The 106027-nt window shown below is 61.5% G+C and carries 90 protein-coding genes and 10 tRNA genes (1 of these 100 cut by a window edge); 58 read left to right on the forward strand and 42 right to left on the reverse strand.

The genetic code is table 11. From position 1 onward, the window contains the following. From sdhA to J1G37_RS10135, 9 genes are all read left to right on the forward strand, one after another. Positions 1–1730, forward strand: partial view of a succinate dehydrogenase flavoprotein subunit gene (sdhA, locus tag J1G37_RS10095; RefSeq protein WP_207041469.1) — the 3' portion only. 43 nt of this gene lie to the left of the window's left edge; the window shows 1730 of its 1773 coding nt (coding positions 44–1773); the start codon falls outside the window, past its left edge; its stop codon occupies positions 1728–1730. An 11-nt stretch (positions 1731–1741) separates the two neighbouring features. After that, positions 1742–2446, forward strand: a complete 705-nt coding sequence (locus J1G37_RS10100) for a succinate dehydrogenase iron-sulfur subunit (protein ID WP_003172807.1) — start codon at positions 1742–1744, stop codon at positions 2444–2446. 261 nt (positions 2447–2707) lie between these two features. Further along, the gene (locus J1G37_RS10105; protein ID WP_017734336.1) at positions 2708–5539 is read left to right on the forward strand and encodes a 2-oxoglutarate dehydrogenase E1 component; all 2832 of its coding nucleotides are present in this window, start codon (positions 2708–2710) and stop codon (positions 5537–5539) included. Between the two features lie 44 nt (positions 5540–5583). Beyond that, positions 5584–6801: a 2-oxoglutarate dehydrogenase complex dihydrolipoyllysine-residue succinyltransferase gene (gene odhB / locus J1G37_RS10110; protein ID WP_124525323.1), complete on the forward strand. Its 1218-nt coding sequence runs from the start codon at positions 5584–5586 to the stop codon at positions 6799–6801. A gap of 99 nt (positions 6802–6900) precedes the next feature. Continuing rightward, positions 6901–8337, forward strand: a complete 1437-nt coding sequence (lpdA, locus tag J1G37_RS10115; RefSeq protein ID WP_017734334.1) for a dihydrolipoyl dehydrogenase — start codon at positions 6901–6903, stop codon at positions 8335–8337. Between the two features lie 204 nt (positions 8338–8541). Next, on the forward strand, positions 8542–9708 hold the full coding sequence (sucC, locus tag J1G37_RS10120; protein WP_017734333.1) for an ADP-forming succinate--CoA ligase subunit beta: 1167 nt from the start codon (positions 8542–8544) through the stop codon (positions 9706–9708). Beyond that, positions 9708–10589 (forward strand): succinate--CoA ligase subunit alpha, encoded by an 882-nt coding sequence (gene sucD / locus J1G37_RS10125; RefSeq protein WP_028621692.1) that lies wholly within the window; start codon positions 9708–9710, stop codon positions 10587–10589. Before sucC ends, sucD begins: the two co-directional genes overlap by 1 nt. 306 nt (positions 10590–10895) lie before the next feature. Then, the gene (brnQ, locus tag J1G37_RS10130) at positions 10896–12209 is read left to right on the forward strand and encodes a branched-chain amino acid transport system II carrier protein (protein WP_207041470.1); all 1314 of its coding nucleotides are present in this window, start codon (positions 10896–10898) and stop codon (positions 12207–12209) included. Positions 12210–12456: 247 nt separating this feature from the next. Then, the gene (locus tag J1G37_RS10135) at positions 12457–13194 is read left to right on the forward strand and encodes a DUF599 family protein (protein WP_207041471.1); all 738 of its coding nucleotides are present in this window, start codon (positions 12457–12459) and stop codon (positions 13192–13194) included. Positions 13195–13284: 90 nt separating this feature from the next. On the opposite strand, the gene J1G37_RS10140 is transcribed toward J1G37_RS10135, so the two are convergent. Then, positions 13285–13536 (reverse strand): hypothetical protein, encoded by a 252-nt coding sequence (locus J1G37_RS10140; protein WP_012723095.1) that lies wholly within the window; start codon positions 13534–13536, stop codon positions 13285–13287. Positions 13537–13694: 158 nt separating this feature from the next. On the opposite strand from J1G37_RS10140, the gene J1G37_RS10145 reads away from it, so the two are divergent. The 4 genes from J1G37_RS10145 to J1G37_RS10160 all read left to right on the forward strand — a co-directional run bounded on the left by J1G37_RS10145 (position 13695) and on the right by J1G37_RS10160 (position 17403). Further along, positions 13695–14171 carry a PaaI family thioesterase gene (locus J1G37_RS10145; protein WP_207041472.1) on the forward strand — a complete coding sequence of 159 codons (477 nt, stop codon included), beginning with the start codon at positions 13695–13697 and terminating at the stop codon, positions 14169–14171. Then, on the forward strand, positions 14168–14620 hold the full coding sequence (locus J1G37_RS10150) for a PaaI family thioesterase (RefSeq protein WP_124525318.1): 453 nt from the start codon (positions 14168–14170) through the stop codon (positions 14618–14620). The genes J1G37_RS10145 and J1G37_RS10150 overlap by 4 nt, the downstream gene beginning before the upstream one ends. An 89-nt stretch (positions 14621–14709) precedes the next feature. Continuing rightward, positions 14710–16614 (forward strand): molecular chaperone HtpG, encoded by a 1905-nt coding sequence (gene htpG, locus J1G37_RS10155; RefSeq protein WP_207041474.1) that lies wholly within the window; start codon positions 14710–14712, stop codon positions 16612–16614. A gap of 66 nt (positions 16615–16680) precedes the next feature. Further along, entirely contained in the window at positions 16681–17403 is a 723-nt protein-coding gene (locus tag J1G37_RS10160; protein ID WP_207041476.1) for a dienelactone hydrolase family protein, read from the forward strand. Positions 17404–17501: 98 nt separating this feature from the next. On the opposite strand, the gene J1G37_RS10165 is transcribed toward J1G37_RS10160, so the two are convergent. Both J1G37_RS10165 and J1G37_RS10170 read right to left on the reverse strand, forming a co-directional pair. Beyond that, positions 17502–18368: a pirin family protein gene (locus J1G37_RS10165; protein ID WP_207041477.1), complete on the reverse strand. Its 867-nt coding sequence runs from the start codon at positions 18366–18368 to the stop codon at positions 17502–17504. Positions 18369–18432: 64 nt separating this feature from the next. Continuing rightward, positions 18433–18849, reverse strand: a complete 417-nt coding sequence (locus tag J1G37_RS10170; protein WP_207041478.1) for an OsmC family protein — start codon at positions 18847–18849, stop codon at positions 18433–18435. A gap of 210 nt (positions 18850–19059) precedes the next feature. On the opposite strand from J1G37_RS10170, the gene J1G37_RS10175 reads away from it, so the two are divergent. Next, the gene (locus tag J1G37_RS10175) at positions 19060–20685 is read left to right on the forward strand and encodes a methyl-accepting chemotaxis protein (RefSeq protein WP_207041479.1); all 1626 of its coding nucleotides are present in this window, start codon (positions 19060–19062) and stop codon (positions 20683–20685) included. Between the two features lie 101 nt (positions 20686–20786). Here J1G37_RS10175 and fabB read toward each other — a convergent pair whose 3' ends face one another. From fabB to J1G37_RS10200, 5 genes are all read right to left on the reverse strand, one after another. After that, complete coding sequence (gene fabB / locus J1G37_RS10180; RefSeq protein WP_017734322.1) at positions 20787–22007, reverse strand: beta-ketoacyl-ACP synthase I; 1221 nt, start codon at positions 22005–22007, stop codon at positions 20787–20789. 11 nt (positions 22008–22018) lie between these two features. Beyond that, positions 22019–22534, reverse strand: a complete 516-nt coding sequence (fabA, locus tag J1G37_RS10185) for a 3-hydroxyacyl-[acyl-carrier-protein] dehydratase FabA (RefSeq protein ID WP_010211704.1) — start codon at positions 22532–22534, stop codon at positions 22019–22021. 248 nt (positions 22535–22782) lie between these two features. After that, positions 22783–24684, reverse strand: a complete 1902-nt coding sequence (locus J1G37_RS10190; RefSeq protein ID WP_207041480.1) for an ATP-binding protein — start codon at positions 24682–24684, stop codon at positions 22783–22785. After that, on the reverse strand, positions 24681–25610 hold the full coding sequence (locus J1G37_RS10195; RefSeq protein ID WP_207041481.1) for an ABC transporter substrate binding protein: 930 nt from the start codon (positions 25608–25610) through the stop codon (positions 24681–24683). The genes J1G37_RS10190 and J1G37_RS10195 overlap by 4 nt, the downstream gene beginning before the upstream one ends. A gap of 1 nt (position 25611) precedes the next feature. Then, positions 25612–27732 carry a TonB-dependent receptor gene (locus J1G37_RS10200; RefSeq protein ID WP_347402339.1) on the reverse strand — a complete coding sequence of 707 codons (2121 nt, stop codon included), beginning with the start codon at positions 27730–27732 and terminating at the stop codon, positions 25612–25614. 195 nt (positions 27733–27927) lie between these two features. Here J1G37_RS10200 and J1G37_RS10205 point away from each other — a divergent pair, with 195 nt between their 5' ends. The 9 genes from J1G37_RS10205 (at position 27928) to J1G37_RS10245 (ending at position 35774) form a co-directional block, all read left to right on the forward strand. Beyond that, the gene (locus tag J1G37_RS10205; RefSeq protein ID WP_207041482.1) at positions 27928–28953 is read left to right on the forward strand and encodes an NAD(P)H-dependent glycerol-3-phosphate dehydrogenase; all 1026 of its coding nucleotides are present in this window, start codon (positions 27928–27930) and stop codon (positions 28951–28953) included. A 10-nt stretch (positions 28954–28963) separates the two neighbouring features. Then, positions 28964–29311 carry a DUF4389 domain-containing protein gene (locus J1G37_RS10210; RefSeq protein WP_017734316.1) on the forward strand — a complete coding sequence of 116 codons (348 nt, stop codon included), beginning with the start codon at positions 28964–28966 and terminating at the stop codon, positions 29309–29311. Continuing rightward, a complete protein-coding gene (gene sixA, locus J1G37_RS10215) occupies positions 29308–29757 on the forward strand; it encodes a phosphohistidine phosphatase SixA (RefSeq protein ID WP_207041483.1) in 450 nt (149 codons plus the stop codon). Before J1G37_RS10210 ends, sixA begins: the two co-directional genes overlap by 4 nt. An 85-nt stretch (positions 29758–29842) precedes the next feature. Next, the gene (locus J1G37_RS10220; protein ID WP_207041485.1) at positions 29843–31492 is read left to right on the forward strand and encodes an AMP-binding protein; all 1650 of its coding nucleotides are present in this window, start codon (positions 29843–29845) and stop codon (positions 31490–31492) included. Positions 31493–31523: 31 nt separating this feature from the next. Beyond that, positions 31524–31967 (forward strand): hotdog fold thioesterase, encoded by a 444-nt coding sequence (locus J1G37_RS10225; RefSeq protein WP_124525306.1) that lies wholly within the window; start codon positions 31524–31526, stop codon positions 31965–31967. A gap of 97 nt (positions 31968–32064) precedes the next feature. After that, positions 32065–32868, forward strand: coding sequence for an alpha/beta hydrolase (locus J1G37_RS10230; protein ID WP_207041487.1), 804 nt, complete (start codon positions 32065–32067; stop codon positions 32866–32868). Then, the gene (locus J1G37_RS10235) at positions 32865–33719 is read left to right on the forward strand and encodes an alpha/beta hydrolase (protein ID WP_207041488.1); all 855 of its coding nucleotides are present in this window, start codon (positions 32865–32867) and stop codon (positions 33717–33719) included. Before J1G37_RS10230 ends, J1G37_RS10235 begins: the two co-directional genes overlap by 4 nt. Positions 33720–33821: 102 nt before the next feature. After that, on the forward strand, positions 33822–34640 hold the full coding sequence (locus J1G37_RS10240; protein WP_207041489.1) for a DUF4892 domain-containing protein: 819 nt from the start codon (positions 33822–33824) through the stop codon (positions 34638–34640). Positions 34641–34712: 72 nt separating this feature from the next. Beyond that, positions 34713–35774: an AI-2E family transporter gene (locus tag J1G37_RS10245; RefSeq protein WP_207041490.1), complete on the forward strand. Its 1062-nt coding sequence runs from the start codon at positions 34713–34715 to the stop codon at positions 35772–35774. Between the two features lie 126 nt (positions 35775–35900). Here the strand turns inward: J1G37_RS10245 and J1G37_RS10250 are convergent, their stop codons facing one another. Together J1G37_RS10250 and J1G37_RS10255 are read right to left on the reverse strand one after the other, a co-directional pair. Further along, positions 35901–36938, reverse strand: coding sequence for a HAMP domain-containing sensor histidine kinase (locus tag J1G37_RS10250; RefSeq protein WP_207041491.1), 1038 nt, complete (start codon positions 36936–36938; stop codon positions 35901–35903). Continuing rightward, positions 36938–37702 carry a response regulator gene (locus tag J1G37_RS10255; protein ID WP_277990704.1) on the reverse strand — a complete coding sequence of 255 codons (765 nt, stop codon included), beginning with the start codon at positions 37700–37702 and terminating at the stop codon, positions 36938–36940. Before J1G37_RS10255 ends, J1G37_RS10250 begins: the two co-directional genes overlap by 1 nt. Positions 37703–37961: 259 nt before the next feature. Between J1G37_RS10255 and pyrF the strand changes: the two genes are divergently transcribed. Next, complete coding sequence (gene pyrF / locus J1G37_RS10260; RefSeq protein WP_017734306.1) at positions 37962–38660, forward strand: orotidine-5'-phosphate decarboxylase; 699 nt, start codon at positions 37962–37964, stop codon at positions 38658–38660. Between the two features lie 146 nt (positions 38661–38806). On the opposite strand, the gene J1G37_RS10265 is transcribed toward pyrF, so the two are convergent. Next, entirely contained in the window at positions 38807–39814 is a 1008-nt protein-coding gene (locus J1G37_RS10265; RefSeq protein ID WP_124525299.1) for an NADP-dependent oxidoreductase, read from the reverse strand. A 228-nt stretch (positions 39815–40042) separates the two neighbouring features. Between J1G37_RS10265 and J1G37_RS10270 the strand changes: the two genes are divergently transcribed. From J1G37_RS10270 to J1G37_RS10280, 3 genes are all read left to right on the forward strand, one after another. Further along, entirely contained in the window at positions 40043–40804 is a 762-nt protein-coding gene (locus J1G37_RS10270) for an SDR family oxidoreductase (protein WP_207041492.1), read from the forward strand. A gap of 203 nt (positions 40805–41007) precedes the next feature. Next, the gene (locus J1G37_RS10275; RefSeq protein ID WP_207041493.1) at positions 41008–42420 is read left to right on the forward strand and encodes a PLP-dependent aminotransferase family protein; all 1413 of its coding nucleotides are present in this window, start codon (positions 41008–41010) and stop codon (positions 42418–42420) included. Between the two features lie 114 nt (positions 42421–42534). Further along, positions 42535–44502 carry a methyl-accepting chemotaxis protein gene (locus tag J1G37_RS10280; protein WP_207041494.1) on the forward strand — a complete coding sequence of 656 codons (1968 nt, stop codon included), beginning with the start codon at positions 42535–42537 and terminating at the stop codon, positions 44500–44502. A 36-nt stretch (positions 44503–44538) separates the two neighbouring features. Here the strand turns inward: J1G37_RS10280 and J1G37_RS10285 are convergent, their stop codons facing one another. After that, positions 44539–45351 carry an alpha/beta fold hydrolase gene (locus J1G37_RS10285; protein ID WP_207041496.1) on the reverse strand — a complete coding sequence of 271 codons (813 nt, stop codon included), beginning with the start codon at positions 45349–45351 and terminating at the stop codon, positions 44539–44541. 118 nt (positions 45352–45469) lie between these two features. Continuing rightward, the gene (locus tag J1G37_RS10290) at positions 45470–46240 is read right to left on the reverse strand and encodes a hypothetical protein (RefSeq protein WP_207041498.1); all 771 of its coding nucleotides are present in this window, start codon (positions 46238–46240) and stop codon (positions 45470–45472) included. A gap of 358 nt (positions 46241–46598) precedes the next feature. Here J1G37_RS10290 and J1G37_RS10295 point away from each other — a divergent pair. The 6 genes from J1G37_RS10295 to J1G37_RS10320 all read left to right on the forward strand — a co-directional run bounded on the left by J1G37_RS10295 (position 46599) and on the right by J1G37_RS10320 (position 47272). Continuing rightward, a tRNA-Glu gene (locus J1G37_RS10295) sits at positions 46599–46674 on the forward strand. Positions 46675–46678: 4 nt separating this feature from the next. Next, positions 46679–46754, forward strand: a tRNA-Gly gene (locus J1G37_RS10300). Positions 46755–46858: 104 nt separating this feature from the next. Beyond that, positions 46859–46934: transfer RNA gene (locus tag J1G37_RS10305), tRNA-Glu, on the forward strand. Between the two features lie 4 nt (positions 46935–46938). Next, positions 46939–47014: transfer RNA gene (locus tag J1G37_RS10310), tRNA-Gly, on the forward strand. A 103-nt stretch (positions 47015–47117) separates the two neighbouring features. Next, positions 47118–47193, forward strand: a tRNA-Glu gene (locus J1G37_RS10315). Between the two features lie 3 nt (positions 47194–47196). Further along, positions 47197–47272: transfer RNA gene (locus J1G37_RS10320), tRNA-Gly, on the forward strand. Between the two features lie 171 nt (positions 47273–47443). Here the strand turns inward: J1G37_RS10320 and J1G37_RS10325 are convergent. The 6 genes from J1G37_RS10325 to J1G37_RS10350 all read right to left on the reverse strand — a co-directional run bounded on the left by J1G37_RS10325 (position 47444) and on the right by J1G37_RS10350 (position 54654). After that, positions 47444–49183: a dipeptidase gene (locus J1G37_RS10325; protein WP_207041500.1), complete on the reverse strand. Its 1740-nt coding sequence runs from the start codon at positions 49181–49183 to the stop codon at positions 47444–47446. Positions 49184–49277: 94 nt separating this feature from the next. After that, on the reverse strand, positions 49278–50495 hold the full coding sequence (locus tag J1G37_RS10330) for a phospholipase D-like domain-containing protein (RefSeq protein ID WP_207041501.1): 1218 nt from the start codon (positions 50493–50495) through the stop codon (positions 49278–49280). 51 nt (positions 50496–50546) lie between these two features. Beyond that, positions 50547–51194, reverse strand: coding sequence for a MotA/TolQ/ExbB proton channel family protein (locus J1G37_RS10335; protein ID WP_207041502.1), 648 nt, complete (start codon positions 51192–51194; stop codon positions 50547–50549). Between the two features lie 17 nt (positions 51195–51211). Then, on the reverse strand, positions 51212–53491 hold the full coding sequence (locus J1G37_RS10340) for a TonB-dependent receptor (RefSeq protein ID WP_207041503.1): 2280 nt from the start codon (positions 53489–53491) through the stop codon (positions 51212–51214). 24 nt (positions 53492–53515) lie between these two features. After that, positions 53516–54244 carry an energy transducer TonB gene (locus tag J1G37_RS10345; protein WP_207041504.1) on the reverse strand — a complete coding sequence of 243 codons (729 nt, stop codon included), beginning with the start codon at positions 54242–54244 and terminating at the stop codon, positions 53516–53518. 2 nt (positions 54245–54246) lie between these two features. After that, entirely contained in the window at positions 54247–54654 is a 408-nt protein-coding gene (locus J1G37_RS10350) for a biopolymer transporter ExbD (protein WP_017737210.1), read from the reverse strand. A gap of 190 nt (positions 54655–54844) precedes the next feature. On the opposite strand from J1G37_RS10350, the gene J1G37_RS10355 reads away from it, so the two are divergent. Then, on the forward strand, positions 54845–55399 hold the full coding sequence (locus tag J1G37_RS10355; RefSeq protein ID WP_207041505.1) for a GNAT family protein: 555 nt from the start codon (positions 54845–54847) through the stop codon (positions 55397–55399). After that, on the forward strand, positions 55396–56970 hold the full coding sequence (locus J1G37_RS10360) for an alkaline phosphatase D family protein (protein WP_207041506.1): 1575 nt from the start codon (positions 55396–55398) through the stop codon (positions 56968–56970). Before J1G37_RS10355 ends, J1G37_RS10360 begins: the two co-directional genes overlap by 4 nt. Here J1G37_RS10360 and J1G37_RS10365 read toward each other — a convergent pair. After that, on the reverse strand, positions 56967–57593 hold the full coding sequence (locus J1G37_RS10365; RefSeq protein WP_207041508.1) for an alanyl-tRNA editing protein: 627 nt from the start codon (positions 57591–57593) through the stop codon (positions 56967–56969). The two genes, J1G37_RS10360 and J1G37_RS10365, sit on opposite strands and share 4 nt — an antisense overlap. 89 nt (positions 57594–57682) lie before the next feature. On the opposite strand from J1G37_RS10365, the gene J1G37_RS10370 reads away from it, so the two are divergent. After that, positions 57683–58615, forward strand: a complete 933-nt coding sequence (locus tag J1G37_RS10370) for a LysR family transcriptional regulator (RefSeq protein WP_207041510.1) — start codon at positions 57683–57685, stop codon at positions 58613–58615. Between the two features lie 147 nt (positions 58616–58762). On the opposite strand, the gene J1G37_RS10375 is transcribed toward J1G37_RS10370, so the two are convergent. Together J1G37_RS10375 and J1G37_RS10380 are read right to left on the reverse strand one after the other, a co-directional pair. After that, a complete protein-coding gene (locus J1G37_RS10375) occupies positions 58763–59170 on the reverse strand; it encodes a PA2817 family protein (protein ID WP_017737215.1) in 408 nt (135 codons plus the stop codon). A gap of 75 nt (positions 59171–59245) precedes the next feature. Then, positions 59246–61693 carry an acyl-CoA dehydrogenase gene (locus J1G37_RS10380; RefSeq protein WP_207041512.1) on the reverse strand — a complete coding sequence of 816 codons (2448 nt, stop codon included), beginning with the start codon at positions 61691–61693 and terminating at the stop codon, positions 59246–59248. Between the two features lie 158 nt (positions 61694–61851). Between J1G37_RS10380 and J1G37_RS10385 the strand changes: the two genes are divergently transcribed. The 4 genes from J1G37_RS10385 (at position 61852) to J1G37_RS10400 (ending at position 65015) form a co-directional block, all read left to right on the forward strand. Next, complete coding sequence (locus J1G37_RS10385) at positions 61852–62511, forward strand: transglutaminase family protein (RefSeq protein WP_207041514.1); 660 nt, start codon at positions 61852–61854, stop codon at positions 62509–62511. A 43-nt stretch (positions 62512–62554) separates the two neighbouring features. Beyond that, entirely contained in the window at positions 62555–63172 is a 618-nt protein-coding gene (locus tag J1G37_RS10390; RefSeq protein ID WP_207041516.1) for a glutathione S-transferase, read from the forward strand. 134 nt (positions 63173–63306) lie between these two features. Then, positions 63307–64239 carry an ABC transporter ATP-binding protein gene (locus J1G37_RS10395; RefSeq protein ID WP_207041518.1) on the forward strand — a complete coding sequence of 311 codons (933 nt, stop codon included), beginning with the start codon at positions 63307–63309 and terminating at the stop codon, positions 64237–64239. Beyond that, positions 64236–65015 (forward strand): ABC transporter permease, encoded by a 780-nt coding sequence (locus J1G37_RS10400; protein ID WP_017737220.1) that lies wholly within the window; start codon positions 64236–64238, stop codon positions 65013–65015. Before J1G37_RS10395 ends, J1G37_RS10400 begins: the two co-directional genes overlap by 4 nt. Before the next feature lie 137 nt (positions 65016–65152). On the opposite strand, the gene J1G37_RS10405 is transcribed toward J1G37_RS10400, so the two are convergent. Next, positions 65153–65689: a TetR/AcrR family transcriptional regulator gene (locus tag J1G37_RS10405; protein ID WP_207041520.1), complete on the reverse strand. Its 537-nt coding sequence runs from the start codon at positions 65687–65689 to the stop codon at positions 65153–65155. 91 nt (positions 65690–65780) lie between these two features. On the opposite strand from J1G37_RS10405, the gene J1G37_RS10410 reads away from it, so the two are divergent. The 3 genes from J1G37_RS10410 to J1G37_RS10420 all read left to right on the forward strand — a co-directional run bounded on the left by J1G37_RS10410 (position 65781) and on the right by J1G37_RS10420 (position 70142). Beyond that, on the forward strand, positions 65781–66980 hold the full coding sequence (locus J1G37_RS10410) for an MFS transporter (RefSeq protein ID WP_207041522.1): 1200 nt from the start codon (positions 65781–65783) through the stop codon (positions 66978–66980). Between the two features lie 77 nt (positions 66981–67057). After that, positions 67058–68206: a TDT family transporter gene (locus J1G37_RS10415; protein WP_207041524.1), complete on the forward strand. Its 1149-nt coding sequence runs from the start codon at positions 67058–67060 to the stop codon at positions 68204–68206. 67 nt (positions 68207–68273) lie between these two features. Beyond that, positions 68274–70142, forward strand: a complete 1869-nt coding sequence (locus J1G37_RS10420; RefSeq protein ID WP_207041526.1) for an MFS transporter — start codon at positions 68274–68276, stop codon at positions 70140–70142. A gap of 123 nt (positions 70143–70265) precedes the next feature. On the opposite strand, the gene sugE is transcribed toward J1G37_RS10420, so the two are convergent. The 3 genes from sugE to rdgC form a co-directional block, all read right to left on the reverse strand. After that, complete coding sequence (gene sugE / locus J1G37_RS10425) at positions 70266–70580, reverse strand: quaternary ammonium compound efflux SMR transporter SugE (RefSeq protein WP_207041528.1); 315 nt, start codon at positions 70578–70580, stop codon at positions 70266–70268. Between the two features lie 108 nt (positions 70581–70688). Then, on the reverse strand, positions 70689–71654 hold the full coding sequence (locus J1G37_RS10430) for a bile acid:sodium symporter family protein (RefSeq protein ID WP_207041530.1): 966 nt from the start codon (positions 71652–71654) through the stop codon (positions 70689–70691). A 180-nt stretch (positions 71655–71834) separates the two neighbouring features. Further along, positions 71835–72755 carry a recombination-associated protein RdgC gene (gene rdgC / locus J1G37_RS10435; RefSeq protein ID WP_207041532.1) on the reverse strand — a complete coding sequence of 307 codons (921 nt, stop codon included), beginning with the start codon at positions 72753–72755 and terminating at the stop codon, positions 71835–71837. A 159-nt stretch (positions 72756–72914) separates the two neighbouring features. On the opposite strand from rdgC, the gene J1G37_RS10440 reads away from it, so the two are divergent. The 3 genes from J1G37_RS10440 (at position 72915) to J1G37_RS10450 (ending at position 73526) form a co-directional block, all read left to right on the forward strand. Then, a tRNA-Val gene (locus tag J1G37_RS10440) sits at positions 72915–72990 on the forward strand. Positions 72991–73009: 19 nt separating this feature from the next. Then, a tRNA-Asp gene (locus J1G37_RS10445) sits at positions 73010–73086 on the forward strand. Positions 73087–73220: 134 nt separating this feature from the next. Next, the gene (locus tag J1G37_RS10450; RefSeq protein ID WP_124525275.1) at positions 73221–73526 is read left to right on the forward strand and encodes a hypothetical protein; all 306 of its coding nucleotides are present in this window, start codon (positions 73221–73223) and stop codon (positions 73524–73526) included. A gap of 99 nt (positions 73527–73625) precedes the next feature. Here J1G37_RS10450 and J1G37_RS10455 read toward each other — a convergent pair whose 3' ends face one another. The 3 genes from J1G37_RS10455 to J1G37_RS10465 all read right to left on the reverse strand — a co-directional run bounded on the left by J1G37_RS10455 (position 73626) and on the right by J1G37_RS10465 (position 77645). Next, positions 73626–76058 carry a TonB-dependent siderophore receptor gene (locus J1G37_RS10455; protein ID WP_207041534.1) on the reverse strand — a complete coding sequence of 811 codons (2433 nt, stop codon included), beginning with the start codon at positions 76056–76058 and terminating at the stop codon, positions 73626–73628. Positions 76059–76136: 78 nt separating this feature from the next. Beyond that, positions 76137–77120 carry a FecR family protein gene (locus J1G37_RS10460; protein WP_207041536.1) on the reverse strand — a complete coding sequence of 328 codons (984 nt, stop codon included), beginning with the start codon at positions 77118–77120 and terminating at the stop codon, positions 76137–76139. 6 nt (positions 77121–77126) lie between these two features. Next, positions 77127–77645, reverse strand: coding sequence for a sigma-70 family RNA polymerase sigma factor (locus J1G37_RS10465; protein WP_207041538.1), 519 nt, complete (start codon positions 77643–77645; stop codon positions 77127–77129). Positions 77646–77845: 200 nt separating this feature from the next. On the opposite strand from J1G37_RS10465, the gene J1G37_RS10470 reads away from it, so the two are divergent. Continuing rightward, a tRNA-Val gene (locus J1G37_RS10470) sits at positions 77846–77921 on the forward strand. A 19-nt stretch (positions 77922–77940) separates the two neighbouring features. Continuing rightward, positions 77941–78017 (forward strand) — tRNA-Asp (locus J1G37_RS10475). 205 nt (positions 78018–78222) lie between these two features. Here the strand turns inward: J1G37_RS10475 and J1G37_RS10480 are convergent. The 3 genes from J1G37_RS10480 to J1G37_RS10490 all read right to left on the reverse strand — a co-directional run bounded on the left by J1G37_RS10480 (position 78223) and on the right by J1G37_RS10490 (position 82211). After that, positions 78223–80670 carry a TonB-dependent siderophore receptor gene (locus J1G37_RS10480; protein ID WP_242551513.1) on the reverse strand — a complete coding sequence of 816 codons (2448 nt, stop codon included), beginning with the start codon at positions 80668–80670 and terminating at the stop codon, positions 78223–78225. An 81-nt stretch (positions 80671–80751) separates the two neighbouring features. After that, a complete protein-coding gene (locus J1G37_RS10485; RefSeq protein ID WP_207041539.1) occupies positions 80752–81705 on the reverse strand; it encodes a FecR domain-containing protein in 954 nt (317 codons plus the stop codon). Further along, positions 81702–82211 (reverse strand): sigma-70 family RNA polymerase sigma factor, encoded by a 510-nt coding sequence (locus tag J1G37_RS10490; protein WP_207041541.1) that lies wholly within the window; start codon positions 82209–82211, stop codon positions 81702–81704. Before J1G37_RS10490 ends, J1G37_RS10485 begins: the two co-directional genes overlap by 4 nt. A 334-nt stretch (positions 82212–82545) precedes the next feature. On the opposite strand from J1G37_RS10490, the gene J1G37_RS10495 reads away from it, so the two are divergent. The 4 genes from J1G37_RS10495 to J1G37_RS10510 all read left to right on the forward strand — a co-directional run bounded on the left by J1G37_RS10495 (position 82546) and on the right by J1G37_RS10510 (position 88520). Continuing rightward, the gene (locus J1G37_RS10495) at positions 82546–84129 is read left to right on the forward strand and encodes a BCCT family transporter (RefSeq protein WP_207041543.1); all 1584 of its coding nucleotides are present in this window, start codon (positions 82546–82548) and stop codon (positions 84127–84129) included. A gap of 84 nt (positions 84130–84213) precedes the next feature. Continuing rightward, positions 84214–86223 (forward strand): CocE/NonD family hydrolase, encoded by a 2010-nt coding sequence (locus tag J1G37_RS10500; protein ID WP_207041545.1) that lies wholly within the window; start codon positions 84214–84216, stop codon positions 86221–86223. Between the two features lie 83 nt (positions 86224–86306). Further along, on the forward strand, positions 86307–87242 hold the full coding sequence (locus J1G37_RS10505; RefSeq protein WP_207041547.1) for a LysR substrate-binding domain-containing protein: 936 nt from the start codon (positions 86307–86309) through the stop codon (positions 87240–87242). A 6-nt stretch (positions 87243–87248) separates the two neighbouring features. Beyond that, entirely contained in the window at positions 87249–88520 is a 1272-nt protein-coding gene (locus tag J1G37_RS10510; RefSeq protein WP_207041549.1) for an MFS transporter, read from the forward strand. 197 nt (positions 88521–88717) lie between these two features. Here the strand turns inward: J1G37_RS10510 and J1G37_RS10515 are convergent, their stop codons facing one another. After that, positions 88718–90220, reverse strand: a complete 1503-nt coding sequence (locus J1G37_RS10515) for an MFS transporter (RefSeq protein WP_207041551.1) — start codon at positions 90218–90220, stop codon at positions 88718–88720. Positions 90221–90333: 113 nt separating this feature from the next. Between J1G37_RS10515 and J1G37_RS10520 the strand changes: the two genes are divergently transcribed. Further along, the gene (locus J1G37_RS10520) at positions 90334–91227 is read left to right on the forward strand and encodes a LysR family transcriptional regulator (RefSeq protein ID WP_124525264.1); all 894 of its coding nucleotides are present in this window, start codon (positions 90334–90336) and stop codon (positions 91225–91227) included. Here the strand turns inward: J1G37_RS10520 and J1G37_RS10525 are convergent. Together J1G37_RS10525 and J1G37_RS10530 are read right to left on the reverse strand one after the other, a co-directional pair. After that, a complete protein-coding gene (locus J1G37_RS10525) occupies positions 91224–92390 on the reverse strand; it encodes a catalase family protein (protein ID WP_207041553.1) in 1167 nt (388 codons plus the stop codon). The genes J1G37_RS10520 and J1G37_RS10525 overlap by 4 nt on opposite strands. After that, on the reverse strand, positions 92387–94195 hold the full coding sequence (locus J1G37_RS10530) for a di-heme-cytochrome C peroxidase (protein ID WP_207041555.1): 1809 nt from the start codon (positions 94193–94195) through the stop codon (positions 92387–92389). The genes J1G37_RS10525 and J1G37_RS10530 overlap by 4 nt, the downstream gene beginning before the upstream one ends. A 246-nt stretch (positions 94196–94441) precedes the next feature. Here J1G37_RS10530 and J1G37_RS10535 point away from each other — a divergent pair, with 246 nt between their 5' ends. The 4 genes from J1G37_RS10535 (at position 94442) to J1G37_RS10550 (ending at position 96853) form a co-directional block, all read left to right on the forward strand. Further along, positions 94442–95182, forward strand: coding sequence for an FKBP-type peptidyl-prolyl cis-trans isomerase (locus J1G37_RS10535; RefSeq protein ID WP_207041557.1), 741 nt, complete (start codon positions 94442–94444; stop codon positions 95180–95182). Between the two features lie 410 nt (positions 95183–95592). Continuing rightward, entirely contained in the window at positions 95593–96051 is a 459-nt protein-coding gene (locus J1G37_RS10540; RefSeq protein ID WP_017734808.1) for a YkvA family protein, read from the forward strand. Positions 96052–96143: 92 nt separating this feature from the next. Continuing rightward, on the forward strand, positions 96144–96485 hold the full coding sequence (locus J1G37_RS10545; RefSeq protein ID WP_207041559.1) for a helix-turn-helix transcriptional regulator: 342 nt from the start codon (positions 96144–96146) through the stop codon (positions 96483–96485). Continuing rightward, positions 96482–96853 (forward strand): hypothetical protein, encoded by a 372-nt coding sequence (locus tag J1G37_RS10550; protein ID WP_005786715.1) that lies wholly within the window; start codon positions 96482–96484, stop codon positions 96851–96853. The genes J1G37_RS10545 and J1G37_RS10550 overlap by 4 nt, the downstream gene beginning before the upstream one ends. On the opposite strand, the gene J1G37_RS10555 is transcribed toward J1G37_RS10550, so the two are convergent. Together J1G37_RS10555 and J1G37_RS10560 are read right to left on the reverse strand one after the other, a co-directional pair. Next, entirely contained in the window at positions 96850–98616 is a 1767-nt protein-coding gene (locus tag J1G37_RS10555) for a bifunctional diguanylate cyclase/phosphodiesterase (RefSeq protein ID WP_207041561.1), read from the reverse strand. The genes J1G37_RS10550 and J1G37_RS10555 overlap by 4 nt on opposite strands. A gap of 118 nt (positions 98617–98734) precedes the next feature. After that, the gene (locus J1G37_RS10560) at positions 98735–100816 is read right to left on the reverse strand and encodes a carboxy terminal-processing peptidase (protein ID WP_177325310.1); all 2082 of its coding nucleotides are present in this window, start codon (positions 100814–100816) and stop codon (positions 98735–98737) included. A 138-nt stretch (positions 100817–100954) separates the two neighbouring features. Between J1G37_RS10560 and J1G37_RS10565 the strand changes: the two genes are divergently transcribed. Next, complete coding sequence (locus J1G37_RS10565) at positions 100955–101917, forward strand: zinc-binding dehydrogenase (protein ID WP_207041563.1); 963 nt, start codon at positions 100955–100957, stop codon at positions 101915–101917. 145 nt (positions 101918–102062) lie between these two features. Here J1G37_RS10565 and J1G37_RS10570 read toward each other — a convergent pair whose 3' ends face one another. The 5 genes from J1G37_RS10570 to J1G37_RS10590 form a co-directional block, all read right to left on the reverse strand. Next, positions 102063–102716, reverse strand: a complete 654-nt coding sequence (locus J1G37_RS10570; protein WP_207041564.1) for an HAD family hydrolase — start codon at positions 102714–102716, stop codon at positions 102063–102065. Between the two features lie 30 nt (positions 102717–102746). After that, a complete protein-coding gene (locus J1G37_RS10575) occupies positions 102747–103736 on the reverse strand; it encodes an ABC transporter ATP-binding protein (RefSeq protein WP_207041565.1) in 990 nt (329 codons plus the stop codon). Further along, entirely contained in the window at positions 103733–104533 is an 801-nt protein-coding gene (locus J1G37_RS10580; RefSeq protein WP_017734815.1) for an ABC transporter permease, read from the reverse strand. The genes J1G37_RS10575 and J1G37_RS10580 overlap by 4 nt, the downstream gene beginning before the upstream one ends. Further along, positions 104520–105356 (reverse strand): ABC transporter permease subunit, encoded by an 837-nt coding sequence (locus J1G37_RS10585; RefSeq protein ID WP_207041566.1) that lies wholly within the window; start codon positions 105354–105356, stop codon positions 104520–104522. Before J1G37_RS10585 ends, J1G37_RS10580 begins: the two co-directional genes overlap by 14 nt. After that, positions 105353–106027 (reverse strand): alkaline phosphatase family protein (locus J1G37_RS10590; RefSeq protein ID WP_207041567.1); only part of this gene is annotated, 675 nt, incomplete at its 5' end. The genes J1G37_RS10590 and J1G37_RS10585, both read right to left, overlap by 4 nt.

Genomic DNA, 106027 nt, shown 5'->3' on the forward strand with positions numbered 1-106027 from the left:
GTGGCGGCGGTGCTGGCATGCGCGCTGCGCTGCAGCTGGCCCAGGGCGGTCACAAGACTGCCGTGATCACCAAGGTGTTCCCGACCCGTTCCCACACCGTATCGGCCCAGGGTGGCATCACCTGCGCCATCGCCTCTGCCGATCCAAACGATGACTGGCGCTGGCACATGTACGATACCGTCAAGGGTTCCGACTATATCGGTGACCAGGACGCTATCGAATACATGTGTCAGGAAGGCCCGGCTGCGGTGTTCGAACTGGACCACATGGGTCTGCCGTTCTCCCGTACCGAACAAGGCCGTATCTACCAGCGTCCATTCGGCGGCCAGTCGAAGGATTACGGTAAAGGCGGGCAGGCTGCCCGTACCTGCGCCGCGTCCGACCGTACTGGTCACGCGCTGCTGCACACCCTTTACCAGGGCAACCTGAAAGCCGGTACTACGTTCCTGAACGAGTACTACGCCGTGGACCTGGTGAAGAACGCTGACGGTGCATTCGTTGGTGTGATCGCCATCTGCATCGAAACCGGTGAAACCACCTACATCCGCGCCAAGGCAACTGTTCTGGCGACTGGCGGTGCAGGCCGTATCTACGCTTCGACCACCAACGCCCTGATCAACACCGGTGACGGCGTCGGCATGGCCTTGCGTGCTGGCGTGCCGGTACAAGACATCGAGATGTGGCAGTTCCACCCGACCGGCATCGCCGGCGCCGGTGTACTGGTTACCGAAGGTTGCCGTGGTGAAGGTGGATACCTGATCAACAAGCACGGCGAGCGTTTCATGGAGCGTTATGCTCCGAACGCCAAAGACCTTGCTGGCCGTGACGTTGTTGCGCGTTCGATGGTTAAAGAAATCATCGCCGGCAACGGCTGTGGCCCGAACGGCGACCACGTGATGCTCAAGCTCGACCACCTGGGCGAGGAAGTGCTGCACAGCCGCCTGCCAGGTATCTGCGAGCTGTCCAAGACCTTTGCTCACGTTGACCCGGTACTGGCGCCAGTGCCAGTGGTTCCAACCTGCCACTATATGATGGGCGGCGTGCCGACCAACATTCATGGCCAGGCGATCACCCAGAACGCCGAAGGCGTCGACGAGATCATCCACGGTCTGTTCGCCGTAGGCGAAGTGGCGTGCGTATCGGTACACGGTGCCAACCGTCTGGGCGGCAACTCGCTGCTCGACCTGGTGGTATTCGGCCGTGCTGCCGGCCTGCACCTGGAAAAAGCGCTGACTGACGGCATCGATTACGATGAGGCCACCGACGCCAACATCGAAACCGCCCTGGCGCGCCTGAACGCTCTGAACGAGCGTACTGATGGCGAAGACGTGGCAACCCTGCGTCGCGAGCTGCAAAGCTGCATGCAGAACTACTTCGGTGTATTCCGTACCGGCGAATACATGCAGAAGGGTATTGCCCAGTTGGCCGACCTGCGTACGCGCATCGCCAACGTCAAGATCAACGATAAGAGCCAAGCGTTCAACACCGCTCGTATCGAAGCCCTTGAGCTGCAAAACCTGCTGGAAGTGGCCGAAGCGACTGCAATCGCTGCCGAGGTTCGTAAAGAATCCCGTGGTGCCCACGCCCGTGAAGACTTTGAAGATCGCGACGACGAAAACTGGTTGTGCCACACCCTGTACTTCCCGGGTGACAAGCGCGTAACCAAGCGTGCCGTGAACTTCTCGCCGAAGACGGTGCCGACGTTTGAACCGAAGATTCGGACTTACTAAGGGTGGCTGCCATGTTGAAAGTCAGTGTTTATCGCTACAACCCTGATCAGGACGCCGCGCCGTTCATGCAGGAATTCCAGGTCGATACCGGTGGTAAAGACCTGATGGTGCTGGATGTATTGGCACTGATCAAAGAGCAGGACGAGGGCTTCTCGTATCGTCGCTCTTGCCGTGAAGGTGTGTGCGGTTCCGACGGCATGAACATCAACGGCAAAAACGGCCTGGCGTGCATCACGCCGCTGTCCGCCGTGGTCAAAGGCAACAAGCTGATCGTTCGTCCACTGCCAGGTTTGCCGGTTATCCGTGACCTGGTTGTCGATATGAGCATCTTCTACAAGCAATACGAGAAAGTTAAGCCGTTCCTGCAGAACGACACGCCGGCTCCGGCCATCGAACGTCTGCAGTCCCCGGAAGAGCGTGAGAAGCTTGACGGTCTGTACGAGTGCATCCTGTGCGCTTGCTGCTCGACCTCGTGCCCATCCTTCTGGTGGAACCCGGATAAATTCCTGGGTCCAGCTGCCCTGCTGCAAGCGTACCGCTTCCTGGCAGACAGCCGTGACACCAAGACCTCCGAGCGTCTGGCTTCACTGGATGACCCGTTCAGCGTATTCCGCTGCCGCGGGATCATGAACTGCGTCAACGTATGTCCCAAAGGCCTGAACCCGACTAAGGCCATTGGTCACATCCGTAACATGCTGCTGCAAAGCGGCGTGTAACTGACGTTGTAGCAAAGCAGGACCGTTGTGCCCGTAAATGCTACGGCGCAGGCTTCAACCGGCGCCGTAGTTTTAACTTGAGCAGCGACTTACAAAGCCGCAGCTCTTATTTTGAAGAAATGAGACAAGCAGGGGCATTCGGGTTGGTACCCGAACTATCAGCGTGATCCTAAGTGGCTTGTTTTGGTCGCTGCACTTGGCCTTTTGCAAGCAAACTCGGTGTTTTCGCCGGTGGTGTCCCCAAATCGAGGGTGACCAAGCATGCAAGAAAGCGTGATGCAGCGCATGTGGAACAGCGGCTATCTTTCAGGTGGTAACGCTGCCTATGTGGAAGAGCTTTATGAGCTCTACCTGCACGACCCTAACGCTGTGCCAGAAGAATGGCGCACCAAATTTCAGACGTTGTCTTCAGACGGCAACGCTGCCACCGATGTATCGCACGCAACAATTCGCGATCAATTTGTGCTGCTGGCAAAGAACCAGCGCCGCGCCCAACCGGTTTCCGCCGGCAGCGTGAGCAGTGAGCATGAGAAGAAGCAAGTTGAAGTACTGCGACTGATCCAGGCTTACCGGATGCGCGGCCACCAGGCGGCCCAGCTTGACCCGCTGGGGCTCTGGAAGCGTCCTGCACCTGCTGACCTGTCGATCAATCATTACGGCTTGACCAATGCCGATCTTGATACGACCTTCCGTGCCGGCGACCTGTTCATCGGCAAAGAGGAAGCGAGCCTACGCGAAATTCACGAAGCGTTGCAGCAGACATATTGCCGCACCATTGGCGCCGAGTTCACGCACATCACCGATTCCGAGCAACGCCACTGGTTCCAGCATCGTCTGGAAGGTGTGCGCGGCCGTCCGGTTTTGTCCGCTGACGTACGCAGCCATCTGCTTGAGCGCGTAACCGCTGCCGAAGGCCTGGAGAAATACCTGGGCACCAAATACCCAGGCACCAAGCGTTTTGGCCTGGAAGGCGGCGAAAGCCTGATCCCGATGCTCGACGAGCTGATCCAGCGTTCCGGTTCCTACGGCACCAAGGAAATCGTGATCGGCATGGCTCACCGTGGTCGCCTGAACGTGTTGGTCAACACCTTCGGCAAGAACCCGCGTGAACTGTTCGACGAGTTCGAAGGCAAGAAGAAGGTCGAGCTGGGTTCCGGTGACGTTAAATACCACCAGGGCTTCTCGTCCAACGTGATGACCACCGGCGGTGAAGTTCACCTGGCCATGGCCTTCAACCCATCCCACCTGGAAATCGTTTCTCCAGTGGTCGAGGGTTCGGTCCGTGCCCGCCAGGATCGTCGTAACGACGCTACCGGTGAAAAAGTCCTGCCGATTTCCATCCACGGTGACGCGGCATTTGCCGGTCAAGGCGTGGTCCTGGAAACGTTCCAGATGTCGCAGACCCGCGGCTTCAAGACCGGTGGCACGATTCACATCGTGATCAACAACCAGGTCGGCTTCACCATCAGCAACCCGCTGGACGCGCGCTCTACCGAGTACGCCACCGACGTGGCCAAGATGATCCAGGCGCCGATCCTCCATGTGAATGGTGATGATCCGGAAGCCGTGTTGTTCGTGACCCAGCTCGCGATCGACTACCGCATGCAGTTCAAGCGTGACGTGGTGATCGACCTGGTTTGCTACCGCCGTCGCGGTCACAACGAAGCGGATGAGCCTAGCGGCACCCAGCCGTTGATGTACCAGCAGATCACCAAGCAGCGCACTACCCGTGAGCTGTACGCCGAAAGCCTGACCAAGGCCGGCGTGGTTGACGATGCGCGTGTTCAGGCGAAGATCGACGAATACCGCAACGCGCTGGACAACGGTCTGCACGTTGTGAAAAGCCTGGTCAAAGAGCCGAACAAAGAGCTGTTCGTGGACTGGCGTCCGTACCTGGGTCATACCTGGACTGCGCGTCACGATACGTCGTTCGACCTGAAAACCTTGCAGGAACTGTCTGCCAAGCTGCTGGAAATTCCAGAAGGCTTCGTCGTACAGCGCCAGGTTGCGAAGATCTACGAAGACCGTCAGAAGATGCAAGCCGGCGGCCTGCCGATCAACTGGGGTTACGCCGAAACCATGGCGTACGCGACCCTGGCGTTCGAAGGTCACCCGATCCGCATGACCGGCCAGGACATCGGCCGTGGTACGTTCTCGCACCGTCACGCGGTATTGCACAACCAGAAAGACGCGGGCACCTACATCCCGTTGCAGAACCTGTACGAAGGCCAGCCACGTTTCGACCTGTACGATTCGTTCCTGTCCGAAGAAGCCGTACTGGCGTTCGAATACGGCTACTCGACCACCACGCCAAACGCGCTGGTGATCTGGGAAGCCCAGTTCGGCGACTTCGCCAACGGTGCCCAGGTGGTTATCGACCAGTTCATCACCAGCGGCGAGCACAAGTGGGGCCGTCTGTGCGGTCTGACCATGTTGCTGCCACACGGTTATGAAGGTCAGGGTCCGGAGCACTCCTCGGCCCGTCTGGAGCGTTACCTGCAGCTGTGCGCCGAGCACAACATCCAGGTGTGCGTGCCGACTACGCCGGCCCAGATCTACCACTTGCTGCGTCGCCAGGTGATCCGCCCGCTGCGCAAGCCGCTGGTAGTGCTGACCCCGAAATCGCTGTTGCGTCACAAATTGGCCATCTCGACCCTGGAAGATCTGGCCGAAGGCTCGTTCCAGACCGTGATTCCAGAAATCGATGCATTGGATGCAGCCAAGGTGACTCGCCTGGTCCTGTGCAGCGGCAAGGTCTACTACGACCTGCTGGAAAAACGCCGTGCCGAAGGCCGCGAAGACATCGCCATCGTGCGTATCGAGCAGCTTTACCCGTTCCCGGAAGACGACCTGATGGAAGCCATCGCGGCTTACACCAACCTCACCAACGTGGTGTGGTGCCAGGAAGAACCGATGAACCAGGGCGCGTGGTACAGCAGCCAGCATCACCTGCGTCGCAGTATCGGCAACCACAAAGCAGGCCTGGGCCTGGAGTACGCCGGTCGTGACGCTTCTGCTGCACCTGCGTGTGGTTATGCGTCGATGCACGCCGAGCAGCAGGAAAAACTGCTGCAAGATGCTTTCACTGTTTAACGCCTTCGCGCTGACTGAAACCGAATTTTAAGGACACACAGATAATGGCTATCGAAATCAAAGCCCCGTCATTCCCGGAATCGGTTGCCGATGGCACCGTTGCCACCTGGCACAAGAAACCAGGCGAGGCCGTCAAGCGTGACGACCTGATCGTCGACATCGAGACCGACAAAGTCGTTCTGGAAGTGTTGGCTGAAGCTGACGGCGTGCTGGGCGCAATCGTTGCCGAAGAAGGCGCAACCGTTCTGTCGAACCAGGTTCTGGGCTCGATCGAAGAGGGCAGCGCTGCTGCCGCTCCGGCCGCCGCTGCACCGGCTGCTTCGGCTCCTGCTGCCGCCCCGGCTGCTGGCGCTGAAGACCCGATCGCTGCTCCAGCCGCGCGTCAACTGGCTGAAGAAAACGGCATCAACCTGGCTTCCATCAAAGGCACCGGCAAAGACGGCCGCGTGACCAAGGAAGACGTGGTTGCTGCTGTTGAAGCGAAGAAAAACGCTCCAGCCGCCGCACCTGCCAAGGCTGCTGCCCCGGCTGCCGCTGCGCCTGTGTTCGCCGCTGGCGACCGCACCGAGAAGCGCGTACCGATGACCCGCGTTCGTGCCACCGTGGCCAAGCGCCTGGTTGAAGCACAGTCGAACATGGCGATGCTGACCACGTTCAACGAAGTCGACATGACTGAAGTCATGGCCCTGCGTTCGAAGTACAAGGACCTGTTCGAGAAGTCCCACAATGGCGTACGCCTGGGCTTCATGTCGTTCTTCGTGAAAGCGGCCACCGAAGCGCTGAAACGCTTCCCGGCCGTCAACGCTTCCATCGACGGCGGCGACATCGTTTACCACGGCTACGCTGACGTCGGCGTTGCCGTGTCCAGCGACCGTGGCCTGGTGGTTCCGGTCCTGCGTAACGCCGAGCTGATGAGCCTGGCTGAAATCGAAGGCGGCATCGCTGGCTTCGGCAAGAAAGCCCGTGACGGCAAGCTGACCATCGACGAGATGACCGGCGGTACGTTCACCATCACCAACGGTGGTACTTTCGGTTCGATGATGTCGACCCCGATCGTCAACCCGCCTCAAGCTGCGATCCTGGGCATGCACAACATCATCCAGCGTCCGATGGCCATCAACGGCCAGGTCGTGATTCGCCCGATGATGTACCTGGCGCTGTCCTACGATCACCGCCTGATCGATGGTAAAGAAGCCGTGACGTTCCTGGTGACCATCAAGAACCTGCTGGAAGACCCGGCTCGTCTGCTGCTGGATATCTGATATAAGCAGCTGCACGTTGCGGGCTACAAGCTGCAGGAAAAAGCAGCTTGGCTTGCAGCTTGCGGCTAAAAGCTTGTCGCAAATAGAGGATCTATTTTCATGACACAGAAATTTGACGTCGTAGTGATTGGTGCAGGCCCTGGCGGCTACGTTGCCGCCATCAAGGCCGCACAACTGGGCCTCTCGACTGCTTGCATCGAAAAATACACCGACAAGGAAGGCAAACTGGCGCTGGGTGGTACTTGCCTGAACGTCGGTTGCATTCCTTCCAAGGCGCTGCTGGACAGCTCCTGGAAATTCCACGAAGCCCAAGACGGCTTCGCGATCCACGGCATCAACCATGCTGGCGTGACCATGGACGTGCCAGCAATGGTCGGCCGTAAAGCCAACATCGTTAAGGGCCTGACTTCCGGCGTTGCGACCTTGTTCAAGGCCAACGGTGTGACTTCCCTGCAAGGCCACGGCAAGCTGCTGGCTGGCAAGAAAGTTGAAATCACCAAGCCAGATGGCTCGACCGAAATCATCGAAGCTGAAAACGTGATCCTGGCTCCAGGTTCGCGCCCAATCGATATTCCACCCGCTCCAGTTGATAACAACGTGATCGTTGATTCGACCGGCGCCCTGGAATTCCAGGCTGTACCTAAGCGTCTGGGCGTGATCGGCGCTGGCGTGATCGGTCTGGAACTGGGTTCGGTATGGTCCCGCCTGGGTGCTGAAGTGACTGTGCTGGAAGCCCTGGACACGTTCCTGCTGGCTGCCGACACTGCTGTCTCCAAAGAAGCGCTGAAAACCCTGACCAAACAGGGTCTGGACATCAAGCTGGGCGCTCGCGTGACCGGTTCGAAAGTCAACGGCGAAGAAGTTGTCGTCAACTACACCGACAAGGATGGCGAAAAAACCATCACTTTCGACAAGCTGATCGTAGCCGTTGGTCGCCGTCCAGTGACCACCGACCTGCTGGCCGCTGACAGCGGCGTGAGCCTCGACGAGCGCGGCTACGTGCACGTTGACGATCACTGCGCAACCTCCGTGCCTGGCGTGTACGCCATCGGCGACGTGGTTCGCGGCATGATGCTGGCGCACAAGGCTTCCGAAGAAGGCATCATGGTTGTCGAGCGCATCAAGGGCCACAAAACCCAGATGAACTATGACCTGATCCCATCGGTTATCTACACCCACCCGGAAATTGCATGGGTCGGCAAGAACGAACAGCAGTTGAAAGCTGAAGGCGTTGAAGTTAACGTCGGCACCTTCCCGTTTGCCGCTTCTGGCCGTGCCATGGCAGCGAACGACACCGGTGGTTTTGTCAAAGTCATCGCTGATGCCAAGACTGACCGCGTATTGGGCGTCCACGTGATTGGCCCGAGCGCTGCAGAACTGGTTCAGCAAGGCGCGATCGGTATGGAATTCGGCACCAGTGCCGAGGACCTGGGCATGATGGTCTTCTCCCATCCGACCCTGTCCGAAGCGTTGCACGAAGCTGCGTTGGCAGTGAATGGCGGCGCCATCCACATCGCCAACCGCAAGAAGCGCTAAGCGAGATAATAAGAAACCACGGCGGAGTTGCCCGTCGTGAGCCTTGCGCGCAAGACTCACCGCGGAATATCCGCTGGACGCAGCCTTGCGCAGCTTTACGGGCCTTGAGCCCCGCAAGTTGCGCAAGCAGCAGTCACAGGTGGCGCGGCACTCATAATGAGCGCAGCGCCGAATGCGCAGTACCTAACGAAGACGGTAAAAAGCATGAATCTTCACGAGTATCAGGGTAAGCAGCTGTTCGCTGAATACGGCCTGCCAGTATCCCAGGGTTTCGCAGTCGACACCCCGGAAGCAGCAGCAGAAGCTTGCGACAAAATCGGTGGTACCGAGTGGGTTGTCAAAGCCCAGGTCCACGCTGGTGGTCGCGGTAAAGCGGGCGGCGTTAAGCTGGTTCGCAGCAAAGAAGACGCCAAGGCCTTCGCACAGCAGTGGCTGGGCAAGCGTCTGGTGACTTACCAGACTGATGCCAATGGCCAGCCAGTCACCAAGATCCTGGTTGAATCGTGCACTGATATCGCTAAAGAGCTGTACCTGGGCGCTGTCGTTGACCGTTCGAGCCGTCGCATCGTGTTCATGGCTTCCACCGAAGGTGGCGTGGACATCGAGAAGATAGCCCATGACACCCCGGAAAAAATTCTGAAAGCCACTATCGATCCACTGGTTGGCGCTCAGCCATTCCAGGGTCGCGAGCTGGCTTTCCAGTTGGGTCTGGAAGGCAAGCAAGTTGCCCAGTTCGCCAAGATCTTCGTAGGTCTGGCCAAACTGTTCCAGGATCACGATCTGGCCCTGCTGGAAGTGAACCCGCTGGTGATCAAGGCTGACGGCGATCTGCATTGCCTCGACGCCAAGATCAACATCGACGCCAACGCCATGTACCGTCAGCCTAAGCTGAAGACTTTCCACGATCCGTCGCAAGACGATCCGCGCGAAGCGCACGCTGCCAAGTTCGAACTGAACTACGTAGCCCTGGAAGGTAACATCGGTTGCATGGTCAACGGTGCTGGCCTGGCCATGGGTACCATGGACATCGTCAACCTGCATGGCGGCAAACCAGCCAACTTCCTCGACGTGGGCGGTGGTGCTACCAAAGAACGCGTAACCGAAGCCTTCAAGATCATCCTGTCCGACTCCAACGTCGCTGCAGTACTGGTCAACATCTTCGGCGGCATCGTTCGTTGCGACATGATTGCCGAAGGCATCATCGGTGCAGTGAAAGAAGTCGGCGTGAAAATCCCGGTTGTTGTTCGCCTTGAAGGCAACAACGCTGAACTGGGCGCTAAAGTACTGGCAGAAAGCGGTTTGAACATCATCGCGGCTACCAGCCTGACCGACGCTGCTCAACAAGTTGTTAAAGCTGCGGAGGGCAAATAATGAGCGTCCTGATCAATAAAGACACCAAAGTTATCTGCCAGGGCATTACCGGTTCCCAAGGTAGTTTCCACACCCAGCAAGCCATCGAATACGGCACCAAGATGGTTGGTGGTGTAACTCCAGGCAAAGGCGGCACCGAGCACCTGGGCCTGCCAGTGTTCAACACCGTGAAAGACGCTGTGGCTCAAACTGGCGCTACCGCCAGCGTGATCTACGTTCCAGCTCCTTTCTGCAAGGACTCGATCCTGGAAGCCGCTTTCGCCGGCATCAAGCTGATCGTTTGCATCACCGAAGGCATTCCTACCCTGGACATGCTGGACGCTAAAGTTAAGTGCGACGAGCTGGGTGTTGTCCTGATCGGCCCTAACTGCCCAGGCGTGATCACTCCAGGCGAATGCAAGATCGGCATCATGCCAGGTCACATTCACTTGCCAGGCAAAGTCGGTATCGTTTCCCGTTCCGGCACCCTGACCTACGAAGCTGTGAAGCAGACCACTGACGCCGGTTTCGGTCAGTCGACTTGCGTCGGCATCGGCGGTGACCCGATCCCAGGTTCGAACTTCATCGACATCCTGAAACTGTTCCAGGAAGACCCGAAGACCGAAGCGATCGTGATGATCGGTGAGATCGGCGGTTCGGCTGAAGAAGAAGCGGCTGCCTACATCAAGGCACACGTGACCAAGCCGGTTGTTTCCTACATCGCTGGTGTGACTGCCCCTGCTGGCAAGCGCATGGGCCATGCTGGCGCAATCATCTCTGGCGGCAAGGGTACTGCAGACGAGAAGTTTGCTGCCCTGGAAGACGCAGGCGTTAAAACCGTGCGTTCGCTGGCAGACATCGGCAAGGCTTTGTCCGAGCTGACCGGTTGGGCTGTCAAGTAAGCCTCGCGCTTAGCTGACGCTTTACCAACACAAAGGCCACCTTCGGGTGGCCTTTGTGCTTTCTGGGTGATCGTTCCCACGTTAAGTATGAAAACGCGACATTTGGATGTCGCTTATCGGACAGTTCGCCCCGCAACAGTGCGTTCGTCAGCCAAATTCTGTAACCTACCCGCCTCTTTATGCGTGTGCCTCCCAAAAGGAAGCCCCGCGCTAGACCGGTCGGCCCCCATCAGGGCTGGCAGTATTTCCCTCATCCATAGGGAATCCCTCTCTAAATTCCGATTCAGTAGTGTGGTATTTCCTCAAATGAAAGTGTTGAAAAGCCAGGATATCCTGGCGTTGGGCTTTATGACCTTTGCCCTGTTCGTGGGCGCCGGCAACATCATCTTCCCGCCTATCGTTGGTTTGCAGTCCGGGCCTCATGTCTGGATGGCAGCGCTGGGCTTTCTGATCACCGCAGTGGGTTTGCCGGTGGTCACCGTGATCGCCCTGGCCAAGGTCGGCGGCGGTATGGACGCGTTGAGCAGCCCGATCGGCAAGATCGCCGGTGGCCTGCTCGCGGCGGCGGCGTATCTGGCGGTAGGACCGCTGTTCGCCACCCCGCGTACCGCGACCGTGTCCTTTGAAGTGGGCCTGGCGCCGCTGACCGGCGAAAGCCCGCTGGCGCTGTTCCTCTACAGCTCGGTGTACTTCCTGGTGGTGTTCTTCGTTTCCCTGTATCCAGGTCGACTCCTGGATACCGTGGGTCGCTTCCTCGCCCCACTGAAGATCATCGCCTTGGCGATCCTCGGTATCGCTGCATTTGCCTTGCCGGCCGGCGAAGTGGGTGTCGCTACCCCGGAATACGTGGCCGCACCGTTTTCCCAAGGCTTTATCCAGGGCTACCTGACCATGGATACCCTGGGCGCCCTGGTGTTTGGCATCGTGATCGTCAATGCCATCCGCTCCCGTGGCGTCGAGTCGCCCAAGCTCATCACCCGTTACGCCATCATTGCGGGCTTGATTGCCGGTGTGGGCCTGGCCCTGGTGTACTTCAGCCTGTTCCGCCTGGGCTCGGGCAGCCATGCCGTCGCCGCCGGCGCGAGCAATGGCGCAGCGGTGCTGCATGCTTACGTGCAACACACCTTCGGCTCCCTGGGCAGCGGCTTCCTGGCTGTGTTGATCTCGCTGGCGTGCCTGGTCACCGCCGTGGGTCTGACCTGTGCTTGCGCCGAGTACTTCAGCCGCGTCCTGCCATTGTCCTACAAGACATTGGTGGTGATTCTGGCGCTGTTCTCGCTGTTCGTGTCCAACCTGGGCCTGACCAAGCTGATCGCGTTCTCGATCCCGGTACTGACGGCGATCTACCCGCCGTGCATCGTGCTGGTGGCCTTGAGCTTCTGCAAAGACTTCTGGAATGAACAGGGCCGCATTGTCGGCCCGGTGATGCTTGTGTCGTTTATCTTTGGCTGCATCGATGCGCTCAAGGGCGCGGGTCTGGCCGACTGGATGCCGTCGCAATTGGCGCACCTGCCGCTGAGCGAGCAGGGCCTGGCGTGGCTGGTGCCGTCGGTATTGACCCTGGTGGTGGCGTTTGGGGTTGATCTTCTGCTCGGCAAGCGCAGCGAAGCGATCGCCTGATCCGCTAAAGGCTTTACCGAAATGCCTCGTATCAATCGATACGGGGCATTTTTTTTGGCTGTCAGGCAGTGTCTTTTCGCCTGGGCTAACGTCGAACAGGTTAAGAAATTTTCAAGTTGAAACGCAGTCAGTGTGGGAGCTGGCTTGCCTGCGATAGCGGTGTGCCAGTTAGCTCAGCAGTGACTGAACAGACGCCATCGCAGGCAAGCCAGCTCCCACATTGATCGCGCTCGTCATAGGGACCCGCATGTCGTTCATCGAAACCAATCTGATCCACCTGCTTGCCGCGCTCTGGTTCGCTTTGTGCTGGGGCGGCTACACCCGCTACGCCACCTGGAAAGCGCGGGACACGGCCTGCCTGGCCAGCGTGCTGCATCTGTATCGTGAAGACTGGATGCGCCGCATGCTGATGCGCGACAACCGTATCGCCGACGCCAGCGTGATCGGCAACCTGGAGCGTAACGCCTCGTTCTTCGCCTCCAGTACCTTGATTATCCTCGCCGGTATTCTCACCGTGCTGGGGGCCTCGGAACGGGCGGTGTCGTTGCTGGCGGACATTCCGATGGTGCAGCAAGCGTCCCAAGGCATGTCGGAGATCAAGTTGCTGTGCCTGGCACTGGTGTTCGTCTACGCCTTCTTCACCTTCAGCTGGTGCATGCGCCAGTACAACTTTGCGGCCGTGCTGGTGGGCTCGGCACCAATGATCGGTGAGCGGCATGTGTCGGAGCAGGAGCGCAAGGCGTTCGCCCTGCGTGCGGCGCGGGTGATTTCCATGGCGGCCAACCAGTTCAACTTTGGCCTGCGTTCTTATTATTTCGGCATGACCATGTTGGCGTGGTTTGTCAGCCCCTGGTTGTTCATGTTGATGAGCACCGGGGTGGTGTTGGTGCTGTACCGCCGGGAGTTTCATTCCGACGTACTGCAAGTGATGGTGTATACGCAGACCGACACACCGCTGCCGGAGGCGGTTAAAGAGGCGGCTTAACTAACGCTTGAAATAAAAAAACCAGACAAAGTAAAGCCCGCTATCTAAGCGGGCTTTCTTTTTGCAGCAGCGCTATTTCTCGCCGCGGTCTCAAGAACCGGTGGCGGGTGTAGCAGGTGCAGCTTCTTTTGCAGCGGCGGCGTTCGATTCAGCCTGAGCTTTGGCAGCATCGGCGTTTTCTTTCGCGGCGTCGTTCACTTTATCCTGAGCCTTCGCCATGTCTTTCTGAGCTTGCTCGGAATGTGCGGCGGCGTCTTGGGCTTTGTCTTCGGATTTTTTGTCGCAGGCAGCGAGACCGAGGGCAGCAGCGAGCATCATGGAAATAGCTAAAGTCTTGCGCATGGGGTGTTTCTCCTTATTGAAGATATCTACTGGCCTTTCGAGCATGGGGCTCCGGCATTAGTTCCTTTTGTTTCACAGATATATAAACCGCTGACTTAAAGGAACTTTTGCCCGCGCCACCGATTTTGCGGATCCACACTAATAAGAGTCCCGAACGAATGACCGAAAACCCTTTGTTAGAGCGCGCGACGCGCTTTGTATCAGCCTTGCGCCATTGTCAGGTGCTGGGTATTACCGCTCATCACGCGAGCGGGGAGGGCATCACGCTGATCATGCCCTATGCGCTCCATCTCGTCGGTGATCCCAATACGGGCGTGATCCATGGTGGCGCCTTGACCTCCCTGATGGACACAGCCTGCGGCATGGCGACCCTGTGCGTCTTGCCGGAGTTCGAAGTGTGCCCGACCCTCGACCTGCGCATCGACTACATGCATCCGGCCGAGCCGCACAAGCCCGTGTATGGCTTTGCCCAATGCTACCGCGTCACCACCGACGTGATTTTCACCCGTGGTTTCGCCTACCAGGACGACCCACAGCAGCCCATCGCCCATGTCGTGGGTACGTTCATGCGCATGGGCAAGCGTCTCAAGGGCGCGCAAGGACTGGGCAGTGCCATCAAGGGAGAGCAGGCATGACACATCGATTCAAGACCCGCCTGGAACAGGCCCATGCGCGCGGCAACTACGATGAGCTGCTCAGCCTGATTCCCTACGCGAAGTTGATCGGCATCGAATGCACCCGTCTGGGGGACGAGCTGCTGTTTCGCTTGCCGGCCAGCAAGGACAATATTGGTAACCCGATATTGCCGGCGCTTCACGGCGGGGTAATTGCCGGCTTCATGGAACTGTCGGCGGCGCTGCACCTGCTGGTATTTACCGGTGCGCCGGGCTTGCCGAAAATCATCGACTTCTCCCTGGATTACCTGCGCGCCGGCCAGTTTCGCGACACCTACGCCAAATGCCAGGTATGGCGCCAAGGCAGGCGGGTGGCGAATGTCGCGATCACCGCCTGGCAGAGCACTGCGGCCGAACCGATTGCCACCGCTCGCGCGCATTTCAAGATCGAGGAACCAAGTCGCCCTTGAAATCCTGGCCTTAGCCCCCAACTTGGATGACAACCCGCCGCCAATCATTGAGTAAGCGGCCACTGCCATCCAATTGGAGTTTGATGACCATGAGCGTGGAAACTCAAAAGGAAACCCTGGGCTTCCAGACCGAGGTGAAGCAACTGCTGCACCTCATGATCCATTCGCTGTATTCCAACAAGGAAATCTTCCTTCGCGAATTGATCTCCAACGCCTCTGACGCTGTCGACAAATTACGTTTCGAAGCCCTGTCCAAGCCTGAGTTGCTGGAAGGTGGCGCCGAACTGAAAATCCGTGTGAGCTTCGACAAGGACGCCAAGACCGTCACCCTCGAAGACAACGGCATCGGCATGAGCCGTGAAGACGCGATCACCCACCTGGGTACCATCGCCAAATCCGGTACCGCAGATTTCATGAAGAACCTGTCGGGCGATCAGAAGAAAGATTCGCACCTGATCGGCCAGTTCGGCGTGGGCTTCTACTCGGCCTTTATCGTTGCCGACAAGGTTGAAGTGTTCAGCCGTCGTGCCGGTCTCGCTGCCAGCGAAGGCGTGCACTGGTCGTCCAAAGGTGAGGGCGAATTTGAAATCGCCACCATCGACAAGGCTGACCGTGGCACCCGTATCGTGCTGCACCTCAAAGCCAATGAAGATGAATTCGCCGACGGTTATCGCCTGCGTAACATCATCAAGAAGTACTCCGACCATATCGCTTTGCCCATCGAGCTGCCGAAAGAACAGGCCGCTGCCGAAGGCGAAGAACAACCTGCCCAGGAATGGGAGGTGGTCAACCGCGCCAGCGCTTTGTGGACCCGTCCTCGTACCAAAGTCAAAGACGAGGAATACCAGGAGTTCTACAAGCACATCGCCCACGATTACGAGAACCCGCTGAGCTGGACCCACAACAAGGTCGAAGGCAAGCTGGAATACACCTCGTTGCTCTACGTACCGACCCGTGCTCCGTTCGACCTGTACCAGCGTGAAGCGCCAAAAGGCCTCAAGCTCTACGTGCAGCGCGTGTTCGTGATGGACCAGGCGGAATCCTTCCTGCCGCTGTACCTGCGCTTTATCAAAGGCGTGGTCGACTCCAATGACCTGTCGCTGAACGTGTCGCGGGAAATCCTGCAAAAAGATCCGATCATCGACTCCATGAAGTCGGCGCTGACCAAGCGCGTACTCGACATGCTGGAAAAACTGGCGAAGAACGAGCCTGAGCAATACAAGGGCTTCTGGAAAAACTTTGGCCAGGTCATGAAAGAAGGCCCGGCCGAAGATTTCGCCAACAAGGAAAAAATCGCCGGCTTGCTGCGCTTTGCTTCGACCCATGAAGAGGGCGGCGAGCAGGTGGTGTCCCTGGCCGAGTACCTGGCCCGCGCCAAGGAAGGTCAGGACAAGATCTACTACCTGACCGGCGAAACCTACGCCCAGGTCAAGAACAGCCCGCACCTGGAAGTCTTCCGCAAGAAAGGCATCGAAGTGCTGCTGCTGACCGACCGTATCGATGAGTGGCTGATGAGCTACCTCAGCGAGTTCGGCGGCAAGTCGTTCGTCGACGTGGCCCGTGGTGACCTGGACCTGGGTAACCTGGACTCCGAAGAAGAGAAGAAAGAAGCCGAAGAAGTCGCCAAGGCCAAAGAAGGCCTGGTTGAGCGAATCAAGACCGCCCTGGGCGATGCCGTCAGCGAAGTGCGGGTTTCCCACCGTCTGACCGATTCCCCGGCGATCCTGGCCATCGGCGAGCAGGACCTGGGCATGCAGATGCGCCAGATCCTTGAAGCCAGCGGCCAGAAGGTTCCGGATTCCAAGCCGATCTTCGAATTCAACCCGGCTCACCCGTTGATCGAGAAACTCGACGGCGAGCAGAGCGAAGAGCGGTTTGGCGACCTGTCGCATATCCTCTTCGACCAGGCGGCCCTGGCCGCTGGCGACAGCTTGAAGGACCCGGCCGCCTACGTGCGTCGCCTGAACAAGCTGTTGGTTGAACTGTCGGTCTGACACCGTTGTAGAAAAGCCCGCTTCGGCGGGCTTTTTCGTTCTCGTGCACCTCAACTGGAGTAAATGATGAGCCAAGTCACTGTGCGTTCCGTGGTCTATCAGCTTGATGGCCAGTCCTACGAAAGCCGCCTGGCGTTCGATGCCAGCCACCAAGGCCCGCTACCGGGTCTGTTGATGGCGCCGAACTGGATGGGGGTGAGTGCGGGTGCCGAAGAAATCGCCAAAAGCGTCGCCAGCAAAGGCTACGTGGTACTGATCGCCGACCTGTACGGGCAAACCGTACGCCCGTCGAATGGCGATGAGGCCGGCGCGGCGATGATGCCGTTGAAGAACGATAACCCTGAGTTGCTGAAGCGCCTGCAGGCGGCCTTTGCGCAACTGCAAGGTCAGGCCGAGGTGGACACCGCGAAGCTGGCGACCTTCGGTTTCTGCTTCGGTGGTTTCTGCTCGCTGGAGCTGGCGCGTACCGGCGCACCGCTGAAGGCCGCCGTGTCGTTCCACGGCACCATCGATACACAAAACCCAGCGGGTGCGAAACACATCCAGGGTTCAGTGCTGGTGCTGCACGGCGCGTCCGACCCACTGGTGCCGAAAGCGCAACTGCCGGCGTTTGAAGATGAAATGAACGCGGCTGGCGTGGATTGGCAATTGCTGAGCTACGGCGGCGCGGTGCATTCCTTCACCGACCCGCACGCCAATGTACCGGGCAAGATGATGTATGACGCGAAGACGGCCAAGCGGGCGTTCAAGTCGATGCATGATTTGTTGGATGAAGTGTTCCAGGGCTGACTTTTCGGCGCCTGTACTGGCCTCATCGCAGGCAAGCCAGCTCCCACATTTGAATGTATTCACAAATCAGAATGTGGGAGCGGGCTTGCCCGCGATGGCTATCTCGCCGGCAACTCAATCCTTTCAGATTCCCCCGGCACCGTCGGCCAATCCCCCGCCGCCCAACGCTGCCTGGCCTGCTCGATCACCGCCGGATCACTCGCCACGAAATTCCAATTGATCCGCCGCGGCCCATCCAGCGCCGCGCCGCCAAACACCACCAAGTGGCACTCCGTCTCGGCAAACAACGCCATCTCCTGACCCTGTGGCAAAACCACCAGGCTGTGTACCTCCAGCGGCTCACCGTCCAGTTGCACGTCGCCCTCCAGCACATACACCGCCCGTTCCTCATGTTCATCGGGGATCAACAGGGTGGTGGCCGTCTGCATCCGCACTTCGGCATACAGCGTCGGCGACAGGACGGGTACTGGTGACTTCAGGCAGAAACCACTGCCGGCGATCAGGCGAATCTGTACCCCCAGATTGTCGCTGAGCGGCAGGCTTGTCGCCGGGTGATGGCTGTAGTGGCCTGGCCCGGTCTCGTGATCCTTGGGCGAGGCCAGCCATACTTGCAAGCCGTGCAGGTTGAATCCTGCGGCCTTGACGGCATCGGGCGTGCGTTCGACGTGGGCAATCGCGCTGCCGGCGGTCATCCAGCTGACGTCGCCGGCCTGCACCACCTGGTCCGAGCCCAGGCTGTCCTTGTGCTGCAAGGTGCCTTCGAACAGGTAGGTGAGGGTGGAGAGGCCGATATGCGGGTGCTGGCGGATATTCATGCCGCTGCCCGGCGCATAGCGGGTCGGCAGCATATGATCGAAAAACACGAACGGCCCGACGCTGCGGCATTCACGGGAGGGCAGCGGGCGCAGGATCGGCTGGCCTTCCACGTCTTCGGGGCGCGGGCGGATCACGGTAAGGGCGGTCATGGCAGGTCCCAGTCTGAGCGGGTTGGATGGCGTTGAGCATAACCCGCTCGCCGGGATGTTGCCGCTACTGGCTGAAGGCGCCTTCCGACAAGGTGGTGTCGATGCTGATCTCGGCGGTGGTCATCAGCTTGTGCACCGGGCAACGGTCGGCCACGCGGTGCAGTTCGTCGCGCTGGGCATCGGTTAGCACGCCTTTGAGCGTCAGCTTGACGTTGAGCTTGTATTTGCCTTTTTGCTCCTCGGTGGCGTCGTGGGTGACTTCCACGGTCACGCCAGTGAGCGGGATGTCCTTTTTCTGCGCGTAGAGCTTCACGGTCAAGGCCTTGCAGGAGGCCAGTGCGGCGTCGAAGTAGTCGTGGGGGGAGGGCGCCGAATCATCGCCGCCGAGGCTCTTGGGCAGGTCGGTGAACAGTTCGTGGTTATTGATATTCACGCTATGGCGAAAGTTGTCGTGGTTGAGCGTATTGACGGTAACGGGCATGGCAAACCTCACAAGAAGGGCAGGATGAAGGTCATGCAGTTATAGAGCATGGGCGCGTGCGGGTGTTCCCTGTTTTCTACAATCAGTTTCGCCGCGATTGTGCTAGGGGTTTATATCGCGTTTTCGTCTTACGCAAAGTGACGCAAGGGCCGATACCTTCAAGAGCAGCCAGCTGCAAATGGATGCAGCGCATTTGGAAGGAACCAAGGCATGAGTATCAGAAGTCTGAATATCGCCCCGCGCGCCGGCCTGGGCTTTGGTGTGTTGGCGTTGATGGTGTTCGCGTTGGGCGGCTTCGCCCTGTTGCAGATGGCCAATATGCGCCAGCAGTCCGATCAGGTGGAGAACAACTGGCTACCCAGCGTGATGGCGGTGGGGGAGATGAGCCAGGACCTGTTGCGGGTGCGTGCGCTGACCCTGCGCCTGCTGCTCAACCGTGACCCCCAGGCGCTGGCACAGAATGAGCAGAAGCTCAGCGACCTCAAGAACGGCCTGCACCAGGCGCAAAGCTTGTATGAAGCGTTGATAGTGCTGCCCGAGGAGCGCGCACTGTTCGACCGTTTCAAGGCCCAGGAGCAGCAATACCTGCAACGTCAGGAGCAGGTCATGGGGCTTTCCAGGAACAATCAGTTGGACGACGCGATCAAGGTGGTCAACGGCGAGATGAATCAACTCGCCGACGAAATGGCCGTCACCTTGCACGCCCTGGTCAACCTCAACAAAACCAATGCCAACCTGGCCGCGAGCGTGGCGCAGAGCGTGTTCAGCCAGTCGCGCAGTTGGGTGGTGGGTATGATTGCACTGACGGCGCTGATCACCATCGGCCTGGCCGTGTGGCTGACCCGTAGCATCGTGCTGCCCCTGGCGCAGTCGCTGAAAGTCGCCCAGGGCGTGGCCAGCGGCGATCTGACCGGCGAGATCAACGTCACCGGCAAGGATGAGCCCGCGCGATTGCAGCAAGCGCTCAAGGGCATGCAGGAACACCTGCGGGATACTATCCGCCGGATCGCCGAATCGTCGAACCAACTGGCATCCGCTTCCGAGGAGCTCAGCTGCGTGACCGAGGATGCAACCCGTGGCCTGCACCAGCAGAACCAGGAAATCGAGCAGGCAGCGACGGCGGTCAATCAGATGACGGCAGCCGTGGAAGAGGTGGCGAGCAACGCGGTGGCGACGTCCCAGGCGTCTCGGGAGTCCGACCGCATTGCCCAACAAGGGCGTGAACAGGTGCAGCAAACGGTGGTGTCGATCGAGGCGCTGGCCGCGGATGTGACGGCGAATGCCACGCAGGTCGAGGATTTGGCGCAGAAGGTCTACGGCATCAGCAAGGTGCTGGATGTGATCCGTTCGATTGCCGAGCAGACCAACCTGTTGGCGCTGAATGCGGCCATCGAGGCCGCCCGGGCCGGGGACGCCGGGCGTGGGTTTGCGGTGGTGGCCGATGAAGTGCGGGCGCTGGCGCATCGCACGCAGCAGTCCACCCAGGAAATCGAGCTGATGATCAGCGGCATCCAGCAGGGTACCGATCAGGCCGTCAGCGCCATGCAGCACAGCAACACGCGGGCACATGCCACGCTGGATATTGCCAAATCGGCGGGGACGGCGCTGGAGGCGATTGCGTCGGCGTTTACCCTGATTAATGAGCGCAACCTGGTGATCGCCAGTGCGTCGGAGCAGCAGGCGGCGGTGGCGCGGGAGGTGGATCGCAACCTGATGAATATCCGCGATCTGGCGCATCAGACGTCTACCGGGGCGAATCAGACCAGTGCGGCGAGCCAGGAGTTGTCGCGGTTGGCGGTGGACTTGAACACCATGGTGGCGCGGTTTTCGGTGTAGGGCGGGAGGGCCCAATCGCAGGCGACTCGGTCTCAAATACTGACACCCATAAAAAAGCCCCGAACCAGTCGGGGCTTTTTCATGCAATCAAGCTACAGGTGTTACTTACCCTGCCAGCGTTTCAGCACCAGGGTGGCGTTAGTGCCACCAAAGCCGAAGCTGTTGCTCATCACGGTGTCGATCTTGGCGTTTTCAACGGTCTTGAGCTGGATCGGCATGTCAGCGACGGCTGGGTCCAGTTCATCGATGTTGGCCGAGCCGGCAATGAAGTTGCCTTCCATCATCAGCAGGCAGTAGATCGCTTCGTGAACGCCGGCGGCGCCCAGGGAGTGACCCGACAGGCTCTTGGTGGAGCTGATGGCCGGAGCCTTGTCGCCGAATACCGCACGCACGCCTTCCATTTCCTTGGCGTCGCCGACCGGAGTCGAAGTGCCGTGGGTGTTCAGGTAGTCGATTGGCGTATCCACGGTGGACATTGCCATCTGCATGCAGCGGATGGCGCCTTCACCGCTTGGCGCAACCATGTCGTAGCCATCGGAAGTGGCGCCGTAGCCGACGATTTCCGCGTAGATCTTGGCACCACGGGCCAGAGCGTGTTCCAGCTCCTCGACCACCACCATGCCGCCACCGCCGGCGATGACAAAACCGTCACGCTTGGCGTCGTAGGCGCGGGAGGCCTTTTCCGGGGTTTCGTTGTACTGGGTGGACAGTGCGCCCATGGCGTCGAACAGGAACGATTGGCTCCAATGCTCTTCTTCACCGCCGCCGGCGAACACGATGTCCTGCTTGCCCAGCTGGATCTGCTCAACCGCAGTACCGATGCAGTGAGCACTGGTGGCGCAAGCCGAGGAGATCGAGTAGTTCACGCCCTTGATGGCAAATGGCGTGGCCAGGCAGGCCGAAACGGTGCTGCCCATGGTCCGCGTAACACGGTACGGGCCAACGCGCTTCACGCCTTTTTCGCGCAGGATGTCCAGCGCTTCCATTTGGTTGAGGGTCGATGCGCCGCCCGAACCGGCGATCAGGCCGGTGCGTACGTTGGAAACCTGGTCTTCGCTCAGGCCGGAGTCGGCGATGGCGTCTTTCATGGCCAGGTAGGCGTAGGCGGCAGCGTGGCCGACGAAGCGATAGATCTTGCGATCGATCAGCTCTTCGAGGGGCAGGTCGATGGAGCCGGAAACCTGGCTACGCAGACCCATTTCGGCATATTCCGGGTTGAAGCGGATGCCAGGGCGACTTGCACGCAGGTTAGCGGTGACGGTCTCTTTGTCATTGCCCAGGCAAGAAACGATGCCCAGACCAGTGATAACGACGCGGCGCATGCGGATAACCCTTAAAAGTTGTCAGTGGAAGTGAATACGCCAACCCGAAGGCCTTCGGCAGTATAGATCTCGCGACCGTCGACGCTCACCGAACCATCGGCGATGGCCAGGTTCAGCTTGCCCTTGAGGACGCGCTTGATTTGAATGTTGTAGGTGACTTTCTTGGCGGTCGGCAGGACCTGGCCAAAGAACTTCACTTCGCCCGAACCCAGGGCGCGACCGCGACCCGGCAGGCCTTGCCAGCCGAGGAAGAAACCGACCAGCTGCCACATGGCGTCAAGGCCCAGGCAGCCTGGCATGACAGGGTCGCCTTCGAAATGGCAGGCAAAGAACCACAGGTCCGGGGTGATATCCAGCTCGGCGACCAATTCACCTTTGCCGTACTTGCCACCCTCTTCGCTGATATGGGTGATGCGATCCACCATCAGCATGTTCGGGGCGGGCAGTTGCGCGTTACCTGGGCCGAACAGCTCACCGCGACTGCAGCGCAGCAGGTCTTCCCGGGTAAAGGCGTTTTGTTTGGTCATGCGAGCTCCTCAATAATCCCATGCGGCAGGGTAGGGTAAATCTTCCCGAACCGACTGAAGCGTTACGCCTCATACCGGCAGCCTACACATAGACTATTGCGTTGTAGTGAAAGTCACAGCGGCAAGGCACTGAATGTACACTTGTTCACTGAAATTTTAAACCGGGCCTGTTTATCGGTCCGTTTGGGTGCCTAAGACTGCCGCACTTTCGTCTTTCACGCCAGTCGGACTTGGCTGATGGCGTGGCGCTATTGCACCCAACGTTGCAGGATTTGCTGCAAATCCGTGCGTTTGAACGGCTTGGCCAGGTAATCGTTCATTCCGGCGGCCAGGCACGCTTCCCGGTCGCCCTGCAAGGCATTGGCGGTAAGGGCGATGATTGGCAGGTCGGCGCAGCCCGGCAATTGGCGGATCTGCCGGGTCGCCTCGTAGCCATCGATCAACGGTAACCGGCAGTCCATCAGGATCGCGGTGAAAATCAGGCTTTCGGCACTGCGGATCGCCTCGGCACCGTCGGTGGCCAGGCTGACTTCAAAGCCCAGGCTGCGCAACATGGCTTCGACCACCGTGCGGTTGACCGGGTTGTCCTCCACCAGCAACACGTGGCGGCCATCACCGGCGCTGCTTTTGCCGTCGCCGTCATGGGCAATCTTCGGCAAGTATTGCTGGTCGATGGCCAGGGGGATTTCCAGGGTAAACACCGAGCCACGATTTTCTTCGCTTTGCGCGCGCAACGTGCCGCCCATGCGTTCGGCCAGGGTGCGGGCGATGGGCAGGCCCAGGCCGGTGCCGCCGTAGCGTCTGGAAATGGAGCTGTCGGCCTGCTGGAACGCGTCGAACATCAGCTCCAGGCGCTCGGCCGAAATGCCGATGCCGCTGTCACGTACGGTGCAGGTAAACCACAGCAGTTCGTGATCGAGGGGTTGCCACTGTGGCTCGATGGTCACGTTGCCCTGTTCGGTGAACTTCAAGGCGTTGCCGATCAGGTTCACCAGGATTTGCCGGATGCGGGTCGGGTCACCTTGCACTTGCAGGGCGGCCATGCCCGGCGGAATCAGCAGCTCCAACACCAGCCCGCGTTGCACGGCGCTGTGCTGGAAGGCTTGGGCGCAGCTGTTGATCAGGTCTGCCAGGTTGAACGGGATATGCTCCAGCTCCAGCGCGGCCCGTTCGATGCGCGAGAAGTCGAGGATATCGTTGATGACCTTGAGCAAATGCTCGGTGGACTCGGAGGCCAGCGCCGCGTATTCGGTCTGCTCCTCGGTCATCTCGGTGGTTTCCAGCAGTTGTAACATACCCAGTACGCCGTTCATCGGCGTGCGCAGCTCATGGCTCATCATCGCCAGGAAATCCGACTTGGCATTGTTCGCCCGTTCCGCCTCTTCGCGAGTCTGGATCAACTGGGCCATGGCCTGGTGTTGCTCGCGGCTGGCCTGGTTGAGGCCTTCGGCCAGGTTGTTGATATGCCGCGACAGGTCGCCCAGCTCCGAGTCATCGACAATCGGCAGCGGGGTCTTGTAGTCGCCTTGCTGGATCGCCTTGACCGCGTGGCCCATGGCGCTGATCGGCTGCGACAGGCTTGCGGCCAGGCGCCGCGCCAGCAGAAAGGTAAACAGCAGGGCAAACAGCGCCAGGATGCCGGCCTTGAACAGGATTTCCTGCTGGCGCTGGCTGAACGCGTCGTTGGACATGCCGACGATCACCCGTCCCAGGTAATCCGCGCGGGGCGCCTTGGGTTCGTTGAGGTTGTCCTGGAAAAAATCATTGCCCAGCTGGATATGTTGCAGGCGGATCGGCGCCTGGAAGACTTTGACCGACAGCGAACGGTCATGGGTTTCCGAAGGTTGTTCGACATACACCAGGATGTTCTCGGCGCTGTCCTGGATCTCCAGGAAGCGCACATGGGGCGTCGCCAGTGTCGCGCGCAGCAGGCTCTCCAGCACATCGTTGTTGCCGGAAATCACCCCGTACTCGGTGGCGGGCGCCAGTTGGTTGGCGATCAGTTGGCCGGTGTGGTCCAGCTCCTGGCGCAAATCCTGGATGCGCACGAAGGTAAAGAAGCTGATCAACAGCAACGTCAGCAACAGCGCCGGGCCCAGGGTAATGAGCTGGGTGCGGGTGTTGATATCCCAACGACGACGCAGGGTCATGGGCGTTTTTCTCCTTCGGCCAACCGGGCGGCGACGTTGGTTTCATCAACCTCTTCGAGCCCCAGCGAGCGTGCGACTTGCGGGTTGCCCGCGACTTTGAAGTGTTCCGGGTACAGTGTGCGTGGCCAGGTGGCCGGTGGCTGATCCAGCAGGCGGTCGAGCACTGCCAGCCAATCGCTCTGGTCGCTGTAGGTGCTGGCCAGGCTGCCGGCCCGGACGAACCCGGCATTGGGCCCCACCAGCGGCAATTGCCGGGCGTAGCTGCTCAACAGCAGGTTTTTCGCGGTTTTCGGGTTGTAGAGTTGCGGGTCATCGAGGCCGAGCAGCACATCACTGCTCTTGAACAGGTTTTGCAACGGGCGGCTGTCATTGGTGTTTTCCCACAGCTGCGGCACTACTTCCAGGCCCATGGGCGTGGCGTACTCACGCAGTTCTGGCAGGAGGAACTCGCTGTCGGCCGCGTAGAGCACGCCGATGCGCCGGGCCTGGGGCAGGATGCTGGCGATCAACTGCAACTGGCGCGCCAACGGCGGGTCGCTCCACAGCAGGCTGATCCTGGCCGGTAGGTGGTTGCCCAGGCGTTGCCGGGCTTGCAGGCGACTGATGCGCAGCACCAGGGTCGGCGGGCCCTGGGCGTCTTGCAGGCGCCAGTCGAGCCCCGCCAGGTCCAGCAGGACCAGGCGCGTGCTCGCGGGCAGGCGGCCCGGTGCGGGCAAGTCCTTGAGCGGGGTAAAGGTGACGTGGTCTTCCGGGCGTGCCTTGGCCAGGGCTTCGGTGAAGGCCTGTACGCCAGCGCCGTCGTCGGCAGCGGTCAGCAGGATATCGGCAGTCCAGGCCGGCACACTGAACAGCAGGCACAGCAACAGCAAGGCGCGCCGCCAAAGCCTTGGCCTATAGACGTGGGTCATCCTTGACTGAGCGCCCATGTCAGAACTCTAGCTCCGCACTGAAATAGAGCACATGACGCGAGTCGTAGTTGTTATCGGCCCAGGTGGTGGGCTGGTTATCGAGGCGTTGTTGCAACATGCCGGCCAGCTCCACGTTGGCTTTGCCCAGGGCAATGCGCTTGGCCACCCGCAGGTCGACCCGTTCGAAGCGATATTGGTTGAGTGCATCGTCGCCATAATAGAACAGCGCGCTGGACCAGCCCCGGCCCCATTCCCGCAGCCAGCCGGCCGAGCCACTGTTGCGCGCGGTCTGGGCTTTGTCCCGGGGGTTGCTGGTGGTGGCGTCGACGTAAGCATAGGTCAGCCGCAGGCGGTCGGCGCTGCTCATGCGCCAGTCGAATTGGGATTCGGCGCCGGTAAACCGCGAGCTGTTGGCGTTGCTGGCAATGTACTGGTTATTGCGCAGCGGCGAACTGATCATCTCGGTGATTTCGTCGTAGAACAGCTTCACGTCCAGGTTCAGCCCGATGTCGGCGAAAAAACCGTTGTAGCCCAGCTCCCGCGAGCGCATCAGCTCTTTGTCGAGGTTGCCCGGGCCACGTGTCACCACAAAGTACTGGCCGGCATTCTGCCCGTAGGCCGGTGAACTGAGGTTGGTGACGCGGTAGCTCCAGTTGACGTTGTTCTCGAACATATCTGGCGAGCGGATCGCCTCGGAATACACCGCGCGCAAACCGTGGCGCGGGTTGATCAGGTAGTTGACCGCCACCCGTGGCGTCAACGAGCTGCCGCTCAGGTGGGTGTCTTCGAACATCGCCCCGCCCTGCAACAACCAGTGCTCGCTGGCGCGCCATTCCAGTTGGCCGAACAGGCGCCAGGTGGTGTCATCCAGGGTGCCGTTGAAGTAGGTGTCGGAGTCGGCGCGGTCATAGCGATAATTCACACCGCTGACCAGGCGCAGGCTGTCGGACAGGCTCAGGGTGTCCTGGATCTCCAGGTCGTAGCGGCTTTCGCGGGTGCTTTGGTTGATGTCACCGCACACGCTCTGGTTGGCGCCGTTGCGCCATTGGTCCAGGACCTGGTTACCCAATGCTTGCTCGTCGGCGCTGCCCGGCGGGGCGACGCCCTGGCTGTAACTGTCCATGTGCCGCGCCAGCTGTTCGGCGTAGTTCGGGTTGAGCTGCCACAGGCGCGTCAATTCGGGGCTGAACGAGACCTTGGCGTCGCAGGCCTTCCAGATCTGCTGGCGATCCCACTGTTGGGCGGAGCCTTGGATGTAGAGGCTGTGCTCGGGGTTGAAGTCGAAGTTCCAGCGCAGGGACGCGGCATAGTCCTTGGCAGCGACGTCGGAATTGTTGCCACCTTCGGTAATCCCGTCGAATACCGGCGTGTAGGTATAGGGCCGCTGGTTGGTCCCTTCCTTGGCATTCAGTTGCCAGTCGAGGCTTTGTTGCGCGTTCAGCGTCTGGCTCACGGCCAGGCTGAAGCGGTTGAGGCGACGGCTGTCGCGGCGGTCGGCGCCGGCGGCATCGCTATCAAAGCCGTCGTCCTGTTGCCCGGACAGGGACAGGCGCAGGTCGCCGGTGTCCCAGCGCACGCCCTGGCTGGCGTAGAAATCGTTGATCCCGCGCTCGCCACGGATGACTTTGACCCGCGTGCCCTGGCTGTTGGCCGGTGAGCGCGTGAGGATATTGACCACCGCCATCAACGCATTGGCGCCGTAGCTGACGGTGTTGGGGCCACGGAACACTTCGATGCGCTCGATATCTTCCATGGCCACTGGAATGTCGCTCCAGTCCACGGTCGCCAGGCCGGCGCGGTACACCGAGCGCCCGTCGATCAACACCTGCATGCGCCGTGCGTCGCTGGCACTGGTGCCGTGGTAGTTCACCGCCGCCTGGTTGCCGGTGGTGTAGCCGACCATCATCCCCGGCACCAGGCGCAGCAGCTCGCTGATGTCCCGCGCGCCGCTGGCCTTGATCAACTCGCTGTCGATCACCGTCATGCTGCCCGGCACGGCGGCAGCCGATTGCTTGAGGCGGGTGGCGGTGAGCACCTGCGGCAGCGGTTGGCTGTCGAGGAACAGATCGTCGGCCAAAGCCGTGCCGCTGCACAGCAGCATCAGCAGCAGGGATGAACGGGGAGGAGGGCCCAAATACACGGAACGGCCTTGATAATTGCGGATAGCCGCCCATGTTAACTGAGGTCGGGCCATTTGCCAGTCGTAGGACTTGCAATTACTTCACACAAATGTGGCATTTTCTGACATTCCCGCGAATTGACGTGGGGGCTGGCCGCAAGCGGGTCGCTCCGTATAATGCCGCCATCGCCACTGGTATGGATTAACGGATTGCATATGACTGAACAGCGCCCTATTGCGGTCCTCGGAGGCGGAAGTTTTGGCACCGCCGTGGCTAACCTGCTGGCCGAAAACGGCCACGCGGTGCGCCAGTGGATGCGTGATCCCGAGCAGGCCGAGGCTATCCGGGTACACCGCGAAAACCCCCGTTACCTTAAAGGCATCAAGATCCACGCGGCCGTCGAGCCTGTCACGGACTTGCTGGCAACCCTGACGGCGTGCGACCTGTGCTTCGTCGCGCTGCCGTCCAGCGCCTTGCGCGCGGTGCTGGCGCCCCATGCCGAGCGCTTGGCCGGCAAGCTGCTGGTCAGCCTGACCAAAGGCATCGAGGCGCAGACCTTTATGCTGATGAGTGAAATCCTCGCCGAGATCGCCCCCCAGGCGCGCATTGGCGTGTTGTCCGGGCCGAACCTGGCGCGGGAAGTCGCCGAGCACGCGTTGACTGCCACGGTCATCGCCAGTGAAGACGAAGAACTGTGCGAGCGCGTCCAGGCCGTCCTGCATGGCCGCACCTTCCGCGTCTACGCCAGCGGCGACCGGTTTGGTGTCGAACTGGGCGGCGCGTTGAAAAACGTCTACGCGATCATCGCCGGCATGGCGGTGGCGCTGGGCATGGGTGAAAACACCAAGAGCATGCTGATCACCCGTGCGCTGGCCGAGATGACCCGCTTTGCGGTGAACCAGGGCGCCAACCCGATGACCTTCCTCGGGCTGGCCGGCGTGGGCGACTTGATCGTCACGTGCTCGTCGCCGAAAAGCCGCAACTACCAGGTCGGTTTCGCCCTGGGCCAGGGCTTGAGCCTGGAGGACGCGGTGACGCGCCTGGGCGAAGTGGCCGAAGGCGTCAACACGCTCAAAGTGCTGAAGGCCAAGGCCCAGGAAGTCGGCGTGTATATGCCGTTGGTCGCCGGGTTGCACGCGATCCTGTTTGAAGGGCGCACCTTGAACCAGGTCATCGAGCTGCTGATGCGCGCCGAGCCGAAAACCGATGTCGATTTTATTTCCACCAGTGGTTTCAACTGAGGAACGCGTCATGAACGATCCGAAAGCAGCACCCAAGTACGAATCCATTGTGTTGCGCATTCTCTGGATGCTGGTGTTTGCCCTGGTGTGGCAGGTCGCGCAGTTCCTGCTCGGCGCCTTGGTTGTCGTGCAACTGATCTACCGCCTGGTGTACGGCGCGCCGAACCTGGGCCTGATGAACTTCGGCGACAGCCTCAGCCAGTTCCTCGCGCAGATCGGCCGCTTCGGCAGCTTCCACACCGAGCAAAAGCCGTGGCCGTTCGCCGATTGGCCAACCCCGCGCGCACCCGAGGGCGAAGCCGCCCACAGCGTGCCGCCCGCGCCGCACCCGGTGCGCGATGAAGAGCCAAAACTGTGAAGCTGTGGATTTTGCGCCACGGTGAGGCCGAAGGGCATGCCCGCACGGATGCCGAGCGCAACCTCACCGAACATGGTCGTGGCGAAGTCTTGCGCAGTGCCGCGCACCTGATCGGCCAGCCCCTCAGTGCGATCATCGCCAGCCCCTATGTGCGGGCGCAGCAGACTGCACAACTGGTGCGCCAGGCCCTCGGTTTTGAGCCGCAAATCCGCACGGTGCCGTGGCTGACGCCCGAGGGCAACCCGCTGCAAGTGCTGGAACAGCTCGACACCGATGACAACGTGCTGCTGGTCAGCCATCAGCCGTTGGTGGGCAGCCTGATCAGCTTTTTGCAGCATGGCCATCAGCGTCAGCCGCAACCGATGCACACCGCGAGCCTCGCGGAACTGGAAGGGGATTTTCCGCTGGCGGGGCTGATGAGCCTGGTCAGCGTGAAGAATCCGTAGGCTGGATCACGGCTTTGTGTGTGCTATATAGTCAGCCAAGCAAGTGCTTGGTTGGCTATGATCGGACCACACAGGAGCGCGTCCCATGCCCGTCGCTTTTCGTTTGCCGTTGCAGGTCTTCTTTGAACGTGAAGCGCGCCATCCGCGCAAAACCTTTCTGGTACAGCCCGTTGGCGGTGGCGAGGTGCACAGCCTCACCTGGGGCGAAGTTGGCCACCAGGCCCGTTGCGCCGCGCACTGGCTGCGTGCCCGCGAACTGCCCCGTGGCTCGCACATTGCCCTGATCTCGAAAAACTGCGCGCACTGGATCATCGCCGACCTGGCGATCTGGATGGCCGGGCATGTCTCGGTACCGCTGTACCCCAACCTCACTGCCGACTCCGTCGCCCATGTTTTGACGCACTCCGAAGCGGCGCTGGTGTTCATCGGCAAGCTCGACGATTGGCCCGCGATGGCGCCCGGTGTGCCCGCAGGCGTGCCGACCATCAGCCTGCCGCTGTGCCCGCCCGGCGCGTTTGATTTCACGTGGGCCGACCTGCAAGCCTGCACGCCCATTCAAGACAACCCGGAGCCTGCAGCCTCGGACCTTGCCACCATCATCTACACCTCCGGCACCACCGGCCTGCCCAAGGGCGTGATGCACAGCTTCGGCGCCCTGGGCTTTGCCGCCACGCGCGGCACCGAGGTGTTTGGCCTGGGGGAGGGCGACCGGTTGTTGTCGTACTTGCCGCTGTGCCATGTGGCCGAACGGATGTTTGTCGAGATGGCGGCGATTTATACCGGGCAAACCGTATTTTTCGCTGAGAGCCTGGATACCTTTCTGACGGACCTGCGCCGGGCGCGGCCGACGGCGTTGTTTGGTGTGCCGCGCATCTGGACCAAATTCCAGCTGGGCGTCTACGCCAAGATCCCGCAAAAGCGCCTCGACACCCTGTTGCGCCTGCCGTTTATCGGCAAGCGTGTGGGCCACAAAGTGCTCGCCGGCCTCGGTCTGGATGCGCTGCGCATCGCCCTGTCCGGCGCGGCGCCGGTGCCCGAGGCGCTGCTGCGCTGGTATCAACGCCTGGGCCTGGATGTGCTGGAGGTGTACGGCATGACCGAAAGCTGCGGCTACTCCCATGTGTGCCGCCCCGGCCAGCAGACAATCGGCTGGATCGGCCAGCCATGCCCGGGTGTTGAAGTGCGCATCGACGCCTCGGGTGAAGTGCAGGTGCGCAGCGGTGCGACCATGCTCGGTTACTTCAAGGACCCCGAGAAGACCGCCGAGACCCTCACCGCTGATGGCTTCCTGCGCACCGGCGACAAGGGCGAGCAGGACGCCGACGGCCGCCTGCGCCTGACCGGGCGGCTCAAGGAAATCTTCAAGACCAGCAAAGGCAAATACGTGGCCCCGGCGCCGATTGAAAACCGCCTGGCCGAACATGCCCATATCGAGCAGGTGTGCGTGGTCGGCGATGGCCTCGGCGCGCCGATTGCGTTGTGTGTGTTATCGACGCTGGCGCACGACCGCCAAGCCCTGCAAGGCAGCCTTGAGCGCTGGCTGGAGGCGGTCAACCAGGGGCTGGATAAACATGAGCGCCTGCGCCAATTGGTGGTGGTCAATGACAGCTGGGCGGTGGAAAACGGCTTCCTGACGCCGACCCTGAAGATCAAGCGCAACGTGATCGAATCGACTTACGGTGCACATTTGCAGACGTGGAGCGAGCGTTCCGAATCCGTTCTGTGGCAGGATTAGGCTCATCATAAAACCAACAAAGGACTTCCCCATGGGCCTGTGGCGCACCCAACCCAACATCGAACAACTCAACGCGATCCAGAAAAACACCATTGGTGAACTGCTGGACATTCGCTTCGAAAGCTTCGACGACGAATCCCTGACCGCCAGCATGGTGGTCGATCACCGTACCCATCAGCCCTACGGCCTGCTGCACGGCGGCGCGTCGGTGGTGCTGGCGGAAAGCGTCGGCTCCATGGCGGCCTACCTGTGTATCGATGCCAGCAAGTTCTATTGCGTGGGCCTGGAGGTCAACGCCAACCACCTGCGCGGTGTGCGCAGCGGGCGGGTGACGGCGGTGGCGCGGGCGATCCATATCGGCCGCACGACCCAGGTGTGGGACATCCGCCTGACCAGCGATGAAGGCAAGGCCAGCTGCGTTTCGCGCCTGACCATGGCCGTGGTGCCGCTCGGCGAGCAGCCACCCGCGCGATAGGCGTGGCGTGAGTGTCATCATTCCTGGCAGTTACAGTCATTGCTGTGGCGGCCAGGCGTGGTGACAATCGATTTCTGTTTTTGTAGATGAGTCCGGTATGTCGCAGCACGTGTTTTTTGCCCACGCCAATGGTTTCCCTTCGGCTACGTACGGCAAGTTGTTTGCCGCCCTGGCCCCGGAATACGCCGTGGCTCACTTGCCGCAGCACGGTCACGACCCCAGGTTTCCGGTGGACGATAACTGGCAGAACCTGGTGGACGAGTTGATCCACCATTTGGAACAGCAGCCGGAACCGGTGTGGGGCGTGGGCCATTCCCTGGGTGGCGTGCTGCATCTGCACGCGGCCATGCGTTGCCCGCAGTTGTACCGTGGCGTGGTGATGCTCGACTCGCCGGTGCTGACCCGTGCCGACCGCTGGGTGATTCGCGCCGCCAAGCGCCTGGGTTTTATCGACCGCCTGACCCCGGCCGGGCGCACTCTGGGCCGGCGTGAAGAGTTCAATGATCTGGACAGCGCGCGCAGCTACTTCGCGGGCAAAACCCTGTTTCGCGGTTTTGACCCGGAATGCTTCGACGCGTACCTGCAGCACGGCCTGCACCAGGTGGGCGACCGCCTGCGCCTGCGCTTCGACCCGGCCACCGAAATCAGCATCTACCGGGGCGTCCCCCACACCAGCCCGGGCCAGGTGCGCCAGTTGAAAGTGCCGCTGGCCGTGGTGCGCGGCCGCCAGAGCCGGGTGGTAATGCGGCATCACGCCAGTGGCGTCGATCGCCTGCCGATGGGTGAAATGCTCACCATGCCGGGCGGTCATATGTTCCCCCTCGAACGGCCCCAGGACACCGCGACCTTGATCAAGAACCTGTTCTCCCGCTGGGCCGCCCGTGAGGGCAACTGCCCATGAGTGCGGCGGTGGAAGAAGTGCGCCTGTGCCTGCCCCATATAGAGTTGGCGGCTCACTTGTTTGGTCCCGAAGACGGTTTGCCGGTGATCGCCCTGCATGGCTGGCTGGACAACGCCAACAGCTTTGCGCGGCTGGCGCCGAAACTTCAGGGCTTGCGCATCGTCGCCCTGGACATGGCGGGGCATGGACATTCGGCGCATCGCCCTGCAGGGGCCGGTTATGCCTTGTGGGATTATGTCCACGATGTGCTGCAAGTCGCCGAACAACTGGGCTGGAAACGTTTTGCATTACTTGGCCACTCCCTTGGCGCCATCGTGTCCCTGGTGCTGGCCGGTGCGTTGCCTGAGCGCGTGACGCACTTGGGATTGATCGACGGCGTAATCCCACCGACCGCCAGCGGCGAGAACGCCGCCGAGCGCCTGGGCATGGCGTTGCAGGCGCAATTGGACCTGCAAGACAAACGCAAGCCGGTCTACGCCACACAGGACCGTGCCGTGGAAGTGCGCATGAAAGGCCTGGTGGCGGTCAGCCGCGAAGCCGCCGAACTGCTGGCCCAGCGCGGTTTGATGCCGGTGCCGGGCGGTTACACCTGGCGTACCGATAGCCGCCTGACCCTTGCTTCGCCGATGCGCCTGACTGACGAACAAGCCATGGCCTTCGTCCGGCGGGTGGGTTGCCCTACGCAGTTGGTAGTCGCGGCCGACGGCATGCTGGCGAAACATCCAGAATTGCTTTCCCAGCTGCCCTTCAGCGTGACCACGCTGCCAGGCGGCCATCATTTGCACCTGAATGACGAGCCCGGCGCGGCTCTTGTTGCAGACTGTTTCAATCGGTTCTTCTCTGCGCCTTGACTTGGCGGGGTCAACTGCCGAGGCTGGGCGGATTGAAAGGGAGTCAACCATGAACCATCTCAACACTGCTCTGACCTCCGCTGGCCACGGCGCGTTGATTCTATGAGCGTGCGTAACGGCTGTATCCGTATCCTCGGGCTAAGCCTGCTCAGCCCACTGGTGTTCGCCGCCGACGTGCCGGGTAGCCAGGACCTGCCGGCCGTGGCCCGGCAAGTCGACGCGCAAATCGTCGATTACCGCCCCGCCGAAGAAAAGGAACGCATCTACCCCATGGGCGCGATCCGCAAGATCAGCGGCCAGTTGCGCTACGAAGGCCAGGCCACCGCACGCGGCCAGGCCACGGCGATTACCTATGAGTTGCCCGCCGAGCACAGTTCCAGCACCGCGTTTACCGCCACGCGCGAGGCGTTGCAGGCCAAAGGCGCGCAGTTGCTGTTCTGGTGCAAGGCCCGTGATTGCGGCGAAAGCAGCCTGTGGGCCAACGAGATCTTCGGCAACGCCAAGCTGGTGGGCGCCGACAGCGAGCAGGAATACCTGCTGCTGCGCCTGGCCGAGCCGCAAGCGAACAGTCTGATCGCGCTGTACGCCATTACCCGTGGCAACCGCCGCGCCTATCTGCACGTGGAGCAGTTGGATGCCGGCGCGCCGCTGGGCGACCTGCTGCCCACCTCGGCCACGCTGCTGCGCGAGCTTAAAAGCACCGGTGAGCTGGACTTTCCTACGTTGTGCGCCGAGCCGGATGACACTTGGCTGACCTTGATTTCCCGCGGGCTCAACCTCGACACCACCCTGCGTGTCAGCCTCGCCGGGCCGAATGCCGAAGCCTGGCGCCAAGCCCTGATCGACAAGGGCGTGCGTGCCGCGCGCCTGGAGACCGGCACCGGCGACACCAAGGGCCTGCACCTGCATCTGATACGCTAGGCGTTATCGGGCGAACGGCCCCGCGCCGTTCGCCTAAGCTGTCTTCCTAACGCCTTCTGCTAGAGATACCCCATGCTCAATAACGATCGCCTGCTGGTGCAAATCCTGCTGCTGGTGCTGTTTGGTGCCAGCTTCTGGGTCATGGCGCCGTTCTGGTCGGCGCTGTTCTGGGGCGCGGTGCTGGCGTTTGCCAGTTGGCCGCTGATGCGTTTGCTGACCCGCGCGCTGGGTGGCCGCGAATCGCTGGCCGCCGGCATCCTGACCCTGGGCTGGATGCTGCTAGTGGCGGTGCCGCTGGTGTGGCTGGGGTTCAACCTGGCGGATCATGTGCGCGATGCGGTGGCGCTGATCAAGGACATTCAGGTTGACGGCCTGCCCGAGGCGCCGACCTGGCTGGGCTCGCTCCCGTTTGTTGGCGAGCGGCTGGTGGGCATGTGGGACAGCATCGACCAGCAGGGTGCGGCGCTGATGGTTACGCTCAAACCCTACCTGGGCCAGGTCGGCAACTGGTTGCTGGCGCGCAGTGCGCAGATCGGCGGCGGCATTCTTGAGCTGACCCTGAGCCTGGTGTTCGTGTTCTTTTTCTACCGTGACGGGCCGCGCCTGGCGATGTTCGTGCACCGCCTGCTGGAGCGCTTGATCGGTGACCGTGCCGGTTACTACATCGAGCTGGTGGCGGGTACTGTGCAACGCGTGGTCAACGGCGTGATCGGCACCGCGGCGGCCCAGGCGCTGCTGGCGCTGATCGGCTTCCTGATCGCCGGGGTACCGGGCGCGCTGGTGCTGGGGATCGTCACCTTCCTGCTCAGCCTGATCCCCATGGGCCCGCCGCTGGTGTGGATCCCGGCCACGGCGTGGCTGGCGTGGAAGGGTGACTACACCTACGCGGTGTTCCTCGGCGTGTGGGGCACGTTCATCATCAGCGGCGTCGACAACGTGCTCAAGCCGTACCTGATCAGCCGTGGCGGCAACCTGCCGCTGGTGATCGTGCTGCTCGGGGTGTTTGGCGGGTTGATTGCGTTTGGGTTTATCGGCTTGTTTATCGGCCCGACGTTGCTGGCGGTGGCGTATAGCTTGCTGATGGATTGGAGTGCGACCCAGGCCCAAGGCCGCCGGGAAGACAAACCCTTATAATTGAGCGAGTGGAGATCATTGTGGGAGCTGGCTTGCCTGCGATAGCGGTGGGTCAGCCACACATGCATCAACTGACAGTCTGCTATCGCAGGCAAGCCAGCTCCCACATGGGCCTGCGCTAGCCTGTCAGTTTCGGGGTAGCCACATGACAGCAGTCAACCCGCCGCCTGGGGTTTCCTCCAGGCTCAGCTTCCCGCCCAAGCGCTCCGCCGCATCCTTGGATATCGTCATGCCCAGGCCGACGCCACCGGAATTGCGGTTGCGCGAGCCTTCCAGGCGAAAGAACGGTTCGAACACCGCCTCACGCTTATCCGCAGCAATCCCCGGCCCGTGGTCGATCACGCGGATGATCAGGGCCTCACGGCTGTCCTCCAGTTCGACCCGCGCCGTGCCGGCATAGCGCAACGCGTTGTCGATCAGGTTGTTGAGACACGAGCGCAAGGCCATCGGTTGTACCTGCAACGGCACGCACGTGCCGCCGTACTGCACGTCGGACCCTTGGTCCTGGGCGTTCTCGCTCATGGATTCCACCAGCGCCTGCACGTCGAGCCAATGTCGGGTTTCGCTGGTGCGCTGTTCGTGCAGGTAGCTCAGGGTCGCGTCGAGCATGCCGATCATGTCGTTGAGGTCCTGGCGCATCTGGCCCTGCAACTTGGGGTCTTCGATCTGTTCCAGGCGCAATTTGAGGCGTGACAGCGGCGTGCGCAGGTCATGGGACACCGCACCGAGCATGCGCGCACGCTGGCTGACCTGTTCGCGGATGCGCCGTTGCATCAGGTTGAAGGTCGATGCGGCCTGTTTCGCCTCGCGCGGCCCGGACTCGTCCAGCGGCGGGCTGTCGAGGTCCAGGCTCAGGCGCTCGGCGGCTTCGCTGAGGCGCTGGATCGGCCGGCTCAGCAGCTTGGCGCCGTACCAGGCGGCGATGATCAGCGAGATGAACTGGAACGTCAGCGGCACCACCGGCCCGCCAAACCAGGGGCGACGGTGTTCCTTGTTCAGCGGCACCATCCTGCCGTCCGGCTGCTCGACAAAGGTTTCCTGGGGCGGCGGCGGTGGCGGGCCGTAATAGCGGAACCAGGCGATGGCCAGCACGTGGGCGAGGATGATCGCCACCAGCAATACGCCGAACAGCCGCCCGAACAACGTATTGAAGGTGGCACGCATCAGCCGATATCCCGGGCGTCGAACAGGTAGCCTTCACCGCGCACGGTCTTGATCAACTGCGGTGCCTTGGGGTCATCGCCGAGCTTCTGGCGCAGGCGCGAGACCAGCAGGTCGATGCTGCGGTCGAAGGCTTCGATGGAGCGACCCCGGGCCGCGTCCAGCAACTGTTCGCGGCTCAGTACGCGGCGCGGCCGTTCGATAAACACCCAAAGCAGGCGGAACTCGGCGTTGGACAGCGGCACCACCAGGCCATCGTCGGCCACCAGTTGGCGCAGCACGCTGTTCAGGCGCCAGGTGTCGAAGCGGATGTTGGCGCGCTGCTCGGTGCGGTCATCGCGCACCCGGCGCAGGATGGTCTGGATGCGCGCCACCAGTTCACGCGGTTCGAACGGCTTGGACATGTAGTCGTCGGCGCCCAGTTCCAGGCCGATGATGCGGTCGGTGGGTTCGCAGCGGGCGGTGAGCATCAGGATCGGGATGTCCGACTCTGCGCGCAGCCAGCGGCACAGCGAGAGGCCGTCTTCGCCCGGCAGCATCAGGTCGAGCACCACCACGTCGAAGGTTTCGGCCTGCATGGCCACGCGCATGGCGGCGCCGTCGGTGACGCCGGTGGCGAGGATATTGAAGCGCGCCAGGTAGTCGATCAGCAGTTCGCGGATCGGCACGTCGTCATCGACAATCAGCGCGCGGGTGTTCCAGCGCTTTTCATCGGCGATCACCGAACCTTTGTGCTCGTCGTTCATAGAGACGGGAGGGGTATGCATAGTGCGATCATCTGCCTGGTTGTGACGGTCAGCATAGGCGCCCAGCCCCATGGCTGGAAGTGCTGGACGGTGGGTCGTGCGGGCGAGGCTAGCGGCGGGGCGTGTTGGGGGCATGTCGTGAATGTATCAGCTTTGAAATAATCGGCTGAAACACCCGTTTCAGTGCGTCCTGTCAGTATTTACCGATCATCGGATCCCGCAACGGCGCCGCTTGCGCTACAATCCGCGCCGATTTCGACTTGCCTGAGAGCCCATTCCAATGTCCGTCTGCCAGACTCCTATCATCGTCGCCCTGGATTACCCCACTCGTGACGCCGCACTGAAGCTGGCTGACCAGTTGGACCCGAAGCTTTGCCGGGTCAAGGTCGGCAAGGAACTGTTCACCAGCTGCGCCGCAGAAATTGTCGGCACCCTGCGTGACAAAGGCTTCGAAGTGTTCCTGGACCTTAAATTCCACGACATTCCCAACACCACCGCCATGGCCGTGAAAGCCGCCGCCGAAATGGGCGTGTGGATGGTCAATGTGCACTGCTCCGGTGGCCTGCGCATGATGACCGCCTGCCGTGAAGTGCTGGAACAGCGCAGCGGCCCGAAACCGCTGCTGATCGGTGTGACCGTGCTCACCAGCATGGAACGCGAAGACCTGGCCGGCATCGGCCTGGACATCGAGCCACAGGAGCAGGTATTGCGCCTGGCGGCGCTGGCGCAGAAGGCCGGCCTTGATGGCCTGGTGTGCTCGGCGTTGGAAGCCCAGGCGCTGAAGACCGCGCACCCGTCGCTGCAACTGGTGACCCCGGGGATTCGTCCGGCGGGCAGTGCGCAAGACGACCAGCGCCGAATCCTGACGCCGCGCCAGGCGTTGGATGCGGGTTCGGACTACCTGGTGATTGGTCGCCCGATCAGCCAGGCGGCGGATCCGGCGAAGGCGTTGGCGGCAGTGGTTGCCGAGATCGCCTGATATCTGGAGTCAGCACGGTTAAAAATGTGGGAGCGGGCTTGCCCGCGATGGCGCAGTGTCAGTTGATACATTCATAACTGATCCACCGCAATCGCGGGCAAGCCCGCTCCCACATTTAGATCTCCAACACTCAGAACCAGGGTGTTTCAGCTGACCTTCAGCACCAACTTCCCAAAGTTCTCACCGTTGAACAGCTTCATCAGCGTCTCCGGGAAGGTCTCCAGCCCCTCCACGATATCTTCCTTGCTCTTGAGCTTGCCCTGGGCCATCCAGCCGCCCATCTCCAGGCCAGCTGCGGCAAAGCCTGCCGCGTGATCCATCACCACAAAACCCTCCATGCGCGCACGATTGACCAGCAATGACAAATAGTTGGCCGGGCCTTTCACCGCTTCCTTGTTGTTGTACTGGCTGATCGCACCGCAAATCACCACCCGCGCCTTCAGCGCCAGGCGGCTGAGCACGGCGTCGAGAATGTCACCGCCGACGTTATCGAAATACACATCCACGCCCTTGGGGCACTCGCGCTTGAGCGCCGCGGGCACGTCTTCGTTTTTGTAGTCGATGGCGGCGTCGAAACCCAGCTCATCCACGAGGAATTTGCACTTGTCGGCGCCGCCGGCAATGCCCACCACGCGGCAGCCTTTGATCTTGGCGATCTGCCCGGCAATGCTGCCCACTGCACCGGCCGCGCCGGAGATCACCACGGTATCGCCGGCCTTGGGCGCGCCGGTGTCCAGCAGGGCGAAGTAGGCGGTCATGCCGGTCATGCCCAGTGCCGACAGGTAACGCGGCAGCGGCGCCAGTTTCGGATCGACCTTGTAGAAGCCGCGCGGCTCACCGAGAAAGTAATCCTGCACGCCCAAGGCGCCGTTCACGTAGTCGCCGACGGCAAACTTGGGGTTGTTCGACGCGATCACCTTGCCCACGCCCAACGCGCGCATGACTTCGCCGATGCCCACCGGTGGGATGTAGGACTTGCCTTCATTCATCCAGCCACGCATGGCTGGGTCGAGGGACAGGTATTCATTGCGCACCAGCACTTGCCCGTCCTGCGGCGTGCCCACCGGGACTTCCTGATAGGTGAAGGTGTCCCGCGTGGCGGCGCCGACCGGGCGTTTGGCGAGCAGGAATTGGCGGTTGGTCTGGGCGGTCATGGCAGGGACTCTTTTAGAAATGAACCATGATTGATAGACCCAGAACGGCTTGGGAGCAAGGTTCATCGGCCAGTGCGAATGCCCGTCGATAGGCAAGGCTGATAGTCAGGCCGGTGGCCTTATCACTGTGATCCATGCAGCGCCAACCGGCCTTCTGATAGTGCTGACGCGCCCGCCGCCGCGTTGGCTAGACTCGCCCCACGGCTATTTCTCCCAAAGGACATCCCTATGAGCATGACGTTTTCCGGCCAGGTCGCCCTGGTGACAGGTGCCGCCGCCGGTATCGGCCGCGCCACCGCGCTGGCGTTCGCCGCCGAAGGTTTGAAGGTCGTGGTTGCCGACCTGGACGCGGCAGGCGGCGAGGGCACCGTGGCGCTGATCCAGCAGGCGGGCGGTGAAGCGCTGTTTGTGCGTTGCAACGTCACCCTGGAAGCCGATGTGCAGCAACTGATGGCGCGCACGGTCGCTGCCTATGGTCGCCTGGACTACGCCTTCAACAATGCCGGGATCGAGATCGAGAAGGGCAAGCTGGCCGACGGCAGCCTGGATGAGTTCGACGCCATCATGGGTGTCAACGTCAAGGGTGTGTGGTTGTGCATGAAGTATCAACTGCCGCTGTTGCTGGCCCAGGGCGGCGGGGCGATCGTCAATACCGCGTCGGTGGCGGGTTTGGGCGCTGCGCCGAAGATGAGTATTTACGCGGCCTCCAAACATGCGGTGATCGGCCTGACCAAGTCGGCGGCCATCGAGTACGCGAAAAAGCGCATCCGCGTGAATGCCGTGTGCCCGGCGGTGATCGATACCGATATGTTCCGCCGCGCCTATGAGGCCGACCCGCGCAAGGCCGATTTCGCCGCCGCCATGCACCCGGTCGGGCGCATCGGCAAGGTCGAGGAAATCGCCGCGGCCGTGCTTTATTTGTGCAGCGACGGTGCCGCGTTTACCACCGGCCAGGCGTTGGCGGTGGACGGTGGCGCGACCGCCATCTAGGACCTGCAAACGCACCCCTACCTGAAAAGGTTCGGGGGGCTGTGGGGTTTTTCCATAGCTGGCAAAACGCCGCGTGCTAATATGTTTCATTAGGTAAATAACTCAATAAAATCAATGATTTAGTAAAAAATGCCGAGCGGCCGCGGCGTACTTCTGTGCTTAACTCTTGTGGGTTGAATAACAGACAGCGAAGTGAGTGGCTCATGGATTTAGGGATCGATCGACAAGCCCTTGTACCGGTGGTGCAACAGATCATCAGCGCGGTGGCGCAATGGATTCGCAAGAGCGGGGCGAGCCCGGGCACGCGTCTGCCCTCCATCCGCCAATTAGCCCTCGACAACCTGCTCAGCCAATCCAGCGTTATCGAGGCCTTTGAGCGCATGGTGGCCCAGGGGCTGCTGGCCTCCAAGCCGGGGTCGGGGTTTGTCGTGGCCCCGCCCACGGCCCACCACGAGCACCATTGGTATGAAGGTGCGGAACACGACTGGGGGGCCTTTACCGACAGCCCGCTGGGTGAGCTGAAACTGGGCTGTGGCTGGCTGCCGGATGCCTGGCGCGAAAGCGATGACATCAGCTACGCGATCCGCGAGGTCAGCCGCACCGACACCGGCGGTGTGTTCAACTACAGCACGCCGCTGGGGTTGCCGGTGCTGCGCGAACAATTGCTCAAGTGCCTGACCCGCATGCACGTGGCCAGCAGCCTCGACCGCATTCTCACCACCCAGGGCGCCAGCCAGGCCCAGGACCTGCTGATACGCGCGCTGCTCAAGGCCGGCGACACGGTGGTGGTGGAAACTCCTGGCTACGGCAACCTCTATCGCCAGTTGGCCTTCCAGGGCGTCAAGCTGCTGGAGGTGCCACGCACCCGTGGTGGCCCGGACATTGCCGTGCTGGAAACGCTGTTGCAGTCTCATCGGCCCAAATGCCTGTTCATTAGCAGCCTGTATCACAACCCCACCGGCACCAGCCTGTGTCGCACAGTGGCCGAGCGCTTGCTGCAACTGGCCCAGGCCGAAAATTTCCTGATCATCGAAGAAGATGTCTATGGCGACCTGCAACATGCCAACTGCACGCGCCTGGCGGCGTTGCCCCATGATGACCGGGTGATCTACATCTCCAGCTTCTCCAAGACCCTGAGCAGCGCCCTGCGGGTGGGCTATCTCAGTGCCAGTACCGCGATCATCGCGCAACTGGTCAACCTCAAGACCCTGACCGGCCTCGGTACCTCGCGGTTTGCCGAGGCGGTGGTGGCCACGCTGCTGGCCAATGGCACCTATCGCAAGTGGGTGCAGCGCCTGCGCAAGCGCCTGAACATGCAAATGTCCGCCACCCTGCAAGTGCTGGAGGACGAGGAGTGGGAGGTGTTTGCCGTGCCAGCCGGGGGCATGTTCCTGTGGGCGCGCCCTGGTGGGGAGCCGCGTGCGCGGTTGCCGGACTGTGCCCGTCGACTGGGCGTGCTGCTGTCGCCGGGGGCGTTGTTCAGCCCGACAGGGGAGCACAGCGATTGGCTGCGGATCAACGTGGCCTATGCGGCTGATCAGCGCGCCTTGGCGTTGTTCCGCCGCATGGGGCCTGCCAGATCGACCTCGACCATTCTGAAAACGACGAGCATGTAGCTTTTTGCCATTATTGTGGCGCCAATGCCTTGTGTCGGTGGCCCGTGGTTGCGAATCTCGTTGCTGGTCAATCGGGCTGGATGGCAGCTGCCATTGCAAGAGGGTTCAAGTGCAATGATTTCAGGCGTGCAACGACGTTTCGCCAACCTCGGTATGGCGAAGAAACTGGGCTTGGGCTTCCTCTTGGTGCTGTTGCTGACGGCGCTGGTGGCGGCGATCGGGGTGTGGTCGCTGCAAACCGTGGGGCAGCGTTTTGCAGGCCTCAACAGCATGTCCTCGCTGAACAGCGGCTTGCTCAAGGTGCGCTTGATCGAGCAAGACTACGCGCTGCACGCCGACCCCAAAGCCGTCGAAGACTTGCATGCGAGCGTCGATGCCCTGGCGGCCCTGGCGGCGAGCCTCAAGGCGCAGTCGGCCGCCAATGTGCCGGCCATGACCGATGTCGAGCAAGCCTTGGCCGCCTACCGCAAGGCGTTCGACGAGTTTGTCGAGTTGACCCAGACCAAGGACCTGGCGCTGGAGATGGCCAGTTGGTCGGTGTCCAGCGTGGCCAACAACCTTGACGTATTGCAGGCCGGCCTGGCGGATGACGGCGCCTATGGCCTCAAGGAAAGCCAAGGCAAGGAGGGCGCCGAGTTTATCGAGCAGGCGGGGCAGGTCAGCCAGGTGTCGCGCTTGATGTTGCAAGCGATGAACGAGGCCCACGTGCGCCTGGACCAGAGCCGCAAGGGCGATGAAGACAGCGGCGAACAAGGCAAGATCGAGCAGGCCGACCAGGCACTGGCCCAGGTCGAACAATTGAAAACCGCGGTCAAGGACCCTGGCTACCAGACGGTGCTCAACGAAGTTTCCGGGCATATCGCCGCGTTCAGCGAGAAACTCAGTGAATACACCGGCCTGTTGGCGCAGGAAAAGATCGTTTACAAACAGCTGCGTGAGCGCGCCGAGCAGGTGGTCAACCGGGTCAACCAGGCCTATGCCGCCGAAGACCAGTCGATGCAGGCGCAACTGCAGAAAAGTACCTTGCTGATCATCGGTTCGTCCGCCCTGGCCCTGTTGGTGGGGTTGATTGCGGCGCTGGTGATTACGCGCTTGATCGTCGCGCCGCTGCGCCGTGTGATCGCCGTCGCGCAGCAGATTGCGGCGGGTGATTTGAGCGGGCGGATGGAGGTCAGCCGGCGCGATGAAATCGGCCAGTTGATGCTGGCGATGCAGCAGATGGGCAATGGTTTGAGCCAGATGGTCAGCGGGTTGCAGGCGGGCATCGAACAGCTGGCCAGTTCGGCGCATTCACTGTCCAGCGTCACCGAGCAGACCAATGTCGAGGTCAGCAGCCAGAAGGAAGAAACCGAGCAGGTGGCCACGGCGATGAACCAGATGACCGCCACCGTGCACGACGTGGCGCGCAACGCCGAACAAGCCGCCCAGGCCGCGCAGACCGCCGACAGCAAGGTGGACAGCGGCCAGCAGGTGGTGCGCCAGAGTTTGCAGCGTATCGAGCTGCTCGCCAGCTCCAGTACCAGCGCCAGTGCCAGCATCGACAGCCTCAGTGCCGAAATCCAGAACATCGGCACCGTGCTGGGGGTGATCAAAAGCGTGGCCGAGCAAACCAACCTGCTGGCCCTCAATGCCGCTATCGAAGCCGCGCGTGCCGGGGAACAAGGCCGTGGTTTTGCGGTGGTGGCCGATGAGGTGCGCGCGCTGGCCAAGCGCACCCAGCAATCCACCGAAGAAATCGAGCGGCTGGTCAGCACCTTGCGCAGCGCGGCGCAGTCGTCGGTGCAGCAGATCCAGCACAGTGGCGAGTTGGTGAAACTGGCGGTCAGCGATGCGTTGGAAACCGAGAGCGCCCTGGGCAGCATCGCCACGGCGGTGTCGTTGATCCAGCAGATGAACCAGCAGATTGCTGCGGCGGCCGAGGAACAAAGCTCGGTGGCCGAAGAGATCAATCGCAGCGTCACCAGCATTCGCGCCAGCGCCGATCAGTCGGCGTTGAGCATGCAGGGCAATGCCGCGTCGAGCATCCAGTTGGCGCAGTTGGGCACGGAACTCAAGGGCATGGTGGGGCACTTCCGCCTGTGATCGCTACACGCCTGTAGCGACCAGGGAGGAGGGCAGTCAGGCGTGGTTGGCGAGGAAGGTCAGCAGCGCCTCATTGACGAAGTCCGGGTTCTCCCGGGCGCTGATATGCCCGGCGTCGGGGATCAGGATCAGGCTGCAACCGATCAACTCGGCCATTTCCCGGGATTCGGCGGGTGGCCGGGGTTTATCCTGTTCGCCGCACATCACCAGGGTGGTGTCGGCGTCCAGGCGCGGCAGTTGGTCCAGTACATCCTCGCGGCTGAAGATCAGGCGGCCCAATGGCACGATGCTTTGCAGCAGGCGCTCGCGGGGAAAGTCCTGCAGTGTCTGGCGAAAATCCTGATACAGCGCGGACTCGCGGTCGACCTCCGCGCGGAAGAAGATCGGTGCGATCACATCCAGCAACGGCTCGGGAATGGCGCCGGCGTCTTCGATCATCTTGAACAGCGAAAAGTAGTACTGGCGCGTGGCTTCGGGCTCGGCGCCGAGGTGGGTGTCCATCAGCACCAGGCTGTTGACGCGCTCGGGCGCCAGCAGCGCCAGGCGTGCGCCCCACATGCCGCCGACCGACAGGCCCACCAGGTTGACCTGGGCGATGTCCAGGTGGTCGAGCAGCGCCAGGGCCTGGCGGGCAAGGTCATCGAGGGATCGGGTGCGGGTGGGCAGCGGGCCCGATTCGCCGTGGCCCCACAGCTCGGGGACGATCACGCGGTATTGTTGCGACAGGGCTTCGATCTGCGGCGTCCACATGGTGCGGTCCCACAGGTAGCTCGATCCTAGCAGCACGGCGGGGCCGCTGCCTTGGTCGATATAGTGCAGCGGTTGTCCATCTATCACGGTGACAGGCATAGCAGGCCTCTGACTTCACGGAGTGAGGGGCACTTTTTTACGCGAGAAGGGGGCGGGGCGATAGGTGCAAAGTGATGGCATGTGGCGAACCGGGTTCGCCACAGGGGAGCGGGGACGATCAGTCGTAGATGACTTTCTTTTTCCACTCGGCGTCGGCGTCGACCACCTTGAGGCCTTCGGTCAGTTCGTTGACCTCGTCCTCGGCCGGCTTGCTGTTGGTCAATACCGTGGAGTTGGCGCGGGCCAGTTGTGCCTCCAGCAATTGCAGTTGCGCGGCGTAGATCACCGGCTCCGGCTGTTTGCGCAGGTACTGCACGCCACGTTCGAACGCCAGGCGCGCCTGGCCGGGCTGGCCCTGTTGCAGGGCATGCTGGCCGAGGTTGTTGAAGAACTCGATGTGCAGCAGCACCAGGATGTGGCGGATTTCCTTGATCCAGTGCTTGGCTTCGTTGGTCGGCAGGAAACCATCCTGGGCGGCGCGGGTGACCTGGCCGTGCAGGGCTTCCAGCAGGAAGCGAACGTCCTTGGCCTTGGCTTCGGTCTGGATCGGTGCCGGTGGGTTGTTCACCGGGATCGATTCGCCCTGGGCAATCAATGCGTTCAGCTCGCTGATACGTGCCTTGAGCGCTGCACTGGTCTTGTTGAGGTTGAGCAGGCGCTGGTTGACGTTGAGCTCCAGGCGGGTCATCAGCAACTTGAGCGCCGGGGTCATCAACTGGCCAGGAAACGTCTCGGTGATTTCACCGCAGCGACGCAGGCGATCATTGAGCTCGATCACGGTGCGCTGCTTTTCCAGTTTGTTGTTTTCCACCACGTGGTTCATGTAGCCAATGGCGATCAGTATTACGATCCCGGCTATTACCAGCAGGGTGATCAGGAGTGGTGTCACCGGTGTGACCTCTTTGTAGGGTTTGCAGTGGAGTGTAGTGATTGGGGCATCCGGCGGATAGGACTGATCGACCAGTTGCCCAGGTAGATTCTTCTATATAGGTAATCCTTCCCTGCATAGATGCACATTGCCATCATTTGCTGCGGCGAACTATAACGCCTTGTCGTGCGCCAGAATATAGGCGCCAAGGCGCAGACAGGCAGAATGCCTGCACCGGCCGGGAAAGCAGGGCGAAGTCATTGATTTTAATAAATTTATCCTTGGGGGTTGACGACCTTTCAATCCATCCATAGAATGCGCGCCACTTAACGCGGAAAGCACACAGCGAAACGCAGTTAGGTAGTGAAGTTGTACGTGTGTCCCCTTCGTCTAGTGGCCTAGGACACCGCCCTTTCACGGCGGTAACAGGGGTTCGAGTCCCCTAGGGGACGCCATATTGCGGGAATAGCTCAGTTGGTAGAGCACGACCTTGCCAAGGTCGGGGTCGCGAGTTCGAGTCTCGTTTCCCGCTCCAAATTTAAGCAGTGTTGCCCTCGGGTGGCACTGAGTGAAACCAGGGCATGATCTTCGGATCTAACCTCTGGACACTGAAATACACACCATGTGTTTCAGTTGTGTGTCCCCTTCGTCTAGTGGCCTAGGACACCGCCCTTTCACGGCGGTAACAGGGGTTCGAGTCCCCTAGGGGACGCCATTTTGCGGGAATAGCTCAGTTGGTAGAGCACGACCTTGCCAAGGTCGGGGTCGCGAGTTCGAGTCTCGTTTCCCGCTCCAATTTAAGCAGTGTTGCCTTCGGGCGGTACTGAGTGAAACCAGGGCATGATCTTCGGATCTAACCTCTGGGCACTGGAATACACACCATGTGTTCCAGTAGCGTGTCCCCTTCGTCTAGTGGCCTAGGACACCGCCCTTTCACGGCGGTAACAGGGGTTCGAGTCCCCTAGGGGACGCCATTTGCGGGAATAGCTCAGTTGGTAGAGCACGACCTTGCCAAGGTCGGGGTCGCGAGTTCGAGTCTCGTTTCCCGCTCCATATTCAACAAAAACGCCGATCAGAGATGATCGGCGTTTTTGTTTGCGCGCGATTGATCGTTCCCACGCTCTGCGTGGGAACGCCTCTTGGGACGCTCCGCGTCCCGCGTGACGCTGAGCGTCACAAGGAGCATTCCCACGCAGAGCGTGGGAATGATCCAGCCCATCAGGATCAGAGCTTCGGCAACTGCCCGACACGCCCCATCATTTCAGTGACGATCTGCAAGTCCAGCAGGAACTGCTCCACGGTCTTGAACTCGTTGTCGGTGTGCCCGGTGTACTTCACTTCCGGCCTTGCCAGGCCGAATTGCACGCCATTGGGCAGTTCATGCACCGAGGTCGCGCCGGCCGAGGTGCCGAATTTGTGTTCCATGCCCAGGTTTTCGCTGGCCACCGCCAACAGCGCCTTGACCCACTCGCCTTCCGGGTTGCGGTACATCGGCTCGGCCACCGAGTAGGTGAAGCTCACCTTGACCTTGGTGTGCTTGTCCCACGCACTCAGCTTGTCGGCAATTTCCTTTTTCAGCGTCTCCGGGGATTTGCCCTTCGGCACGCGCAGGTTCACGGCCAGCTTGAACGCCTTGTCATCCAGGCCGACGAAGGTCAGCGAGGTGGTCAGTGGGCCCATGAAATCGTCAGCGAACCCTACGCCCAACTTGCCGCCCAGGTAATCCAGGCCCCAGTTGTCGGACGCATACCGCGCGGCGTCGGTGATGTGGTTGTGCTTCAGGGCGATCTTGCCGTCGACGCTGTGGATCAGTTCCAGCATGCGCGCCACCGGGTTGATGCCGGACTCGGGCTCGGAGGAGTGCGCCGAAACGCCGCTCACCGTCAGCTTGACCTCTTTGCCGACCACCTTGGCCGTCACCTCGAAGTCGCCGCCATTGTTCTTGGCATAGTCAGCGCCGGCCGTTTGCAGGCTGGCTGCGAGCTCGGCGGGCTTGTCGCTGACGAAGGTCGCCACCGAGGCCGACGGAATCTGGTTGGTGGCCATGCCGCCGGTCATTGCGATGATTTCCGCACCTTTGCCTTCGCCCTTGCGGCGCGGGAACGTGGCCATCACGGTGCCGTATCCTTTTTCGGCGATCACCACCGGGTAGCCGCCGTCCAGCGCCAGGTTGTACTGCGGCGTCGGGTTGTGTTCGAAGTAATAGGGAATCGCGTCGCCGGAGGTTTCCTCGGTGGTGTCCACCAACAGCTTGAACGTGCGCGCCAGCGGCAGTTTCTCTTCCTTGATCACTTTCATCGCATACATCGCCACGACGATGCCGTTCTTGTCGTCCTCGGTGCCACGACCGTACATGCGGTCGCCGATCAGCGTGACCTTGAATGGGTCGAGCTTGGTGCCGTCCTTGAGCACCCAGTTTTCCGGTGTGACCGGCACCACGTCGGCGTGGGCATGAATGCCGACCACTTCATCGCTGGCGCCTTCCAGGGAAATTTCATACACACGGTTGTCGACGTTGCGGAAGTTCAGGTTGAAGGCTTTGGCCAGGTCCTGGATCTTCGCGGCGATCTTGAGAAATTCCGGGTTTTTGTACTGCGGCAAGCCGTCGATATTGAAGGTCGGGATTTCCACCAGTTCGCGCAGGGTTTCGGTAGCCGCCTTGCCGTATTTCACCCGCGTGTAGATGCCCAGCAGGCGATTGATTTCGTTCTGCTGCTCGGCGCTCAGGGTTTTGTTGTCGAGAAAAGCGCTGATCGCCGGGCCTACGTCGGCGGTTTTGCCCAGGTCGCCCTTGGCCAGGGAGCCGAGGAAACCACGGAAATCAGTGACGGAGGTTTCGTTGAAGCTCTTCAGAATCGCCGTGCTTTGCTCGGCGCTGATGTTGGCGAAGGCAGGGGTGGCGATCGCCGTGAGGCTGGCTGCAAACAGGGTGGCAGCCGCCAGTTGCTTGAGTGGGAAGGGCATTGTTGAAGCATTCCTTGGCAGGTAGTGAGTAAGAGGTTTCTGACTAAAGCGTCAGAAACATTTCCACACACTACCATTTCCCGGGTGCCGATCGTCAATGCTGGCCAGGGTGGGGCTCGGGGTATTCCTTGTCTATCTCCAGGGCTCTAGCGTAAGGCCCATCCCACAACTGTTCATGCAATTGCCCCACACGCTTGGCCATCGCTTCATTGCGCATCACCACCTCCAGGTTGCGCGAATTATCCAGGTAGCCGCCCAACCAGTTGCTGGTGCCAACCCAGGCCACTTGCCCGTCGATCTCCATGGTCTTGCTGTGGATCACCCGCGCGTAGGGAATAAAGCCTTGCTTGGCTTCTGACAGCGTGACGATCTTGATTTGCACGTTGGGCAGCACGGCCAAGCTCTTGAGGTAGGGCAGTTCCAGCTTGTCGGTGTTCCAGTTGGACACCATCAGCTTGATCGACACCCCCCGTGCGGCTGCTGCACGGATGGCGTTGTCGATGACCGCGTAGTACGGACGGGTGCGATCGGGTCCGTAGGACAGCGGTGCGTAGTCCAGCAGTTGCACGCGCACGTCGTGTTTCGCTTCGCTTAGCAGGCGCGGCAGTTCCAGCTGTGAATCGCCGACGCCGGGCGGGTTGTAGCGTTGTGGGCTGGCCACCAGGTAATTGCCGGTACGCGGCGGTTCTTTACCTGTGGCGGGCAGTTGCACCGGTTGGTTGGCGGCCAGCGCCGCCTGGGCTTGCCAGTCCTGGTCGAAGATCGCCTGCACTTGGCCAACCACCGCGGTATCGCTGATGCGCAAGCCGGTTTCGTGGATATGTTCGAGGGAGCGCCAGTCGAAATTCTGGCTGCCGACAAACGCCTGCTTGCCGTCCACCACCAGGTATTTAGCGTGGATGATCCCGCCACTCAGTTGGCCGTAGGCCAGCACGCGGAAGGTCACGTTGGGGATCGCGCGCAAGCGTTCCAGTGTGGAAGCCTCCGACAAGTTCAGGCCTTTTTCTTCGAGCAGGAAGCGAATCTTCACACCGCGTTTGCCGGCCGCTTCCAAGTGTTCGATGACGGTGTCCATCACCGAGCCGGGATGGTCGGCGGCGTAGAACTGGCCGATATCAATGCTGCTCTTGGCCGCGTCAAACAGTTCGATCCACACCGGGCCGGGCTGGCGCAAATCGTCGGTGCCGAGGGTGGTGTCCACGGGCACGGTGTGTACCAGTTCAAACCCCGCAATTGAAAAGTCCGCCTGGGCCAGCGGACTGAGGAGCAAGCCGGCGAGGCCTGCGATGCGCAATTTCAAGGAGATGGGCATAGGTCTTCCTAACAGGAAAAAAGCGGGCGCATTGCGCGCCCGCTCAAACGATCATGCAGTACGGCTATGCAGCGGCGTCGGCACCAGGTGCGGTACTTCGCTCTGCACACGGGCACCGGTGGCGGCGCGGATCAGCAGGATTTTCAGCTGGTCGTTGATGCGCTCCAGGCTGTCCTGGAAGAAGTTGTGGAACACCACGCAGAACAGCGCGATGGCGATCCCCAAACCGGTCGCAAACAACGCCGTCCCGATACCACCGGAAATCTGCCCTGGGTCGGACACACCGGCCGACGCCAGCGCCTTGAACGTGTCGATAATGCCGAGAATGGTCCCCAGCAGGCCCAACAGCGGCGCGGCGGTGGTGATGGTTTCGATGATCCACAGGCTGCGGGCCAATGGAGCACGGGTGGTCAGATACTGGGTTTCGATAACGTCATCCAGGTCCTTGCGCGAGCCATGGCTGGCTTTCTGTGCCAGTACCGGCAACACCATGCTCAACGGCAGGCTGTCGCGCCGGGTCAGGCTTTCCGGCAGGTCGCGCTCGCTGTGCACGTTGGCGCCGAGCACCTCGTTCAACGCGCGGGCCTGGCGGCGCACATAGGCGAAGTACAGGCCACGCTCGATGGCGATAAAGATGGCGATGGCCATCGCGGCATACATCACATAGAAGGTGATGTCGTGGAGCACATTCATGTCCATGTTCCGTTACCTCGCTGTTAGAAATTGGCTTCCAGGGACACCGTCACGGTGCGTTCCAGGCCAACGATGTAGGCCGGGTCGCCGTCGCGGAAACCGCTGTAGCTGGCCGCGTTGGTCTTGGTGGTGTACACGCCGTCCAGGTATTTCTTGTCGAACAGGTTGTCGACGTTCAGGCGCAGGGTCGCGTCCTTGACCACCTTCTTGTCCACCGGCAGGTAGATACCGGCGCCGGCGTTGAACACGGTGCGCCCGGAGATGGCTTCGTCGTTGGTCAGGTCGCCGTAGAGCTTGCTGGTGTACTTGCCGCCGAAGGTGCCGTAGAAGCGCCCGTCGTCGTAGCCGATGTTGGCGGCCAGCATGTTTTTCGGCACGTTGGCGAACTGCTTGCCGCTGGTGGGCAACACGATGGCCTTGCCGGCGTTGTAGACGGTCAGGTCATCCTGCTGCTCGGCCTTGGTGTAGGTGTAGGAGGTGTAGTAGTTGAAGTGATTCGGCAGCAGGCCGCTCCACTCCAGTTCCAGGCCGCTGTTGTTGACGGAGCCGGCGTTGATGTCGGCGAAGTCGCCGTTGATGTCTTTGGACGAGACCTGGCGATCCTTGAACTGCATGTAGAACAAGGTGGCGGCCACGGTCATGTCGTCACCGGTGAAGCGCCAGCCCAACTCGTGGTTCCAGCTGGTTTCCGGCTTGGAGTTGATCGAGTCCAGGCCCTTGTCGTACAGCACGTAGTTCTGCGGGATGCGCATGTTGCGCGACAGGCTGTAGAACAACTGGTCCTGCTCGTCCAGCTGGTACTTGAGGCCGACGTTGGGCAGCAGTTTGTTGTAGGTCTGGTTACGTTTTTCGGCTTGCTCGGTGAGGCTGCCGTGGTTGGTGCCGTCACGCTTGACGTTCATGTAGGCCAGGCCTGCGACCAGGGTCCAGTCCGGGTTGATGTACCAGGTGTCCTGGGCCCAGACTTTCTGCGCCGGGGTCACGGTGAAGCGGTCGCGACCTTGCACGGTGTTGCCGTTGGCATCGACCACCGAATCGGCGTCGGGCCAGGTGTCGGTGGGCTTGCCGCTGTTTTTCAGGGCAATGAACGGCTGGGTCTGGCTTTGGCGCGCGCGCTCGTACCAGTAGCCGAATTGCAGGCTGTGTTCGCCCAGATCCCAGTTCAGCTTGGTGGTGATGCCCGGACGCCAGGTCTGGGTGCGCGAAGGGCGGTAGTACACGCCGGTGGTGGAGGAGCCGTCGGCGTTGTATTGCGCGGCGGTCGGCAGGTTGCTCAGGTCGAATACGCCGCCAGCGTTGGAGCCGCGGTTGAGCGCATAGCTGGAGGAACCGACGCCGCTGCCATTGCCCCAGTAGTAATACGGGATCACCGACAGGGCTAGGTTGTCGGCCAGCTTGAACTGGGTGTTGAGCACACCGGTAAAGGTCTGGAACGGGTTCTGCGCCAGGGCGTAATAGCTGTTGAGCTTGCCGTTGCTGCCCACGGTCGGCGTGGCCGGGTAGGGGTCGTACTTGCGGCCGTTCTGCTGGTACTGGGCTTTGGTCAACTGGCTGTAACTGTTGTTGTCCTGCTCGTGGTACTTGAGGATCAGGTTGGCCGTGTTGCCGTTGCCGGCATCGAAGAAGCTGTTCCACTCCACCTTGTCTGCGCGCACCGCGCCCGAGCCGCGCCACATCTGGCCTTCGGTGTGGGACGCCGACAGCCAGTTGCTCAGGCCGTTGATCTCGCCGGTGTTGAGCCGCGCAAAGGTTTTGCGCGTGGCGTTGCTGCCCATGACCTGTTTGACGAACGCCCCGGTTTCCTTGGTTGGGCGGATGGTCACGATGCCGATGTTGCCGCCGCTGGAACCGATATGCGGACCGTCGGCTTCTGCCGAGCCTTGGGTGACGAAGATCTGGTCGATGTTTTCCGGGTCGCCCAGCAGGTTGGAATACAGCGCGTAGTTGCCCGAGTCGTTGATCGGCATGCCGTCCACCGACATGCCCACCTGGTCGGAGTTGAGCCCGCGCATGGTGAAGCGAAAACCCGACAGGCCGGTGTTGTCTTCGCTGGAAATATTCAGCCCCGGGGTGTACTTGAGCTTGTCCACGGCGTTGCCGGTGGCGGTCTGTTTATCCAGCGCCTCCTTGGTCACCGTGGAGCGGCCCTTGATGCTTTCTTCCTGCACCATATAGCCGCCACCTGCCGTGGCCTTGCCCTGTACGCCGATAGTGCCGACGTCGCTGCCGCTGGTGTCGGCCATGGCCATGCCGTGGCCCATGCTTGCGGCAACGAGTGCCAGATGAATCCGTGTGAACCTCATCAGTGTCGTCCTGGTGTCGGGTGCTTATTGCACGCTGTAGTTGAAGGTGGCGGTGAAGCGATGCTCATTGCTCCCCCCGAACGCTTGCTCGGGGAACGGTTTGACTTGCTTGATGCGACGCAAGCTGTTGGCGGCGGCCCGGTTGAGCAACATGCTCGACGCCTGGGTCTGCACGCCGGAGTCGAGAACCCGACCCTGGCGATCTACCAGCAACCACACCACCACCTCGCCGGTCGGGCGTTCGAGGGACGCCTGGCGGCCGGTGGGGTATTGCTTGTAGCTGTCCAACTCGTTGCGCAAGCCCTTGAGGTAACCGCCTTCCAGGGCCTGGCCATCGACCTTCGGCGGCGCGGGCGGGGCCGGTGTCGGCGCGACCTGGGCCACGGCGGCGGGTGCCGGTTTCGCAGCCACCGGTGGCGGGGTAGGCGTCGGCGTGGGTGTTGGCTTGGCGACCACGGGCTTGGGCACCGGCTTGGGCTTGGGCTCAGGTTTTGGCTGCGGTTTGGGCGGCGGTGGCGGTGGGGCCGGTGCGGCCTCTTCGTCCTCGATCACCGGCGGTGGCGGTTCTTGCTCGACCACCGGCTCCGGGATTACTTCCGGCTCCGGCTCGACCAAAGCCAGCTCCACCGCCGACTCGTCATACACCGGCTCGACCTTCAAGGTTTGCGACTGGATGCCCATCGCAATCAGCACCAGGGCGATCACGGCCGGGACGCTGCCCAGCAACTGACGTGCACGAAACAGGACGTACATGATCAGGACTTACGCGTGGCAATGGACACGGAGGTAAAGCCACCCAGGCGCAGGGTGTCCATCACTTCCACCAGGCGCGAAACCTCCACGCCCTTGTCGCTGTTGACGATGATCGTCGACTTGGTATCGGGCTTTTCCGCGGCCTTCAACGCGGGTACCAAGGCCTCGACGGTGAGGTCCTTGCCGTCCAGTTGCAGTTGGCCCGCCAAACCCAACGTCAGGATGAATTTGTTCTGCGGCTTGAGCTGCTGCGAACTGCTGGCGCTGGGCAATTGGGTCTTCATGCCGAGGGCCGGAATCACGTTCAGGCTCACGAGTACGAAAAACACCAGGAGGAACATCATCACGTCGATCATCGGGATCAATTCGATGTGCGCCTTGCGTTTTTTCGGTTCGTCCCAGGTTCTCATTCCGCTACCCCGTTATTGAATTAGGGGCGACACGCTAACAACCAAAAATGACCGATTGGTTAACTTTAATTGACGTTTTGAGGGCTCTAGGACAGGTCTTACGGACGACTCTGCAGTCATTTTTGCGACGTAACAGAATTGAAATCCAGCAGGGGCATTCTCAGAAACTTTACATCGAGGGCCCCGAGGAATGAGTAGCGAATTGCCACATCTGTCCACCCCGCGCCTGCTATTGCGCGCCCTGGAAACACACCAGGCCGAGACCCTGTCCACACTCGCCAACGGGCCGAAAATCGCCGACAACACGGCCAATATTCCGTCGCCCTATACCCTGGAAACGGCGCACACCTTTATCGACAACATGGCCGCGAAATACCGTGCGGGCGACTTGCTCAGCCTGGGCATGCATGTGTCCGAAACGGGCGAATTGGTCGGCATCGTCAGCCTGCGACTCAACACGCGGCATCGCTACGGGCACCTCGGCGGTTGGGTAGCGGCGCACTGTCGTAATCAGGGCTACGGCGCCGAGGCGGCGAAGGCTGTGATGGATTTTGGCTTCGCTGAGTTGGGTTTGCAGCGCGTCGGCAGCCAGTGCTTTGGCCGCAACACGGAATCGGCACGGGTGATGGAGAAAATCGGCCTGCGCTTTGAGGGCTGCATGCGCGAGGCGTTTCTCAAGAACGGTGTGTTCGAGGACTTGCTCGGCTTTGCCGTGGTGCGTGAGGACTGGGAGCGTCCCTCGTGAGTGGCTTGGTGGACCATGACCGCCGCCGGATATTGACCGGGCTGGCGGTGGGCTCGGCGTTTGCGATTCTCAGCCCGTTTGCGCGCAGTGCCGGGGTGGATTATCCGTTCACCCTCGGCGTCGCCAGCGGCGACCCACTGCCGGACGGCTTTGTGATCTGGACGCGCCTGGCGCCGATGTTCAACGCCGCCGATGGCGGTGGCGGCTTGAGCCGTGCGGTGCCGGTACGTTGGCGAGTAGCCAGCGATGCGGCGATGACGCGCATCGTGCGCCAGGGCGAGGTCATGGCCAGCGCACGGTTTGCCCACTCGGTACACGTCGAAGTGGCGGGGTTGGAGGCGGGTCGGCCGTATTGGTATCAGTTCGATGGCCTTGGCGCGCAGAGCCCGGTGGGGCAGGCCCGCACGGCGCCGCCGTTGCATGCCAGCGTGGCAGCGCGGGTGGGGTTTGTGTCGTGCTCGCATTGGGAGCGCGGATATTTCAGCGCCTATCGCCACCTCGCCGCCGAGCAACCGGACCTGGTGTTTTTTCTCGGGGATTATATCTACGACAGTTCCTACGCGCCGTCGTCGGGCAAAGTCATTCGCTCCCATGGCAGTGGCAATGCGGTAAGCCTCAGTGATTACCGCAACCGCTACGCCCTGTACAAGACCGATCCCGACTTGCAGGCCTTGCACGCTGCGGCTCCCAGCGTCGCGACCTGGGACGATCATGAAGTGCAGAATGACTACGCCAACCGCTGGTCCCAAGACCCGAAGATCCCGGTGGCGCAATTTCTCCTACAGCGCGCGGCGGCTTACCAGGCCTATTACGAACATATGCCGCTACGGGCCAGCAGCCTGCCGAAAGGCGCGGACATGCGCATCTATCGGCGACTGGACTACGGCCAACTGGCGCGTTTCCATGTGCTCGACGGCCGCCAGTACCGTTCCGAGCAACCGTGCATTCCGGCCAACCGCAGCCACCAAGGGCACCTCGCCGACAATCTCTGCCATGACTTGCGCGACCCTGGCCGCACCATGCTCGGCTGGCAGCAAGAGGCCTGGCTGGATCAGGGTTTTGCGCAGTCGCAGGCGCAGTGGAACGTGATCGCCCAGGACTTGCTGGTGGCGCCGCTGATCCAGCGTGACCTGACCGACCACAAGCCCGGGCGTTGGACCGATGGCTGGGATGGCTACATGGCCAACCGGGCGCGGATGCTGGCGTCTATCCAGCGCAATCGGGTGAAGAATCCGGTGTTCTGGGGCGGGGATATTCATTCGTTCTGGGTCACCGACCTGCACGCGGATGGCAACAACCTGGACTCGCCGATTGTCGCGACGGAGTTTGTCGGCACTTCCGTGACCTCGGACGGGCCGCCCTTTGATGCGTTCAGCAAACTGCTGCCGCTCAACCCCCATGTGAAGTTTTTCGACAGCCGCCAGCGTGGGTATGTGTCGGTGGACATCGAGGCGGACAAGATGCTGACCAACTTGCGTGTGATCACTGATCCGCGTGACCCGACGGCCACGGTGGCGACGCTGAAGTCGTTTGTGGTGGAGCCGGGGCGGGCGGGGGCGATAGCGGTTTAGTCCAGGCTGTAGCGCACCGACAACGTGCCCTTTTTCTCCGACAGGGTCAGGATCGTCACCTGGCCAAGTTCGCTCAGGGCCTGGACGTGGGTACCGCCGCAGGCATAGGCCGGCAATTCACCGAAGCCGACTTCGCGGGTGCCGTCTTCCAGGTTCATGTGGCGTGGGTAATCTGCCGCGATCCAGTGGTTGATCTGCTGTTGGATCGCGTCGGCGTCCATGTCTTGCGCCGCTTCGCCACGGATAAAACTGATCTTGCCTTCGCCCGGCCAGTGATGGGCCTTGATCGGCATCCAGCCCAGTTGTTCGCCGGCGTTGCCGATCAAGTGCCCGGCGGAATGCAGGCGGGTGTGCAGGCTGCGGCGTTGCGGGTCGACGCGCGCGGTAATGGGGCCCAGCGCGACGGGCTGATCGACGTAGTGCACTACGCGGTCGGGCTCCTGGGTGACGCGCACTACTTGGCTGTCGCCGAGCCAGCCGGTGTCGAAAGGCTGGCCGCCGCCCTGGGGGTGGAAAATCGTCGACTGCAAGGTCACCGCGAAGTGCTCTTCGTGGGGCGTGCAGGCCAGCACTTCGAGTTCGGCGGTCAGGTGGTCGTGGGTGAAAAACAGGCGCTCGGTCATTATCTACATCCGCATCAGGGTTCTGCGGGCAGTATAAATAGTGCGCGGATGGGTGATAATCCGTTCAATTATCAATGGACCTGTGCGTCATGAGCATCAATCTTCCTTTGCCACTGCTGGGCGAAATGGCGATTTTCGTCAAGGTGGTGGAAACCGGCAGCTTCTCCGCAGCCGCCCGGCAGATGGGCGTTTCACCGTCATCGGTGAGCCGCAGCATTTCCCATCTGGAAAAGGCCCTGGCCACCCGTTTGCTGCAACGCACGACGCGCAAGTTGCGCTTGAGCGAAGGCGGCGAAGAGGTGTTCAAGCGTTGCCAGGACATGGTCAACGCGGCGCGCGCGGTGATGGAGGTCAGCGGCCAATTCACCCACGAAGCCGAAGGCCGGGTGCGCGTCAGCGTGCCCAAGGCGGTGGGGCGGTTTGTGATACACCCGCATGTGCCGGAGTTCTTGCGGCGCTACCCCAAGGTGGATGTGCAGTTGATCCTTGAGGATCGGCCGGTGGACTTGATCGACGACAACCTCGACCTGATCCTGCGCATCTCCGAAAGCCCGCCACCGGGGTTGGTGGGGCGGCCGTTGTTTCCCATCGAGCACCTGTTGTGCGCCACGCCGCAGTACCTGGCCGAACACGGCACACCGCAACACCCCCATGATTTGCTGGAACACAGTTGCATCTACCTGGGGGAAACACCGGCGGATGCACGCTGGAAGTTTCGCCAAGCCGGCAAGACGGTAACGGTCGGGGTGCGTGGGCGGTATGCGGCGAACCATACCGGGGTGCGTCTGGACGCGGTGTTGCAGCATGTGGGGATCGGCAGCCTGCCGTACTTTACGGCGCGCCATGATCTGGAGGCGGGGAGAATTGTGCAGGTGTTGGCGCAGTGGGATTTTATTGCGTCGTATCACGGTGAGGTGTGGTTGTTGCATTCACCGACGCGGTATCTGCCGCCGAAGGTGCGGGTGTTTATTGATTATTTGGTGGAGTGTATGGAGCGAGAGCCAACACTACGCCAACGCTAGTGCTGGGCGCTGGCTTCTGTGGGAGCTGGCTTTTCTGTGGGAGCTGGCTTGCCTGCGATGGCATCAACTGGGTTTGCCTGATGTACCGAGTTGTCTGCATCGCAGGCAAGCCAGCTCCCACATTTAGCTTTGTGCGGGTCTGAAAAATCAGTGCTTGCTCTGGTCCACCGGCATGGCCAGCAGCTGCTTTTCCTGGTTCCAGTCGAACGGTTCGTCGTTCTGCTCGGCTTCGAAGCGACGCTCTTCCAGGGCCTGGTACATGTCCAGTTCTTCATCGGGCATGAAGTGCAGGCAGTCGCCGCCGAAGAACCACAGCAGGTCGCGCGGCACCAGGTGGGCAATTTGTGGGTAGCGCAGGATGACCTGGCTCATCAGGTCCTGGCCCAGGTACTGGCTTTCGATCGGGTCGATGGGCAGCAGGGCGCGCAGTTCGTCGAAGCGCTCCAGGAACAGGGTATGGCTTTCCTCGGGCACCTGTTCGGCTTCGCCGACGGCAACCAGGATGCTGCGCAGGTGGTCGAGCAAGACGAGATGATCGGCAACGACGTTGGACACGAGATAAGTCCTCTAAAGCAAAAACGGGCGCGAGAGTATATGCCTCTCGCGCCCGTTTTTATATCACCGCTCGACTCAGCGGACTTTACCCTCAGCTTGGGTCAGCTCTTCCTTGCTGAAATCATCCACGTCGATCACCTTGCGCCGCGCCGCTTCGGCGTCACGCAGGGTTTGCGCTTCGGCCGGTTGCAGCACGCCTGCTTCGAGCGCCGCGTCGATGGCATGCTCGCCGGCGGCCGGTTTGACCTGGCCGCTCTTGAGCGCGGTATGCAGTTTTTTCTGCAGCGGATGGCTGGCGCCGAGCAGGTCGTAGGCGTGTTGCAGGGCGCCCACCGGATCGTCCGCCGATTGCGGGCGGTAGCAGCCGGCGAGCAGTTCCTCCAGGGTCGGGTCGCCTTTGGCCCGGCCAAGCACTGCCGCGACTTCGGCATCCAGCGCATCCGACGGCCCGGTGTGGCGGCGGCCGAACGGAAACACGATCACCCGCAGCAGGCCACCGAGCACCTTGTTCGGGAAGTTGCTCAACAGTTCATCCAAGGCGCGCTCCGATTCACCCAGGCTTTCTTCCATGGCCCAGGTGAACAGCGGCTCAAGATGGTCCGGTGAATCCAGGTCGTGGTAACGCTTGAGCGCCGCCGAAGCCAGGTACAGGTGGCTGAGCACATCACCCAGGCGCGCGGACAGGCGTTCGCGGCGTTTCAATTCGCCACCGAGCAACATCATGCTCAGGTCGGCGAGCAGGGCGAAGGCAGCGGCCTGGCGGTTCAGCGCGCGGAAGTAACCCTGGCTCAAGCGGTTGCCCGGTGCCTTCTCGAAGTGGCCCGCGCCGAAGTTCAGTACCAGGGTGCTGGCGGCGTTGCTCACGGCAAAACCGATGTGTTGCATCAGCAGGCCGTCGAACTCCTTGAGTGCCTGGTCGTGGTCTTCACGCCCGGCCAGGGCCATTTCCTTGAGGACGAACGGGTGGCAGCGGATCGCGCCCTGGCCAAAGATCATCAGGTTGCGCGAGAGGATGTTCGCGCCTTCGACGGTGATGAAGATCGGCGCACCTTGCCAGCTGCGGCCCAGGTAGTTGTTCGGGCCCATGATGATGCCCTTGCCGCCGTGTACGTCCATGGCGTGGCTGATGCACTCGCGGCCACGTTCGGTGAGGTGGTACTTGAGGATCGCCGACAATACCGAGGGTTTTTCGCCGAGGTCCACCGCGTTGGCGGTGAGCATGCGCGCGCTGTCCATCAGCCAGGCGTTGCCGCCGATACGCGCGAGGGCTTCCTGGATGCCTTCGAAGGCTGACAGCGGGACGTTGAATTGTTCGCGTACCTGGGCGTACTGGCCGGTCACCAGGCTGGTGAACTTGGCCGCGCCGGTGCCCACCGCAGGCAGGGAGATCGAACGGCCTACCGACAGGCAGTTCATCAACATCATCCAGCCCTTGCCGAGCATTTCCTGGCCGCCAATCAGGAATTCCAGGGGGATGAACACATCCTTGCCGGAGTTGGGGCCGTTCATGAAGGCGGCGCCGAGGGGCAGGTGGCGACGGCCGATGTCCACGCCGGGCGTATTCGTCGGAATCAGCGCCAGGCTGATGCCCAGGTCTTCCTCGTCACCCAGCAGATGGTCCGGGTCGTGGGCCTTGAAGGCCAGGCCCAGCAGGGTCGCGACCGGGCCGAGGGTGATGTAGCGTTTTTCCCAGTTCAAGCGCAGGCCGAGGGTTTCCTGGCCTTCCCATTCACCTTTGCAAATGATCCCGGTGTCGGGCATGGCGCCGGCGTCGGAGCCGGCCAGCGGGCCGGTGAGGGCGAAGCAGGGAATGTCATCGCCTCGGGCCAGGCGTGGCAGGTAGTGATTACGTTGTTCATCGGTGCCGTAGTGCAGCAGCAGTTCGGCCGGGCCGAGGGAGTTGGGCACCATCACGGTGGACGCCAGGTCGCCGCTGCGGGTGGCGAGTTTCATCGCGACCTGGGAGTGGGCATAGGCGGAAAAACCCTTGCCGCCGTACTCCTTGGGAATGATCAGGGCGAAGAAACCGTGGGTCTTGATGTGTTCCCAGGCGGCGGGCGGCAGGTCCATGGCCTGGCCGATTTCCCAGTCGCTGACCATGGCGCAGAGTTCTTCCGTGGGGCCATCGATGAACGCTTGTTCCTCTTCGGTCAGTTGGGCCTTGGGGTAGGCCAGCAACTTGTCCCAGTCGGGGCGGCCGCTGAACAGTTCGCCGTCCCACCACACCGTGCCGGCATCAATGGCATCGCGCTCGGTCTCGGACATCGGCGGCAGGACTTTCTGGAACCAGCTGAACAGCGGTTTGGTGAAGTATTGGCGGCGCAGGTCTGGCAGCAGCAAGGGCGCCGTGACGATGGCCAGCAATACCCAGAAGATCAGCAGCAACCATCCTGGCGCGTGACTCCATACGCCCATCGCCAGCAGGTAGACGGCAACGACGCCCAGAGCGGGCAGGGGCGCGGTGCGACGGTGTGCCAGGTAGGCAATGCCAGCGACCAGAACCAGTATCCACAACAACAGCATATTCAATCCTCCGTGAAACCAGGGGCGAAACCACCCTGGAGCTTAGTCGGCATCCGAACAAGCGGGGTGATAGGGGTGTTACGAGATTTGGCCGATTCGTCGTTATCGCTCGGGCAGGCCTGTCGCTAGACTCCAGGCTTCCTTCAGAGATAACGCTCATGGATACGTACCTGAGTCCCAGCCGCTTCATCGATAGTGACCACCCTGCGGTGGTGGAGTTCGCCGAAAAACATCGCGGTACTAGCGGGGATTTAAATGACCAGGCAGTCAGCCTTTATTACGCCGTGCGTGAGGCGATTCGCTACAACCCCTACACCTTCAGCCGCGACCCCGGCACCCTGAGCGCCAGCTTCGCCCTGGCCGCCGGCGAAAGCTATTGCGTGCCCAAGGCCACCTTGCTGGCCGCTTGCGCCCGCCATTGCGGCATCCCGGCGCGCATCGGCCTGGCGGATGTGCGCAATCACCTGTCCACGCCGCGCCTGCTCGCGCTGCTGAAAAGCGATGTGTTTGCCATGCATGGCTATACCGAGCTGTTCCTGCATGGGCGTTGGGTCAAGGCCACGCCGGCGTTCAATCAGCAGCTGTGTGATGTGTTCGATGTGCCGGCGCTGGAGTTCGATGGGGTCAATGACAGCGTGTTCCACGCGTTCAATCGCCAGGGGCAGCGTTCGATGGAGTACGTGGTGGATCACGGGCAATTTCCTGACGTGCCCGAGGCGTTTTTCTTCGAGCATATCCGTGCCTGTTACCCGCACCTGTTCACCGATGACAGTCCGCCCTTGCTCGGTGATATGCAGACCGATTTAAGCCGTGCCTGAACCGGCGTATGCTGCTGCGCTCACCACACAATAAGGCACGGTCATGCTGAAAATCTGGGGTCGTAAAAATTCGTCAAACGTCAGGAAAGCACTGTGGTGCGCCGAGGAACTCGGCCTGGATTACGAGGCCATCGACGCGGGCGGCGCGTTTGGTGTGGTCGACACGCCGCAGTACCGCGCATTGAACCCCAATGGCCGAGTGCCGATGATCGAAGACGGCGACTTTGTGTTGTGGGAATCCAACACCATCGTGCGTTATCTCTGCGCCAGGCAGGCGTCCAGTTGGTACCCGACTGACCTGAAAGCCCGGGCCAGCGCGGAAAAATGGATGGACTGGACCACTTCCACCCTCGCCGAACCGTTCAAGGCCGTGTTCTGGGGCATCCTGCGCACCCCTGCGGAAAAACAGAACTGGGACAGCATCCACGCCGGGCGCCAAGCCTGCATCGATGCACTCGCCACTGTGGACAAAGCCCTCGCCGAACAGCCGTATCTGTCGGGCAACGAGATCGGCATGGGCGATATCCCCCTGGGCTGTTTTGCCTACGCCTGGTTCGAAATGCCCATCGAACGCCCTGCAATGCCCCATCTAGAGGCCTGGTACCAACGCCTGCAACAACGCCCGGCCTACCGCAAAGCGGTCATGACCGCGTTGACTTAATACTGACTATTAATACAGGTGACTGTACTTGTGCGGCGCAGGCAGCCACCATGCCTGTCATGCGCCGCCGTTGAACTTCGTGGCGTGCGCCTTCATCTATTCTTCCTATTTCCTTCTTTGGTGCGTATTCCGATATGAGTTCCGCTCTGTCCATCCGGCAGCTAACCAAAACCTACGGCAACGGTTTCCAGGCCCTGAGTGGTATCGATCTGGACGTTGCCGAAGGTGACTTCTTCGCCTTGCTTGGCCCCAACGGTGCCGGCAAATCCACCACCATCGGTATCCTCTCGACCCTGGTCAACAAGACCAGCGGCACGGTGAATATCTTCGGGCATGACCTGGACAAATCCCCGGCAGCGCTCAAGCGCTCCATCGGTGTGGTGCCCCAGGAATTCAACTTCAACCAGTTTGAAAAGACCTTCGACATCGTCGTGACCCAGGCCGGTTACTACGGCATCCCGGCGAAGATCGCCAAGGAACGCGCCGAGCAATACCTGACCCAACTGGGCCTGTGGGACAAGCGCGACGTGCCGTCCCGCTCGCTGTCCGGCGGCATGAAGCGGCGCTTGATGATCGCCCGCGCGCTGGTGCACGAGCCACGCCTGTTGATCCTCGATGAACCCACCGCAGGCGTGGACATCGAGCTGCGTCGCTCGATGTGGACCTTCCTCACCGAGCTGAACGAGAAGGGCATCACCATCATCCTCACCACCCATTACCTGGAAGAGGCTGAGCAACTGTGCCGCAACATCGGCATCATCGACCACGGCACCATCGTCGAGAACACCAGCATGCGCAACCTGCTGGGCCAGTTGCATGTGGAAACCTTCCTGCTCGACTTGAAGAACAATCTGTCGGCGCCGCCGCAACTGCTCGGCTACCCGAGCCGCCTGGTGGACGGCCACACGCTGGAAGTGCAGGTGGACAAAGCCATGGGCATCACCGCGCTGTTCACCCAGTTGGCGACGCAGAACATCGAAGTGCTGAGCTTGCGTAATAAAACCAATCGCCTTGAGGAGTTGTTCGTGTCCCTGGTGGAGAAAAATCTGGCGAAGGTGGCGGTATGAGTTCCGAACTGCAACCCAACCTCGTCGCGCTGCAAACCATCATCTATCGTGAAGTGAAACGCTTTACCCGGATCTGGCCGCAAACCCTGCTGCCGCCGGCGATCACCATGGTCCTGTACTTCGTGATCTTCGGTAACCTGATCGGCCGGCAGATCGGCGACATGGGTGGTTTCACCTACATGGAGTACATCGTGCCGGGCCTGATCATGATGTCGGTGATCACCAACGCCTACGGCAACGTGGTGTCGAGTTTCTTCGGCAGCAAGTTCCAGCGTTCGATTGAAGAACTGATGGTCTCGCCGGTATCGCCGCACACCATCCTGATCGGCTACACCGTGGGCGGCGTGCTGCGCGGCTTGATGGTCGGGGTGATCGTGACATTGCTGTCGCTGTTCTTCACCCACCTGCAGGTGCATCACCTCGGGGTCACCATTCTGGTGGTGGTGCTGACGGCGACGATCTTCTCGCTGCTGGGGTTTATCAACGCCGTGTTTGCACGCAACTTCGATGACATCTCGATCATCCCGACCTTCGTGCTGACACCGCTGACCTACCTGGGCGGGGTGTTCTACTCCATCACGCTGCTGCCGCCGTTCTGGCAGACCGTGTCGCTGGCCAACCCGGTGCTGCACATGGTCAACGCGTTCCGCTACGGCATTCTGGGCGTGTCGGATATCAAGATCAGCGTGGCGATCACCTTCATGCTGGTGGCGACGGTGGTGCTGTATATCGGTTGCGCGAAGCTGCTGGTGAGCGGGCGTGGGATGCGTACCTAAGTTTTTGAATGCGCGCAGTAAAAAATGTGGGAGCGGGCTTGCCCGCGATAGCGATGTGTCAGTTAGCAAAAGGTTGACTGATGCACCGCTATCGCGGGCAAGCCCGCTCCCACATTGGGTTTTGTGCAGGGCTGTTATTACTTCAGCGCCAACTCGATCAGCGCATGCAGCTCTTGAACCTGCAACGGCGCATTCGCAAACAGAATCCTGAACACCGTCGGCGCCGCCAACAGGTTGATCAACCGCTCCACGCTGGGCGCCGGACTGTCGGGATACCGCTCCACAATCACCTGCAACTGCCCACCAATCAGCGCCACGCAATACCCCGGCGTCTGGCTGCATTGCACGTCGCGCATCATGTTGCGCCCCGGTTCTGAACTCATCTCATCCAGATACTGCTCGGCCCAGGCTTGCAGGTCGCCGCGCAGGCTGCCGGTATTGGCCGGCTCGCTGTCGGGGCGCATGCGCGCCAGGGCCACGTCGGCGAGCAGGGCGGACAGGTCGCCCCAGCGCCGGTAAATGGTGGACGGCGTGACGCCTGCGCGCGCGGCAATCATGGGCACGGTCACGCTGGAACGCTCGTGGGCTTCCAGCAGTTCGCGCACCGCCGAATGGACGGATTCTTGGACCCGGGCACTACGGCCCCCCGGGCGGAGGCCTTCTTTTATCGCCATGTTTGCGACCTTAACACAAAGAATTTGCTTTAAGCGCTGGCCAGTAGCACACTCTGCAAAAGCAAAATATTAGCTTTAGCGGAGCGTGCCCATGTCCAGCCACACTACTCATCGTTCCAGCCTGGTGTTCCTGGCGATCACCTTGCTGACGTTTCTCGCCGCTTCCAGCGCGCCGACGCCGTTGTATCACCTGTATCAGGAAGGTCTGCATTTTTCCGCAGGCATGCTCACGCTGATCTTCGGTGTCTACGCCATCAGCCTGCTGGCGGCGCTGCTGACCGTGGGTTCGCTGTCGGACCACCTGGGGCGCAAGCCGGTGATTTTCGCCGCGCTGGTCCTGGATATGTTGGCGATGTTGCTGTTTATCAATGAAGGCAGCGTGGCCTGGCTGATCGCTGCGCGGACCTTGCAAGGCTTCGCCACCGGCATGGCCACCGCCGTGCTCGGCGCGGCCTTGCTCGACACCGACCGCCAGCAAGGCCCGCTGGTCAACAGCGTGGCGCCTTTGCTGGGCATGGCGTGTGGGGCGATGGGCAGCAGCCTGCTGGTGGAGTTCGCGCCGCTGCCGACGCAGATGATCTACTGGACGCTGTTCGCGCTAATGGTGTTACAGGCGATATACGTGTGGCGCTTGGCAGAAACCGTCAGCCGCATCCCGGGTGCACTGGCTTCGTTGCGTCCGACCCTGCACGTGCCGCCTCAAGCGCGGCGGGCGTTATGGCTGTCGCTGCCGGTGGACGTGGCGGTGTGGGCAATGGGCGGGTTCTATCTGTCGCTGGCGCCGTCGCTGGTGCGGGCGGCGACCGGTTCCACCTCTAACCTGATCGGTGGCGGGTTGGTGGCGGTGCTGACGTTGAGTGGGGCGCTGATGATTTTCAGCCTGCGCAATCGCCCGGCTGACAAGGTCTTGCGCTTGGGCGCAGGCCTGCTGGCTGTCGGCGTGGCGTTGATCCTCACGGCGGTACACAGCGCCAGCCTGCCGTTGTTTTTCATCGCCACGCTGATTGCGGGCAGTGGTTTTGGCGCGGGTTTCCTCGGTGCCTTGCGCAGTGTGGTGCCCCTGGCACTGCCCCATGAACGCGCCGGTTTGATGTCGGCGTTTTACGTATTGAGTTACCTGGCGTTCTGCCTGCCGTCGCTGCTGGCGGGCAACCTGATCCGCAGTTTCGGCCTGATCGCCACCACCGACGGCTACGGCGCTGTGCTGATCGTGCTAGCCCTGAGTGCCCTGGCCGGTTTGTTGATGCAGGGTTCGCGCGACCCGCTTATAGGTAAAACAGATAACAGTTAGAGAAATTACCCGTTATATAGATATTCGATTCGGTTCTACCATGGTCTCAACCTCATGCGAGGAGGAGGACAACCATCATGACTTGCTCGAATACCATCAGTTACAAACCTTTCAGCCACTTGACCCGGCCCCGGGAAGTGATTCGCCAGTTCACCCCCAACTGGTTTGCCGCGACCATGGGCACCGGCGTATTGGCGCTGGCGTTGGCGCAATTGCCGGTCAACCTGCCGGGCGTGCAGGCCATCGCCGAGGCGCTGTGGTTTTTCACCATCGGCCTGTTTGTGCTGTTCAGCGTGTTGTACGCCGCCCGTTGGGTGATGTTCTTCCACGAAGCGCGGCGGATCTTCGGGCACTCCACCGTGTCGATGTTCTTCGGCACCATCCCCATGGGGTTGGCGACCATTCTCAATGGCTTGCTGCTGTTTGGCTTGCCGCGCTGGGGCAGCGATGTCATCCCGCTGGCCGAAGCCCTGTGGTGGTTGGACGTGGCGATGGCCTTGGCGTGCGGCGTGCTGATCCCGTTCATGATGTTCACCCGCCAGGAACACAGCATCGACCAGATGACCGCCGTGTGGCTGTTGCCGGTGGTGGCCGCCGAAGTGGCTGCTGCCAGCGGTGGTCTGCTCGCGCCGCATCTGGCGGATGCCCACGGGCAACTGATCATGCTGGTGACCAGCTACGTGCTGTGGGCGTTTTCCCTGCCGGTGGCGTTCAGCATCCTGACCATCCTGATGCTGCGCATGGCTCTGCATAAACTGCCCCACGCCAACATGGCCGCGTCGAGCTGGCTGGCCCTTGGCCCCATCGGCACCGGTGCTCTCGGTATGTTGCTGCTCGGCGGTGATGCTCCCGCGATTTTCGCCGCCAATGGCTTGCCCGGCGTCGGCGAGATGGCCAACGGCCTGGGCCTGGTGGCTGGCATTACCCTGTGGGGCTTCGGCTTGTGGTGGATGCTGATTGCGGTGCTGATCACCCTGCGTTACCTGCGCGCCGGTATCCCGTTCAACCTCGGCTGGTGGGGGTTTACCTTTCCGTTGGGGGTGTATGCCCTGGCCACGTTGAAGCTGGCGAGCCTGTTGCACCTGGGCTTCTTCAGTGTGTTTGGCAGCGTGCTGGTGCTGGCATTGGCGCTGATGTGGGCGATCGTCGCCAAGCGCACCGTGCAGGGGGCCTATAAAGGTGAGCTTTTTGTTTCGCCGTGTATTGCAGGACTAGCGAATAAGTAAGCCGGATTAGGTAAAGTCGTGGCCTGAATGCTTTTACAAAAAAACAGGCCACGCAGGAACACGGACGATGAGCCACCCCTCGCAATTCACCTTGCTGCGCACACGGCGCTTCCTGCCGTTTTTCATTACCCAGTTACTGGGCGCCTTCAACGACAACATCTTCAAGCAATCGCTGATCCTCGCCATTCTCTACAAGCTGACCATCGACGGTGACCGCTCGATCTGGGTCAACCTGTGCGCGTTGCTGTTTATCCTGCCGTTCTTCCTGTTCTCGGCGCTGGCCGGGCAGTTTGGCGAGAAATTCAACAAGGATGCGCTGATCCGCGCGATCAAGATCGGCGAGATCGTGATCATGGCCGTGGGCGCCACGGGTTTCCTCACCAACCACCTGGAGCTGATGCTGCTGGCACTGTTTGCCATGGGCACCCACTCGGCGCTGTTCGGCCCGGTGAAGTACTCGATCATGCCCCAGGCCCTGCACGAAGATGAGCTGGTGGGCGGCAACGGCCTGGTGGAAATGGGCACGTTCCTGGCGATCCTCGCCGGTACGATTGGCGCAGGGATCATGATGTCGTCGACCCATTACGCACCGGTGGTGGCAGTGGCGATTGTCGGCGTGGCTGTGTTGGGCTACCTCGCCAGCCGCAGTATTCCGCGGGCGGCGGCGTCGACCCCGGGGCTGCGTTTGAACTGGAATATCTTCAGCGAATCCTGGGCCACCTTGCGCCTGGGCCTGGGGCAGACGCCGGCCGTTTCGCGTTCCATTGTCGGCAACTCGTGGTTCTGGTTTGTTGGTGCGATTTATCTGACGCAGATCCCGGCCTACGCCAAGGAGTGGTTGTACGGCGACGAGACCGTGGTGACGTTGATCCTTACCGTGTTCTCGGTGGGCATCGCCCTTGGCTCGATGCTCTGCGAGAAACTTTCCGGGCGTAAGGTGGAAATCGGTCTGGTGCCGTTCGGCTCATTCGGGTTGACCGTGTTCGGCCTACTGCTGTGGTGGCATTCCGGCGGCTTCCCGCAAAACGTGCAGGCCAACGATTGGCTGGCCGTGCTCAGTTACGGCCAGGCCTGGTGGGTGTTGTTCGATATCCTCGGGTTGGGGGTGTTTGGCGGCTTCTATATCGTGCCGCTGTATGCGCTGATCCAGTCGCGTACCGCCGAGAACGAGCGTGCGCGGGTCATCGCGGCCAACAACATCCTCAACGCGCTGTTCATGGTGGTGTCGGCCGTCGTCTCGATCCTGCTGCTCAGCGTGGCCAAGTTGTCGATACCCGAGTTGTTCCTGGTGGTGTCGCTGCTCAACATCGCGGTGAATACCTACATCTTCAGGATCGTTCCCGAGTTCACCATGCGCTTCATGATCTGGCTGCTCAGCCATTCCATGTACCGCGTGGAGCATCGCAACCTGGAAGCGATTCCTGATGAAGGCGCGGCGTTGCTGGTGTGCAACCACGTGTCGTTTGTCGATGCGTTGTTGATTGGCGGCGCGGTGCGTCGGCCGATTCGTTTTGTCATGTACTACAAGATCTACCAGTTGCCGGTGCTGAATTTTATCTTCCGTACGGCCGGGGCGATTCCGATTGCCGGGCGCCATGAAGATATCCAGATCTACGAAAAGGCCTTCACGCGGATTGCGCAGTATCTGAAGGACGGCGAGTTGGTGTGCATCTTCCCGGAGGGCAAGCTGACGGCCGATGGCGAGATGAATGAGTTTCGCGGTGGGGTGACGCGGATTCTGGAAGAGACGCCGGTGCCGGTGATTCCCATGGCGTTGCAGGGGTTGTGGGGGAGTTTTTTCAGTCGCGATCCGAAGAAAGGGTTGTTTCACCGGATCTGGTCGCGGGTGGTGTTGGTGGCGGGGGAGGCGGTGCAGGAGCCGACGCCTGCCAGGTTGCAGGAGGTTGTGGGTGGGTTGCGGGGGAGTGTCAGGTAGTTACGATCGTTCCCACGCTCTGCGTGGGAATGCTGCCCTGGACGCTCTGCGTCCGCTTTAAAGAGGGTGACGCGGAGCGTCACAAGATGCGTTCCCACGCAGAGCGTGGGAACGATCAGAGGCCTAGGCGCTGATCTTGAGCCCAACCAGCCCACAGATAATCAACGCCACACTGGCCAACCGAAACAGCGCCATGGACTCCCCAAACAGGATAATCCCGGCAATCACCGTGCCCACGGCGCCCACTCCAGTCCAGATCGCATAGGCAGTGCCCAGCGGCAGTTCCTTCATGGCCAACCCCAGCAACCCAAGGCTGACCGCCATGGCGGCAATCGTCAGCGCAGTGGGCAGCGGCTTGCTGAAACCGTCGGTGTACTTCAGGCCGACGGCCCAGCCCACTTCAAACAATCCGGCAAAAAACAGAATGATCCAGGACATGCTGACCCTCTCTATATAGACGTGGGGTCGTCCCCGGATTAGGCGCTTGAGAGCGTCGCGGGGTCGTCCCCGCGAAGCTCGCTAGAGTGCCGAACAATCATCCGGCGATCAAGTTTGCGGGGTGTTTTCCAGAATGCGACGGTCTTCCTTTTCGCTCATGCGGCGGAAGTAAGTCGACAGCAACGCCCCGGAAATGTTGTGCCACACGCTGAACAGCGCACTCGGCACCGCCGCCAACGGCGAGAAGTGCGCACTGGCCAATGCGGCGCCCAGGCCGGAGTTCTGCATGCCGACTTCCAGCGCCAGCGACTTGCGCTGTGCCAGTGGCAGCTTGAACACGCGGCCGGTGAAGTAGCCCAGAAGGTAGCCGAAGCTGTTGTGCAGCATGACCACAGCCATGATCAGCAGGCCCGACTCGGCGATCTTCGCCTGGCTCGCGGCAACCACCGCCGCGACGATGATCACGATGCTCACCACCGACACCAGCGGCAGCACATCCACCGCATGGCGCACGCGCTCGCCAAGCACACGCTGGGCGACTACACCGAGCACGATCGGCAGCAGCACCACTTGCAGGATCGACCAGAACAGCTCCATGAACGATACCGGCAACCAGGCCGAGGCCAGCAGCCAGATCAGCGCCGGCGTGAGCAGCGGGGCGAGGAGGGTGGTGACGGCGGCGATGGCCACCGACAGCGCCAGGTCGCCACGGGCCAGCCAGGTCATGACGTTGGACGAAGTGCCGCTTGGGCAGCAACCGACCAGGATCACGCCGACGGCAATTTCCGGCGGCAGGTGGAAGGCCTGGCACAGCAACCACGCCACGCCGGGCATGATCACGAAGTGCGCGACCACGCCCAATGCCACGCGCCACGGATGGCGGGCGACTTCGGCGAAGTCATCAATCTTGAGGGTCAGCCCCATGCCGAACATCACCAGGCCCAGCAGCGGCACGATGGCGGTTTTCAGGCCGATGAACCAGCTGGGTTCGAGGAACGCGAGCACCGCGAAAATCAGCACCCAGTAGGCGAAGGTATTGCCGACGAAGCGGCTCAGGGCGGCGAGTGCGCGCATGGGGTGTCCTTGTTATTGGAATTCTTGAATTGGCAATGGGACCGTGTGTGGGAGCCAGGCTTGTGTGGGAGCTGGCTTGCCTGCGATAGCATCACCGCGGTCTGATTGAGGACCGAGGTGCCTGCATCGCGGGCAAGCCCGGCTCCCACACTGACTGTGCCCACTTGAGAGCGGTGTTGTTTAGATGCCCTGCGGGGTCTCTTCACCGCCCAACGCTTCAACCAGCGCCGGGATGAACTCGCCGAACGTCAGCATCATCAACGTGAAGCTCGCATCCAGTTGGCCCAGGGCTTCGTCGCCGCCGTCCTGTTCGGCCTGGTCTTGCAGCAGGTCTTCGAACTTCATGCGCTTGACGGTCATCTTGTCGTCGAGCATGAAGGACAGTTTGTCCTGCCAGGCCAGGGACAGTTGGGTCACGACTTTGCCGGTGGTCAGGTGCAGCTGGATTTCTTCGCCGGTCAGGTCCTGGCGCTTGCAGCGCACGATGCCGCCGTCTTCGTGGGTGTCGCGCAGCTCGCATTCGTCGAGGACGAAGAAGTCATCGGCCGGTTTCTGGGTGGTGACCCAGTCGGTCATGATCGCGGTGGGTGCGGTTTTCACCGTGAGCGGACGCACCGGCAGGGTGCCGATCACTTCACGCAGGGTGGACAGCAGGTCTTCGGCGCGTTTCGGGCTGGCCGAGTTCACCAGGATCAGGCCCTGTTTTGGCGCGATGGCGGCGAAGGTCGACGAGCGACGAATAAAGGCGCGCGGCAGGAAGGCCTGGATGATTTCATCCTTGAGCTGGTCGCGCTCCTTCTTATAGACCTTGCGCATTTGCTCGGCCTCGATCTCTTCGACTTTCTCTTTCAGTGCATCGCGCACCACGCTGCCCGGCAGGATACGTTCTTCCTTGCGCGCGGCGATCAGCAGGAAGTCTCCGCTGACGTGAACCAGGGGAGCGTCTTCACCTTTACCAAAAGGTGCGACGAAACCGTAAGTGGTCAACTCCTGGCTCGCACAAGGGCGCGCCAGTTTGGTGGCCATGGCCGCTTCCAACGCCTCGGCATCAACAGGCAGATCTTGGGTCAGGCGATAGATAAGCAGGTTCTTGAACCACATGGGGTGAGTCTCTCCTTTATACAAAGGGGGGCATTATTGTCTTGATAGCGGCTGAGGCCAACCCTGCCTAAGCCATTGGAAGGCCTCAAAAAAAAGATTTAAGAAAGTGCTTGCCAGACCTTGGGTCGCTCCGTAGAATGCGCGCCACACCGAGACGAAGGGTGATTAGCTCAGCTGGGAGAGCATCTGCCTTACAAGCAGAGGGTCGGCGGTTCGATCCCGTCATCACCCACCATTCGCCTCATGTGTTACGCGCAGCGGTAGTTCAGTCGGTTAGAATACCGGCCTGTCACGCCGGGGGTCGCGGGTTCGAGTCCCGTCCGCTGCGCCATATTCGGTAACCTGGAACACTGAACGCCAGGTCGCCACGGAAAGCCCGCTCATTGAGCGGGTTTTTTTTCGTCTGCGATTTATGATCGTTCCCACGCAGAGCGTGGGAACGATCAGATTCCAGAGGGTTGAAGAATGATTACTGAAGATATCGAAGTCGTTAAAGAGATTTTTTCAATCATCGATGCCGGTATTGTCGATGGTTATGATTATTTTTGTTATGACGTAACAGTGGGCGAGGGCTTCATCGATACAGGCTTGGCCGTTGAGAGAGGCGGCGTTGAGATCACTGATGCCAGAACTGATTTCGATGATACGGCGCTGTATATGCTTGCCAAGCAGCTCAATAAAAACGCCAAGGAGCGCGGTGAGTGCTGGCGTTCTTTTGTGATGTCCTATCGGCGTGGTGGCCAGGTTAAAACAAACTTCAACTATGATTGAAAGTAGAAAGCCCGCTCAATGAGCGGGCTTTTTTTGTCTGCGATTTTTGTAGGCGCACGCTTGTTATGCCGAGGGAGCAAGCTCCCTCGCCACAGGTATTTAGAAATCCCAGCGGGTGGTCACCATGACATTGCGTGGCTCACCGTAGGCAGCGGAGTTATAGAAGCCGATATTGGTGTAGTAGCTCTTGTCGAAGATATTGTTGACGTTCAACGTCGCCGACAGGTTCTTGCTGATCTGATATTTGCTCATCAGGTCCACCAGCCAATAGGCCTCTTGGGAAAACTCTTCATAGCCACCACGCGGGCTGTTGTAGATGTCCTGCCAACCCACGCTCTGCCAACGTACGCCGCCGCCGACGGTCAACTTGTCCAGGTCGCCCTTGAGTTTGTAGGTGGTGTACAGCTTGACCTGGTCTTCCGGCTCAAAGGTGGAGATCTTCACGCCCTTGTCGTCACGCACAATCTTGTGGGTGTAGCCGGCTTGCAGCTGCCAGCCAGGGGCGATCTCACCAGACATCTCCACTTCATAACCCTTGGTCACCGCCTTGCTGCTCTTATAGGCGTAATTGTTTGGCGTGGGCTTGAGGTTGTTGTACTCGTCGTCGGACAGCGCGCGGTTGGATTCGTGGATTTCAAAGTAGGCGGCGCTGGCATTGACCCGACCGTCGAGATAGTCGGCCTTGACCCCCAGTTCCCAGTTCTGGCCTTCATCCGGTTCCAGCAGCTTGTTGTCGCGGTCGCGGTTGTAGTTTTCCTGCGGCATGAAGATATCGGTGTAGCTGGCGTACAACGCGTAGGTGTCATTCAGGTCATAGACCGCGCCGACATACGGCACCACGCGCCCGGACTCGCGGTAGCTGGGGTTGTAGCCGGTGACCTGATAGTTGACCAGGCGCGCGCCGAGCAACACCTTGAGGTCGTCGGCCAGGTTCAGGCGTGTGGTCGCGTACGCGCCGGTCTGGCGCACGGTGTCGTCGATCAGTGATTGCGCCTGGCCCCAGTCCGGCATCGTTGCGTGGCCGTGCCAGTTGTTGAAGTCGACGATATTGGGGTCCAGGTTCCAATAGCCTTTGCCTTTCCATTCCGAAGCGCTGATCGAGCCGCCCAACACCAGTTCATGTTCACGCCCGCCGAGGCTGAACGGGCCGCTGACATACAGGTCGGCGGAGTCGCTGACGGTTTCCCCGGTGTATTTGCCCGAGGTCAGTTGCGCGGTGCCATCCGGCTGGGGCTGGTCGCCCTGGATCGAGCCCATCAAGGCGTGGTAGCCGTTGATCTTGTGGTCCAGTTGCAGCTTGCTGACCCAGCCATTGCCCAGGTCATGTTCGAGCATGGCAAACACGGTGCGGGTGTATTGCTCCCAACTGCTCCACTCGGCGGCGTCGTTGAACGAGCGCTTGACGCTGTTGCGATTGCCCTGGGAGTTGATTAGCGGAAAGCTGCCCGACCAGGACGAGCCTTTTGGCAACGTGTCCTGGTAATCGCCGCCTACGGTCAGCAGAGTATCGGGCGACAGGTCGAACTCCATGATGCCGTAGTACGTCGGGCTCTTGCGCGAGTAGTGGTCCATGAACGAATGCTTGTCCTGGTAGGCCGCCACGGCCCGGCCGCGCACGTTGCCGCTGTCGGTCAATGGGCCGCTGACGTCCAGTTCGCTGCGGTAGTTGTCCCACGAGCCCGCGCCGAGGGTGGCGTGGCCCTGGAAGTCGGCGGTGGGTTTCTTGCGCACCAGGTTGATGGTCGCGCCGAGGGAGCCCGCGCCAGTGAGCAGGCCGGTGGCGCCCTTGAGCACTTCGACGCGGTCGTAGATCGCCATGTCGCTCAGGGTGTTGCCCGCCGAATAGGCGACGTTGCGCGCAGTGGAAGGGATGCCGTCGTACTGGAAGTTATTGATCGAGAAGCCGCGCGCATAGTAATTGCTGCGCTCGGTGTCGAAGGCCGACACGGTGATGCCGGGCGTGTGGCGCATCACGTCGTCCACATTGGTCAGGCCGAAATCATCCATGTGCTGGCGGGTGACCACGGAGACCGATTGCGGGGTTTCCTTGGGCGTCAGCACCAGGCGGGTCGAGGTCGCGAGCGTGCCAGGGGTGTAGGAACCCGTGCCTTCGGTGATATTGCCCAGTTGGGTGGCGCTGACTTGGGTCGGGCTCAGTTCCATGGTGCCATCGCTGGCGATGGGCGCCGGTTGCAGGGCGTAGACCTGATCACCTTTTACCGCGCGATAACCGCTGCCCAGCAGCAACCGGTCGAAACCGTCCTGGATGCCGTAGCTGCCCTTGAGGCCGGGGCCGCTGAGACCTTCCAGTTCGTGGGACTGGAACACGATGGCCACGCCGGCCTGTTGCGCAAAGCGATTGAGCGAGCTGCCCAGCGGCCCGGCCGGGATGTCGTAGGCCTGGGCGGCGACGTTGACGCTATCTGCGTGCGCCGGGCTGACGCTCAGCACCGAGGCGCTGAGCATGGCCAGGGACAGCGGCGCGAGTTTCAGTAGGCCAAAGCGCCCACGCGGGTAGGAAGGGGTGTGCATGGTGAAGGCAATCCTTTACGTGTCGAATTACCTCTCTTGACGGGCAGCTGCGAGAAAACCGGAAGCAAATGCGAATAATTATTTATTGGCGGTGTCGTCTGGGTCCACGAGGATCAGCCAAGGCGTAAAACTTCTGACCCTTATCGGTAAGGTTTGCGCGAGTAATTGCAGGGCGTGATCGCTGTCGTCCAAGGGGATGACGGCCGAGACGCGCAGGCTTTGCAGCGCCGCACGATCGAATTGCACTCGCCCGGTTCGATGGCGGGAGATTTCATCCAGCACCTCGGGCAATGGCCGGTTTTCCACCACCAATTGATGGCGGCGCCAGGCTTCGTTGATGCTGGCGGGGTCGATGCTGCCGGCCAGCCGCACGCTGTGGCTGCTGACCAGCGCCCGGGAGCCGGCATCGACTTCCAGGGTCTGCTGGGCATTCGCGCTCTGTGCCGCCACGCGGGATTGCAACATGCTCAGCACAGTGACATCGCCCTCACGCTTGACCACAAATCGCGTGCCCAGTGCGCGCAAGGTGCCTTGGGCGGTCTGCACGATAAATGGCCGCGTGCTGTCGTGGGCCACCTCCACGAGGATCTCGCCCTGCAGCAATTCAATGCGGCGCTGCTTGCTGTCGAAATGCAGGTTCGCCGCGCTGATGCCATTGAGGGTCAATGTCGAGCCGTCCGCCAATTGCAGGGTTTGCCACTGGCCAGGGCCATTGCGCACATCGGCCATCCATTGTTGCGGGTAAGGGCTGATGAGCAGCGCCGCGGCCGGAATCGCCAGGCTGCACGCCAGCACCAAGGCGCGTACGGCGCGCTTGCGACGGTGGGATTTCTGTTGCGCAAACGCGGCATTCAAGGCGGCCCGCGCCGGTGATTTCTTATCGCGCAGGGCCTGCATGCGCGTTATCACTTCTTCCATGCGTGCGGCGGCTGCGGCGTAGTGCGGGCCTTGTTGCTTCCAGCATTCGAACGCCAGGCGCTGGGCTTCGCTCAGCTCACCTTCGTGCAGGCGCAGCAGCCATTCGGCGGCTTGTTCTTCGATCTGTTGGCGGGCGTCGTGCATGTGCGCTCAGGTGTCCAGGCTGTGGCCGCAATGCACAAGCGCCTGGATCAGGTACTTGCGCACGGTGCGTTCCGACAGCTTGAGCTGGCGGGCGATCTGTTGTTGGGTCAGTTCTTCGAGGTAATACAGCACGAAGGCCTCGCGCGAATAGGTGTGCATGCCTTCGAGGATAAACGCGATCTGTTCCAGGGCCTCGAGGGTGGTGTGGATCTGCTCCGGCGACTGGAACCCTTCAAGGGCGTCCACCGTCAGCGCCAACTCTTGCAGGTAGGCGCTTTCGATCTGCTTGCGCCGGGCCTGGTCGATGAGCAGGCGGCGCGCCGTGGTGCTCAAGTACGCCCGCGGTTCGCGAATGCTTGCCACCGACTCGCGGGCGTTGAGGATACGCGCGAACGTGTCCTGCGCCAGGTCCGCCGCGTTCTGCCGGCAGCCCAATTTGCGCCGCAGCCACGCCAGCAGCCAGCCGTGATGCTCGCTGTAGAGCGCGGTTATTTCCCGTTGGAAGGGCGGTTCACCCACAGACATAGGCGTGGCTCAAGCGTTATTGAGAATGGTTTTTAATTGTGCGGCCAAGTGTCGGGTAAACGCAATAGACTCGCGTTTGTGGGGCGAAAAGCCCGTATTTACGGGGTTTCCTCCACCCTTGGAAAAATATTTCAAATAAATTGCATATAAAACAAGACATTGCGGATTTTTGGTGTAAGATGCGCCCACACCGAAACGAAGGGTGATTAGCTCAGCTGGGAGAGCATCTGCCTTACAAGCAGAGGGTCGGCGGTTCGATCCCGTCATCACCCACCATTCGCTTCAAGTGTTACGCGCAGCGGTAGTTCAGTCGGTTAGAATACCGGCCTGTCACGCCGGGGGTCGCGGGTTCGAGTCCCGTCCGCTGCGCCATATTCGGTAACCTGGAACACTGAACGCCAGGTCACCACAAGAAAGCCCGCTCATTGAGCGGGCTTTTTTTCGTCTGCGATTTTTGCAGGAGCAGGCTTGTTGTGGCGAGGGAGCTTGCTCCCGCTGGGCTGCGAAGCGGCCCCAAAATCTGGGGAGCGCTACGCACTCCAGCGGGAGCAAGCTCCCTCGCCACGACGTATCAGGTTCAGAACTGGTACTTGAGGCCCACCGTCATATTGCGCGGGTCACCGTAGAATGCGCTGCTATACAGACCGTAGCCGGCGTAGTACTCGCGGTCGAAGAGGTTGTTCAGGTTCAGCGACGCGCTGAGGTTCTTGCTCACGTCATAGCGCGCCATCAACCCCACCACGGCGAAACTGCCTTCGTCGGCGCGCGCATCCATCGGGTAGGTGATGGCGGAATAGGTTGAACTCTGCCACGTCACATTGCCGCCCACCGTCAGGTCACGCAGGGCACCTTCGAGCTTGTAGGCCGTGGACAGTTTGAACTGGCGCTCCGGCAGGTTGGTGTTGATGCGGTTGCCGTCCTTGTCCCGGGGCTGGGCGTAGGTGAAGCCGGCAAGCATCTGCCAACCCGGTGTCAGTTGGCCGGACAACTGCATTTCAAACCCTTTGGTGGTGGTGCCGCTGACGGCCTTGTAGGCCGTAAGCCCTCCCGTGCGAACGCCGTCGTCCACCCCCAGGTTGTCCTGCTTGATGGTGAACACCGCGAAACTGGTGTTGAGCGCACCGTCGAAAAATTCCGACTTCAGGCCCGCTTCATAGCTTTGTCCCGTCAGCGGTTCCAGCGCCTTGTCGTTTTTGTCGAACAACGACTGCGGCGTGAAGATGTCGGTGTAGCTGACGTAGAGCGAGTGGATGTCATTGAGGTCGTAGACGATGCCAGCATAAGGCACCAGCTTGCCGGTTTTCTTGGCGCTGTCGTCCGACGGATCATTGGGCTTCCAACCGTAGGTCAGGGTGCCTTCACGCTCATAGTTGACGACCCGGCTGCCGAGGATGACGTGCCAGTCGTCCAGCGGGTTCAGGCGCAATGCCGCGTACCCACCGGACTCCTTGATCTTGTAGCCCTGGCTCTGTTGGAAGGTGAACGCCTCCGGCTGAGGCGGGTTGTTGCCCCAGGTCTCGTAGTTCACGTTGAGGCTGCCACCGTCCAGTGACTGATAGTCCGAGCGGCGGTTACTCGCATTCAAGCCCACCACCAACTCATGGGTACGCCCCAGCAGCGAAAAAGGCCCTGTCGCATAGGCATCCACGGAGTCGGCATTGATCGTGTAGGTCACGCGGCTGCGCTGCAGTTCGGCGATGTGGGTCGTCTCGTCGGGGAACGGCCCCCAGCCGACGATGTTGCCTTGCAACTGGTCGGTGGTGCCTTTCCAGTGGCTGGCTTCTACGCGTAACAGCCAGTCATTGTCGAAGCGCTGCTCGATGCCGGCGAAGTATTTGGTGCTTTGGCTGTCGGCATACGTCCATTTGGCCGCCGGGTTGGTCGAGCGTTTGAAGTTGGCGCGGTTGCCATCGGCGTTGTACAGCGGCAGCTGGCCAAAACTGGAGCCGTCGGCGTCGATTTTCTGATAGTCGATGCCGGCGTACAGCGTGGTGTCTGGCGTGATATCGGCCTCGCCGATGGCGTAGAACACGTCCTTTTTCTGCGCGTAGTAATCAATGAATGAATGGTTGTCCTGATGGGCGGCCACCACGCGCCCACGCAGCGCGCCGTTTTCGGACAACGGCCCGGACAGGTCCATTTCCGTGCGGTAGCGATCCCAGGTGCCGCCACTGCCGGAGACATAGCCCTGGAAGTCTTTGGTCGGACGTTTGCGGACCAGGTTGACCACCCCCGCCGGGCTGCCGACGCCACTCATCAACCCCGTCGCGCCGCGTACCACTTCGACGCGGTCGTAGATGGCCATGTCGCGCACGCCCAGGCCGTTGGTATTGGTGGTGAAGTCTGACGTCGGCACACCGTCGTACTGAAAACTGTCCAGGGCAAAACCGCGGGAGTAAAAGTTGTAACGCTCACTGTCGTCGTGCATCACCGTCACGCCAGGGGTTTGCCCGAGGACTTCGGCGATGGAACCCAGGCCCTGGTCATTCATGTGTTGGCGGGTGATGACGGTCACCGACTGGGGAGTCTCGCGCAGGGACATGGGCAATTTGGTCGCCGTGCTGGTGCTGCCCGTGGTGTAGGAACCGGAGTTTTCGGTGGTCTGGCCCAGTTGTTGGCCGGTGATGCTGGTGGCCCCCAGCTCAATGCTTGACCCATCTCCCAATGGATACAGCGTGTAGGAGCCGTCCCCGGAGGCGACCGCATTTAGCCCGCTACCACGCAGCAGGCTGCGCAATCCCTCATCGATGCCGGTGTTGGCATTCAGCCCGGCACTGCGCTTGCCTTCCACCAGCGCCGGGTCGATCGGCAGGGTGATGCCGGCCTGGCTGGCGAACTCGGCCAGCGCCGTGCTCAAGGCGCCGGCGGGAATCGTGTAATGGCGCACGTGCTGCTGGCCGATAGGTTCGGCCAGCAGGGGTGGGCTGGTCACCACCGAGCCTGCAACCAGCAGGCCCAAGGTCGCCCCGCGTATTGCCAGGGCCAAGGAGTGGAAGGGTAGGACGTACCGCTGTGGTTGCCGCATTGAGTGTTCCCCGTCGAAGAGTGTTGGCTGTTTTACGAGGAGGACGCATGGCGGCTGAAAAACACGACACACGCGAGAAATTCAGCTTTCCCGGGCGGCGATGGTCACCCAGTAGCGGCTGCGGGTGCGGATGTCTACCGGCAGGGTGCGGGCCAGGGCGGCCAGTGCCAGGTCGGTGTCTTGTAATTGGAATGTGCCGGAGATCTGCCAGTCTGCCACTGCCGGATCGCAGCGCAGCAGGCCGGGGCGATAGCGGCCAAGCTCAAGGGCAAAGTCGGCCAGGCGCATTTTCTCCGCGCGCAGTACGCCTTGGGTCCAATCGCTGCTGCTGCGTTGCAGCGTGGCCACGGGCGCAATCAGGGCGCGACTGAACTCGGTCTGCTGGCCCGCTTCCAGGCGCAGGAAATCCTTGGCGTGAGCGGGATAGACCTGCACGGCCCCCTCCAGCACCGCGATACGGGTTTTGCCGTCGAGCTGGCGCACGTCGAAACGCGTGCCAACCGGGCGCAAACGGCCTTCGGCGGTTTCCACCACGAGTGGGCGGTTGAGCGGGTCGGCGGCGGTGCTGACCAGAATCTCGCCGGCGTACAGGCGCAGCAGGCGCTGCTGGCCGTCAAAGCGGATGTCCATGGCGCTGGCGGTGTTGAGCATCACCCGGGTGCCGTCCGGCAGCACGCATTCGCGACGCTCGCCGGCCACGGTGCGTTGGTCTGCACTCCACTCCCGCCAGGGCAGTGCCTGGTAGGCGAGTGTGCCCAGCGGCGCAGCGATGATCAGGGAGGTCAGCAGTTTCAGAGTGTGGCGCCGATCAAGGTTCGCCGGGCGGCCCAGCGCGGGCATGCCGATATCCGCCGGGATTGCGTCGAAACGTGCGTGGAACCCTGCGGCCAATTGCCAAGCGCGCTCGTGGTCGGCATGGCTGGCGCGCCAGTGGTCGCAGGCTTCCCGATCACGTGGGCTGGCGTTGCCTTGCAGGCGCACGAACCAGCGTGCCGCCTGGCGCGCAATGCGCCGGTCAATCGGCTGGGCACTCACGCTGGGGTCGTGGCCAGGATGATGCATTCCTCATAGGCGCGCGCCAGATGGCGTTGCACCGAGCGCACATGGATACCCAGGTGGCTGGCGATTTCCTCTTGGCTGTAACCCTCAAGTTGAGCCATCAGAAAAGCCTGGCGCGTCCTGGCCGGCAGGCACGAAAGCACCTGGTCGACCTCATGCAGCGCTTCGAGAATCAGCGCCTGGCTCTCCAGCGAGGGGGTGTTCTGCTCGGGCAGGTGGGCCAGGGTTTCCAGCCACGCCTGCTCCAACGAACGCCGGCGGTACAGGCTGATCAGCAAGCGATTGGCGACGGTGGCCAGGTAGGCGCGCGGGCTGTCGAGGGTACGTGGCTTGGCGCCCAGCAGGCGGATGAAGGTATCTTGCGTCAAGTCCGCCGCGTCGGCGCTGTTGCCCAGGCGCTGGCGCAACCAGCCCACCAACCAGCCGCGATGGTCGCGATAGAGGTCGCCGATATTCTGGTAAGGACTGGTTGGAAGGGGCATGGGGCGTGTTGTTGACCAAAGTAATGCAAGTGAGAATTCATCTCATTCTATCGGTGGCTACGCCTTGCTCGCAAGGCTCTCCCCTGAATGTTTGCCCGCGTACGCCTTGCCGTTGTGCACTGCCTACACCCCGTGAACTGTGCTGGTGCGTCATGACGTGGCGGAATACCCCCATGCACATTGGTCGATTGCGCCCCTTGCCGCTTAAACGGTTATCTATAGCCACGCGAAGACTTCCAGGCGAGCTACCGGCAGCAGGACGCTGCGGTGCCCGCTCTCTAACAATGGCCTTTCAAGGCGATAAAAAAATAGTCTGCAAGGGGAACGGCACTCCATGAAATATCCACTGCGTCCGTTGGTGTTCTGGCCAACTTTCCTGATTCTGCTGGCGGCGGTGATCGCCAGCTATATCGACCTGAATGCGTTCCTTGCGGTGAGCAAGCAGCTCAATAATCTGATCCTGAAAAACTTCTCCTGGCTGTTCAGTGCCGGCTCGTTTGCCATGGTGGTGTTGACCGCGATTGTCTACTTTTCGGCACTGGGCAAAGTGCGCATCGGCGGCGAAGACGCCCAGCCGTTGCTGAGCAAATGGCGCTGGTTCATGGTGGCGCTGTGCACCACGCTGGCGGTCGGTGTGTTGTTCTGGACCACCGCCGAACCGCTCTACCACCTGTACGGCCCGCCCACCAGCCTGCCGATTGAAGCGGGCAGCTCGGCGGCGAAAAGCTTTGCGATGTCGACGATGTTCCTGCACTGGACCATCACCCCGTACGCCATCTACCTGGTGCCGTCCCTGGTATTTGCGCTGGTGTTCTACAACCGCCGCAGCAACTTCTCGATTGGCGCGATGCTCGAACCCTTGCTGGGCGCGGCGCGGGTCAAGCGCTACGCCGGGCTGATCGACACCTTGGCAATGTTCGCGCTGGTGGCCGGCATGGCCTCGTCCCTGGGCACGGGCGCACTGACCCTGGCCGGCGGCCTGAGCCAATACATCGGCGGCGAAACCACGCCGTTCCGTTTGGCGATCATCATCGCGATCATCGTCATCACCTTTGTCGCCTCGGCCGCCAGCGGCCTGCAAAAAGGCATCGTGATGCTGTCCTCGTTCAACACCTGGATCATGCTGGCCCTGGGGTTGTTCGTGCTGCTGTGCGGGCCAACCCTGTACATGTTCAGCCTCGGCGTCGAATCCCTCGGCGTGTACCTCGACACCTTCTTCAGCCGCAGCCTGTTCACCGGCGCTGCCAGTGGCGACACCTGGCCGCAGAGTTGGACGGTGTTCTACTGGTCGGTGTGGTTTGCCTGGGCGCCGGTGAGTGCGCTGTTCCTCGGCAAGATCGGCCGCGGCTACACCGTGCGTGAGTTCATCCACATCAACATGCTGTTTCCGGCGCTGTTCACGGCGGTGTGGATCTGCATCTTCTCCGGCACCAGCCTGTACTTCGATGCGCTCGGCGATGGCAGCCTCAACCGCGTGCTCAACGAGCAGGGCGTGGAGCACGTGCTGTACCAGATGTTTCAGCAACTGCCGGCCAGCGGGTTGATGATCGCGTTCCTGCTGTTTGTCGCCTTCATCTCGTTTGTCACTGCGGCGGACTCCAGCACCGACGTGATCGCCAACCTGTGCAGCAAGGGCGTGACCGCCGATTCCGACCTCGACGGCAACCCGATGCTGAAGATTGTCTGGGGCGTGATCATCGGTACGGTGTCGTGGGTGATGGTGTCGTTTATCGGCATCGACGGGGTGAAGATGCTCTCCAATCTCGGCGGTTTGCCGGGGATGATCCTGGTGCTGCTGGCCAGTACCTCGCTGATCTTCTGGCTGAAAAACCCGGCGCTGCTCGATGTGAAAAACCTCAAGCCGGCCACCGATCCCGAGCTGCGCGGTGCCAGCCCCGTCGCCGAGTTCGCCCGCTAAATCCAGAAACCTGTGTGTCTCCTCACGCGCTCCCCAGAGAGCGCGGGGGAGCCGTTTGTTCGCAATAAAAGTGTGGAGTTACCGATGGAAACCGTTACCGAATTTGCCTACACGGTCCGTGAAATCGAACACTGCCTGATCCCCCTGAAGGACGGCACCCAACTGGCCGCGCGCATCTGGCTGCCGGAAGTCGCCGGCCTGCAAACCTTCCCGGCGATCCTTGAATACCTGCCGTACCGCAAGCGCGACGGCACCGCTGTGCGGGATGCGCTGACCCACCCATGGATGGCCGGGCAAGGCTATGTGTGCGTGCGTGTGGACATGCGCGGCAACGGCGAATCCCAAGGGTTGATGGCCGACGAATACCTGTTGCAGGAACAGGACGACGCCCTCGAAGTCATCGACTGGCTGTGCCAGCAGCCTTGGTGCGACGGCAACGTCGGCATGATGGGTATCTCCTGGGGCGGCTTCAACGGCCTGCAAGTCGCGGCGCGCCAGCCCGAGGCGCTGAAGGCGATCATCACCCTGTGTTCCACCGATGACCGCTTCGCCGACGACATCCATTACAAGGGCGGTAACCTGCTGATGGAGAACTTCGGCTGGGCCGCGACCATGCTCAACTTCAGCGCCGCCGTGCCCGATCCACTGCTGGTCGGCGATGAATGGAAAACCCTCTGGCAGCAACGCCTGGACGCCATGCCGCTGCTCGCCGAAACCTGGCTGCACCACCAGACCCGCGATGATTACTGGCGCCACGGCTCGGTGTGCGAGGACTATTCGCAGATCAAGGCGGCGGTGTATGCGGTGGGCGGCTGGGGCGATGCCTACCGCAACACGGTCTCACGGCTGATGGAACACCTGCCGGGGCCGAAGAAAGCCATGATCGGCCCATGGATTCACAAATACCCACACTTCGCCGTGCCGAATCCGGCCATCGGCTTCTTGCAAGAGGCCAAGCGCTGGTGGGATCACTGGCTGAAAGGCATCGATAATGGGGTGATGGATGACGCAGCCTGCACCTTTTACTTACAGGATGTTCTGCCACCACAGGGCAGCTACGCCGAGCGACCAGGCATCTGGGTGCAGACGGCGGGGTGGCCTGATCCGCAGGTGCAATGGACCGATTTCAGCCTTGGTGCCGACGGTCTCAACCCCGGCGCAGCACCCTTGGCCGCCGCGCGCAGTATCTGTTCGCCGTTGACCACCGGCCTGCACCAGGGCGAATACTGTGCCATCTGGTTTGGCCCCGACGGCCCTACGGATCAGCGCCGTGATGATGCCAATTCGCTGTGTTTCGACTCCCAGCCGCTGAGCGAACCCCTCGCGTTGCTTGGCGATGCGCGCCTCACATTGCGCCTGGCCAGTGACACCGCCTGTGGGCAACTGGTCGCACGCCTGAATGCCATCGCGCCGGACGGGCAGGTCACGCAGATCAGTTACGGCGTGCTCAATCTCACGCTTCGTGAGGACTTTTCCCATGTTTCACCCGTAGTCCCCGGTGAGGCAATGGACGTGCAATTAAACCTCGACCACATCGGCACGCGCATCCCGGCCGGCTACCGTTTGCGCCTGGCCCTGAGCACCGCGAGTTTCCCGTTGCTGTGGCCGAGTCGCGAACTGACCACCCTGACCGTGTTGCCCGGCCTGCAAAGCCTGCAACTGCCGGTGTTTACCGGTGAGGCGGTGGCGTGCCCGTTCGAAGCGCCGCAAGCCGCCACCCCGGTCGCCATGGAAGTGCTGCGCGCCGCTGCGCCGAAGCGCACCTTGATCGAAGACGTGGGCAGTGGCGAGGTCTGCGTGAAGATCGAAGACGACCTGGGCTCCGTGCGTTTTACCGACCACGGCCTGGCGGTCGACCAGCGTTGCACCGAGCAATACCGCACCTTGCCCTGGGACCCGTTGTCCACCCGCGCCGATATCGAGTGGCACTACCGGGTTGGCCGCGATGAATGGAAGGTTGAGGTGGAAAGCCGCCTGAGCGTGAGCGCCGACGCCGAGTGGTTCTACGTCGAAGCCGAGCAGGTTGCCTGGGAAAATGGCCAGTTGGAACATCGCCGCCAGTGGAGCAAACGCGTGGCCAGGGTCGCGCTGTGAGTGAGCAACTGGCAGGATGCCTGCCAACGTGATCTCTGCGGGCCCGGGGCAACCCGGGCCTGTCTCTGCCATTGGAATCCTTCATGTCGCGCCGAAACGTCGATCTTCCTCCGCTCAATTGCTTGCAGACCTTCGAAGCGGCCGCCCGTCATTTGAGCTTTACCCAGGCTGCCCATGAACTGAACCTGACCCAAAGCGCGGTCAGCCGCCAGGTCAAACGCCTGGAGGAAGATCTCGCCCGCCCCTTGTTTTATCGCTTGGCCCAGGGCCTTAGCCTCACGCCGGCCGGGGTGCGCTATTTCCGCACGATCCAGCGTCTACTGCGCGAACTCGACCGTGAATCCGCCGAGTTGCGCCGGCGCGGTGCCGACCGCCAGTTGACCCTGGCCAGCACGCCGACCATCAGTTCCATCTGGCTGGCCGGCTTGCTGCCGGACTTCCAGCGCGAACACCCGGACCTGGACATCCGCATCCTGTGCAGCGAAAGCCCCAGCCACCTGGATGTCAGCGAATATGACCTGGGCCTGTTCTACCACCTCGACGAACTGCCCGCGCCCCACGGCCTGGAGCTGTCGCCGGTGTTCGACAACGAACAGGTCATCACCGTGTGCAGCCCGGCTTATATAGAGCGCCACGGCCCGATTCACGACGTGCAACACCTGCTGCACGGCCACACCTTGCTGATCGTCGAAGACCACTACCACGACTGGCTGACCTGGACCGACTGGTTCGCCGACGCCGACGCCCACTATCACACCCCGCGCCATGCGTTGCGCACCAACAGCTATCAACTGTTGATGCAGTCGGCGGTGATGGGGCACGGCGTAGCCCTCGGCTGGAAGAGCCTGCTCGCCGGCGAACTGGACGCCGGGCGCCTGCAAATGGCCTTGCCCCACACCATGCACAGCCGTGGTCGCCTGCACCTGATGCAACCCCATCACCGCAACCCGCCCTCGGCGGCGCGCAGTTTTCGCCAATGGTTGCTGGCCCATGCCAGCCGCCTGAACAACCCTCTCTGAGCCATCATGAACCTGACTTTCCTGACCTTTCCCGCGCTGTACAGCGCGACCATTCTGATGCTCACCGGCAACGGCCTGTTTTTCAGTTTTATCGGCCTGCGCCTGAGCAGCGAGGGTATCAACGAGGTCTGGATCGGTGCGCTGACGGCGGCGTATTACGGCGGCATGGTGTGTGGCGCCAAGTTTGGCCACCGCATGATTGCCGGGGTCGGGCATGTGCGTTCGTATGTGGCGTGCGCCGGCGTCGCCACCATCATCGTGCTGCTGCATGTGCTGTTCGAGCAGTTGGAATTCTGGTTGGCGCTGCGTTTTGTGATGGGCCTGGTGATGATGAACCAGTACATGGTCATCGAAAGCTGGCTCAACGAGCAGGCGGAAAACAACCAGCGCGGCGCGGTGTTCGCCGGGTACATGGTGGCGGTGTCGCTGGGCCTGATGCTGGGGCAGGGCGTGTTGATCTGGCGCCCGGAGCTGGATTTCAAGCCGCTGATCATCGTCGCGATCTGCTTTGCCGCGTGCCTGTTGCCGGTGACCATGACCAAGCGCCTGCACCCGGCCAAGCTGGTAGCGGCGCCGCTGGAAGTGGGGTTTTTCTGGCGACGGGTGCCCCAGGCGCTGACCACGGTGTTTGTCACCGGCCTGATGGTCGGCGCGTTCTATGCGCTGGCCCCGGTGTTCGCCACGCGCAACGGCTTGAGCACCGCCGAGGCCAGTACCTTTGTCGCGGTGTCGATTTTTGCCGGGCTGTGCGGCCAGTGGCCCATCGGCTGGCTGTCGGACCGCATTGATCGCTCGCGCTTGATTCGCGCGTGCGCCCTGGCCTTGGGCTTGGTGGTGATTCCGCTGTGGGGCCTGGTGCAACTGCCCTATGCACTGCTGCTGGTGTTCGGTTTTCTCAGCGGCTTGCTGCTGTTCACCCTCTACCCGTTGGCGGTGGCGCTGGCCAATGACAACGTCGAACAACCGCGACGTGTGCCGTTGAGCGCGATGATGCTGGCCACCCACGGCATCGGTGCCAGCCTGGGGCCGATGCTCAGCGGCGCGTTGATGAACAGCTACGGGCACGGCGCGTTCTACATGCTGTTCTCGGCCTGCGCGCTGCTATTGATCTGGCGGGTGCAGCCGAAAAAAGTCACCGGCGAATACCTCGTCGAAGGCGCGCCGTTGCATCACGTGGCCATGCCTGAACATCCGATGGGGGCCGTGCTCGACCCACGGGTGGATGAGATCCCCGAGGAGCTGGTGATCAGCGAACCGACGCCCGATACCAAAGCCTGACGGCTACTTGGCTTTTTTCTTGCGCGGCTGGCGCGTGGCCAGGTGCTCGAAGCAAAAGGCGGCGGTGCCGAAGACGGCGATCAGGGTCAGTACGAGCATGCCGAGGGTTGAACTTTCCACGGTGAATTCCTACGTGATGGAGTAGGTGTTCACCGTAGAGGTGCGGTGAAAGTGCCTCAATAGAGGCGACGCAATCCTTACGGCGCCGGGTTGATTGTTACGCAGTCTTTACGCCGTTCAGGCTCTTGGCGCCCGAGGAAGAGATAGACGATCACCGCCGTCAGCGCGGTGAACACCGCCAGCACTTGCAACAAGGTATTGAACCCGGCGGTGTAGGCTGCGCGCAGTGTCGCTGTGGGAATTTGCCCCGTCTGTTGCAGATCACCCATGACCAGGTGTTGCGCCACCCGTGACAGCGCTTCCGGCGCCAGGCTGCTGTCGAGGCTCAAGTGATGGGCCACCAGCGCACTCAACACCGCCACGGTAATCGCCAGCGCCACGCCTTCGCCGGCCACGCGGGTGGTGTTGAAAATCCCCGCCGCCATGCCCGCTTGTTCCTTGGGTACCACGCTGATCGACAGGCCATCCATCAAGCCCCACGGCACCGCCGTGCCCAAGCCGATCAGCAGCAGGGCGGCAATCAGTTGACCGTGTGCGTCGGCGGGGAGGGTACTCAACTGATAAAGGCCAGCGGCGGCAAGCAAAAACCCTACGGTGCACAGGCGCCCGGCCGACACCCAGCGGGTCAAAGACGCCGCCAGCATCGGCACCAGCAACATGGGGGCTGACAAGGCGAGCATGCGCAGCCCCGCGTCGAAGGCACTGAGGCCTTCGACGCCGATAAAGCGGATCGGCAGCAGCACCACCAACACGATAAAGCAGTAGCAGGTGCCGATTGGCAGGATCTGCACGCCGACAAAGCGCGGAAAACGCAACAGCCGCAGCTCCAGCATCGGCTGTTTGGCGCGTGTTTCCACCCAGGCAAACACCCCGGCGAGCGCCACCGACACAACGAGCAATGCCTGGATCAACGGCGCGTTCCAGCCGCGCCCCGGGGCGAGGATCACGGCGCTGGTGAAGGCGATCAACAAAGCCGAGAACGCCAGTACACCGGGTATATCCAGATGCTGGGCGTGCGGATTGCGGCTTTCGCGCAGGTTCGGCACGGCAAACACCAGGGACACCAGCGCCAGCAGCGCGGTAAACAGAAAGATCCCGCGCCAGCCCATCCACTCGATCAGCACCCCCGACAGCAGCGGCCCGAACGCCAGGCCGACGCCAAACGTGGTGCCCAGCAGGCTGAACGCCCGCGTGCGCGCATGGCCGTCGAACTCCTGCGCCAGCGCGGCCGTCCCGCCGGCCAACGCGGCAGCAGCGGCGATGCCTTGGGCGCCGCGCAGCAGGTCCAGCCAGAATACGCTGGGCGCTACCGCCAGCAACAGGGAGACGCCGGCAAACAAGCCCATGCCACCAATGAACAAACGCTTGCGCCCATAGCGGTCGGCGAGGGTGCCTGCGGCCATCAGCAAGCTGCCGAAACTGAGCATGAACGCATTGGTGATCCACGTCAGTTCAGTGGGTGTGGCGTCAAAGGCCCGGCCAATGAACGGCGTGGCCACGGCGCCGCCGGTAAAACTCATCGGCAAGACCAGTGCGGCCAGGCAAATCGCCGCGAGGATGGTGTAGCGATGGGGGTGCATGGCATCCGTCCTTTATCGTCCAGTTGAAGTCCTGATTAATCTATTCAGGATGCAATCGTAGATAAACAGGCTTACCTTCCACTGATAGCGGACAAAAAGGACGTAATGGATCAATGGACAGCCTGGGTGGTGTGATTTCCTTCGTTAAAACGGCAGAGGCCCTCAGTTTTGTCGCGGCGGCGCGGAGCCTGGGGATTTCGGCGTCGGCAGTCGGTAAAAACGTCGCCAAGCTGGAAGCGTCGCTGAATGTACGGCTGCTGCAGCGCAGCACGCGTAAAGTCAGCCTGACGGCGGAGGGGCAATTGTTTTACGAGCGCTGTCGCAAAATCCTCGATGACTTGCAGGACGCGCAGGCCATGCTCTCCCATGTGGTCCAGCAACCCCGTGGCAAGTTGCGGGTGAGTTTGCCCACCATTGGTTATCGCTTCCTGATGCCGCACATGGCGGCGTTCCGCAGCGCTTACCCGGAGGTTGAGCTGGAGCTGGATTTCAACGACCTGCTGGTGGATGTGATCGAGGAGGGTATCGATGTGGCGATCCGCAGCGGCGGCCTGGCGGATTCGAAATTGATGGCGCGCCGGTTGGGGCCGTTCAGGTTTCTGCTATGTGCGTCGCCGGCGTATTTCCAGCGCCATGGCCGGCCGTTGGTGGTGAAGGATCTGGAACACCACGCCTGCCTGCGTTACCGGTTTGCCACCACCGGCAAAATCATGGACTGGACCCTGGCCGCCGACCCCGCATTCACCGGGCTAAGCCTGCCCACCGCAATGACCCTGAACAATATGGAAGCCATGCTCATGGCCGCCGTCGATGGGCACGGCATTGCCTTTGTCCCGGACTTTCTCGCCCGCGAGGCCTTGGCCCAGGGGCGCCTGCACAGCGTGTTGGATGAGCAGTGCAGCGATCAGGGACAGTTTTGGGCGTTGTGGCCGTCCAGCCGTCACCTGTCGCCGAAAATCCGCGTGTTCGTGGACTTTATTGCCGAGCGCCTGTTCCCCTCGAATTAAGGCGCGTTGCGGCTGTGGCGGTAATCGCTGACAGCCTCGTAGACCGCTTTGCGCAACCGGTTGATGCCGCCGATGGGACGGTGTTCTGCAACGCCGAACCACGGGTTGAAGGACTGGTTGTCGCACGCCAGGTTCTGCTCGGGGGTGTCGAAATCCTGCGCCGGAATGCGAATTTTCGCCACGGTCTCGTAGGGCGCGTCGCTCTCTTTCCATTCGATGCTGGTGTCTTCGATCGGCATGAACTTCTGTGGGTTTTGCCGCTGGATCTGCAACACAAAACAGGCCGCGACGCGGTCGGTGGACAGTTGCTGATTCAACGCGCTGCGCAGGAAGTTCGGCAGGTCCTGGTTCTGTTTCGGCAGGACGTATTGCGGGCAGCTTTGCGGATCGGGTGCGACGCGGAACTTGGCATTCGCCGCGCCGAACTTGTAGGGCGAGACGGAAAAATACGTGGTCTGCGTCGGGCTGGCCGGTGCGGGCGCCAGGGTGGCCAGGGCGATAAACAGGTGCCGCACTTGCCAACTGCGCGGGTCGACCTTGGGGAAGAACGCCAGCACCTTTTTACCATCCGCCTGGGCGCCGATGTTCTGCGCGTATTCCGCCACATCGCTGACAAAAAAGTTCGGGTGGCTGAACATCACGAAGTCTTGTTCGCTGCGGCTTTGCTGGTCGGCCAACAGTTGCTTGCCCGGCACATCCAGCAGCTTGAGCGCCATGCCGCGCGCATCGCGGATGCTGTCGAATTGCGGGTAGGCGTTGCCGTTGGACAAGCGCATCGTCGCCTGCCAGGTCTTGCCCGGTTCGGCGAACACGCCTTGGCGCAGCGCCGGGTCGAGGCCCGCCAGCACGCTGACTTCGGCCTTCACGCAGCCATGGGCCTTGGCGTGGGCATCGCGCAGATAGCGCGTGCCTTCGCGGTGCTGGTCAACGATGCGCACCGCGGTCTGGATGATGCCTTGGGTCATGGCGGCTTCGCCTGCCGGAATCTGCTCATCCGGCGACACCGGGCCACTGTGTTGCCAGGCGTACCAGGCGCTGGCACCCAGCCAGCCGAGCAGGCCGAGGCCCACCAGCCACAGGAGCGTCTTGCCGAGAAAGGCGCCGATGCGCAGCCACAGGCGCGCGAGCAGGGAAGGGCGGTCGTAGGGGGATCGAATCATCATGGCAGTTGTTGCTCCAGCGGGCCGCCCAGCACTTTGAGGTATTCCAGCAGCGCCCAGCGTTCCTGTGGCAGCAAGCCACGGCCGATGACGCCATTGCCACGCTGGCCGGCACGGAATTCGTGGCCGCTGTTGTGGTTGCCGGTGATTTTGGTATCGAACAGGAAGGCATTCTTGAACGCGCCGGTCTGAAAGCCCAGGTGGCGCGGGTCGTAGTCGAAGGTGCCTTTATAGAAGGTGGTGCTGCGTTCGTCCTGGGGCGACAGCAATTGGTAGATCGTCGGCACCGAGCCGTTGTGCAGGAACGGCGGCGTGGCCCACACACCGGCCAGTGGCCGTGCCTTGTAGGCGCGCAACTCGCGCACGCCGATGGGCAGGCCGTAGCCGTCCAGGCGCGGACGCTCGGCCGGAGTGACGCCGGCGGCGCGGTAGGCGTGTTCTTCGACGAAGGCGGTGACGTAGGCCAGGCCCTTGGCCACGGACATTTTTTTCAGGTCCAGGGGTTCGCTCGGCGTGGGGTGCAGTTGCACATTCAGCTGGGCCAGTTCGGCCGGGTCCCATTGCAGGGCGCTGAGGTCGTAGCGCTGGTCGGCGATGTTGTTGGCGGTGCCGGGGTCGGTGCCGATGTAGTCCACCGGGAGCATTTTCAGTTGCTGCACCGGGCGGCCGTTTTCCTCGGTGACGCTGGGCACATGGCAGCCGGCGCAGTTTTCGGCGAAGAGTGCGCGGCCTTGGGCGGCGAGGGGCTTGTCCACCGCGCCGAACAGGTCTTCGGGCCAGGTCGGTGGCTTGAGGCGTTGCAGGGTTTCTTCGATCAGGTTGAGGTCACGCACGCGCACGCTGGAGGGATAGCGCGCGTCGCCTTGCAGGGGTTGGCCGGCGCTGTCGAAAAAGCTCAGGGTGGCACCGACGCCGAGGGCTTCGCCGATATTGCGTGCCATGGGTTGCTGGGCCGAACCGTTCCATTGCACCCAGTCGAAGGTCCAGATATCCCACAACTGTGGGTAGTCCACTGGTGCGTTGGCGATGCGATAGTTCTCTGGGGAGATCGCGTCGCCGAAGCTGGCATTGGCGATGCGGCCGAACGCGTCGGTCCGGCCGGGGCCTTCCTGGGTGGGGTAGAGGCCGCGGTGGGTGTCGTTCCAGGCGACTTTGAGGAAGGTGTTCAGCGACTGCTTGAAGTCCTGGCGCAGTTGGCTGTGCTCGGCGTCGTAGCGATCGCCCAAGACCTGGCGGGCGAAACGCTCGAATTTCCACGGGTTGTAATAGGTGGCGGTGAGGCTGGCGACCAGGGCTTGGCCGAAGCTGCCACCGCGCAGGGTCGGTACGCTGGACGGCAGCACATGCTGGGCCGAACCGCCGTCGATGCGCAGGGCCTGGCCGTTGAAATGCAGCTCGCCGGTGTGGCAGGCGGCGCAGGTGATGTCCAGGTATTCGGCACGGTTGCCGTCATTCTTGTGACGGGCGAAACCCACCGGCAGGTTGCCGGGGTTTTGCGCGGTGGCGACTTGCTTGGGGTCCACCAGGAAGCCGAAGCGTGCCAGGTACTCGGGCGTGGCGAAACGCTGCTCGGAAAACGGCAGTTCGAGGGCGGTGAACCAGTCGTAGTGCAGGCCTTTGACCTGGGTGCCCTGGGGCGTGAAGTAATAGGTCTGGCGGTCGGCAGCGCTCCATTGATTGCCATAGTGCACCTGCTGCACGGCCACGTAGTCCGGCAGCCTGGGGTTGACGATGTAATAGAGCACCACGGCCAGGATCAGCCCCAGTGCCGCGAGAATCAGCAGGAAAACACGGGAAAAAATGCGCAAGATAACTATCCTTGTCGAGTTGTCGCGTTGTTATGCCACTACGCCACAGGTGCGGCAAGTGGCCATGAGCCCGGAACAGGCGGTCCCGCGATCCTTCGCGGGCCCTCATCATGAATGAAAATGCTTTTAAACACGTGAACTTATCGCAAGTTTGTGGCTCACATGCCGGTAGCCATTGGTCGTGGCCGCCTGATAAGCTCGCGACTTTATTCGAATGCCCTTTAGGCGCATGAACAAGGAAATAGCATGAAACAGCATCGGTTGGCGGCGGCGGTGGCCCTGGTTAGCCTGGTACTTGCGGGTTGTGATTCGCAGACCAGCGTAGAGCTGAAAACCCCGGCGCAGAAAGCTTCCTACGGCATCGGCCTGAACATGGGCAAGAGCCTTGCCCAAGAAGGCATGGATGACCTGGACTCCAAAGCAGTAGCCCAAGGCATCGAAGACGCCGTCGGCAAGAAAGAGCAGAAGCTCAAAGACGACGAACTGGTTGAAGCGTTTGCCGCACTGCAAAAGCGTGCTGAAGAACGCATGACCAAGATGAGCCAAGAGTCGGCAACCGCCGGCAAGAAGTTCCTCGAAGACAACGCCAAGAAAGACGGCGTCGTTACCACCGCTTCCGGTCTGCAGTACAAGATCACCAAGAAAGCCGACGGCGCACAGCCTAAGCCGACTGACGTGGTGACTGTTCACTACACCGGCAAGCTCACCAACGGCACCACCTTTGACAGCTCCGTGGATCGCGGTAGCCCGATCGACCTGCCGGTCAGCGGTGTGATCCCGGGTTGGGTCGAAGGCCTGCAACTGATGCACGTGGGCGAGAAGGTCGAGCTGTACATTCCTTCCGACCTGGCCTACGGCGAGCAGAGCCCGAGCCCGGCGATTCCAGCCAACTCGGTGCTGGTATTCGACCTGGAACTGCTGGCCATCAAGGACCCAGCCAAGGCTGAAGCCCCTGAGGCACCTGCTGCACCAGCCGCCAAGAAGTAATCGGCGCCTGAACACACAACGCCCCGTCTCGACGGGGCGTTGTTGTTTCTGCGAGGTGCATATTTATCCCTGTGGGAGCGGGCTTGCTCGCGAAAGCGGTGGGTCAGACAATATATCTGTGACTGACAGACCGCATTCGCGAGCAAGCCCGCTCCCACATCAAAGCCACCGGCAGATCCGAGCGAACGTCTGCAGCGGGCAACAGTCTGATATAACGTCCCGGTGTGGGTAGTCGCACAGCAACATCAAGTCAATGAAATATTGGGTTTTTTTTATGTGCGCAAAAAATGCCCGATCTGACTGAAAGCCTTGTAATACGGGGCTTTCAGCCTGCAAAACAGGCTCTGTTCACAAGGTTATCCACAATTTGTGTGGATAACATTTCTGTTCGCCTGGAACTGGAGTGACCTATGAAACCACCCTTCAATTTCACCCGCTTCCTGCCCATGGCGGCACGTCTGCTGGGCCGTGGGCGTTTGCCTACGCTGCTCTTCGCGGTCGCCGCCAAGGGCTCAAGCCAGGGCAACCGCCTGGGCAAGCTCAAGGATGATCTCAAGTTGCTCCAGGCCTTGTGCCTGGCCTACTGGCGCGGCGAATACCGGGCCATCAGCCCCAAGGCCCTAATCTCAGTAGTGGCGGGCCTGATGTATTTCCTCAGCCCGATCGATGCGATCCCGGACTTTATCCCGATGTTTGGCATGCTCGACGACATTGCCGTGCTGGCATGGGTCATGAAGACCCTGGACGGCGAACTGAGCGCTTTTCGCGCCTGGCGTGAGGCACAGCGCCCGGAAAAGCTCGCGGTGGTTGAGCGGCTGCCTGCGACGCCTGCGCTGCTGGCCCGGGAAAACCCGCAAAAAAACCAATGATGGTTATATCCCCTACGACCTTTGTGACTGTTAGGATTACACTCCTAAGGAAAGAGCTTACTTAGTAAGTGTTGTTATCCTACGGGGCAGTCATGGATATTCAGATAATTTCACGCGATGGCGCACCCGAGTACGCGGTGTTGCCATGGGACCAGTACCAGGCGCTGCTAAAAGCTGCCGGTCAGCAACAACCTGCAGCACCTCCTCCTGTTTCTCCTGCCCAAGCCGCACCGGCCCAGGACTTGCGCCCGCTCGCAGACCTGCGCGGCTTGCGCGAAGCCAAGGGCCTGGCGATTGAGACGCTGGCCCGCACCGTGGGCATCAGCCCGTCGTACCTTGGATTGATCGAAAGTGGTGAACGCCAGCCGGATGCCGCGATCAGCCGCAGCCTGGCCTGGGAATTGGGCGTTGCAGGTTGGAGGGATGAATCTTGAGCCTACGTATCAGCCGTCAACACTGGGATGGGTTACTCAACGAACTGGACCAGGCGCGCCGCCAGCGCCATCTGCTGACGTACCGCGCGTTGCTGGAGCGCTTGCAGTTCCCCACGCCGGCCATGCAAACCCTGGCCGCCGCGCTGGAACACCTGGCGGCGCTGGACGCCAAGGCCGAGCAGCCGTTGCGCAGTTCGCTGGTGATCAGCCAGGGCGCCAGCCGCCTGCCGCGCACCGGCTTTTTTGAATGCGTGGAGCGCCTGGGGCGCTTCAGCGGGCCGTCCGACGGCGTGGCCGCCGCGTCCTGGCACGCGTCGGAAGTGGTGCGGGTGTTCGAGTACGAGTACCCGGAGTCGGCCGAGGCCTAGACCTGCGGCACTGCGTCCATGCTGTCGATCACGTGGATGCTGTAGCCGGCCACGTCCTTGGCATGGTGCTTGGCTTGCGACGCCAACTCTGCCAACTGGCTGGCATCGAGTTGTCCACAGGCCTGTGGATACAAATGCACCACGCCGATGGACAGCGACAACAAGGCAAACTCCTGGCGCACGCCCTGGCGGTTCAGTGCCACGAAGCAGCCGGCGTCAAGGTGCTCGGCGCGGTAGAAACGCCGACATTGGGTGTGGAAGTCATCCAGCAGTTGATTGAGGCGCTTGCGCCAATCCTGCGGCCCCAGCACCAGCAAAAAATCATCGCCGCCGATATGCCCGACAAAGTCGCGGCTGGGATCGACCCGATCGTTCAGGCACTGTGCCAGGCACAACAACACCTCATCCCCACGCCCGTAGCCGTAGATATCGTTGAACGGCTTGAAGCTGTCGATATCCACGTAGCAGATCACCGATTCGCGCTGCTGTTGCAGCAACCGCGTCAGGCATTGCTGGATCGGCACGTTGCCGGGTAGCAAGGTCAGCGGGTTGGCGTAGCGCGCCTGCTGGATTTTCAGCTCGGTGATCAGCTTGAGTACGTCGATCACCCGGCCAAGGCCCAGGTAATCGCCATTGAGGGTGATGATGAAGTCTTCTTCGATACGTTGCCGCGCGCGGCTGGTCAGCAGGCGGCTGACCTGTTGCAGCGACTGGCTCAACTCCACTGCGAGAAAATCGGTGCTCATCAAGCGGCTGATGGGCTTGCGCGCAAACAGGTCGGTGGCGAACGGCTTGAGCAGCGCGTCCGACAGCGAATGCCGGTGCACGATGCCCACCGGGTGGCCGCGCCCGTCCAGCACCGCCAGGGAGTTGAGGTTGGCTTGGCGGCGGAACGCTTCCAGGACCTGGGCGGTGGCGGTGTCCTGGTCCACCGCCGGTTGTTCGTTGAGCAGGGCGCTGAGGTCGCTGCCTTCGTCGCTCAGGGCCACGTTGGCGCTGTCGGGCTTGGGTAGCATCAGGCGCGCTTCCTGCGGCGGATGTTCCTGGGGGCGACAGAGCAGATAGCCTTGCACCAGGTCCACACCCATCTCGGTCAACACCGCCAGCTCTTCCGGCAACTCGATGCCTTCGGCGATCACCTGGGCGCGCGACGCCTTGGCGATTTGCAGGATCGAGCCGACAAACTCGCGCTTGAGTGCATCCTGATGAATGCCGTCGATAAAGTGCCGGTCAATCTTTACGTAATCCGGGCGCAGCTCCGACCACAAGCGCAGGCTGGAATAACCGGCGCCGAGGTCATCCAGGGCAATCGAAAAACCCATGTTGCGGTAGTGATGCAGCGCGGTTTGCAACAGGTCGAAATCGTCGGTGGGGGTCTGCTCGGTGAGTTCGATCACCACCTGGCTTGGCGCAATGCCATAGTCGCGCAGCAGTTGCAGGGTGCGCCCCGGCTGGTGCGCGGTCTCCATCAAGGATTCTGGCGAGACATTGAGGAACAGCATGCCCGGCAGCTTCTGTTCGCTGAAGCGCCGGCACGCGCTTTCGCGGCAGGCCATTTCCAATTCGCTGAGGCGCCCCGCCTGGCTGGCTACCGAGAACAGCGCGACGGGGGAGTGCAGCGGGCTGTTGGACGGGCCGCGGCTCAGGGCTTCATAGCCGAGGATGCGCCGTTCGGACAGGCAGATGATCGGTTGGAACAGGCTGTGCAAACTGCCTTGAGCCAGGATTGAGCCCAATGCATTCAGCTGTTCGGTCATGGTCATGGCGATCTCGATCGAAAAAAAAGGACCGCAGGCGGTAAGCCAGCGGTCCTTTATTTCACGACAGAATGATGTCTATATGATGACAGCTCGCGGAACGGTCACATTAAATTGCCATCATTTACTGCTTGGCCACCTGTTTGCTGATCTTCAGGTAGTCCAGCAGGATCCGGCCAGTCTCAGCCATGTAGGCGTCGTCTTCCGGCTTGGTTTTGTCCGCCTCGGTTGGCAGCGCGTCTTCATCTTCTTTCTTCAGCTCTTTGAGCGGGTCTTCGCCCTTGGCCTTGCGGCGAGCGTTTTCCAGCACCAGCTGTTGATTTTCGATGTCGGCATGCTGCTTGCGACGATCCACTTCGTTGAGGCTGACGGATTTTTCTTCCATCAGCTTCTTGGCCAGGGCCAGCTTGTCGCGGATAAACACGAACTCGGCATCCTTGGCGGAGCGCGTTTCGTGGTCAGCCTTCAACTGCGCCAGGAATGGCTTGAACGGGTCCGACGCCGGCTTGATCGCCGGGCGAATGGTGTCCCACGGCATGGCTTCCGGCAGGGCGCTTTCTCCGATTTCCTTGGTGTCGATGATCGACGGGAAATCGATGTCCGGCAGTACGCCCTGGTGCTGGGTGCTCTGCCCGGAAACCCGGTAGAACTTGGCCAGCGTCAGCTTCAGTTCGCCATGGTTCAGCGGCTGGATGGTCTGCACGGTGCCTTTGCCGAAGGTCTGGCCGCCGATGATCAGCGCGCGGTGATAATCCTGCATGGCACCGGCGAAAATCTCCGAAGCCGACGCCGAGAGGCGGTTGACCAGCAACGCCATCGGGCCTTTGTAGAAGGCACCCGGGTTTTCGTCTTCCAGCACGTCGACACGGCCGTCAGCGTTGCGTACCAACACGGTCGGGCCCTTGTCGATAAACAGACTGGTCAGCTCAGTGGCTTCCTGCAGGGAACCGCCGCCGTTGTTGCGCAGGTCGATGACCACGCCGTCGACTTTTTCCTTCTGCAGCTCTGTGAGGATTTTCTTCACGTCGCGGGTGGTGGACTTGTAGTCCGGGTCGCCAGCGCGGAAGGCCTTGAAGTCCAGGTAGAAGGCCGGGATCTCAATCACGCCCAGCTTGTAGTCCTTGCCATCCTGCTTGAGGTTGAGGACTTTTTTCTGCACAGCCTGGTCTTCGAGCTTCACCGCTTCACGGGTGATGGACACGATCTTGCTGGTCTGGTCGTTGGGCGCATTGGTGTGCGGAATCACTTCCAGGCGCACCACGCTGCCTTTCGGCCCACGGATCAGCTTGACCACTTCGTCCAGGCGCCAGCCGACCACATCGACCATCTCTTTGTCGGCCTGGGCCACACCGATGATCTTGTCAGCCGGAGCCACTTGCTTGGTCTTGTCCGCCGGGCCTGCCGGCACCAGACGCACGATCTTCACTTGGTCGTTGTCGCTTTGCAGGACGGCACCGATGCCTTCCAGGGACAGACTCATATTGATATCGAAATTTTCCGCGTTATCTGGCGACAGATAATTGGTGTGCGGATCGTAGGACATCGCAAAGGTGTTGATGTAAGCCTGGAAGATATCTTCGGCACGGGTCTGGTCCAGGCGTGCCAGTTGATTCTTGTAGCGCTTGGTCAGCAGTTCCTGGATCGCCTTGGGTTCTTTGCCGGCGATCTTCAGGCGCAGCACCTCGTCCTTGACGCGTTTGCGCCACAGGTCGTCGAGGGCGGCGGTGCTGGTCAGCCACGGGGCGTCCTTGCGGTCCACCAGAAGGGTTTCCTTCTCGGTGAAGTCGAGCTTGTCGACGCCTTTGTTCAGCTCGGCCAAGGCGAAATCCAGACGCGCTTTGACGCGGTCCAGGTAACGCTTGTAGATGGTGAAGCCGGGCTGCAGGTCGCCGCTCTTGAGGAAGTCGTCGAACTGCGTCTTCCACTTGTCGAACTCAGCGATATCGCTGGCAAGGAAGTAGCTGCGCGACGGGTCCAGCAGCTTGAGGTAGCTGTCGTAGATGATCACCGAGCGAGCGTCGTCGAGCGGCGGCTTGCTGTAGTGATGGCGCTTGAGCAACTCGACAACGTTAAGGCTGGCAATCACCTCATCGCGATCCGGCTGAAGGTTGTCCCAGCTGTTGGCTGCGAACGTATTGGTCGACATCGACGCGAAGCCGAGACCAATGAAAAGAGCGAGTGCGGTGCTGGGGAACAAATGCTTCATGCTGATTCGACGCGGGGGCAATTGATAACGCATATTAGGCCGTCTTTGAGGGAGCCGGTTCCATATGGTCCGGTCGCATAATGCAAAAAGCCCGGCGATACAGCTACGGGCTCAGTCCAGACTCACTATGGAGGCACTGTGAAAGCATTGCAAGGCGTTGACGGTCACGTGGCGTGGTTGGAAGAAGCCAGTCCTACCTGTGATGTAGGCCAAGTTCGCATTCGTGTGGCGGCAGCGGGCCTGAATCGCGCCGATTTATTACAGCGTGCGGGGCTCTATCCGCCGCCACCGGGTGCCAGCGCCGTGTTGGGCCTGGAGTGTTCCGGGGTGATCTGCGAAGTGGGCGCGGGCTCGTCCTGGCAAGTCGGCGACCGCGTCTGCGCGTTGCTGGCCGGCGGCGGGATGGCCGAAGAGGTGGTGGTGGACGCGCGCCATGTGCTGCCGGTGCCGGAAGGCTTGTCGCTGCTCGAAGCGGCCGCATTGCCTGAGGTGTACAGCACGGCGTGGCTGAACCTGTTCCAGCTGGCGGCCCTCAAGCCCGGTGAGAAAGTCTTGCTGCATGCCGGCGCCAGTGGCGTGGGCTCGGCGGCGATCCAGCTGTGCAAGGCGTTTGGCAGCCCGTGCTGGGTCAGCGTCGGCTCGGCCGAGCGCCTGGCCTACTGCGAGGCACTGGGTGCCCAGGGCGGGGTGGTGCGAACCGATGGAATAGAAGGGTTGCGGGATTTCGGCCCGTTCGATGTGATCCTCGACCCGGTGGGTGGCGACTATGCGGCGCTGGACCTCAAGCTGCTGGCCCTGGACGGTCGTTGGGTGTTGATCGGTTTGATGGGTGGGCGCGAGGCCAAGCTGGACCTGGCGCAAGTGCTGGGCAAGCGCGTGCAGTTGCTGGGCTCGACCTTGCGCAGCCGCAGTGATCAGTTCAAGGCGGATCTGCTCAGTGACTTGAGCCAGCATGTGTGGCCGTTGTTTGTTGAAGGACGCCTGAGCCCGCAATTGGCCAAGACGTTCCCGATCAAGGATGCCGAGGCGGCGTTTGCCGAGCTGGCGACCAACCAGATTTCCGGGAAGCTTGTGTTGGTGGTCGATGAAAGCCTGACCTGATTTCAACTTGAAATGCAGTCAATGTGGGAGCTGGCTTGCCTGCGATAGCGGTCCATCAGTGAAGAATTCTTCATCTGACACACCGCTATCGCAGGCAAGCCAGCTCCCACAGTTGATTGGGTTTTCAATTCAAGGGGGAGGGTGATCAGATCCAGTGGTGGATTGGCCAGCCGGCTTGCTCGGCATGGGCACGCAATACGGGGTCGGGGTTCACCACCTGCGGATGATCCACCTTCAACAACAACGGCAAGTCATTACGCGAATCCGAATAGAAATACGCCCCCTCCAACGTCTCATCTTCCTGCTCCAACCATTCCAGCAAGCGCGTGATCTTGCCCTCACGGTAAGTCAGCACCCCCACGGTACGCCCGCTGTACACGCCATGGCTGACGTCCAGCTCGATCCCCAACACTTCATCAATGCCGATCCGCGCCGCAATCGGCTTGACCAGGTGGACGCCGGACGCCGAGATCACGAGGATCCGGTCGCCATTGGCTCGATGGCGGGCGATGGTCTTGGTGGCGTCGCTGTAGATCAGCGGCTCGATCACGTCCTCGACCCACGGCTCCACCAGGTGTTCGATTTCCGCCGGGGTGCGGCCGATCATCGGCTCCAGGCTGAAGTCCATGAAGTCTTCCATCTTGAGTTCGCCCCGGCTGTAGGCGGCCATCAGCTCATGATTCTTGCGCATGAACGACTCCGGGTCCACCCAGCCCAGGCGGCCCATCTGCTCGCTCCACAGGGTGGCGCAGTCGCCGTGGATAAGGGTGTCGTCCAGATCGAAAATTACCAATGCCATCCGTCATGCTCTCTGAAATAAAACGTTGCGTCAGGCTACTTCACACAGGGCGCTTGGGTCGATGGAAAGTGCCAGGCGTTGCCCATCCGGGTGCAGGTCGTCGGCCGAGCGATTGAGCACGTCCACCACCAGTTCCACACCACGCGCTTCGATGCGGTAGCGGATCACGTTGCCCAACAGGCTGTGGCTGCGCACCAGCGCGTCCAGTTCGCCGTTGCGGCTCAGTTCGATGGCTTCCGGGCGAATGGCGATACGGCTGTTGATCGGGCGTTGCAGCAGCAGGCTGGCCTTGTCGGCGTCCAGCAGGTTGTAGTTGCCGATAAAACCGGCCGCGAACACATCCACCGGCGCGGTGTACAGCGTCTCGGCGTCGCCGCTCTGCACGATCTTGCCCTGGTTCATCAGGAAGATGCGGTCGGACATGGTCAGGGCTTCTTCCTGGTCATGGGTCACGAAGATCGTGGTCAGCCCCAGCTCGCGCTGGATCTGGCGGATCTGTTCACGCAGGTGCTTGCGAATCCGCGCATCCAGCGCCGACAGCGGCTCATCCAGCAACAGCAGGCGCGGGCGCGTCACCAGGGAGCGGGCGAGGGCCACGCGCTGGCATTGGCCGCCGGACATCTGGTGCGGGTAGCGGCCGGCGAGGTCCTTGAGTTCCACCAGTTGCAGCACTTCCTGCACGCGCTGGTGGCTGTCGTCGGCGTTGACCTTTTGCATGCGCAGGCCAAAGGCGACGTTTTGTTCCACGGTCATGTTGGGAAACAGTGCATAGCTCTGGAACACCATGCCGATGTGACGTTTCTGCGGGCTCAGTGGGACGATGTCCTGGCCATCCAGCAGGATTTTCCCACTGTCCACCGAGGTCAGCCCGGCGATGCAACGCAGCAGCGTGGACTTGCCGCAACCGGATGGGCCGAGGAGGGTGACGAACTCGCCCTTGGCGATCTCGCAGTTGATATCACTGAACACCGGCGTGCCGGCGTAGCCTTTTTGCAGGTGTTGGACGCTGACGAAGCTCATTGGCTTTTGTCCTTGTTCAAGATATTGGCGGCCCAGGTCAGCACCAGCACAAAGAAGAAGTAGGAAATCACGACGGCGCTGGTGAAGTGGCCGCTGCTGTTGCGCATGTTGTTGAGGTACACCTGCAGGGTCTCGTAGCGGGTGCCCACCAGAATGTTGGCAAACACGAACTCACCGAACAGGAACGAGAACGACAGCAGCAGCGCCACCATCAGGCCTTTGCGCAGGTTTGGCAGCACGACGAAGATCGCCGCCTGCCAGGTGCTGGCGCCGAGCAGTTGGGAGGCGTCCATCAGGTCGCGCAGGTTGATGGCTTGCAGGTTGTTGGTGATTGCCCGGTACATGAACGGCAACGCCACGGTGAAGTAGCAACCGATCAGGATCCACGGCGTGCCCACCATCGCCAACGGCCCGGAACCGTACAGTTGCAACAGGCCCACCGACGACACCACCGGCGGCACCGCGAAGGGCAGCAGGATCAGGATGTTCATCAGCGCGTCGAGCTTGGGGAAGTGGTAGTGCACCACAAACAGCAACGGCAGGATCAGCACCACCGACAGGATCAGCGCACCCACGCACACCAGCAACGACTGCCCGAAGGCCATCAGGAAGCGCGGGTCGCTCCACAGTTGCACGTACCATTTCACCGTAAAGCCGGCGGGCAGGATGGTCGCCGACCAACTGCTGGCGATGGAGTAAACGAAGGTGCCTACCAGCGGCAGCACGAGGATTGCAAACAACAGCCACACCACCACCCGATGGTAGAGGGCGGCCGGGCCGGCTTCAGCGCGAGACATGGTAGCTCCTCTTGAGCAGCAGTTGATGGACCACGGTGACCACGGTCATCAGCGCCACCAGCACCACGGCCAGGGCGCTGGCCATGTTCGGGTCGAGGGACACATCGCCGGACACCAGGCCCGCGATGCGGATCGGCAGCACGTTGAAGTTGCCGGTGGTCAACGCGTACACCGTGGCGTAGGCACCGAGGGCATTGGCCAGCAGGATCACAAAGGTGCCGAGCAAGGCCGGCGTGAGCACCGGCAAGCCGATATGCCGCCAGAACTGCCAGCCGTTCGCGCCGAGCAGCGCGGCCGACTCGCGCCAGTCTTCACGCAGCGCGTCAAAGGCCGGGTAGAGCAACAGCACGCCCAGCGGAATCTGGAAGTAGGTATAGAGGATGATCAAGCCGGTCTTGGAGTACAGGTTGAAGTCCTGAATGATCCCCGCTTGCTTGAGCATGATGGTGATGCTGCCGTTGAAACCCAGCAGGATGATGAACGCGAAAGCCAGGGGCACGCCGGCAAAGTTGCTGGTCATGTTGGCGAAGGCGGTGACGAAGTTGCGCAGCGGCGAGTCCACCCGGCGCAGCGAGTAACTGCCGAGCGTGGCGATGATGATGCCGAAGACGCTGGAGTAGAAACTGATTTCCAGGCTGTACTGGATCGCTTGCAGGTAGAACTTCGAGCTGAAGATGCGCACAAAATTTTCCACGCCCCAGCCGGCCTCTTCGGTTTGCAGGCTGTTGATCAGCACCCACACCAGCGGGGCAATTTCGAACACGATAAAGAACAATGCGAAGGGCACCAGGCACAACAGCGCCAGCCATTTGCCACGGGTCATTTCAACAGCTCCCGGCACACAGGTTTGTCGTGGGGCACGCCCAGCAGTTCGCAGACAGTGCCGCAGAGTTCGGTCTGTTTCGGCGCGGCGTTGGCGTCGAGGCTGAACGCGTCGCCGAGGACAAACAGCGGTACTTCGCGTTCCTCCGGCAACAGGCCATTGTGGGAACGGTCGTTGTTCATGCCATGGTCGGCGGTGACCAGCACCTGGTAGCCGGCGTCGAGCCAGGCTTGCAGGTAGTCGGCGAGGATGATATCGGCCGAGCGCGCGCTGTTGCGGTATTGCGCAGTGTCGAGGCCGTACTTGTGGCCGGCGTCGTCGATGTTCATCGGGTGCACCACGAGGAAGTTCGGCGCGTGTGTGCGGCGCAGGCTTTCGGCGTCGGCAAACAGGTGGGAATCCGGGTAGTGGTCATTCCAGTAGAAATGCCCGTGCTGGATCGCCAGCGCCTTGTCGTCGGTATGACGATCACGGGCGGCGAGGAAGGGCGTGCGGTTATACAACTCGCTGACCCAGTGGTAAGCCGCCGCCGCCGTGGTGAGGCCGGCGTCGGTGGCGTAATGGAAAATGCTGCGCTGGTTGGACAGGCGCGAGACATTGTTGTGCACGATGCCGCTGTGGATCGGTGGCACGCCGGTGAGGATGCATTCATACAGCGGGCGGGACAGGGC

This window comes from Pseudomonas sp. Marseille-Q1929, from assembly GCF_017316265.1.
In the GTDB taxonomy this organism is placed as follows: Bacteria; Pseudomonadota; Gammaproteobacteria; order Pseudomonadales; family Pseudomonadaceae; genus Aquipseudomonas.

What these genes read in the sequence shown, in the direction of transcription:
- fabB (WP_017734322.1), bottom strand. Translation starts at nt 22,007, where the DNA reads ATGCGCCGCGTCGTTATCACTGGTCTGGGCATCGTTTCTTGCCTGGGC.
- J1G37_RS10555 (WP_207041561.1), bottom strand. Translation starts at nt 98,616, where the DNA reads ATGACCATGACCGAACAGCTGAATGCATTGGGCTCAATCCTGGCTCAA.
- rdgC (WP_207041532.1), bottom strand. Translation starts at nt 72,755, where the DNA reads ATGTGGTTCAAGAACCTGCTTATCTATCGCCTGACCCAAGATCTGCCT.
- J1G37_RS10105 (WP_017734336.1), top strand. Translation starts at nt 2,708, where the DNA reads ATGCAAGAAAGCGTGATGCAGCGCATGTGGAACAGCGGCTATCTTTCA.
- J1G37_RS10385 (WP_207041514.1), top strand. Translation starts at nt 61,852, where the DNA reads ATGGATACGTACCTGAGTCCCAGCCGCTTCATCGATAGTGACCACCCT.
- J1G37_RS10420 (WP_207041526.1), top strand. Translation starts at nt 68,274, where the DNA reads ATGAGCCACCCCTCGCAATTCACCTTGCTGCGCACACGGCGCTTCCTG.
- J1G37_RS10430 (WP_207041530.1), bottom strand. Translation starts at nt 71,654, where the DNA reads ATGCGCGCACTCGCCGCCCTGAGCCGCTTCGTCGGCAATACCTTCGCC.
- J1G37_RS10510 (WP_207041549.1), top strand. Translation starts at nt 87,249, where the DNA reads ATGAACCTGACTTTCCTGACCTTTCCCGCGCTGTACAGCGCGACCATT.
- J1G37_RS10170 (WP_207041478.1), bottom strand. Translation starts at nt 18,849, where the DNA reads ATGCCCGTTACCGTCAATACGCTCAACCACGACAACTTTCGCCATAGC.
- J1G37_RS10480 (WP_242551513.1), bottom strand. Translation starts at nt 80,670, where the DNA reads ATGCGGCAACCACAGCGGTACGTCCTACCCTTCCACTCCTTGGCCCTG.
- sucC (WP_017734333.1), top strand. Translation starts at nt 8,542, where the DNA reads ATGAATCTTCACGAGTATCAGGGTAAGCAGCTGTTCGCTGAATACGGC.
- J1G37_RS10205 (WP_207041482.1), top strand. Translation starts at nt 27,928, where the DNA reads ATGACTGAACAGCGCCCTATTGCGGTCCTCGGAGGCGGAAGTTTTGGC.
- J1G37_RS10195 (WP_207041481.1), bottom strand. Translation starts at nt 25,610, where the DNA reads ATGGGCGCTCAGTCAAGGATGACCCACGTCTATAGGCCAAGGCTTTGG.
- J1G37_RS10575 (WP_207041565.1), bottom strand. Translation starts at nt 103,736, where the DNA reads ATGAGCTTCGTCAGCGTCCAACACCTGCAAAAAGGCTACGCCGGCACG.
- J1G37_RS10525 (WP_207041553.1), bottom strand. Translation starts at nt 92,390, where the DNA reads ATGATGATTCGATCCCCCTACGACCGCCCTTCCCTGCTCGCGCGCCTG.
- J1G37_RS10400 (WP_017737220.1), top strand. Translation starts at nt 64,236, where the DNA reads ATGAGTTCCGAACTGCAACCCAACCTCGTCGCGCTGCAAACCATCATC.
- J1G37_RS10160 (WP_207041476.1), top strand. Translation starts at nt 16,681, where the DNA reads ATGAGCCAAGTCACTGTGCGTTCCGTGGTCTATCAGCTTGATGGCCAG.
- J1G37_RS10415 (WP_207041524.1), top strand. Translation starts at nt 67,058, where the DNA reads ATGACTTGCTCGAATACCATCAGTTACAAACCTTTCAGCCACTTGACC.
- J1G37_RS10250 (WP_207041491.1), bottom strand. Translation starts at nt 36,938, where the DNA reads ATGCGTGCCACCTTCAATACGTTGTTCGGGCGGCTGTTCGGCGTATTG.
- J1G37_RS10135 (WP_207041471.1), top strand. Translation starts at nt 12,457, where the DNA reads ATGTCGTTCATCGAAACCAATCTGATCCACCTGCTTGCCGCGCTCTGG.
- lpdA (WP_017734334.1), top strand. Translation starts at nt 6,901, where the DNA reads ATGACACAGAAATTTGACGTCGTAGTGATTGGTGCAGGCCCTGGCGGC.
- J1G37_RS10140 (WP_012723095.1), bottom strand. Translation starts at nt 13,536, where the DNA reads ATGCGCAAGACTTTAGCTATTTCCATGATGCTCGCTGCTGCCCTCGGT.
- J1G37_RS10325 (WP_207041500.1), bottom strand. Translation starts at nt 49,183, where the DNA reads ATGCCCTTCCCACTCAAGCAACTGGCGGCTGCCACCCTGTTTGCAGCC.
- J1G37_RS10275 (WP_207041493.1), top strand. Translation starts at nt 41,008, where the DNA reads ATGGATTTAGGGATCGATCGACAAGCCCTTGTACCGGTGGTGCAACAG.
- J1G37_RS10535 (WP_207041557.1), top strand. Translation starts at nt 94,442, where the DNA reads ATGAAACAGCATCGGTTGGCGGCGGCGGTGGCCCTGGTTAGCCTGGTA.
- odhB (WP_124525323.1), top strand. Translation starts at nt 5,584, where the DNA reads ATGGCTATCGAAATCAAAGCCCCGTCATTCCCGGAATCGGTTGCCGAT.
- J1G37_RS10285 (WP_207041496.1), bottom strand. Translation starts at nt 45,351, where the DNA reads ATGCCTGTCACCGTGATAGATGGACAACCGCTGCACTATATCGACCAA.
- J1G37_RS10210 (WP_017734316.1), top strand. Translation starts at nt 28,964, where the DNA reads ATGAACGATCCGAAAGCAGCACCCAAGTACGAATCCATTGTGTTGCGC.
- sucD (WP_028621692.1), top strand. Translation starts at nt 9,708, where the DNA reads ATGAGCGTCCTGATCAATAAAGACACCAAAGTTATCTGCCAGGGCATT.
- J1G37_RS10225 (WP_124525306.1), top strand. Translation starts at nt 31,524, where the DNA reads ATGGGCCTGTGGCGCACCCAACCCAACATCGAACAACTCAACGCGATC.
- J1G37_RS10270 (WP_207041492.1), top strand. Translation starts at nt 40,043, where the DNA reads ATGAGCATGACGTTTTCCGGCCAGGTCGCCCTGGTGACAGGTGCCGCC.
- J1G37_RS10335 (WP_207041502.1), bottom strand. Translation starts at nt 51,194, where the DNA reads ATGGACATGAATGTGCTCCACGACATCACCTTCTATGTGATGTATGCC.
- brnQ (WP_207041470.1), top strand. Translation starts at nt 10,896, where the DNA reads ATGAAAGTGTTGAAAAGCCAGGATATCCTGGCGTTGGGCTTTATGACC.
- J1G37_RS10455 (WP_207041534.1), bottom strand. Translation starts at nt 76,058, where the DNA reads ATGCACACCCCTTCCTACCCGCGTGGGCGCTTTGGCCTACTGAAACTC.
- J1G37_RS10395 (WP_207041518.1), top strand. Translation starts at nt 63,307, where the DNA reads ATGAGTTCCGCTCTGTCCATCCGGCAGCTAACCAAAACCTACGGCAAC.
- J1G37_RS10230 (WP_207041487.1), top strand. Translation starts at nt 32,065, where the DNA reads ATGTCGCAGCACGTGTTTTTTGCCCACGCCAATGGTTTCCCTTCGGCT.
- J1G37_RS10355 (WP_207041505.1), top strand. Translation starts at nt 54,845, where the DNA reads ATGAGTAGCGAATTGCCACATCTGTCCACCCCGCGCCTGCTATTGCGC.
- J1G37_RS10540 (WP_017734808.1), top strand. Translation starts at nt 95,593, where the DNA reads ATGAAACCACCCTTCAATTTCACCCGCTTCCTGCCCATGGCGGCACGT.
- J1G37_RS10515 (WP_207041551.1), bottom strand. Translation starts at nt 90,220, where the DNA reads ATGCACCCCCATCGCTACACCATCCTCGCGGCGATTTGCCTGGCCGCA.
- J1G37_RS10490 (WP_207041541.1), bottom strand. Translation starts at nt 82,211, where the DNA reads ATGCCCCTTCCAACCAGTCCTTACCAGAATATCGGCGACCTCTATCGC.
- J1G37_RS10245 (WP_207041490.1), top strand. Translation starts at nt 34,713, where the DNA reads ATGCTCAATAACGATCGCCTGCTGGTGCAAATCCTGCTGCTGGTGCTG.
- J1G37_RS10350 (WP_017737210.1), bottom strand. Translation starts at nt 54,654, where the DNA reads ATGAGAACCTGGGACGAACCGAAAAAACGCAAGGCGCACATCGAATTG.
- J1G37_RS10580 (WP_017734815.1), bottom strand. Translation starts at nt 104,533, where the DNA reads ATGTCTCGCGCTGAAGCCGGCCCGGCCGCCCTCTACCATCGGGTGGTG.
- J1G37_RS10465 (WP_207041538.1), bottom strand. Translation starts at nt 77,645, where the DNA reads ATGTCTGTGGGTGAACCGCCCTTCCAACGGGAAATAACCGCGCTCTAC.
- J1G37_RS10365 (WP_207041508.1), bottom strand. Translation starts at nt 57,593, where the DNA reads ATGACCGAGCGCCTGTTTTTCACCCACGACCACCTGACCGCCGAACTC.
- J1G37_RS10175 (WP_207041479.1), top strand. Translation starts at nt 19,060, where the DNA reads ATGAGTATCAGAAGTCTGAATATCGCCCCGCGCGCCGGCCTGGGCTTT.
- J1G37_RS10330 (WP_207041501.1), bottom strand. Translation starts at nt 50,495, where the DNA reads ATGCCCATCTCCTTGAAATTGCGCATCGCAGGCCTCGCCGGCTTGCTC.
- J1G37_RS10505 (WP_207041547.1), top strand. Translation starts at nt 86,307, where the DNA reads ATGTCGCGCCGAAACGTCGATCTTCCTCCGCTCAATTGCTTGCAGACC.
- J1G37_RS10495 (WP_207041543.1), top strand. Translation starts at nt 82,546, where the DNA reads ATGAAATATCCACTGCGTCCGTTGGTGTTCTGGCCAACTTTCCTGATT.
- J1G37_RS10235 (WP_207041488.1), top strand. Translation starts at nt 32,865, where the DNA reads ATGAGTGCGGCGGTGGAAGAAGTGCGCCTGTGCCTGCCCCATATAGAG.
- J1G37_RS10570 (WP_207041564.1), bottom strand. Translation starts at nt 102,716, where the DNA reads ATGGCATTGGTAATTTTCGATCTGGACGACACCCTTATCCACGGCGAC.
- J1G37_RS10380 (WP_207041512.1), bottom strand. Translation starts at nt 61,693, where the DNA reads ATGCTGTTGTTGTGGATACTGGTTCTGGTCGCTGGCATTGCCTACCTG.
- J1G37_RS10560 (WP_177325310.1), bottom strand. Translation starts at nt 100,816, where the DNA reads ATGAAGCATTTGTTCCCCAGCACCGCACTCGCTCTTTTCATTGGTCTC.
- sugE (WP_207041528.1), bottom strand. Translation starts at nt 70,580, where the DNA reads ATGTCCTGGATCATTCTGTTTTTTGCCGGATTGTTTGAAGTGGGCTGG.
- J1G37_RS10410 (WP_207041522.1), top strand. Translation starts at nt 65,781, where the DNA reads ATGTCCAGCCACACTACTCATCGTTCCAGCCTGGTGTTCCTGGCGATC.
- J1G37_RS10450 (WP_124525275.1), top strand. Translation starts at nt 73,221, where the DNA reads ATGATTACTGAAGATATCGAAGTCGTTAAAGAGATTTTTTCAATCATC.
- J1G37_RS10240 (WP_207041489.1), top strand. Translation starts at nt 33,822, where the DNA reads ATGAGCGTGCGTAACGGCTGTATCCGTATCCTCGGGCTAAGCCTGCTC.
- J1G37_RS10265 (WP_124525299.1), bottom strand. Translation starts at nt 39,814, where the DNA reads ATGACCGCCCAGACCAACCGCCAATTCCTGCTCGCCAAACGCCCGGTC.
- J1G37_RS10100 (WP_003172807.1), top strand. Translation starts at nt 1,742, where the DNA reads ATGTTGAAAGTCAGTGTTTATCGCTACAACCCTGATCAGGACGCCGCG.
- J1G37_RS10190 (WP_207041480.1), bottom strand. Translation starts at nt 24,684, where the DNA reads ATGACCCTGCGTCGTCGTTGGGATATCAACACCCGCACCCAGCTCATT.
- J1G37_RS10345 (WP_207041504.1), bottom strand. Translation starts at nt 54,244, where the DNA reads ATGTACGTCCTGTTTCGTGCACGTCAGTTGCTGGGCAGCGTCCCGGCC.
- J1G37_RS10405 (WP_207041520.1), bottom strand. Translation starts at nt 65,689, where the DNA reads ATGGCGATAAAAGAAGGCCTCCGCCCGGGGGGCCGTAGTGCCCGGGTC.
- htpG (WP_207041474.1), top strand. Translation starts at nt 14,710, where the DNA reads ATGAGCGTGGAAACTCAAAAGGAAACCCTGGGCTTCCAGACCGAGGTG.
- fabA (WP_010211704.1), bottom strand. Translation starts at nt 22,534, where the DNA reads ATGACCAAACAAAACGCCTTTACCCGGGAAGACCTGCTGCGCTGCAGT.
- J1G37_RS10520 (WP_124525264.1), top strand. Translation starts at nt 90,334, where the DNA reads ATGGACAGCCTGGGTGGTGTGATTTCCTTCGTTAAAACGGCAGAGGCC.
- J1G37_RS10545 (WP_207041559.1), top strand. Translation starts at nt 96,144, where the DNA reads ATGGATATTCAGATAATTTCACGCGATGGCGCACCCGAGTACGCGGTG.
- J1G37_RS10390 (WP_207041516.1), top strand. Translation starts at nt 62,555, where the DNA reads ATGCTGAAAATCTGGGGTCGTAAAAATTCGTCAAACGTCAGGAAAGCA.
- J1G37_RS10145 (WP_207041472.1), top strand. Translation starts at nt 13,695, where the DNA reads ATGACCGAAAACCCTTTGTTAGAGCGCGCGACGCGCTTTGTATCAGCC.
- J1G37_RS10150 (WP_124525318.1), top strand. Translation starts at nt 14,168, where the DNA reads ATGACACATCGATTCAAGACCCGCCTGGAACAGGCCCATGCGCGCGGC.
- J1G37_RS10255 (WP_277990704.1), bottom strand. Translation starts at nt 37,702, where the DNA reads ATGCATACCCCTCCCGTCTCTATGAACGACGAGCACAAAGGTTCGGTG.
- J1G37_RS10280 (WP_207041494.1), top strand. Translation starts at nt 42,535, where the DNA reads ATGATTTCAGGCGTGCAACGACGTTTCGCCAACCTCGGTATGGCGAAG.
- J1G37_RS10500 (WP_207041545.1), top strand. Translation starts at nt 84,214, where the DNA reads ATGGAAACCGTTACCGAATTTGCCTACACGGTCCGTGAAATCGAACAC.
- J1G37_RS10220 (WP_207041485.1), top strand. Translation starts at nt 29,843, where the DNA reads ATGCCCGTCGCTTTTCGTTTGCCGTTGCAGGTCTTCTTTGAACGTGAA.
- J1G37_RS10165 (WP_207041477.1), bottom strand. Translation starts at nt 18,368, where the DNA reads ATGACCGCCCTTACCGTGATCCGCCCGCGCCCCGAAGACGTGGAAGGC.
- pyrF (WP_017734306.1), top strand. Translation starts at nt 37,962, where the DNA reads ATGTCCGTCTGCCAGACTCCTATCATCGTCGCCCTGGATTACCCCACT.
- J1G37_RS10370 (WP_207041510.1), top strand. Translation starts at nt 57,683, where the DNA reads ATGAGCATCAATCTTCCTTTGCCACTGCTGGGCGAAATGGCGATTTTC.
- J1G37_RS10585 (WP_207041566.1), bottom strand. Translation starts at nt 105,356, where the DNA reads ATGACCCGTGGCAAATGGCTGGCGCTGTTGTGCCTGGTGCCCTTCGCA.
- J1G37_RS10460 (WP_207041536.1), bottom strand. Translation starts at nt 77,120, where the DNA reads ATGCACGACGCCCGCCAACAGATCGAAGAACAAGCCGCCGAATGGCTG.
- J1G37_RS10340 (WP_207041503.1), bottom strand. Translation starts at nt 53,491, where the DNA reads ATGAGGTTCACACGGATTCATCTGGCACTCGTTGCCGCAAGCATGGGC.